Source organism: Actinomadura sp. WMMA1423 (assembly GCF_006547145.1).
In the GTDB taxonomy this organism is placed as follows: domain Bacteria; phylum Actinomycetota; class Actinomycetes; order Streptosporangiales; family Streptosporangiaceae; genus Spirillospora.
This window is the reverse complement of sequence record NZ_CP041244.1, coordinates 8,410,302-8,522,919: the sequence shown is the minus strand read 5'-3', so window position 1 is coordinate 8,522,919 and position 112,618 is coordinate 8,410,302. Positions and strand designations below refer to the sequence as shown.

The window sequence follows — 112,618 nt, the reverse complement described above, 5'->3', positions numbered from 1 at the left end:
TCCTCGACCTGCCGCCCGGCGCGCTGCGCCTGCTCGGCACCGTGTTCCCCGCGCTCGCCGACCTGTCCGGCGATCCGCCCGCCGCCTCGCCCGAGTCGCGGGTGGCGCGCTACCAGGTGCACCGCACGGTCCGGCACCTGCTGGAGGCGCTGGCCGAGCCGTCCGGGCTGGTGCTGATCCTCGACGACCTGCACTGGGCCGACGACGCCACGATCGAGCTGCTGGACCATCTCGTCCGGCACCCGCCGCGGGCCCAGGTGCTGCTGGCGGTCGCCTACCGCCCCGCGCAGGCGTCGCCGCGGCTGGCGGCGCTGGTCGACGCGGCGGGCCCGCAGGGCGTGCGCGTGTCGGTCGATCCGCTCACCCAGAGCGAGGTCCGCGAGTTCCTCGGCCCGGACGTCGGCCATGCGCGGTGCGAGGCGCTGTTCAAGGCCAGCGGCGGCAACCCCTTCTACCTCGAGGCGCTGGCCAAGATGGCCGACGGGACCGCGCCCGCGGCCGGCACCGGCCTGGACCGGCACTGGGAGAAGGGCGTCGCGAACCTGACCGAGGTCCCGGCGGCCGTGCGGGCGGCGTTGCAGGTGGAGCTGAGCGCTCTTCCACCGGAGGCGCTGCTCATGGCGCGGGGCGCCGCGGTGGCCGCGGACGTGTTCGAGCCCGCGCTCGCGTCGGTCGCGGCTGAGATGGAGCGCAACGCCGGGCTCACCGCCCTGGACGTGCTGACCGGCCACGACGTGGTCCGCCCCGCGCCGGGCGGCCGGTTCCGGTTCCGCCATCCCCTGGTGCGGCACGTCGCCTACGCCTCGACGGCGGCGGGCTGGCGGATCGCCGCGCACTCGCGGGTGTCGGAGCGGCTGGCCGAACTGGGCGCCCCGGCGGCCGTGCGCGCGCACCACGTGGTGCGGTCGGCGCGGTTCGGCGACGCCGAGGCCATCCTGACGCTTGTGGAGGCCGCCCGCGCCGTCGCGCAGCAGGCGCCCGCCACCGCCGCGTACTGGCTGCAGGCCGCGCTGGAGCTGATGCCGGGCGCCGCCGGCGACGACTATCCCGACCGGGTGGAGCTGCTGGTGGAGCTGGCCCAGGTCCAGGCCTTCAGCGGCCACGCCGAGGAGGGCCGCGAGACCGCCCGCACGCTGCTGGGGCTGCTGCCCGCGGACGACACCGTCCGCCGCGCCCGCACCGTGCACATGTGCGCGATCATGGAGCGGCAGCTCGGCCGCATCCACGAGGCCCGCGCCCTCGTCCTGGACGAGCTGCGCCGCATCACCGACCGGCAGACCCCCGAGGCGGTGCTGCTGCGGATCCGGCTGGTCGCCGACCGCATCCAGCGGATCGACACCCGCGGCTCGCACGCCATCCTGGAGACCATCCCCGACAGCGCCCCCGGCTGGAGCCTCGGGCTGCGGGCGGCGGTCGCGGCGATGCGCCCGATGGTCGCCTACGGGCGCGGCGAGGTCGCGGAGGCGATCGGCCGCGCCCAGACCGCCGACCAGCTGTTCTCCGCGGCGTCCGACAACGACTTCGCCGACTGCCTGGACTGCTTCGCCTGGCTGGTGTTCGCCGAGTCGTTCCTCGGCATGTACGACGAGGCGCTGCGGCACTCCGAGCGGCTGGTGTCGATCACCCGCACGACCGGGCAGACGTTCATCCTCGGCTACATGCTGTCCGGCCAGTCCCGCGTCCTCGCGCAGCTGGGCCGGCTGGAGGAGGCCGCCGCCGTCGCCGACGAGGCGACCGCGGTCGGCCGCGACCTGCGCTCGCAGGAGGTGCTGGCCTACGGGCTGATCCAGCAGTGCCTGACCGCCTCCTGGACGGGCGACCACGAGCGGGCGCTGCGGGCCGGGGACGAGGCCGTCGCCAACGACACCGGGTCGGGCGAGTGGTGGACGCACATGGCGCACGTCGCCCGCGCCATCGCGGTGATCAACGAGGGGCGGCTGGAGGAGGGCGCCACCGCGCTGGTCGACGCCTGCGGCGACGGCACCCTCGGCCTGGACTTCAGCACCCTGGTGATCTGCGCGGAGGCGCTGGCGTCGGTCCGCGCCGCGCAGGACGACGCCGCCGACGCTGCGAACTGGGCCGACATCGCCGAGGCGATCGCCGACCCGCTGCTGACCGGCGACGTCGGGCTGGCCCGGCTCGCCCGCGCGCACGCGCTGCGCGCCGGCGACCCGGCCCGGTCGGCGGCGCTGGCGGCGGAGGCCGCCGACCTGCTCGCCAAGGCGGGACGGCGACCCGAGGCGGGCCGCGCCGAACTGGCCGCCGGTCTCGCGCACGCCGCCGCGAACGACCGCACCCGGGCCCGCGACCGGCTGCGCGCCGCCGCCGAGGTGTTCGAGGCGTGCGGGATGAAGGGGCTGCTGGCGCAGGTCGTCCGGGAGCAGCGCCGGCTCGGCGTCCGGGTGCCCGCGGCCGGGACGCCCGCCAGGGCGGCCAAGGGCCGCAAGGACCTGCCGTTCGGGCTGTCCCCGCGCGAGCACGAGATCGCGCTGCTGGTCGCCGAGGGCAACAGCAACCAGCAGATCGCCGAGCGGCTGTACCTCAGCGTCCGGACGGTCGAGACCCACCTGTCGCGGGTCTTCACCAAGATCGGCGTTTCTTCCCGGGTCGGTGTCGCGACCGCGATGAACCGTTCCGAGTAACTAGGACTCTTAGTTCACGTACGTCCCGTACGTCCGGCGGGTGGGCCCGCACCGGTAAGTACGGGTTCTCCACGATGCCGCGCCGATATCCGCGTTTGGCAGGGTTGGACCGTCAGGAAGCGGAGGGGATGGGCATGGACCAGCAGCGGATCGCGCGCTTCACGCACGCGGGCGTCGCCGACGCCGAGGTGTCCGTGCACCCGTTCGCGACCGTGGACGGTCTCGGGCTGAACCTGACCCGGTTCCGCCGGGCCGACTGCGACGACGTCGTCCTGCTGGTGCACGGGCTGACGACGTCCAGCGACATGTACGTCATGCCGGAGCACGCCAACCTGGTGAACCACCTGCACGACTCCGGGTTCGGCGACGTGTGGGCGGTCGACCTGCGGATCAGCGGCCGGTTCCCCTACAACTCCGAGACCACCCGCCACGACCTGGACACCCTCGCGCTGCACGACCACCCGGCGGCGCTCGCCGAGCTGCGGCGCCACGTCGGGGACCGGCGGATCCACGTGATCTCCCACTGCGTGGGCGCGATCTCGTTCTCGATGGCGCTGTTCGCCGGCACCGCCGCCGACGTCGCGAGCCTGGTCTGCAACAGCGTCTCGCTCACCCCCCGCACCCCGCGCTGGTCGCGCATCAAGCTGGGCTACGGGCCGGCCCTCATGGAATACGTCCTCGGGCCGTACCACCTCGACCCCCGCTGGGGCCGCGCCCCGGTGCTGACGCGCGGCTGGATGCTCGCCAAGGCCATCGCCCCGTTCCACCGCGAGTGCGGCGAGCCCGCCTGCCACATGCTCAGCTTCATGTGGGGCGGCGGGAAACCGATCTTCACGCACGAGAAGATGTCGCCGGTCACGCACGGCCGGCTGCCCGACCTGTTCGGGGCGTGCAGCGTCAACTACTACCGGCACATCCACGCGATGGTGAAGGCCGGCCGCGCGGTGAAGCACCGCCGGCGCGACCCCCGCCTCGCCGCGCTGCCGGACGACTACCTGTCGCGCGCCGGCACGGTCACGACGCCGATCCTGTTCCTCACCGGAGACCGCAACCACGTGTTCACCGACTCCAACATCGTCTGCCACCGCACCCTGGAGAAGGTCACTCCCGGCCTGCACGAACTCGCGGTCCTGCCCGGCTACGGCCATCAGGACCCGTTCATGGGCGCCGCGTCCGATACCGAGGTCTTCCCCCAGGTCGTGGACTTCCTCAAGCGGAAGGCGGGCTGAGCGATGAGCGGAGGCGACGGTGCGGCCGAGCACGTCGACGCGGTCGTGGTCGGGTCCGGCTTCGGCGGGTCCGTCACCGCTTACCGGCTGGCGGAGGCCGGGCAGCGGGTCGTCCTGCTGGAGCGGGGGCAGCCGTACCCGCCTGGCAGCTTCCCCCGCTCCCCCGCCGAGATGGGCCGGGCGTTCTGGGACCCGGACGCCGGCCTGTACGGGATGTACGACGTGTGGGGGTTCAAGGGCTGCGACTCGGTCGTGTCGGCCGGTCTCGGCGGCGGTTCCCTGATCTACGCGAACGTGCTGCTGCGCAAGGACGAGCGCTGGTTCGTGCACGACCGGCCGGACGGCGGCCACGAGCCGTGGCCGGTCTCGCGCGCCGACCTCGACCCGCACTACGACGCCGTCGAGCGGATGATGGGGGCGACCCCGTACCCGCTCGACCGGGTCCCCTACGACGACACCCCGAAGACCCACGCGCTGCAGGACGCGGCGGCCGAGCTCGGCCTGCACAGCACGCTCCCGCCGCTCGCGGTGAGCTTCGCCGCCGAGCCTGGCGGGGCGCCCGGGGTGGGCCTGCCGATCGCCGAACCGGCGTACGGCAACCTGCACGGCACCCGCCGGCTGACGTGCAAGCTGTGCGGCGAGTGCGACATCGGCTGCAACGAGGGCTCCAAGAACAGCCTCGACCACAACTACCTGTCGGCGGCGGCGCACCACGGCGCCGACATCCGCACCTCCCACGAGGTGAAGGCGATCCGGCCGCGGCCGGGCGGCGGCTACGAGGTCGACTACGTCCACCACGCCGACCTGGCGGCCAGGAAGCGCCGGCTGCCGATCCGGAAGATCACCTGCGACCGGCTGGTCCTGGGCGCCGGCACGTACGGCACCACCTACCTGCTGCTGAAGTCGCGGGACGCCTTCCCCGGCCTCAGCCCCGCGCTCGGCACCCGGTTCTGCGGCAACGGCGACCTGCTGACGTTCCTGCTGCGGGCCAAGGACCGCAACCGGGTCCGCCCGCTGAACGCCAGCCGCGGGCCGGTGATCACCACGGCGATCCGGCTGCCGGACGATCTGGACGGCGTGCCCGGCGCGGGCCGCGGCGCCTACATCCAGGACGGCGGCTACCCCGGGTTCACCGACTGGATCGTGAACGGCTTCGACGTCCGCGGCGAGTTCGAGCGCGCGGTCGAGTTCCTGTGGGGCCGCTTCAAGGAGTTCTTCAAGGACGCGCCCGACACCAACCTGTCCGCGGAGCTGTCGGACCTGATCGGCGAAGGGGCGCTGACGGTCAGCTCGCTGCCGCTGCTCGGCATGGGCCGCGAGACCGCCGACGGGCGGCTGCGCCTGAAGGACGGCCGGCTCGCCGCCGACTGGAAGGCCGAGACCAGCGAGGAGCTGTTCCAGCGCGTCCGCAAGACGATGCGCGGGATCGCGGACGTGCTCGGCGCCGACTACGCCGACAACCCGATGTGGTTCCGCAAGCGCATCATCACCGTCCATCCGCTGGGTGGCGCCCCCATGGGCGGCCACCCGGGCGAAGGCGTCTGCGACGCCTTCGGCGAGGTGTTCGGGTTCCCGGGCCTCTACATCGCCGACGGGGCGGCGATGCCCGGACCGGTGGGCCCGAACCCCTCGCTCACCATCGCCGCGCAGGCCGATCGGCTGGCCACGCGGCTGCTGGAGACGTCCGCCCGCCGGGGGGCGGGCGGACCGACCGCCCCGCCCGCCACGGGGGCCGAGCCGGCCGGGGGGGCCGGCTCGCCAGGCGGGGCGGGGAACGGCTCGGCGTACGGCCCGGTCTCGGGGAGCCGCGGTGGGACACGGGGACCGTCCACCGCGGCGGCGGGCCGTACGTCGCTGTCGTTCACCGAGGAGATGAAGGGGTTCGTCACCTACGGGGAGACCGACACGCGGACCGGCGAGCTGGCCGAGGGGCGCCTGCCCCTGTCGTTCCGCCTGACGATCACCGCGGCGGACACCGACCGGTTCCTGGCCGAACCCGGCCACGAGGCGACGGCGCGGGGATGGGTCGACGCGGCCGGGCACGGGGGCCGCCGCCCGGTCGAGCAGGGGACGTTCAACCTGTTCGTCGCGGACGGCGAGCAGGACCGGCGGCTGATGAAGTACCGGCTGTTCTACACCGACGGCGAAGGCCGGCGGCGCACGCTGAGCGGGCACAAGAACGTCCTGCACGGGCCGCCGACGCGGATCTGGCCGGACACCTCCACCCTCTACGTGCGGCTGCTGGACGGCCACGTCGCCGAGGACGAGGAGGACGGCGCGCGGATCGTCGCGGCGGGCGTGCTGCACATCCAGCTGACCGACTTCGCCCGGCAGCTGACGACCTTCCGCACGGCGGGGCCCGACGGGGCGGGCAAGCTGCTCCACTTCGGGAGGTTCTTCGCCGGGGAGCTGTGGGAGGTCTACGGTCCCGACCCCGCCTGAGGGGTCCATGGTCGTGCAGGCCGAGGGAACTGCGGGGTGCTCTCGGCCTGCACCTTTCACGCCGGAGGCCGTGCGGGGGGTCGCACGGTCTCCGGCTCGTTCGTACGCGGCTCGTTCGTCCCCGGCCCGTCCGTCGCCCGCCCGGTCAGATGCCCTCGGCCCTGCGGGCGGGGCAGTCCTGCGGGCAGTTCTCGACGTGCGCGGGCAGCCAGCGGGTGAAGGCGACCAGCATCCGCCGGAGCGCGAAGCCGACGACCGGGCCGGTGCCGGGGACGAGCGGCTCGAACTCCGCCTCCCAGCGGATGAACGTCCCGGTGTCCCGGCGCTCCAGCCGGACGTCCGAGCGGTAGCTGCGCACGGGCAGTCCCGACTCCGCGACGTAGCCGAAGTGCTCGTAGGGCTCGTAGGCGACGGTCCGCTCGCTGGCCGGCCAGATCTTCTTGACCGTGCCGATGCCGTAGGGGGTGGTGTCGCCCGGGCGGGCCTGCTTGGCCGGGATGGGGAACCTGCCCCAGGCTCCCCAGGCCTCGGGGACGGCGAGGTGCCGGAACAGGTCCTCGGGCGACGCGGCGGTGGTGGCGGTGGCCTGGATCATCGCCACACGCTACAACCGCGCCGCGGACGCCGCCGCACCGGGCCCCGGCTCCTCAGGACGTCTGGGCGCGGGCGCGGAACGCGGCGGCCTTGACGCGGTTCTGGCAGGCGGTGGAGCAGAACCGGCGGGTGCCGTTGCGGGAGGTGTCGACGTAGACGCGGTCGCAGTGCGGCGCGGTGCAGACGCCGAGGCGGTCGTGCAGCTCGCTGCCGATGACGATGGCGAGGCCGGTGGCGCACGGGCCGGCCCAGTCGTTCTCGTCGGCGCCGTGGTAGTGGACGTGCCACGGCTGCCCGTCGTGCCGCTCCAGCCGGGGCCGGGCCGCGGTCTTCTCCAGGATCCGGTTGACCTGCTCGGCGGCGCCGTCGACGTCGCCTGCGGCCACGGCGTCGAACACCACGCGCAGCTCGCGCGCGACGGCGGCGAGCTCGGGCAGCTCGTCCTCGGTGGCGCGCGACCCGTACCCGACGCGGCGCAGGACGTCGGTGACGGCGGCGGCGAGCGCGGGCGGCGGGGGCGGGGTGTAGGCGCGGCCGCGCCGCTCCCCCGCGGTCAGCTCGTTGACCAGGCCCGCGGCGGCCTGCACCACCGAATCGGTATGACTGTTGAAATCCACTTGACCAGTTACGCCTTTCGGGTTCACACTGTGACTGTCCAAAGGTTATACGACAGTCACAGGAGGGGCCATGACCATGCTCAGCCACGAGGTCGCGAGCGCGTGGATCGCCCGCTGGGACGTCCAGCAGGAGGGCTACGTCCCCGACCGCGAGGAGCGATTCACCGCCCTCATCGACGCGCTGGAGGCCGCGACCGGACGTCCCGACCCGCTCGTCCTCGACCTCGGCTGCGGGCCCGGGTCGCTCGCCGGCCGGATCCTGGACCGCCTCCCCCGCGCGACCGTGGTCGCCGTCGACGCCGACCCCCTGCTGCTGTCGCTCGGCCGCGCCGTGCACGCCGGCCGGCCGGGGCTGACCTTCGCCGAGCTGGACCTGCGGGAGCCCGGCTGGGCGGCCCGGCTGCGGCTGGACCGGCAGGCCGACGCCGCGGTCAGCACCACCGCCCTGCACTGGCTGTCGGGCGCGCGGCTCCGCGTCGCCTACGCCGAGCTGGCACGCGTCCTGCGGCCCCGCGGCCTGTTCCTCAACGGCGACAACCTGGCGGTGGACGACCAGGCCCCGGGCCTGGCGGCGCTCGACCTCGCGCTGCGCGAGCGCGAGCGGGAGCGCCGGTTCGCCGGGGGCCGCCCCGAGGGCTGGGACCAGTGGTGGGACGCGATCGCCGCCGACCCGGACCTCGCCGGACTGCGGGCCCGGGACGAGACGACCGGCCACCACGGCTCGGAGTCGGAGCTGCTGTCCACCCATGTCGAGGCGCTGCGCGAGGCCGGCTTCGCCGAGACCGGAACGCTCTGGCAGCGCGGCGACAACCGCCTCCTGGCCGCCCTGCTGGCGGCTTAGCGCCGGGCCGGGTGCGCCGTCAGCGCGCCTGTCCGTAGAGGCGCTCGACGTGCAGGCGGACGACGAGCCGGCCCTCCTCGACCATGGCGCGGCGGTACTCGTCCCAGTCCGGGTGCTCGCCGCGGACGTCGCGGTACAGCTCGACGAGCTCGTCCACGGCGGCGTCGCCGGGGTCGGCGGCGACCGCCGAGAGCTCGGCGCCGCCCTCGGCGACCGCCCACGACCAGCCGTCCGGGGAGCCGACGTGCAGGCTCGCGCGCGGGTCGCGGGCCAGGTTGCGGGCCTTGGCCCGGTCGGCGGTGGTCGAGATCCGCACGAGCCGGCGGGCCTCGTCGAAGTGGTAGGTGATCGTGGACAGTTGCGGGCGCCCGTCCCGCTTGAGGGTGGCCAGCACCCCCATGTCACGTCCCGTCAGCAGTTTCACCAGCGCCGCGTCGTCCGCCATCGTCCGCCTCCATCGATCGCCTGCCCTTTAGGTGCGTCAACCCCCGGGCACGCCGATCGCTTCCCCTCACCCCATGGCGAGGGCCGGGAAGTCGAGGACGCGGGCGGACCGGGGTTCCGGTCCGCCCGCGTCCTCGCCCGAGTCGTGGCGGGCGGCGCGGCCGGTGAGGATGTGGCCGCGGAACACCGAGCCCTTCGCGACGACCTTGACGGAGTGGAAGCCGTGCGGAGGCAGGGCGCAGAACCCGGTCCGCACGACGTCGTCGAACAGCGAGTCCGACACGACGTAGGCCAGGTCGCGGTCCGGGTCGCCCGCCAGCAGGCGGCGCAGCGGCCCCGCGTCCAGCAGCCGCTGGACGACGATGGGCGCGTCGCCGGCGGGGCCGAACGGCCCGGCCGTGAGCGTGCCGTGGTGCAGCGACAGCCGCACCCTCAGCCGGAAGCGGCCGGCGTCCCGGTTGGCCTCCCGCAGCGCCTCGTCGAGGAGGATGACGAAGTCGCCGGCCACCGTCGCCGGGTCGACGCCCTCCGGCAGCGTGGCGAGCTCGCCGTCCCCGCCGACCTGCTTGTCCCAGGCGGCGCGGTCGAGTCCGACGCCGCGGGCGGCGGCGTCGAGCGCGTCCGACAGCAGCCGCTGAGCCCGCAGCTGCTCGCGCGTGTCGCGCTTGCTGTACCCCTGGATGTCCACCGCCAGCAGCAGGCGGTAGCTGAGCTGTACTTCCCCGTTCCCCTTCACCATGCCGATCCCGCCCTCGGTCTCTGTTTGGGCAAATGGGCCTGATGCCCGCATTCGCTCCAATGCCTGGAGTGAGCGTTGCCCGGCGAAGACCCGCTGCGCGGTTCGGATGCGTCGCCTCCCGTTCGCCCCCTGAGACGCGCCCCGGTGATCGTTGGCGCACCAGGTAAGGAAAAGGTAGCGAACCAGTAAGGGTCATTCCGGAAAATCCCCCACGAAACGGTCTCGGTTGAACCGGGAGGCGCAGGGGTCCCGTACTGCCTCCCAACGTGACACCCACGGTCACCGCGTCGCCCCGCACCCCTCGCACCCCCGCCGGAGACCCCGATGGCCCACAGATCGCCGGCCGCCGCGTCGGCCACCCGCGAACGCCCGCCCGGACCATGGAGCTGGTTCCGCGGCCCGCGGCCCGCCGGCGGCGTGGACGACCAGGTGATCGTGACCGAGCTGTACCGCGTGTACGGCCGCCCCCTGCTGTCGTTCGTGCTGCGCCTCACCGGCGGCGACCGGCACTGGGCCGAGGACGTCGTCCAGGAGACGATGATCCGGGCCTGGCGCAGCGCGCACCAGCTCGACGAGAACGCCGCGTCGCTGCTGCCCTGGCTGGCGACGGTCGCCCGCCGTATCGTCATCGACGACCAGCGCCGCAAGAACGCACGGCCGCAGGAGGCGGGCGAGGGCCCGCTGGAGAACATGCGCGTGCCCGACGGGTTGGAGGATCTGCTGCGCTCCGTCGTCGTGTCCGAAGCCCTCCTCGCCCTGTCACCGGCCCACCGCGAGATCCTGAACGAGACCTTCTTCCGTGACCGCTCGGTGAACGAGGCCGCCAAGCATCTCGGGATCCCCGTGGGCACCGTGAAGTCCCGGGTCTACTACGCGCTACGGGCACTGCGGGTCGCCCTGGAGGAAAGGGGCGTGACGCCATGAGAGCGCCGGACATGCCGCACGTCGACGTCGGCGCCTACGCGCTCGGCCTGCTGGAGGAGCCCGACCGCCGCGCCTTCGAGGCGCACCTGGCGACGTGCTTCTCCTGCCACGAGGAGCTCGGCGCGCTGAGCGGGCTCGCCCAGACGCTGGACGGCATCGGCCCGATCGCCGACCCGGTGGAGGCGATGCCCGCGCCGCCCGAGCCGGCGGTGGTCACCGACCTGATGCGGCACCGGATCCGCCGGGAGCGGCGGCACCGCGCCGCGCGGGCGCTGGCGGCGGCCGCCGCCGGGGTGGTGCTGGTCGGCGGGGCGCTCGGCACCGGCTACACGCTCGGCGCCGACCGCGGCCCCACCGCCTCGGCGTCGGACGGAGGCACGGCCGAGCTGCTGCGCGACGGCCGGGCGATGTCGGCCACCGACCCCGGCACCGGCGTCACCGGGACGGTCGCGATGCAGCAGAAGGCGTGGGGCAGCCGGGTCGGGCTGCGGCTCAGCAAGGTCGACGGGCCCCTCGCGTGCGAGCTGGTCGCCGTGGACGCCAAGGGCGGCGCGCACACCGTCGTCGGCTGGTCCGTCCCCGCCAAGGGCTACGGCCTGCCGGACTCGCCGCAGCCGCAGCTGGCGGTGCAGGGCGGCACGGCGCTGCGGCCGCAGGAGATCAGCCGGTTCGAGGTCCGGACGATCGGCGAGGGCCGCACGCTGCTGACGATCCCGGCGTAAGGGCGCGGGCCCTCCGGTACCCGGGGGTGCGTCCCGGCGGCGCGGCCGGGCCGCTCCCCCGCGTCTCATAGGCTGAGGCGGTGAGTGCGACCCGACCGTCCGCGGGCCCCGAGCTGATGCTGCCGGGGCTCCGCGAGGTGTACGCGGCCTACGTCCGGGAGGCCGAGGCGCTGCCCGCGCAGCCCGGCCCGCTGCAGGCCGAGATGTGGACGTCCGCGCAGCTGGGCGGCCTGGAGGCGGCGGCCCCGCACACCGCGGCGCGGCGCGCCGCGCTCGGCGACCTGATCGGCTCCCTGCACGCGGCGGCCACCCCGGGCGCGCGGGCCTTCCTGCGGGCGCTCGCCGCGATCGGCCCGGCCGAGGGCCGCGCGGCCGCGGCCCGCGCCGCCGGCCGGCTCGCCGACGTCCCGGCGGCGCCCTGGGAGGGGTCGCTCGGGCGGGTCGTCCCCGGGCAGGCGTGGCTGATCCAGGAGGGGCCGCTGGACGGCGACCGCCTGGTCTGCGAGTTCCGCTACGAGGACGCCGGCACCGCCGGGATGCACGCCCTCGCCGTCCGGCTCGCCTACGGCGACGCCCCCGCCGAGGTCGTGATCGTCGGGGACGTCCCGGCGCTGATGGCGGCGGCGCGGCAGGCGATGCAGGCCGAGCTGTGCGTCGTCCAGCCCCACGACGCGGCGGCCGTGGGGGCGAGGCTCCGCGCGGCGCTCGGCGGCTCCGGCGCGGGGAACGGCGCGGGGCCCCTGCCCGAGGCGTGCTACCCGGCGCTGGCGCTGGCCCGGCACCGGGTGTCCCTGCTGCCCTAGCGGCCGAGGGCGCGGTAGCGGCGGACCGACAGCGGGGCGAACACCGCCGCGATCACCAGCGGCCACACCACGGCCATCAGCACGCTGTGCTGGGCCGCCCACGACCCGCCCGCGACCGGCTCGCCGAACAGCTCCCGGCACGCCGTCACGGTGGCCGACATCGGGTTCCACTCGGCGATCGCGCCCAGCCAGCCCGGCATCGTGCTCGGCGCCACCAGCGCGCTGGACAGGAACCCGATCGGCCACACCAGGATCTGGACGGCCGCCACCGACTCCGGCCCCTTGGCCTTCAGGCCGAGGTAGACGCCGAGCCAGACCAGCGAGAACCGCAGCAGGAGCAGGAGTCCGAGCCCCGCGAGTGCCTTCGCCGCACCGTCGTGGACGCGCCAGCCGATCAGCACGCCGCAGGCCGCCATCACGGCCAGCGCGACGACCGAGTGCAGCATGTCGGCGGTGGCCCGGCCCACCACGACGGCGGACGAGGCCATCGGCATCGACCGGAACCGGTCGGTCACGCCCTTGCTCGCGTCGGTCGCGATCGCGGCGAACGTCGTCTCGACCCCGAACGCCATCGTCAGGGCGAACATGCCGGGGACGATGAACTCCCGGTAGGCGCCGCCGCCGGGCACCTCCATCTGGCCGCCGAACAGGTAGCCCATCATCAGCACGACCATCACCGGGAACAGCAGCGCCACGGCGACCTCGCCCGGCTTGCGCGCCCAGTGGGCCAGGGCGCGCGTGGTGAGCACCCACCCGTCGGCCGCGGCCCACCTCACGGTCTGAACACTCACAGGGCCTCCCCGAGGGGGGACGACCCCCCACGCCCCCCGGTCCGCTTCGCTCACAGGGCCTCCTCCCTGTGGGGGGACGACCCCCCACGCCCCCCGGTCCGCTTCGCTCACAGGGCGACCTCCTTCCTCTCGGTGAGGTGCAGGAACACCTCGTCCAGCGTGGGCCGGCGCAGGCCGATGTCGGCGACCGCGACGCCCGCCTCGTCCAGCCCCCGGACGGCCTCGGTCAGCGCGGCCGCCCGCCCCGCGACCGGCGCCCCGACGCGCAGGGCCTCGGCGTCGACGTCGACCTCGCCGGTCGCGACCCGGGCGACGATCTCGGCGGCGGAGGCCAGCGCCGCGGGGTCGTCGACGACGACCTCGACGCGGTCGCCGCCGAGCCGCGCCTTGAGCTCGTCGGGGGTCCCCTCGGCGATGACGCGGCCATGGTCGATCACCGAGACCCCGGAGGCGAGCCGGTCGGCCTCCTCCAGGTACTGGGTGGTGAGCAGGACGGTCGTGCCGCCCTCCACCAGGTCGCGGATCGAGTCCCACACCTCGCCCCGGCTGCGCGGGTCGAGGCCGGTGGTCGGCTCGTCCAGGAACAGCACGGGCGGCGCGAGGATCATGGAGGCGGCCAGGTCGAGGCGCCGCCGCATGCCCCCCGAGTACTGGCCCGCGGGCTTGGCGGCGGCGTCGGTGAGCCCGAACCGCTCCAGGAGCTCGTCGGCCCGCCGGCGCGCCCGCCTGGCCCCGAGGTGGTGGAGGCGGCCGAACATGACGAGGTTCTGCCGCCCGCCGAGCACCTCGTCGACCGCGGCGTGCTGCCCGACGAGCCCGATGCGGCGCCGCACCTCGACGGCCTCGCGCACCACGTCGTGCCCGGCCACGCGGGCGGTGCCGGAGTCGGGCCGCGCGAGCGTGGTCAGGATGCGGACGGCGGTGGTCTTGCCCGCGCCGTTCGGGCCGAGCAGGCCGTGCACCGTCCCGGCGGGGACGCGCAGGTCCAGACCGGCGAGGGCCTCGGTGCCGCCGTAGCGCTTGCGCAGCCCCTCGGCGGCGACCGCGAACCGTTGTTCCGTCACCCGTCCTCCAAAACTATGTACGCAGTACGGATTTACCATCGCGGCCAATATAACGTACGCAGTACAGAGTTTCATCCCTGAGAGGATCGGCCGGTGACCGAGTACAGCGGGGCGGGCGACCCCAAGCGCACCCTGGAGCTGCTGTGGGGCGTGCGGGAGCGCCCGCGCCGCGGCCCCAAGCCCCGCCTGACCGCGGAGGAGATCGTCCAGGCCGCGATCCGGCTGGCCGACGCCGAGGGCCTGGACGGGCCGTCCATCCGCCGCATCGCCGAGGAGCTGGGCGTCTCCCCCATGTCGATCTACACCTACGTCCCGGGCAAGGCGGAGCTGATCGACGTCATGGTCGACCGCGCTTTCGGCGAGCTGACGCCGCCGGACCACGGCTCCTGGCGCGACCGCCTGGAGCACATCGCCCGCGACAACTGGGCGCTGTTCCACCGGCACCCGTGGCTGCTGGAGATCACCAAGGCGCGGCCGCCGCTCGGCCCGAACACGTGCGCCAAGTACGAGTACGAGCTGCGCGCCGTGGACGGCCTCGGCCTCGGCGACCTGGAGATGGACTCGGTCGTCGCGCTCGTGACCGGCTTCGCCGAGAGCGCCGCCCGCGTGTCGGTCGACGCCGCCGAGGCCGAGCGCCGCAGCGGGATCACCGACGAGCAGTGGTGGGAGGCGAGCGCCCCCCTGCTGGAGGCGCTCGTGAACGAGGACGACTACCCGCTCGGCACCCGGGTCGGCGCCGCCACCGGGCGCGAGTACAACGCGGCCGTCGCGCCCGGCCGCGCCTTCGAGTTCGGCCTCGCCCGCGTCCTGGACGGCATCGAGGTGCTGGTCAGCTCCCGCTAGCCCGCTTGGTCCGCTTCGTCGGCACGGCGTTCGCCGGGTCCTCGGGCCACGGGTGCCGGGGGTACCGGCCGCGCAGCTCGGCCCGCACCGCGCGGTACCCCTCGCGCCAGAACGAGGCCAGGTCGGCGGTGACCGCCGCCGGGCGCCCCGCCGGCGAGAGCAGGTGCACCACCAGGGGGACCCGCCCGCCGGCGAGCCGCGGCGCCGCGTCCCACCCGAACAGCTCCTGGAGCTTCACCGCGAGGACGGGCCGCTCCCCCGAGTAGTCGACCCGGATCCGGGAGCCGGACGGCACCTCGACCCGCTCGGGGGCGTACTCGTCCAGACGCTTCGCCAGGTCCCACGGCAGCAGCCCGCGCAGCATGCCCGCGACGTCGACCTTCGCAAGGTCGGCCCGCCGCCGCGCGCCGGACAGCCACTCCGGTGCCCGCTCCAGCAGTGCCGCGTCCCCGACGGCCGGCCAGGGCTCCCCGAGGGCCTCGCGCAGGAACGCCAGCCGCTCCCGCAGCGCGACGGCCCCCGGGGTCCAGCGCAGCAGGCCGAGGCCCTCCGCGCGCACCCCGTCCAGCAGGGCGGCGCGCACGAGTCCGGGGTCGGGGTCGCGCAGCGGCCGCGCGTCCAGCTCGATCGCGCCGAGGCGCTCGACGCGGCGCGCGACCACGTCGCCGTCGCGCCACGCCACCTCCTCGGCGGTCTCCACCAGCGGGGCCGCCGCGGCCCGCGCGACCTCCTCGTCGATCACCACGGCCTGCCGGGCCCGCGCCGACGCCGCCCCGGCGGGCCGGTCGGCCGCCGCGACCGCGAGCCACTCGGGGCGCGCCCCGGCCAGCGCCGACCCGTCCGCGAGCTCGGCGCCGGTCCCGGAGGCCATCAGGTAGCCGCTCCCCCGCCGCCGCGCCACCCGCTCCGGGAACGCCAGCGCCACCACGACCCCCGCCGCGTGGTCGTCGCCGCGGGACTGCCGGGCCTCGTCCCGCTCGGGCAGCGACCTGGCGAGGCGGGCCGCCTCGTCGCGCCAGCGCGCCGCGTGCGGGTCGGCGGGACGGCTCCGGCCCCGCAGGCCGCGCCAGACGGCGGTGAGGTCGTCGCCCGCCGAGCGGGGCGGCGGCTCGGAGAGCAGGGCGACGATCTGGGCCGCGTCGCGCGCGCCGACCCGCCGGGCGCCGTCGAGCAGGGCGCGGGCGAGCCGGGGGTGCAGGCCGACGCCGGCCAGGCGGCGCCCGCGGTCGGTGGCCCGGCCCTCCCGCAGTGCGCCGAGGGCGTGCAGGGTGCCGCGGGCGGCGTCCATCGCGGCGGGCGGGGGCGGGTCGAGCAGGGCGAGGCCGGACGCGTCGGGGTCGCCCCAGCAGGCCGCCTGGAGGGCGAAGCCGGTGAGGTCGGCCAGCTCGATCTCGGGGCGGGGCCGGGCCGGGAGGCGGTCGTGCTCGGCCTGGGTCCAGCACCGGTAGACGGTGCCGGGGGCCTCGCGCCCGGCGCGTCCCGCGCGCTGGTCGGCGGTGGCGCGGGACGCGCGGACGGTCGTGAGCGAGCCGAGGCCGCGGGCGTGGTCGGTGCGGGGCTCGCGGGCCAGGCCGCAGTCCACGACCGCGCGGACGCCGGGGACGGTCAGGCTCGACTCGGCGACCGAGGTGGCGAGCACGATCCGGCGGTGCGGCGAGGGCGCGAGCACCTCGTCCTGCGCGTGCCCCGGCGCCCGGCCGTGGATCTGCAGGACCTCGGCGGGCGCCCCCGCCAGCAGCCCCGCGACCCGGGTGATCTCGCCGACCCCCGGCAGGAAGCACAGGACGTCGCCGTCGCGCTCGGCGAGGGCGCGCCGGGCGGTCGCGGCGACGTGGGCGAGCAGTGCCGGGTCGACGCGCATACCGTGCGGCGGCGGGACGGGGCGCGGCGGCGGCGCCCAGACCGTCTCGACCGGGTGCAGGGCCGCCGCGGTCTCCACGACGGGCGCGCCGCCGAGGAGGCGCGACCACGGGCCGGTGTCGGCGGTCGCGGACGCGGCCACCACGCGCAGGTCGGGGCGCAGCGCGGCGCGGACGTCGAGGAGGAACGCCAGCGCGGTGTCGGCGTCCAGGTGCCGCTCGTGGCACTCGTCCAGGATCACCGTGCCGACGCCGTCGAGTTCGGGGTCGGACTGGAGGCGCTGGAGCACGACGCCGGTGGTGACGACGTCCACCCGGCTGCCCGGCCGGGACTCTCCGCGGACGGTCACGCCTACCCGGTCGCCGACGCGTTCACCGAGCAGCCACGCCATGCGGCGGGCGGCGGCGCGGGCGGCGAGACGGCGGGGCTCCAGCACCAGGACCTTGCCCGGGGCGGGCGGGGCGCCGAGGGCGAGACCCGCGAGGGCGAGGGGAACGAGGGTGGTCTTCCCGGTGCCGGGAGGCGCCGCCAGCACCGCCGCGCCGCCCTCGTCCAGGGCCGCGCGCAGGGCGGGGACGGCGGCGCGGACGGGGAGGCCTTCGGCGGCGCTGAGGTGCATCGTCCCAGTCTGCCGCCCCGCCGGCGCCCCCGGAAATCAATTGCAGCGAAAAAGGCCTTGAATGTTGCGGTGATAGTTGCACCGCGCCTTTCAGCCAATCTCCGGGGGCCGTTCTCGAGTATGCCCCGAATCGACGCGCCCAATCCAGGGCGAACGGGCAGGTGAGCAATGCCCCAGGCCCCAGAAGTGGCGCGGGAGTTTGATTTAAGTCACCTCGCGAAGTGTGGCGGGAATGCCGGTCCGTCCCCATACTGGTGGCGTCGCAGCAGGTGCTTGGAGGGCGGACATGTTCGGCAGTTCCATCTACCTCAGGGACCGTCCCGCTTTCACCGGCGGTTCGCCGCAGGCGGTGTACGAGGAACTCTGGCAGCGGGGCCGAAAAGGACGGTTGCGGACGCGCGCCTTTCTGGCGGCGGCGACGCTTGTGTTGTGCGGGCTGCTGGTCAACGCCGTTTTCGGAATCGTGATGGCCGCCGCGGTGGCGGCCGCGGACGCACTCGTCCATTGGCGCATTTACAACTCGTCGCGGGTGTGGCGGCTCGGGCTGCGCGGACAGGAGCGCATGGACCGCTTCCTTCGCCACACACTGGAGCGGCGCGGGCACCGCGTGCTGCATTCCCGCACCGTCCCCGAGCACGGGACCGCCGACGAACTGGTGGTCGGGCCCGGCGGGGTGTGGCTCGTGCACAACGAGGCGTGGTCGCCCGGGGCCGAGGTGTCCCAGCACGGCGGCCGGCTGTTCATCGACGGCCGGACGCAGTCCAAGCTCGTCGCCGCGCTCACCGCGCGGGCCGAGGCCGCCGCCGCGGCGATCACCCGCACCGCCGGGACGCCGGTGACGGTCACGCCCGTGCTGGCCGTGCACGGCGGCAAGCTCGCCCGGACGCCCTTCACCGCCGACGGCATCGTCTTCGCGCCGCCGCTGAAGCTGATCCGCTGGATGCGCGGAAACCCGACCGCCGACCGCTCCCCCGAGGAGGTCGAGGCGATCACCCAGGCCGCCGTGCGCGCCCTGCCCATCGGTTCGAGCATTTCGGTCCAGGCCGCCGCCTGACCGGTCCCCGCACGGGAGACCGGTCCCCGCACAGGAGGACGGCATGACCACGAGACACCTGTGGCCGGAGGGCTCACACGCCGCCGTCCACAGGGCGCCCACCGCCCGCGGGGGTTCCGCCACCTCTGCGGGCGGTGCGGCGCAGCCAGAGAAGGCCCAGGACGGGCAGCACCAGGGGCACGAACCCGTAGCCGCGCCCGTACATGGACCAGACGGAGTCGTCGGGGAACGCGGCGGGGTCGGCGACGCTGAGCGTGCCCACCGCGAGCACGCCCACCAGTTCCGTCGAGCAGGCGGCGACGGCGATCCGGAACGACGTCCGGCCGCCACGGGCCAGGGCCACCGTCGCCAGGACATAGACGGCCGCCGCGAACGCCGACAGCAGGTAGGCGACCGGCGCTTCGGAGAACGCGGTGGCGATCTGCACGCCCGCCCGCGCGCCGGCCGCGAGCGCGAAGACCGCGTAGACGGCGACCAGCAGCCGCCCCGGCCCGTCGGCGACGCCGCCGCCGGGACGGGCACCGCCGCCCGTGCGGGCCTCGGCGCCGGCGCGGGCGCCGTCGTCCGCGCGGGTCAGCGGCCCCCGGGCCCCGGTCTCGCGGACGGCTCCGGTCTCGCGGACCGGTTCGCCCTCGCGGACGGGCTCACTCTCGCGGACGGGCCCGTTCTCGCCGGGGGGCTCGTGTTCGCGGACGGGCTCGCGTTCGGGCTCAGGCACCGGTGCCGCTCCACAGCTGGTTCATCCGCACGATCATGACGGCGACGGCCACCCCGGCCACGACGAGCACGCCGGGCCCCCACCGGGTGCGCTCCAGCAGGCCCCATCCCGCGCCGGCGACGGGGACCAGCAGCGATCCCAGCAGGTAGCCGACGAAGGTGGCGGGCCCGTCCGGCCCCTCGCCGCCGGAGAGCTTGACGAAGGCGACCACGGCCTGCGCGACCAGCAGCACCTCCAGCACGCCGAACGCGGCGAGGTCGCCGGCCCCCATCGCCCGGCCGCGCAGCACCGTCACGAGGGCGTACCCGGCGGCCAGCAGCGCCACCACGATGACCGCGGTGGACAGCACGTTCGTCACGGCACCAAAGAGTACTACCGGCTGTAGAGCAACCGCGCCGCCCCCACCCGCCATGCCGTGCAGCACCGGGGCCGGGGACCCGGCGGGCATGGGGGGCCGGTGGGGCGTGGGAGCATGGCGGGCGTGAACGCGCTGCGATGGCTGATCCTGACCCGGCACGGAGAGAGCACCGGCAACCTCGCCCACCAGGCGGTCCTCGGCACCGACGCCGAGGAGGTCGACATCCCCGAGCGGGACGCCGACATCCCGCTGTCGGACAAGGGCCGCGCCCAGGCGGCGGCGCTCGGCCGCTGGCTGGAGGCCCTGCCCGAGGACGAGCGCCCGACGACGGTGATCTCCTCCCCCTACGTGCGGGCCCTCGACACCGCCAGGATCGCGCTCGCCGAGACGTCGTTCGCCACCCCCCGGATCCGGATCGACGAGCGGATCCGCGACCGCGAGATGGGCGTCCTCCAGGGGCTCACCGCCCGGGGCGTCCAGAACCGGTTCCCCGGCGAGGCCGACCGGCTGCGTCACCTCGGCAAGTTCTACCACCGGCCGCCCGGCGGCGAGTCGTGGGCCGACCTGGCGCTGCGGCTGCGCAGCTTCTACCGCGACCTGCAGGCCGCCGCGCCGGGCGGGCGGGCCCTGGTCGTCGCCCACGACGCGATCGTCGTCATGACGCGCTACCTGGTGGAGGAGCTGACCGAGCAGGAGATCATGGAGATCGAGAAGGAGCCGATCGCCAACGCCTCGGTCACCCGGTGGTGCCACGACGGGGACGCGCTCGCGGCCGTCTGCTACAACGAGCGCGCCCACCTGGGCGCCCCGGTGCCGCCCCCTACGCCTCCCCGCTGAGCAGCCGGGCGGTGCGCGAGGCGACCGCGGCCAGCCGCGGATCGGCCGGCGGCAGCGCGCCGCGCAGGCGTTCCAGCACCTCCAGGTCGGCGCGGCCCGCCTCGGTCTGCGCGTAGGCCCACAGCACGTCTCCGCAGCCCCGGTCGAGCACCTGCCGCCGCACCCGCACCGACAGCTCGTCGCGTTCCGCGCGGACGGCCGGCGCGTCCGAGCGCGGCAGCAGCTCGCCCCCGTACAGCCGCACGGCGCCGGCCACGTCCCCGGCGTCCAGCAGGCGCCGGACGGTGAGGAAGTCGGCGTCCACCGCGCAGCCGAACCGGTAGGGGCGGGCCCGCACGACGCCGCCGAACCGCTGGCGGAGCCGGTGGATCTCGGGGCGGACGGTCGCCGCGCTGCCGTCCTCGCCGTACAGGTGCAGCGAGAGCCGGTCGCCGCTCAGCCCCCGCGGATGCAGCGCCAGCAGCGCGAGGATCTCGGCGTGCCGCAAGGTCAGCTCGAAGCGCCGCCCGTCCAGCAGCGCGTAGGGCGGCCCGTCGCCGAGCAGCACCAGCGACAGCAGCGGCGCCGCGGCCGCCGCGGGCCTGGCCGCGAGGCCGCGCTCCGCCGGGGTGCTCGCGTCGACCAGGCCGCGGGCCCCCGGCACCCGCAGCAGGAACGCCTCGCCGAGCGGCTCGGCCACGGCGGTGCGGCCGTCCGGCAGGACGACCGTGCCTCCGGGCTCGGGGACGGCCACCCGCCTGCCGACGAGCGCGCCCCCGGGCGCGGCGAGGATGCGCCCGGTGGCGGTGGCGAGCACGCCGGTGCCGCGCAGCCCCCGCAGATGCGGCAGGAGCCGCTCGCGCAGCCGCTGGTCGCGACCGAGCATGTCGTTCTCCATCCGCGCCTCGGCCAGCCGCGCCGCGGCGGAGACGAGTGCGACGGTCGCCGGGTGCAGCGCCCGCGCCGTCGCGCTGACGTCGATGCAGCCGACCACGCGCCCCGAGTCGGGGTCGCTGATGGGCGCGCCCGCGCACGACCAGCCGTGCAGGACGTGCGCGACGTGCTCGGCGGCGTACACGGCCTCGGGCCGCCCGGAGGCGAGCGCGGTGCCGATGCCGTTGGTCCCGACGGCGTCCTCCGACCACAGGAAGCCCGCGGTCAGGCCGATCGCGTCGGCGGCGCGGCGGGCGGAGGCCGGGCCCTGCGTCCACAGCACGCGCCCGGCGGCGTCGGTGATCACCAGCAGGTGCTCGGTCTCGTCGGCGACCCGCCGCAGCAGCGCCTGGAGCACCGGCAGGTGCGGTTCGAGGGGGTGCGCGGCGCGGGCGTCGGCGAGCGCGTCCCGGTCGAACACCAGGGGCGCCGCCGCCGTGCCCGGGTCGACGCCGGCGTTCTCGCAGCGCCGCCACGACTCGGCGATCGGCGGCCGGACGGTCACCGGCTCGCGCACCACCACCAGCCCTTTCTCCCGGACAGGAACCCGGCCCGCTTCGAGCATCGGTCCATCGCCGGGGCGGCGCAACCGGTTCGCCGGATCCCGCACGGGCCGGATCCCGGCACCGTCGGTGATCGGACGACCGCAACGTGCGTGCAACGTGGGAGCGCCTACGGTGAGCGGCGCCGGGGAGTCGAGGGACCGTCCGGTGGGTCCGCCGTCCCGCACGCGTCCGGGGGGAATGCGTGCGGGACGGCCCGCTCAGCCGGCGCCACGGGGAGGTCCGACGACCATGCTCTGCCTGACATGCCGCCGCGTCCGCCCGGCCCTGAGCCGGTCGGACTACACCGCCGAGCGCGCCTTGCTCATCGTGACCCGGGGGCTGTGCGCCTGCGGCCTGCCGCCCGGCCGGACGCGGCCGCCGCCCGCCGTCCGGGAGCCGGTGGCGGCGCCGAAATAAACCGCCCGGTTCACAAAATGTTCACGGCCGATTCGCCTACAGTTTAAGGAGATTCCACCCCTCGGCCCCGGAAGGGAGCGCCATGACCGTGATCCCGGGTCTCGTCCGCCGCGCCGCCGCCGAGGTGGAGCGCCATCTGCGCGAGGGCGCCGGCGTCCTCGTCAGAGCCGGGCGGGATCTGGAGCGGTCGGCCGAGCTGATCAGGCTGCTGCCCTCCTTCATGGAGCGCGTCCTGATCATAGAGCAGGCGGTCCGCGACCAGGACGCCGAGCTCCGCGCCGTCCGGGCCGAGCTCGACTCGCTGGTCCGGCAGCTCAACGACCGGCTGCTGCCGCGCCTGGACGAGCGCATGGACGACACCGAGCGCGACCTGGCCGCCGTCGCCACCAGCCTGATCCGGACCGGCCGCGAGAACGCCGGCAACAGCACCCGGCTGGAGGCCGCGGAGCGGCGCGTCGCCGACCTGCGCACCAAGATCGCCGCACTGGAGCAGCGGACCGGGCTCTGGCGGGACCTGGAGTCCACCGTCAGCAGGTTCGGCGACGACCTGGACGCGATGCGCGCCCGGATGGCGCTGCGCACGGCCGAGCCGCCCGCCGAGGCCGCCCCCGCCCCGGTGCAGAACCTCACCGACCGCCCGGCGTGACGGCCGCGGCCATCGCCGCCGCACGCCCCGGGCGCCATTGCAGGAAAGGCGCACCGCGGGACGTCCGGGAGAATGGGCGCATGACTCAGCCGTCCGCTTCCCAGCCGTCCGAACGCAGTTTCGCCAGCGACAACCAGGCCACCGTCCACCCGGAGGTCCTCGCGGCCCTGTCCGAGGTCAACACCGGGCACCAGCCCGCCTACGGCGACGACACCGTCACGGGCCGGCTCCGCGAGGTCGTCCGCCGCCACTTCGGCGAGCAGGCCGAGGTCTTCCCGATGTTCAACGGGACGGGCGCGAACGTCGTGTCGCTCCAGGCGATGTCGGAGCGGTGGAGCGCGGTGGTGTGCCCGGAGTCGGCGCACATCAACACCGACGAGTGCGGCGCGGCCGAGAAGATCGCGGGACTGAAGCTCATCCCGGTCCCGGCCGCCGACGGCAAGCTCACCCCGGGCCTCGTCGACCGGTACGCGACGGGCTTCGGCAACATCCAGCGGCGGGAGCCCGCCGTCGTGTCGATCACTCAGAGCACCGAGCTCGGCACCGTCTACACCCCGGACGAGACCGCGGCCGTCGCGGCGGCGGCGCACGAGCGCGGCCTGTCGGTCCACATGGACGGCGCGCGCATCGCCAACGCCGCCGCGTCCCTCGGACTGCCGCTGCGCGCCCTCACCACCGACGCGGGCGTGGACGTGCTGTCGTTCGGCGGCACCAAGAACGGGCTGCTGCTCGGCGAGGCGGTCGTCGTGCTGAACCCGGCCGCCGTTCGGGGGCTGGAGTACCTGCGAAAGTCGAGCATGCAGCTGGCGTCCAAGATGCGGTACGTGTCGGCGCAGCTCCTCGCGCTGCTGGACGGCGACCTGTGGCTGCGCAACGCCTCCCACGCCAACGCGATGGCCCGCCGCCTGGAGGCCGCCGCCCGCGCGGTCCCCGGGGTCGAGATCACCCAGCCCGTGCAGGCCAACTCGGTGTTCGCGCTCATGCGCAAGGACGCGGCCGAGCGGCTGCGCAAGCGGTTCCCGTTCTACACCTGGGACGCGGCGACCGGCGAGGTGCGCTGGGTCTGCTCCTTCGACACCACCGAGGGCGACGTGGACGCGTTCGCCGCCGCCCTCGCCGAGGAGACGGCCGCCTGACCGGCCCGTTCGTCCCGTACATCGGGAGCGCCCGGGCCGCCGGACCGCCCGCGGGTTATGGTGTGACCGAACATGATTCGGTTACAGGAGGCGAGCCTGATGGCCAACCGCACCTTCGTCGTCGGCGTGGGCATGACCAAGTTCGAGAAGCCCGGCTCCCGCGACTGGGAGTACCCCGACATGGCCAAGGAGGCCGTCGGCAGCGCCCTGGAGGACGCGGGCGTCGGCTACGACGCCGTCGAGATGGCCTACGCCGGCTCGATGTACGGGTCGATGGGCCAGCGCGCCCTCTACGAGACCGGCCTGACGGGCATCCCGGTCATGACCGTCATGAACGCATGCGCGACCGGGTCCAGCGCGCTGTTCCTCGCCCGCCAGGCCGTCCGCGGCGGCCTGGCGGACTGCGCGCTCGCCCTCGGCATGGAGAAGATGAAGAAGGGCTCGCTCGGCGCCGGCATGGGCGAGTCCAAGGTCACCATCATCGACCACCACCTGCGGTCCATGACCGCGGGCCGCGAGTGGGAGCTGGACAAGGCGCCCATGCCGCAGATGTTCGGCAACGCCGGCCGCGAGCACATGGAGAAGTACGGCTCCAACCCCGACCACTACGCCTGGATCGGCTGGAAGAACCACAAGCACTCGGTCAACAACCCGTACGCGCAGTTCCAGACGGAGTACTCCCTGGACGACGTCAAGAACGCGACGATGATCTTCGACCCGCTGACCAAGCTGCAGTGCTCGCCCACCTCCGACGGCGCCGGCGCCGCGCTCGTCGTCAGCGAGCGGTTCCTGGACGAGCACGACCTGTGGGACCAGGCCGTCGAGATCGCCGGGCACCACATCGCGACCGACACCCAGGAGAGCTTCGCCGACCACTCCTCCATCCAGGTCGTCGGCTTCGGCGTCTCCCAGCGCGCCGCCCGCAAGGCCATGGACGAGGCGCAGGTGTCCATCGACGACGTCGACGTCATCGAGCTGCACGACTGCTTCAGCGCCAACGAGCTCATCACCTACGAGGCGCTCGGCATGGCCGAGGTCGGCGAGGGGCACAAGCTCGTCGACGACGAGGCCACCACCTACGGCGGCAAGTGGGTCGTGAACCCCTCCGGCGGTCTCATCTCCAAGGGCCACCCCCTCGGCGCCACCGGCCTCGCCCAGTGCGCCGAGCTGACGTGGCAGCTGCGCGGCAAGGCCGGCGCCCGCCAGGTGGACGGCGCCCGCGTCGCCCTCCAGCACAACATCGGCCTCGGCAGCGCCTGCGCCGTCGCCGTGTACAAGCCCGCGTCCGCCTGAACCTGGAGCACGCCGGACGCCCCGTCCCTCCATGCCATGCCCGGCCGGGCACCGCATGGAGGGGCGGGGCGAACCCGTCCTGGGAGGGTGGTACCCGGACGTCCTGCCGTGCGACAAAGATTGACTTCTGTCTCACGGCCGTTACGGTGGGAGTAAGTGTTCGCTGGCAGGAGGTGCGATGCCCGCCCCGTCCCCGCCCTCGCTCCCGCCCCCGACGGTCGTCACCGCAGCCGCCCGCAGGCCCGCCCGCACGGCCGCACGCGCTCCACTCGGCCCCGGCACGCTCCTGTGGCGCCACGCCGCCGACCTTCGCTCCCTGCTGCCCGGCGCCGCCGCCGGCCTGATGCAGCTCATGCATCCCGGCATCGGCGCGGGCGTCTCCGAGCACTCGGCGTTCTTCGACGCCCCGTTCGACCGCATCCACCGGTCCGTCCCGCAGATCTGGGCGACGATCCTCGCCCCGGACGCCACCGCCCGCGCCCGCTCCATCCGCGACCTGCACCGCGCGATCGGCGGCGTCGACGAGCTCGCCCGCCGCTACCACGCCCTCGAACCGGAGACGTTCTGGTGGGCGCACGCCACGTTCACCTGGGAGATCTTCAAGGCCGCCGAGACCTTCCACCCCGGCACCCTCACCGCCGAGGACCACGAGCAGATGTACGCCGAGACCGTCACCTGGTACTCCCGCTACGGCGTCAGCATGCGCCCGGTCCCCGCCGACTACGCCGCCTTCCAGTCCAAGTTCTGGCGCGTCTGCACCCGGACCCTGGAGCTCACCCCGGCCGCCGCCCGCGCCCTGGAGATCGCCAAGCACGGCTCCGACACCGTCACCCTGCTGCCCGTCGGCGGCGCCCGGCTCGACCGCGCCGGGCGCCTCGTCATCGAGCGCCCGCTCCGCCTGATCACCTTCGGCTGCCTGCCGCAGGTCGTCCGGGACCGCTTCGACATCCCCTGGTCCCCGCTCGACCAGGCCCGGTTCGCCGCGCTCGCCCTGGCCAACCGGCAGGGCTACCGCATGATGCCCACCGGCCTCAACCACTGGGCCCTGCGCAGCATGCTGCGCTACATCGGCGCCCAGACCCGCCAGAACCGCTACCGGCCGGCCGCCTGACCCGCCGTGACCTGCGGGCGCGCGCCCCGCAGGTCACGCAACGTTCGCGTCGAGGGGGTCCGGAGGTCGCATGCGCTTCAGGCGGGTGACCGGACACTGAGGTGTGGAGACGATCGCCGCCGGAGCCGACCCCGCGGCGTCCGCCAAGTTCCCGGGCCTTGGCGCCGACGCCCTGACGCCGTCCCTGGCCCAGCGGATCCGCCGGGCCCGCTGGGCCCTCGCCGGGCTCCTCTCGGCCCTCCTCCTCGCCGCCGTGCTGGTGACCGCCGGTCCGCTGCGGCCGGGGCTCGCCGCGCTCGGCCACATGCGCTGGGGTTTCCTGCCGGGCCTGGTACTGCTTTCCTTCCTGCACTACGTGTGCTCCGCGGTCGCGCTGCGCGGCGCGGCGGGCCGTCCGCTGCCGCTGGTCAGCACGACGATGACGCAGTTCACCGCGTCGGCCGCCAACCGCGTCACGCCGGGCGGCCTCGGCGCCGCGGCCGTCAACACCCGCTACCTCGTCTGCCGCGGCCTGCCCCTGCCGCGGGCGGTCGTCGCCGTGGCGGTGCTCCAGGTGGCCGGCGTCCCCGCCGACCTACTGCTGATGGGCGCCGTCCTCGGGCTCGGCGCCGCCCTCGGCCCGGGCGGCGGGAACGACCGGATGCTGGACGCCCTCGGCCACCACGCCTCCCGGGCCGCCGACCTCGTGCCGCCCCTCCCGCTGCTCGTCGCCGGCGGGGTGCTGCTGCCGGCCGCCGCGCTGTGGGGGCGCCGGGCGATCCGGTCCACCGCCGCGCGGAGCGCCGCCTCGGGGCTCGCCGACCTGTGCCGCCGCCCTCGCGACCTGGCGCTCACCCTCGCCGCGTCCGCGGGGACCACGTTCGCGCTCGGCGTCGCGTTCGCCCTCAGCGTCCTCGCCGTCCCCGGGACCGCCGTGGGGCCGGCCGACGCGCCGGCGCTCCTCGCCGCCTACCTGGTGGGGGCGGCGGCGGGCTCGGCCGTCCCGACGCCGGGCGGCATCGGGTCCACCGAGGCCGCCCTCGTGGCCGCGCTCGCCGCCCTCGGCATCACCGCGGGCCCGGCCCTGCACGCCGTGCTGCTCTTCCGGGCGGTCACGTACTGGGCGCCGGTCCCCTTCGGGCTGCTCGCCTGCCGGACGCTCCGGCGGTGACCTTTACATTGTAGATCATTATAGGGCGAAGACCTTCTGGGCGTTGCCCGCCAGGAACGCCTCGCGGGCGTCGTCGCCGAGGCCGAGGTCGTCCAGGCCCTTGAGCGCCCGCTCGGCGGTCATCATCGGGTAGTTGGTGCCGAACATGACCTTGTGGTGCCGGTCCTGGGTCATGTACCGGACGAGCTCCGGCGGGTACCTGCGCACCGTGTAGGCGGACGTGTCGATGTAGACGTTCGGGTGCTTGCGGCACACCGCGACCATCTCCTCCGTCCACGGGTAGCCGATGTGCCCGCCCACGATGACGAGCTCGGGGAAGTCGAGCGCCACCTGGTCGACGTACGGGATCGGCCGGCCCGTCTCGCTCGGGCGCAGGGGGCCGGTGTGGCCGACCTGCGTGCAGAAGGGGACGCCGAGCTCCACGCACTCGGCGAACAGGGGGTAGAAGCGCCGGTCGGTGGGCGGGAGCTCCCACAGCCACGGAACCACGCGCAGCCCCTTGAAGCCCAGGTCGCGCACGCACCGCCTCAGCTCCCGCACGGCCTCCATGGGCTTGCGCAGGTCGACCGAGGCGATGCCGGCGAGCCGGCCGGGGGCCTGCCGGACGAAGGACGCGACCTCGTCGTTGCTCACGAGGTCGCCCTCCGGCCCGTACCAGGCGCTGATCAGGCCGACGTCCACTCCCCCGGCGTCCATGGCGGCCACGGTGGTACCGACCGGGATCTCCTCCTCCGGAGGCTTCTGCCCCGTCCACCTCCACAGCGAGTCGAGCATCTCGTGGCGCAGGAACCGCACCGTTCCGTGCTGCATCCACGCGTCAACCACCATCGGGACCTCCAACCGACCGCCACGCGGCCTCTCTCAGCGACTCGACCTGCCCGCCGTCCGGCTCGGGGCTCTGGCCGTTCAGCCACAGCCGGCACAGCTCCTGCGCGGGGCCGAGCCAGAGGACGAACGCGGTCACCGCGTCCACGTCCAGCAGCGCGCCGTGCCGCGCCTGGACGCGCCACCAGCTGCGCACCTCGCGGAAGAACGCGCCGTTGCGCTCGGCCAGCGCCTCGCTCCCGGCGGGACGTTCGGTGAACATGAACCGGGCCCGGCCGGGATGCTCCCTGCACCACCGCACGTGGAAGGCCACGACCGAGGCCACCGCCTCCCGCGCGCCGTCATGGGCCTTCAGCTCGGCGAGGAAGGCGTCCTGGTACATCGCGATGCTCTCGACGAACAGCGCCTCCGCCACCTGCTCCTTGCCCGCGAAGTGGTGGTAGAAGCTGCCCACGCTCACCCCGCTCGCGGCCCTGAGCCCGCTCAGCGTGGTGCCGGCGACCCCGTCGCGCCCGAACAGCTCGAGCGCCGCGCGCAGGATCCGCTCCCGTCCGGCCTCCCCCATAGAATTTTATTCTGCCATACCAGAACAATGTTCGTGCAACTCGGCTCGCAGGGCGGGATCCGCTCACCGGACCGCACAACTCTGGACGTCAGTTCCAGATTCGATTACCCTTTCTGGAATTCACATCCAGGAGGATCGATGACGCCTGCCGCCGCACCGTCCCCGGACGAGCCCGGAGCGGCCGAGGGCTCCGGGGTCCTCGCCCGCATCCGGGCGATGCGCCCCTCCTACGTCCGCGGTGACCGCAGCGTCGCGGACGCGATCCTCGCCAACCCGCCGGCGGTGATCCACCTGACCGTGAGCGACCTCGCGGCGGAGGCCGGCACCGCGTCGTCCACGGTCGTGCGCTTCTGCCAGCGGCTCGGCCTGCGGGGGTTCCACGCGCTGAAGCTGGCCATCGCCCGGGAACTCGGCAGCGGGGACGCGCTCATCGAGTCGCGCATCGATCCCGGCGACCGGCCCGCCGACGTCCTCACCAAGATCCTCGCCGCGGACGCGGACGCGCTGCGGGACCTCGGCTCCACGATCGACCCCGGACGGCTGGACGCGGCCGTCGACGCGCTTCACGGAGCCGGCCGGATCCTGGTCGTGGGCGTCGGGACGTCGGCTCCGCTCGCCCAGGACTTCGCCTACCGCTTGATGACGATCGGCCTGCACGCCGACGCGCCCGCGGACGCGCACGTGCAGCACGTGGCCGCGCGGCTGCTCGGCCCGTCCGACGCCTGCCTGGCCGTCAGCCACACGGGGTCGACGCGGGAGACGGTGTCGACGATGGAGGCGGCCCACGGCGTGCGGGCGGCGACGATCGCGGTCACCAGCTTCGCCCGCTCGCCCCTCACCGCCGTCACCGACACCGTGCTGGTGGCGGGCGGCCGCGAGACCTCCTTCCGGATCGAGGCCATGACCAGCCGCATCGCCCACCTCTCCCTCCTGGACGCGATGTTCGTGTCACTGGCCCTGCGCCGCCCGGCGGCGGCGTCGGCCAACCTCGAACTCACCGGCGGCGTCCTGGCGGAGCACCGGTTCTGATGAGCGCCCGTCCCGCGGAAGGGAGACGCCTGCACATGACGCCGACGAAACGCCCGGGCCGTCCCGGTGTCCTCGCCTTCGACTGGAACGGCACCCTGGTCGACGACACCGGACGAGCCCTGCGCGCCACCAACCGCGTGCTGCGCGAGCACGGTCTGGCGCCCCTCGGCGAGCCCGGTTTCCGGGCGGCCTTCACCCTTCCGATGCGCGAGTTCTTCGCCCGCCTCGGCATCGCCGAGCAGCGGTCGGACGAGGCCGAGAAGAGATGGAACGAGGAGATGGCGGCCGAGACGGCGCCGCTGAGCCCGGGAGCCGCCGAGATCCTGCGGACCGCCGCCGACTGCGGCGTGCACGTCGTCGTCGTGAGCGCGGCCTCCTCCCAGTCGGTCCTGTCGGACGCCCGCCGCCTCGGCGTCGGCCACCTCCTCGCGGACGTCGTCGGATCGGCCGGGGACAAGGCGGCCGTCCTGTCCCGCCTCGTCGCGGGCGGCCGGGGACCGGTGGTCTACGTGGGCGACGTCGAGTACGACATCCGCTCGGCGTTCGCCGCCGGCGCCTACCCGGTGGGGTTCGGGCGCGGCTACCGGCCCGCGGCGGCCCTCGCCGAGGCGGGGGCGGAAGTCGTCGTGTGGAACCTGGCGTCCCTGGGCATGCTCTTCACGGGCGTCCCAGCCGCCTGACGACCACCGCCATGCACCCCGATCTCCCCTTCCTCGACCTCCTGCTCCGGCTGACCGTCGCCGCCGGCGCGGGCATCGCCATCGGCTACGAGCGCGAGGTCGGCGACCACGTCGCGGGGATCCGCACGCACACGCTGGTCGCGGTCGGCTCCGCGGTCTTCACCATCAGCGGCGCCTACGGGTTCGCCGACGTGACGGGGGCGGGCATCTCCGACCCCGCCCGGGTGGCCGCGCAGGTCGCCTCGGGCATCGGGTTCATCGGCGCCGGCGCCATCGTCAAGGACGGGATGATCGTGCGGGGCCTGACCACCGCGGCCACCCTGTGGCTCAGCGCGGCGCTCGGCCTGTCGGCGGGGGCCGGGGCGTTCTGGCCGGTCATCGTCGGGGTCGTGATGGTGGTGGCGGTGCTCACCGGCCTGCGGCTGCTCAAGCCGGCCGGCCGGGGCCGGTCGCGGCGGCCGACGTCGCTCGTCGTGGAGTACCGTCCGACCGCCGGAACGCTGAGCCGCATCCTCGAGGCCGTGGCGGCGGCGGAGGCCACGGTCGACCGCCTCGCGCTGCGAGGGGGCGGGAGCCTCGGGCCGGACGGCGCCCGCACCGTGGAACTGGTCCTGCGGCACGCCGACCGCCCCCGCCTCGGCAGGGAACTCGAACCGCTCTCCGGCGAGAACGGGCTGATCCGGGTGAGCCTGCGGCCCGCGTCGGCCCGGCTCCGGCTGCGCCTGCCGCAGGTCCCCCGCCGGACGCCGGCCCGCCGGAACCGACCGGATCGCGGCCTGAAGGTGCGCTAATCTCATGACCATGTCCAGCCCCGAGTCCGACAGACGCTGACTCCCGGGCGGCTCCCCTCTCGTGCGGGCCGCCTGAGGCGGGCTGCCTTCGCCCTCTGACCGAGGGATCTCTTCTCTCGCCACCGCCGTCCGTGCGATGCCGGACGGCCATCCCGGCGCAGCCCTCCCCACCGACCAGCCGACCCGTCCGCTCGTCTCGGGAGTCTCCCCTTGCCGTTCGCCGTCTACGTCCTCGGGCTCGCCGTGTTCGCCCAGGGCACCTCCGAATTCATGCTGTCCGGCCTCGTGCCGGGCATCGCCGCCGACCTGGGCGTGTCCATCCCCGCCGCGGGCCTGCTCACCTCGGCCTTCGCGGTCGGCATGGTGGCCGGCGCGCCGTCCATGACGCTGCTCGCCCGCCGGTGGCCGCGCCGCCGCGCGCTGCTGGCCTTCCTGACCGTCTTCGTCGCCGTCCACGTCGCCGGCGCGCTCACCACCAGCTACGGGGTGCTGCTGGCGACCCGCGTCGCCGCCGCCCTGGCGAACGCCGGGTTCTGGGCCGTGGCGCTCGCCACCGCGACCGCGCTCGTTCCCCCCGCCGCCCGCGCCCGCGCCACGTCCGTCGTGGTCGGCGGCGTCACCGTCGCCTGCGTCGCCGGTGTCCCGGCGGGCGCGGTGCTCGGCGGGGCGTGGGGCTGGCGGGCGGCCTTCTGGGCGGTCGCGCTGGTGTCGCTGCCCGCCGTCGCCGCGATCGCCAGGGCCGTCCCGGAGGAGCGCCCGTCGGTGGGAAGCGCCCGCAGCGAGCTGCGGGTCCTCGCGGACGGCCGCCTCCTGCTCACCCTCTCGGTCAACGCGCTGTTCCAGGGCGCGACGTTCTGCACGTTCACCTACCTCGCGCCGCTCGCCACGAACGTGACCGGTCTCGGCGCCGCCTGGGTTCCGGCGCTGCTGGCGCTCTTCGGCGCGGGGTCCTTCGCGGGTGTCGCCGCCGGCGGGCGGCTCGCCGACGCGCACCCGGCCGCCCTGATCGCGGCGGGCATGACGTCCCTGGCCGCCGGGTGGGCCGTCCTGGCGCTGACGGCCGGGAGCCCGGCGGCGGTGGTGGCGCTGGTGTTCGTCCAGGGGATGCTGGCGTTCGGGACGGGCCCGGCACTGATCTCACGCGTCCTGGACCAGGGCTCCGCGGCCCCGACGCTGGCGGGCGGGTTCGCCACGGCGGCGTTCAACGTGGGCGGCGCGGTCGGCCCGTGGCTGGGCGGCACCGCGATCGGCGCCGGCCTCGGCTACCGCTCGCCCGTGTGGGTGAGCGCGCTGCTGATGGCCGGCGCGATCGCGCTGCTCGCCGGTCAGGTCTGCTTCTGGAGGGCCAGGCTCGCCGAGCCCGTCAGCGCGGGCAGGTAGCCGGAGCGGTGGCCGAGCGCGGTCGGGTGGTAGGACGAGCCGATCGGGATCGTGACCGCGTTGAGCCAGCCGTCGCCCGAGCACAGCTCGTGCCCGGCGAACTCGTCGCGGACGTCCGACCAGGTGAACCCGGCGCGCCCGGCGGCCGCCGACAGCACGCCGTCGAGGGTGTCGGCGGCGTGGTTGAGCGCGGTGCGCTTGGTGTTGCCGAGCCCCGCGCACCAGTCGACGATGATGTAGAGGCGCGGGTAGCCGAGCACCACCACCCGCGCCGACGGGGACTTCGCGCGGATCTTGCCGTACAGCGAGTCCAGCTGGCCGGGCAGGGTGTTCTTCATGTAGGTCTCGGCCTGCGTCACCCTGTTCTGGCAGGTCGTGTTCGAGTACAGCACGCAGGTCTGCATGACGTCGGCGAACCCGGCGTCGTTGCCGCCGGCGGTGATGCTCACGAGCGTCGTCGAGGAGTCGAGCGCGCCGAGCTGGCCGCTGGCGACGCTCGTGGTCGTCGCGCCGGAGCAGGCCACGAACTTGTAGGACGACGTGGCGTGCGCCGACGCCCACAGGTTGGGGTAGGCGTTGGCGCTGCGCTGGCAGTTGCCGCTGTTCGGGTCGTAGTTCCCGGCCCCCGTGCCGGAGGAGTAGGAGTCGCCGAGGGCGACGTAGTTGGCACCGGCCGCCGAGGCGGTCGAGGGCCACACCAGTGAGGCGGCGGCCAGGGCCGCCGCACCGAAGGCGACCAGGCTGGGGCGGGGAAGGCGCATCTGCACACTCCGGGGCGACGTATCGAATTGTGTCCTGCGACTTATACCCGCGGGACCATTTTTCGAAGCCCCAGACTGATCAACTCTGCTTGGCAGGATTCGCCGTTGAAATCCGGAATAGCCGAAATTTCAGGGAAGTCAACCACAAAACCTAACAACCATTTCGGTGCGTTTCCCAGGCGTCCCGGAAGAGCCGTCGCGCACCACGTTCCCCTTCACCGCCGTCCATCCCGCACGCCCCTCACGTGGGCGGACGGACGACCGGTGCCGCCTCCCGCACGCGGGATGACTCGCGCGGAGGGCGGCACTGTCGTTCCCCGAAGAAAGTGTCGATGCGGGAACGGCCCCTGATCGGCGATGATTCGCATCAAGGAGAAGGCGGCCGGGAGCCGGGTGGGCGCGGGAACGCGTCACACACCCGGAAGCGGGATTCAGCCCTTTCGCCTGAGCCGGGCGGCGCCGGCCCGGATCCCGTGCCAGGCGGCGCGGGCGTGACCGTTCACGCGGGTGCTGATGCGCCGCGCGGTCGGGAACTCGGTGCCGAGGAGCCCGAGGCCGGCGAGGATCGCGACGATGCCGGGGCCGGGCAGCACGAGCATGGCGACGCCCGCGACGATCAGGGCGGCGCCGGCGGCCGCGACGCCGATCTTGCGGAGCAGGCGGACGTGCGCGCGTCGCCGGGTCGCGGAGGCCGCGTCGGCGTCCGTCCCGGTGCGCTCCATGGCGGTCGTGGTCACATCGCCCCCGATCTGCGGACTTGGCTTTCCTGTGGGACGAACCGGCGGGCCGCCGTAGATCCCCGATCCGGCACGTTGTGGCCAGGGTCACATCCCGGCGGGGCCGCCGCGCCCGGGCCGCTAGCATCGCGGAAATGAAGATCCCGTTCGGCGCCCGGGCGCGCCTGGGGGCCCTGGCGGCGCCGGTGTGGAGGCGGCTGAGCGGACCCGCCCAGTGGCGCGTCGCGCGGCTCCGGCATCGGACGTTCCTGGTGTACGCGGGCGGGATCGTCCGGGACGACCAGGGGCGGATCCTGCTGCTGCGCCACCGGCTGTGGCCCGCGTACCGCGCCTGGGGCCTGCCCGGCGGATACGTCAACGCCGGGGAGCGGCTCGAGGACGGGGCCGCCCGCGAGGTCCGGGAGGAGACGGCGCTGGAGGTCGAGGTCACCGTGCCGCCGCTCCACGTCGCGAGCGGGTTCCGGCACCGGGTCGAGGCCTACTACGAGGCCCGCGTCGTCGGCGGGCGCCTCGCCCTGGACGCGGCCGAGATCCTGGAGGCCCGCTGGTTCCCCCTCGACGCGCTCCCGGACGAGATGTCGCCCCGCCTCCGGAGCGTCATCGCCTCACTTGACCTCAGCCGTGGTTGAGGTTGCAGCCTGGGCGGTATGAGCCTCACCGACCACGAACGCGATTACCTGTCCACGCAGCGCCTCGGACGCCTGGCCACCGTCGGCCCCAAGGGCGACCCGCAGAACAACCCGGTCGGGTTCGAGTACAACGCCGACACCGGCACGATCGACATCCGCGGCTGGAACATGGCCGAGTCCCGCAAGTACCGCAACCTGCGCCACAACGACCAGGTCGCGTTCGTCGTGGACGACCTGGCCTCCGTCCAGCCGTGGCGGGTGCGGGGCATCGAGATCCGCGGCCGCGCCGAGGCCGCCGTCGAGCCGGTCGCGGAGGACTCGCACATGAGCGGCGACATCATCCGCATCCATCCGCGCACCGTCTTCACCTGGGGCGTCGACCCCGGCGCCGAAGGAATGACCAGGCGCACCATCGACTGAGCATCTGCGGGGAGCGCGTCCGCTACGCGTCCACCTCGTCGAGGCGGAAGGGCGGGAAGTAGATCTCGTCGCGGCGGACGATCCGGAGGCCGGGGTTCAGCGCGGCGGACAGGTCGACCTCGCCCTCCGCGTAGAGGACGACCTCCGCGAGCCGTTCGAGCCGCGGCAGCGGTCCGAAGTCGCCGTGGGCGAGGGTCAGGGACTCCAGGCCGACGAGGTCGCGCAGAGCGGTCAGGTCGACGACGTCGACGTTCGACAGGATGAGACGGCGGACGGGCGTCCCGCTGAGCTGGCCCAGATCGACGTTGGAGGCGGGACCGGCGAGTTGGAGCAGCTCCCATGGGCGGCCGGCGAGCGGTCCGAGGTCCATACCGTTCTCGTCCCACAGCAGGGCCTCGGTGACCGAGGGCAGCCACCGGAGGGGCTCGAACGTCCCCACCCATTCGAAGTCGGTGGTGAGCCGGCGCCGGCGCAGGATCGGCCCGGCGGGCGGCGGGTCGTCGGAATCGGTCCCGGCGAGGATCCGCCGCCACACGGGCCGGGTGTTGGCCCAGAAATCGTCCCAGGCGAACCCGTCGTCACCGTCCACCATGTCCCCTTCCCCATCGGTCAGCGGGGCGTCGCGAAGACCTGCGTCCACCAGGGTCCCCCGGAGGCCCGCACGACCCCGATCCCGACCATCGTGAAACGGCAGTTCAGGATGTTGGCCCGGTGCCCCGCGCTGTTCATCCAGCCGTCCACGACGGCCGGCGGGGTCGCCTGGCCCTGCGCGATGTTCTCCGCCCACGCGCTCCAGCGGAACCCGGCGGCGGTGATCCGCTGCCCCGGGTCGTCGCCGCCGGCGCCCCGGTGGTCGAGGACGCGGCGGGACGCCATGTCCGCGGAGTGCCGCTGCGCGGCCTGGTGCAGGGCGGGCGAGACGCGCAGCGCCCGGCACCCCGCCCTGGCCCTTTCGGCGTTGACCAGCTTCACGACCCGCTGCTCGACGGTCGCCGGGGCGGCGGTGGGGCGCGGCGCGACGCGGTCCTTGTCCGACGCGGCCTCGGGGGCGGGCTTCGGCGCCCGCGACGGCGCCGCCTGCACGGGGGCCGCGGGATCGGGCGCGCGGCGGGCAGGAGGCTCGCTCGGCAGGCTCCAGTAGACGACCGCAGCGACCGCGCCCACCGCCGCCGTCCCCGCCAGGCCGACCGATGCCTTCCCGAGGACGAGCGAGGCCTTCCCCGCGCCCGCCGACACCTTGGCGCCGCTCAGGACGGCGTGCAGCGGGGACTCGGCGGGCACCGGCACCATGACCAGCCCCGCCAGCAGCGCCTCGGGCGGGACGAGGTCGCGGTGGCGGGCGGCGCAGGAGCGGCATCCCCGGATGTGCTTGGCGATCCGCTTGCGCCACAGCGGGGACGGCCGCCCGTCCCAGCCGTCCAGCACGGGGCCGAGCGCGTCGCAGCGCCGCCCGCCCACCGCGCGGACGACGGCGCGGCACGTCGCGAGCTGCTTCTTCATCCGCTGCACCCGGACGGCCGCGTGCGGGGCCGACAGCCCGAGACCGTCCGCGAGCTCCTTGCGGGTGAGGTGGCCCGAGGCCTCCAGCCACCACAGCCCGAGCAGTTCGCGCTCGCCCGGGTCCAGCCACCGCGTCGCCTCGGCGACCTCCCGGCGCTGCTCCGACAGCTCCAGCCGCAGGACGGCCAGCCCGGCGAAGTCGTCCTCGGCGCCCGCGAGCCCGGCCATGGCCTGCGGGTCCACCGGCGTCCTGCCGCGCTGGGACGACCAGCGGCGGCGCACCTGGTTCATGGCGATGGACACGAGCCAGGACCGGAACCGCGCCGGCTCCCGGAGCCCGCCGAGCCCGCCCAGCGCGCGCAGCACCGACTCCTGGACGACGTCGTCCACGTCGGCGTGACCGCCGAGCGCCCAGCCGACCACGTTGTACAGCAGCGGCAGATGCTCGGTGACCAGGCGCTCCCGGGCGGCGGCGTCCCCGTCCTGCGCCGCCCGGACCAGCACCTCCACATCCGTGCCCACAAGCATCCTCGTCCTCCAGCGAGTACCGGCCGATCCCTCTGGAGACCTCCGAAACCACCAGAGATAACAGAAACCCGGCCAATTCTCTCCCGGACGGACGCCTCCGGGTGACGGCGGCGAGCGGTCTCAGCCCTCTCCGGCGAGATCCGCCAGGATCTGCCGCACCTGGGCGACCCGAGTGGGAGCGTCGATCTCGACGAGGAGGTCGAGCGCCTCTGAATAGGCCCGCCGGGCGTCGGACGGACGCCCCGCACGGCGGTGGACGCTTCCCAGGATGCACAGCATGGTGGCGAGACCCGCCCTGTTCCCGATCTCCCGGTGGAAGTCGACGGCGGTCCCGATCATCGCCTCGGCGTCGGCGAGGCGGCCGAGCCCCTCGTAGGCCAGTGCCAGGTGCCACGCGCACCAGACGATCTCGTCGCGGTCATCGCGGCGCTCGCCGAGGGCCATCGCCTCCTCCAGGACGCGGGCGGCGTCCGCGTGCCGGCCGCGCTGACGGTGCGCGTCGGCGATGTGCGCGGCCAGCCAGATCTCACCCGCCGCGTCGTCCCGGCTCCGGTAGATCGCCTGCGCCTCGGCATAGCGGTCGAGGGCCTGCTCGGGCTGGTCGAGGTCGCACTGGAAGTCGCCGAAATGGGTCAGCACCCACGCCTCCTTGCCGGGATCGTCCATGGTGCGGACGACCTCCAGCGCGCGCTCGTAGAGCGGCGGCGCCTCCGCCCCGCGCCCGAGGAGCCGGCGCGCCTCGGCCAGGTGGATCAGCGATCCGAGCTCGGCAGGCGCGTCGCCCGCGCGCCGCGCCGCCTGGACGGCGAGGGTCTTGACCGCCTCCATCTCCTCCCAGTGCGAGCGGTAGAAGAGCAGGCCGTAGAGCGACTCCGAGATCCGGACGACGCGCCGGTCCTCGCCGGCGTCGGCGGCGGCCCGAAGGCTCGCCTGGACGTTCAGGGACTCGTCGGCGAACCAGGCGACCGCGTCGGCGGGCGGCTTCTCGTGCGAGCCGGGCCGCGACATCCATTCGTGCAGGACGTCCCCGTACCAGTCCAGCGAGCGCCGGAACGCGTCCCGCCGGGCGGCGTCGGACTCCTCGGCCTCCATGCGCTCCCTGGCGTAGAGCCGGAGCAGGTCGTGGAGGCGGTAGCGATCCTCTCCGGACACCTCGACCAGATGCCGGTCGGCCAGTTCACCGAGCATGCGCTCGGCGTCCTCGTCGTCCGCGCCACCCGTGCGCGCGACCAGTTCGGCGGTGAAATCCCGTCCCGCGAGTACGCCCAAGTGGCGGAAAAGCCGCGCCGTGTCGGGCCGCAGCGAACGGTAGCTGAGTTCGAAACTGCTGCGCACTCCCCTATCTTCACCTTGGAGCCGGGAAATACGCCTGGTCTCGTCCTGGAGCCGGGAGAGGTAGCGCGCCGGGGACACGCCTCTCATCACCAGGTGCGCGGCGGCGATGCGAATGGCCAGCGGGAGCCCGGCCAGCAGTTCGACGATCCCCTGGGCGGACGCGTGGTCGCGCTCCACCGCCTCGGCACCGACGATCCGTTCGAACAGGCGTAAACCCTCGGGGTCGGGCAGCGGGTCGAGCCGGATCCGGTCGGCGCCGTCCAGCGAGGCCAGCGTGGTCCGGCTGGTCACGACCACGGCCGTCCCGGGCGTCTCGGGCAGCAGCGGGGCGGCCTGCCGCGCCTCCGACACGTTGTCGAGCAGCAGGAGCCCCGGCCCCTGCCTCAACCGCTTCTGGAACTCGCGCCTGCGCTGCCCGGGATCGCGCGGCAGCTCGTCGCCGGGCAGCCCGCACGCGGCCAGGACCTCCACCATGGCGGCGTCGGCGGTGGCGGCCGCCGCCACGTCCACGCGGATGCGCGCGTAGGTGAATGTGGAGGCGAGCCGGTGGGCGATCTCGTTGGCCAGCTCGGTCTTCCCGACCCCCGCCATGCCGTGCAGGACGAGCAGCGGGCACGTCTCGGTCAGCCGCTCGGTGAGCAGGGCCCCCGCCTTCGCGATCACCTCGTCCCGGTCGGTGAAGTCCGGGAGCGACCTGCGCAGGTTCACGTGCCCGGTGGACGGCCGAGGGCCCGGCGGGCGCGGAAGCCGGACCAGGTCGCCCAACCCGAGCTCCCGCCCCCAACGCGTGTCACGCATCGCGGCGGCCCAGGCGTCCAGCGGGGCGACGATCAGCACGGACACGCCTTCGGAGAGGTGATGCTCGGTCACCACGCCGACGGCGAACACGTCGGGACCGTCTTGGGCGAGCACCACGCTCCCGGACATCCCCTGCCACTCGCTCACGCCTCGCCCGCCCGCCGGGCTCGGCACGGAGGTGACGCGCAGCTCCAGCAGGTTCGTGCGCAGGTTCGAGCCCGTGGGGATGACGCCCTTCAGCTGGGCGCTGTCGCGCCGGGGGACGCAGCCCGACTCGGACGGACGCTCCTTCCACCTGGGGAACCCGATGGCCCAGCACGGGCCGACCTCACCCGTCCGCGACCGGTCGACACCGGCGAACCTGAGCGGGGGCAGGTCGTCCGGTGCGAAGTCCCCGGTGACTTCGAGCAGGGCGATGTCAGCGGGTTCGTCCACCGCGACCGCCTCGGCCGGATGCTCGGTCTCGTCCACCCGCCGGACGAGCAGGGTCCCGGCGTCCACCACGTTGTGGGCCGCCGTCAGCACCCACCGCCGCCCGACCAGGTGGCCGGACCCCGCGTACCACAGGTCCGCCGGGCTCCGGCGCAGGATCTCGACCGCGCGGGCCGTGGGCTCGGGCATCTCAGGGCTTCGATCCCAGGCTGCGGGTCACCTTGACCGGACGGCCGTCGGCGTCGACCGGCGGCTCCAGCGTGACCGTCACCCGCTGGATCTCCTCCCGCCGGTAGGAGCCGTCGCCGCCCAGCTCGAGGACCCAGAACTTCGCCTTGCCGGACGCCCCGCCCTGGCGCGTGACGCCCACGTGGAACTCGAGCTGGATCTGCCCGACGCCGAACCCGAGCTCCGAGCCCCTCCCGGCCTCCAGTGCCTCCAGCAGTTCGTCACGAAGCGCGGCGATGCTCTCGGCAAGCCCGAGTTCACCCATGCATTCCTCCCCTATCCGCATTCCACCGAGGAGCGGGCGCCCCGATGATCGTCAATGCCGGATGGACGCCGGGACCTCCCCACGCCGCAATCGTCCAAGAGCCTCGTCACCGGCACGAGAGCTACGAGCCCACACGGCCGGAAAAGGCCAGTTCGCGCACCCCGGACGGACCAGGCGGCGCGGGCGGGCCCCGCGGACCGAGCCCCGCCCGCACGGATTCGCACGTCAACCGCACGCACAGTCGAGACACGGTCACCCGACTTTCGAACACTGCCATTCTTACAGAGTTCGTCAGGCCATTTACGGCCAATGTGTTCGGTTCGCGAGGTGCGCATGATAAGAATTTCTCACCGCCGACCCGGCTCAAGGACGCCCGTCCGAATCCGCGGTGCCAGGGCCGCGTGAACCACGACCCTCAGGAGACCCATGCACAAGGACCGCGAAACGTCCCCGCCCTGGTCTCCGGCGGTCAGTACCGAGTGCCCGGTCGGCGTCACCCAGCAGGCGTGGATCGAGGCGTCGATCACCTGGTTCGTCCAGGAGTTCGGCAACGACCCGATGATGCGGCCGATCGTCCTCCCCCAGCCGGACCTGCGCGCCGCCGGCTACACCGGCACGCCGAAGCAGATCGAGGACGTGGTCGCCAAGACCTGCGAGCTGATGGAGATCGACCGGTCCGAGCTGACCGTGGAGCTCTTCGACCGGGAGGACGAGGACACGCCTGCCGACGGGAGCAGGCGCGCGGTCGGGCACTACTACGTGGAGGACGGCCGCGCCGTCATCGGCCTGGACGTGACGGAGGCGTCCGACGCCCCCTACCTGATCGCCGTGATCGCGCACGAGCTGTGCCACGTCCGCCTCCTCGGCGAGGAGAGGATCACCTCGAAGCGCAAGGACCACGAGCGCCTGACCGACCTGCTCACCGTCTTCTTCGGTTTCGGCGTCTTCAGCACGAACGCCGCGCTGAGATTCGGGGAGACCGCCCGCGGCTTCTCCGTCCAACCCTTGGGAGACCTCGACGAGCGCACCCTCAACGCGGCCCGCAACGACGGCTACTCGCGACTGGGCTACCTGACGGAGCGCGAGTTCGGCTACGCGATGGCCTGCTACGCGTGGCTGCGCGAGGAGACTGCCCCACCATGGGCGGTCCACCTCGACCCGGGACCGCGCGCCTTCCTCCGCCAGGGCCTCGCCTACCTCTCCCGCTCCGCCGCACCGGCCGAGTTCCCGACCCGCCGCTCCAAGGGCGCCCCCGTCTCGGTCCGAGTGGCACCGAAGACCCACCCCGCGTGGCTAAGCGGCCTCCACTTGATGCTCGACCACACCGATTGGCCCCCGAAGGCCCCCGGCCACCACCCGACCTGACCCGGGAGCCCTCCTCGCGCACGGCACAACCACCGCACGATGGCCGTTCCCCCGGCCTCCAGCAGCAGCACCAGGCCGTTGATCGACTACGCTGGAGCCAGCGTCGCGTGCCGGTGACGGACCGCGTCAGGCATGGAGGCGCCGGAGCCGGAAGGCGGTCACGATGACCCTTTCCTCCCGCCCGCACCTGTGAGTGAGGGCCAGAAGAACAGGCTGATCGCCTGGAATCGTGAGCTGACGGCCGCACACCAGCGGCTGCGCGAAGCCCTGCGCCTCGCACGCCGGGCAGTCGACGCCGGCGACAGCGCCGATGCCGCACCGGCGAGCAGGGAACTGCTGCTGTACTGCAAGGGGTTCTGCGCCGCGCTGGACGGCCACCACCTCAGCGAGGACACCGCGCTGTTCCCCGAACTGGCCGCACGCCACCCCGCACTGCGTCCCGCGATCGCCAAGCTCCAGCAGGACCACGAGAGGATCGCCTCCCTGCTGGCGCAGTTCGACCACGCGCTGTCGGCAGGAGACCCGCCGGACGTCCTGGCCTCCCACCTGGCCGGGCTCGCAGCGATCATGGAGTCCCACTTCCAGTACGAGGAACGGCAACTTCTGGGCCCCTTGGCGGCGCTGGAACTGGATGCCCATCCCCACGCCCTACTCGGCCCCCTGTAAGCCGCAGTCCCTCGGGGACGGTCGCGCCGAACCCGGAGGCGGCTGCGGCGGCTCGGCAGGAGAGCTCCGCGGTGGGCGGCCCCCTGAGCCCGGCGGTCTCGGAGAGCACTCGCACACCGCCCACAACGTTCGCGTGACCAGGAAAGAAATTCCGGCACGGACGACCCCACCCGCTGCACCCGGACATGCCAAAACGCCATCTACGGGGACGTAATTACGGGGAAATCGCTCATTCTGACATCCAATCAGAGCCGACCCCAGAGGCCCCCGGGGAAGTTCTTGGTTACCAGCAGGGATCATTAATAATCCAGAAAAGGCGAACCCCAAGGCAGCGAAGAACGCACTGTCCAAACCTGGACAGAGAAATGAACAGAAGTCGAATTGCAAGTAACATTTTGCTCATAGCCAGAGATCATTCGCGTTTGCCGCATGGGGGTAAGGCCGTGAGGATCCTCGGAAGAACGATCGGCATGACCGCCTCCGCGGTCACCGCTGTTCTCGCGTTCGCCGCTCCGGCGCACGCCACCGGGGTGTCCGTCTACGCGGGACGCGACTACACCGAGGTGGCCGACGGCCGTCGCACCGCCTACATCTGCGACCAGGAGCGAGACGGCGTCGACGTCTACGGCAAGGTCATGGGAGTCGACGCACGCGGTTACATGACCTACTACCTGGACGACCCCAACGGAGCCGCCGCAGGCTGCGGCTCAGTGAACACCGACCGACCGATCGTCTACATCGAGGTGTGCCAGGACGACTGGGGCGGAGACACCTGCCGCGGCACCTGGCTCTAGCCGGTGTTTCAACAGCCCCGGCCCACTTCGCTCGCCTGGCGGCTGTGTTTACTCAGTCCCGGCCCACTTCGCTCGCCTGGCGGCTCGCTACGTGACCGTTCCTGGTCGAACGCGGCATCGCTTCGCGATCTGCCCGGCTCCGCTCGCCTCCGGCCTCGCTCCACCGGCCAGGTCACGCGTCCGCGCGCGGCCTTGCACGGCTCCAACAGCGCTCAGACGACCCATCTCGACGTAAACCCCATCACCAGAACACTTGATTGGCCCGCCCCGGGCTGGCAGACCGTTTCAGCCAGTCCTGCCAGACAGCCGGATCAACGGGAATGCGGCAATACAGCCACGCGTTCCGCGCGCCGAGGGATATGAGTTCACTATCGGCACGTGCAAAGTTCGCACGTGCGCGATTACATAGGTGCCGGTGTGATCCCGCGTTGGCCCCGCACGTCACGGACACGCCCGGTGAACCTTCCGGTCGGCCGGTTCGCCTTCCCCCATGGAGAGGCTGCGAGCGTGGGCTTGGACAACTCGGGCGGGCCAGGCAAAGGCCCCGAGACCACTGATCCGCCCGCGACCTCGTCCGAACGGCCCGCCACGCCGCCCGCCGAGACCAACGGCCAGTACTCCCGCCTGGAGAGCCTTCGTCTCGCCCGCGAAGCCCAGCAGCAGGACAACGGCACGCCGCCGTCCCAGGGCAAGGACAGCGGCCCAGCGCCGGCCGAGGAGCGCGAAGACGACAAGTCCGGGCCGGTCGAGAACGGCAACGGCGGTACGGACGCGGAGAAGCCCGACCAGACCGGGACCGAGGAACCGCGCGAGGACGAGGGTGAGCGCGACCCCGCGGACCCCGTACCCGAGACCGGCCGATCCGAGACCGGCGAGACTGGAGGCGAGGACGACCCCGGCAAGGAACCGTCCTCCCAGGACAGCGGCAGCACCGCCGATGACACCGCACCCGGCGAGCAACAGAGCAACCTTCCAGCTGAGGCATCTCAGTACCCGCCCGGATCCCGCCTGGAAAGCCTCGCCCGCGCCCGCGCGGAACAACACCCGAACGCAGAAGAGCAACGCGCCAAGCTTCAGGACACCAAGGCCGCCGACGGCACCGGTGAAGGGACCGCCGGTAAGAACGATGACGAAGGTGCGCAGCCGGAGAGCGAGGACGCGGGGAAGGCCGAGCCCGGACAGGACGCGCGTCTCCCGGACGCCGAGATCCCCACCGACGACACCGACGGCACCGGCGCGGACAGCGGTTCCGACCAGCACCTACCGCCGGCCTCCGTGGAAGGGGCTGAGCCCCTTGCGCCAGAGGCGGCACAACCGCAGGACCAGGGGCAGGACCTCGTCCCGCCACCAGACTCCGCCGACGCGGGCGACTCGGGCGACGTCGGCGGCGATCCGCCGCGCGAACCAGCGGCAGACGGCTTGGCGCCCGCCGATGACCAGCCACGGGACGGGGAAGGCGATCCACAGCCGAGCACGGATGTCGTCCCACCCCCCGATCCCATCATTGAGTCTGGCCCTCCCGATCAAACGCCCGGACACGAAGCCGACCCCGCCGAACCCCAGGGCGAGGCCGCAGACCAGGACACCGAGAACCCAGAGCCCCCTGTCGGCGGCGAGACAACGGACAGTGACGCAGGTGACCCGATACCCGCCGGCGAGACGACGCCCCCACCCGAAGGAACCAGCGAGAACGTCACGCCCCCAGAAGGTCTCGGTGAACAGAACGACGGCCATGGTAGAAATGCCGAAGGCCCGGACCCCATCGAGTCCAGCGACGAAACCAGTTCACCCGATCGCGAGGACGAACAGTCCGGCGAAAGCGAGGAATCCGGCACAGAACTAGCGCCACACGAAGAAGAATCGACCGACATAGAGCCGAGTCGATTCGCCGGAAGCGTCAAGATCACTCTCGACCGCGACGGAAGGCCGCTTCCACCGGAGCGCCCAGGCACCGACACCGAAACCCCAGGCCGCGGCGAACTCCGCCGCCCCGAAGACGACCGCGCCTCTCGCGACTACCAGGAGCAGGACCCCGACAACCCATCTCGGCTCCGCGGCGAACTCAAGAGATTCTTCGACAAATCGGGTGACACGAAAAACTTTGTCGATAAATTCTCCGAACCAGCCCAGAAGACCCTGGAACGAGCGAAGCCGACAGGTCAATTGTGCGCAGCCCGCCCTAACACCGATCACATTAAGGCATCCGATCAAAGTGTCAAATATGGCGACACTGTACTTGGCGCCGTAGGCACGGTAATTGTCTTTGCAGAAATTGTCCGCCTTGGCGCTAATCTTGCACGTAGGACAAGAAGGAGTGAACATGTCGATCACTGACGAACAAGTCGCAGTACTGCGAGCCCAACTCACGAGAAAGCGCGAAGAGCATCTCAGACTAATGGACGAACTCGACCCCACCGAGGCCAACGAGTTCTACCCCGCACTCGTCGCCGCCGCTTTCATTGAAGCTGCCGAGTACCGTTTCATCAAGAACGGAGAAGTCGCAAATGAGGGCCAGGTTGTAGACTTTGTCGCGCAGATGCGGGAAAGAAGCGACGAGTCCTCCGATTTGATCAACCCAAGACTTGCCGAAAGCATGATACTCGATCTGCTCGGAAAAGGCACAATGCTTGATGCTGAACCAGGCGTAAAATTCGGCCACCAGATCGTTATGGTCGCAGCCATGGTAGGCGAGAGAGAATTCACTCCGGCTGAACTTGAAGCATTCTTGCAGAGTGCACGCTCGCTGGCAGAAGAGTTGCTCAAGTAATGGATTATTCTGCAGTTCGTGTCGGCGAGGAGAACATTCTCGCCTTGCGGTCTTTCCTGCTGGAGGGGCCTGAGGCATGGGTGCCTCTGCAGGACGAGATGCAGGTCAGCGACGAGACGGCGGCCGGGTACATGTCGCTGCTCTTCTGCGCTTTCGAGGTCGCCGTGCGTCGAAAGTTCGCGCCGACCTACATCGTGGGGCAGCTTGTTCGGTTCGTCGCCGATGTGCGAATCGCGGCAGGTGAGGACGCGAGCGTGATCAATCCGCTTATCGCCGAGGACATGGTCCGCCGTGCCGTCGATGCCCCACCGATGAAAGAAGACGTCCCAGTCGACGTGTCGGCCACTCTGCACGCCCAGGTCTTCATCCTGCTCTACCTCGTCGCTGAGATGAACCTTGATCGTGATCGGGCGAAACTGGAGCAGTTCATCGAGGAGGTCACCGACTACACCGACCAGTGGCTTGCGGCACGCCGGGACGAAGCCTCCACCTCCGCCCCCTCGTAACCGGGAAGCTCGGTCTTCGGATGTCACATCACCATCAGTCGGCCCTCGCCGGGCGGCCGGATCGGCCCTCGGACGACCGCGGGGGCGGGCGGGCAATGCCCTCGGCAGTGAGGTCGTCCATCGTGATCTGCCAGCCTGGGCAGACCTCGCTGAGGACGGCCTCCTGGTCGGGTTCCAGCCAGACCAGCAGGCCCAGCGCCGGGGCGTGAGGGAGCGGTCCAGGCGTTCGGCGAAGAGCAGCGGCGTCGACTCGGGCAGCACCGGATTTCCGCAACGCCGGACCCACGTCGGCGCCGGGCACGATGGCCCCATGACCTTCCCCGCATTTGGCGCCACCGGTCCAATGTTCCGACGGAGCGAGGCCCTCTGCGCGATACACGGCCTCGGTGAACGCGTCCGCGTCCGCCGGCGGTGAGGCGTAGAGCGCGGCACGGTCGCCCGGGGGCGGCGGAAGCACCCGAGGGTCGGTCCAGCACGTCTGGAAGAGCACCATCAGCACGGTGAGGACCGTGGATGTTGGTGCCGGCAAACATCTCGGGGGCGGTGACGATCGTGCTGTGGAGGTTCAGGCGGTTCGGAAGGCTTCCAGCAGGCGTCCCAGCGCGGCCTGGGTGTCGGGGAGGTTCGCGGGGTCGTCGGAGGAGGCCAGCCAGAGTGCCGCCTCGTTCATCGCGCCCGACAGCAGGTGGGTGAGCGGGGCGACCGGCTGGGGGGCGATCACCCCCGCTCCGATGAGTTCGGTGAGCACCTCGGCGAGGTGGCGAGCCGAGGCCTGCTCGTCCTGTGCGCGCCACTCGTTCCAGCCCAGGACGGCCGGACCATCGACGAGCATGATCCGCTGGACGCCCGGCGCGGTGCTCGCGGCGAGGAACGCCTGGCAGCCCGCGGTCAGCCGGGTCCATGGGTCGTCGTGGGCATCGGCCGTCCGTGCGACCGTCTCGCCCACTTCCCGCTGCACCTGCTCCAGGACGGCCCGGAACAGGTCGGCCTTGCTCGCGAACAGGTGGTAGAGGGCGCCTTTGGTGACCCCGGCGGCCTCCACGATCTCCGCCAGGCTGACCGCGCCGTAACCACGGTCGGCGAACAGGAGCCTGCTCGCGCGGAGCAGATCCTGCCTGGTCCGCTCCCTCTGCTGTGCCCTGACGCTCACAAGACCTCCTTGACATACCAGCGGTATGTCAATATACCCTCACATACCAACGGTATGCGAAGGGAGCCGACCATGCACCTGACCAGCTTCTATCCGGTGATCTGCACCCGCCTGCTCGATGAGTCCAAGGACTTCTACATCCGGCTGCTGGGGTACACGACGACGTTCGAGGCCGACTGGTACGTGAGCCTGAAGTACGCGGGGGCGCCGTCCTACGAGCTCGCCCTGCTCGACCACACCCACCCGACGTTGCCCGAGGCGTACCGCCGTCCCGTCCAGGGGCTGCTGCTGAACTACGAGGTGGAGGATGTGGACGCCGAGTGGCAGCGGCTCGTAGTGCAGGAGGGGCTGACGCCGGAACTCGAACTGCGCGACGAGGATTTCGGGCAGCGGCACTTCATCGTCGCCGACCCGAACGGGGTCCTCATCGATGTCATCACCCCCATCGAGGCCAGCGCCGCCTACGCCGCCCAGTACATGGACGCCTGAGGGCCCAGCCCACACCCGAATGGGAGTCGTTCGGCCGTCCCTACCGGCGCAGCGGCGACGCCGCCACGAGGATCAAGACGAACGGGAGGCCGCCCGTTCATTGAGGGCTCATCTGGATCGGTGTGCTTCGGCGGATGCTCAGCGCATAGGCCTTGAAACCCGCGTCGCCGATTGCTCCGCCGCGCGGCGCCGGCTGCGGGCCTCCGCCGGTACCTACGCAGCATGGAAGCCGCCACTACCTATGCGATCGCCTGCTACGAGCACACGACGGGGTCCGCCCGGAGTCGCAACCTCCCAGATCAGAGACAGGAGCGCTCGTACCTCCTCACTGCACACCGGGCACCGGTCTCCCGCTCGGGCCAGCTGGCGAAGAGGAAGTGCATCGGTTCGCCGACCGATCTCGATGCCTCCTCGCGTCTCAGCGAGGACCTCCAGACCAGCAGCGGCGGACACCCCCGCCTCTAGCGGCTCACCGACGACGCCACGGCAAGGATCAAGAGTCGGGACGAGTGACCCGTGCGCGAGCAGGCACAGCGGCTCCCACTTCCCTGAACCGAACAGTCAAGCGGATCGGCACATCGCCATATTCCTCGAAGTAGACCGCCCACACCATCGTTCGTACCGTCCCGAACACAAATAGAAACGAGCTAATGGCCGCGCAGCGGCAATGCAAGGGGAAACGTAGGTGATGCCTGTGGCTTCGGTATCCGGGACGTGCAAAGTTCGCACGTGCGCGATTACATAGGGCACGGCCGCGCTCTGACGTCTGCCCCGCGCGTCAAGGGCCGTGCCTGGCGGGCTGCCCGACCGATGCCCTGGAACCGGCCCGCCTCCCCCCAGTGAAAGGGCTGCGAGCGTGGGCTTGGACAATCCCCCCGGTGGGCCGGGCAAAGACCCCGAGACCACCGACAAGCCCACCCCGCCCGACACCGGCGGCAGGTCATCGGGCGACCATCCCGGAGCAGACGGCAAAACCCCTCGCGCAGACAGCCTCAGAGCAGCAGGCTGGAAGATCCCCGAGCAACCGGACACCGGCAACGGACACCGCGAGGACCGCGACGACCGCCAGGGCCAATCCAACGAGTCCTCCCCCGCCGAGCCATCCGGCGAGAAACCCAAGCCCCCCGCCGACCCGCCGACCGAAACCGACCCCAAAGACAAAGAGAAGCCGGGGGCGGGCGACACCGAAGGCAGCTCCCAGTCACCCGAAGAAGACGGCCACGACAAGACCGACCCGGCTAAGTCCGGCACCGGCGGCACAGAGACAGAAAAGTCCGGCCAAGCCAAGCCAGAGGACCCGCGCCAAGACGAGGATGAGCAAAAGGACGACGACCGCGAACCCGAGGCCAGCCAACCCGAGACCGGCAAGACGAGAGGCGACCACAGCGAGGAGCCGTCTCCTCAGGGGAATACCGACCCCCCCGAACCCAGCACAACCGGAGACAAGACCTACGGCGAAGGCGCCGAGGACCGCGACCCGCCCTCAGCCCAGTCCTCTGAGCAGCCGTCCGGCCCCCGCGTCGAGACAACTGACGACCCCGCATCCACCCAGAGCACCTCTCCGACCGACGCCTCCCAGCCCCCCGTCCGGCCCTCCTCACGCCTGGAGAGCATCGCTCTCTCCCGCGCCGAGCAACAAGCAGCCGCGGAAAGCAACCAGGCCATCTTCCAAGGAACCGAGGCCACCGACGACGGCCGTCAAAACACTGCTGGACAAGACGACACGACCGTCCCGCCGCACAGTGAAACCCCGCCACAGGACGGCAGCGGACAGCCCCCACCAGAGACCAAGACATCCCTCGGTGCCATCGACAGCGGCGACGAGACCGAAGGTGAACGCGAGGAAGACACCGCTGATGGAACGCTTCCGGACGAGGAAATCAAGACGCAGCTAACCGATGGAGAGTTGACGGACAACCCTCCTGAGGAACCGGAGACGGATGCTCTTACCGTGGATCGCTCAGGCGTTGATGAGGAACCGCGTGGTGTTGCGCCGGAAGCAGCCGCCCCCGAAGAGCCAGAACCCTCCGGCGAAAGCGAGGAAGAGCAGACCGTCGACCCTAATGAAGGTACTGGCGCTGCAGAGTTCATCGACACCTCTGACGGGGCGGATGAGGAACCCGATACGGATGAAAAGGTCGAGCCCCTGACGGACGCCGAGTATGGCGATCACGTCCGGGAGGTCGAGGCCAAAATCGGCGACGCGCACGCGCAGGGCATGGCCACCGACCACACCTACACCTTGGAAGCCAAAGGAGAGATCTGGACAGATGAACGTGACCAGATCCACGACGAGATAATCTCTGACCTCTACGCTCGCGCCAAGGATGTGCCCAACAACAGAGAAGCGGTCATCGCAGGTGGGCTTGGCGGAGCAGGCAAGTCCACCGTCCTGGAGAACTATGCAGGTATCGATCAATCACGATACTTGACCATTAATCCCGACGACATCAAAGAGGAAATGGCCCGGCGCGACCTCGTTCCCAAGGTGGAAGGGTTGTCGCCCATGGAAGCCTCATCCCTTGTCCACGAAGAATCATCTTATATCGCCAAGCAGCTGTCAGGTCTGGCTGCGTCGGACGGGAAAAACGTGATCTGGGACATCACGATGGCATCTCCTGAGTCGACGGAGAGACGGATCGAAGATCTCCGCAATGCCGGATACCAGGACGTCAAAGGAATCTTCGTCGACATCCCCGTGGAGACGAGCGTGGCGCGAGCCCAGGCCAGGCACCGACGAGGGCTGGAAGGCTACCGTAGGGGCGAAGGAGAAGGCGGCCGCCACGTCCCCGAAGGGGTGATCCGCTCCAACGAGGATCCCGAATGGGGGAGTGCCAACCGCAGGACATTCGAGCGCGTCAAGGACAAGTTCGACAAGTGGGCCATTTATGACAACTCAGTCGATGGCCGGGATCCCGTACTAGTGGACTCGAGCGACAAGGATGACGAGAACCGTGAGTGAAGTCACCGAACTCATCAAATCATTGCGTGACGGAGAAATCAGCCTAGAGGAGCTGGCCAGCCGCTTCCGCGAGCGCGAGTGGCCGGCTACCCCCAAGCCGGAGACCTACATGGAGGTCGCCGCAGCAGAGGAACAAGACCCAGCACCCGACCCTCCCGGCTCGTTCAGCGAGGTCTACAGCGCCTATCGCCGTCGCGAACTCTCCCCCGACGAGTTCCGAGTCCTGAAAACAGCGGCTGTCGAAGGCATGAACGCGGGTGGGCAGGAAGCGAACGGGTGAACCGTCCGGGACGGGAGCGGTTCATCAGCGGATTTTCATGCTGTGACAGCAGCACATCAGATGACACGACCGAACCGCCTGTCCAGGCCAGCGCGCGGGAGAGCCGGCTGGGCGCCTAGCATTCCGCGTCCACGGCACCCTCGACATGGCATTAGATCCGGATCAGCTACTCCGCGCCAACGGCGACAGGTTCGACAACTCAGGGTGCCGGTACACCCATACGCCGAGGCCCTGGCCAGCCACCCACACGGACGGCGGTTCCGTCATTGAATTCGTAGGACGCGCCGGGTAGCACAAGGTCGGTCAGGCCGAACGCAGTGGTAGCGCGTGTTGAGACGAGACGGCCTCCAAACCGCAAAGGGCCCTCGCGTCCCGTGTCCCATGGTCCCGTCTCAGCAGCAGGTGGCGAGCCAGTCTGCAGTGCAGGCGCGTCCCGGAGACGATCCAGCACCGGCCTCCGCTCAGACCTGCTGGCGAAACCCGAGATCATCGGCTCGACCGTGGACCTCGACGACGTCCTAGCCTTCCCCGGTGAGGACCTCCTTCCCACGGAGACCACCATCAGCGGCGGGCGCCCCGGCCACCTCCACGGGGCTGAGCCACGATGCCGTCACGAGGATCAAGGACGGACTAAAGACCGGGCGTGGCCAGCTCCACGACTCACGCTCTTCCGCTCTACATGCTCGGACGCGCCGCATGAGCATATTCCTCGAAGTGGGTCGTTTACACCATCGTTCGTATCGTTCCGAACAGAACAAGAAACGAGCTAGTGGCCGTGCAGGGGCGATGAAAGGGGAAACGTAGGTGATGCCTGTGGCTTCGGTATCCGGGACGTGCAAAGTTCGCACGTGCGCGATTACATAGGGCACGGCTCGGCTCTGACGTCTGCCCCGCGCGTCAAGGGCTGTGCCTGGCGGGCTGCCCGACCGATGCCCTGGAACCGGCCCGCCTCCCCCCAGTGAAAGGGCTGCGAGCGTGGGCTTGGACAATCCCCCCGGTGGGCCGGGCAAAGACCCCGAGACCACCGACAAGCCCACCCCGCCCGACACCGGCGGCAGGTCATCGGGCGACCATCCCGGAGCAGACGGCAAAACGCCCCGCGCAGACAGCCTCAGAGCAGCAGGCTGGAAGATCCCCGAGCAACCGGACACCGGCAACGGACACCGCGAGGACCGCGACGACCGCCAGGGCCAATCCAACGAGTCCTCCCCCGCCGACCCGTCCGGCGAGAAGCCGAAGGCCCCCGCCGACCAGTCGACCGAAACCGACCCCAAAGACAAAGAGAAGCTGGGGGCGGGCGACACCGAAGACACCTCCCAGTCACCCGAAGAAGACGGCCCCGACAAAACCGACCCGGCTAAGAACGGCGCCAGCGGCCCAGAGACAGAAAAGTCTGGCCAAGCCAGACCAGAGAACCCGCGTCAGGACCAGGATGAGCGGAAGGACGACGACCGCGAATCCGGAACCAGCCAACCCGAGACCGGCGAGACGAGAGGGAAGGACGAGCCCGGTAAAGAGCCGTCCTCCCAGGACAGCGGCAGCGCCACCGACGACCCCGCACCCAGCGAGCAACAGAGCTTCCCTCTGGCCGAGGCATCCCAGTACCCGCCCGGATCCCGCCTCGAAAGCCTCGCCCGCGCCCGCGAAGAGCAACACGCGTACGCAGAAGAGCAACGCGACAAGTCCCAAGACGCCAACGGGCCCCAGCCCCCCGGCGAACAAGGCGACAATAGTGCTCCGCCGCACACCGAGACCGTGGGAGAGCAGGAGCGCGGGCCGGAAGCACAGCCTCCGGCCACCGAAGCACCACTCGCCGAAACTGACGGAGCCGACCGTGACTCTGGCGACCCACACGCGGCCGGCGACCAGAGCCCACCCTCCGACGAAGGCGCTGACCCTCTCGCGCCAGAGCCTCTCCCCACTCAGGGCCCAGAGCACGAGCCAAACCTCTCGCAAGACTCCGAGAAGCTCAGCGACGCCAGCAACCAGCAACCCGACCCAACGACGGACAGCACGCCTCCCACCGAAGGTCAGGTACCGGAGGAGAACGAGCCAACACCAGGCCCAGAGACCCACCCGCCCGCCGACCCTGCCATCGAACCTCACGCAGAGCAGATAGAGGACGGCGGAAGGGAGCCCTCCGAGCCGGTGGAAGGGAAGATCTCGGAGGAGCCGAAGACCGAGGAAAGTATCACCGAGCCACTCGGCGATGGCGATCTCGGTCCACGAGTCCACGAAGGACGACCCGCCGACGCCACCCAACCACCGCTGCCCGAATCGGCAGAGCAACCCCCTGAAAATCAGGTGGAAGGTCCCAACACCGAGCAAACCGAGCCCCCCGGCGACGAGGACCAAGCCGCGAAATCTCCCGACGAGCATGATGGCGACCATGGTAGAAACGCCGAGGAACCATCTACCGGTGAGCTCGAACGCAACACACTCCCCTACATGGGAATGTACAACCCGGACGGACACTTCACCCAAACACTCGACCAAGCGAGGAGAAACAACAGCGAATCACCCCAACCTCACGAGACCGACCTCCCTTCTTGGCTTGCCAATCCGATCGAGATTCAACAGTCCCCAACCCAAGATGACTTTGATCCCGTGGCCGCTAACCGCGAGCCAGGCGTGGTCGCTAAGGCGCCCGACAGGAGGAAAAAATCTGAAACCGATCCTGAATCCCGCACAGAGAGGTTCAGGGGAGCCACGTGGAGGCGAGGAAATGACCTCAAGGACGCGGCAACATTGAGCCGTGATGCAGGTAAAGGTATTCTAGGTCCACCACCTGCGCCCACAGGACACTCTGAGATCAACTCCGCCCCCTCCATAAGTCCTCAGCACACACAAGTCGCCACCACAGACTCCGTAATGGGAGTGGTGACCGGAGCCATGGTCGCATTTGAGGGCACCCGTAAGCTCCTTAAGAAGATTTTCTGAACTACATTAAAAAGGAGATCCTCCATGCCTGTGACAGACAAACAAGCAGCAACTCTTCACGCCTACCTAGCCGGGAGAACCGAAGAGCACGACCGTTTGTACGCAGAACTAACGCGAGAGGAAGTGGGGTACGAGTTCTCTGCACTTCTTGCCGCAGCGGTGTTTGAAGCAATTGGTCGGCGGTTCATAAAGGGCGAGGAGATCGCAAGCGACCAAGATGTGGTGAAGTTCGTTGCAGATCTACGCTCCAGAACCTCGGCAACCGCTGCAGTTCTTGACCCCACGGTGGCAGAAAGACTGATCTGCCACTCTCTTGGCAGAGGGGATGTGGATGACATAGACGATAAGACAGTTTTTGGCGCCCAGTTCATTCTGCTTGCAGGCCTCATAGTCGACGAAGAATTCACTGAGGACGAACTCGAATCCTTCATAGCGACGGCACGGAGCATTGCGGATGACTGGATCGCCCGCGATAGGTAATCAGAAAGATCATCCCAGGCTGACGTACACTGGATTGATGATGACAGGTGAATTCAGGCCAAACATCACCGGAACACACAAACAAGCATTGCAGGTACTGGCATTCGGATCAGAAGAATCATGGGATGCGTGCGCCAGCAAGCTCCTCGAGAATGACGAGGACATTCACGGATTCTCCGCATTGCTAGCCTTCTCGCTGGGCACGCTGGTACGCAGGAAGTTTCCACCACCTTGGTCCTTGAGAGATATAATCCAGTATGTCGCCGGCCAGCGAGTGAAGCTTGGTGAAGACGCAGCCGAGCTCAACCCACGCTTGACTGAGAACATCATTCGCTTTCTTCTCGGCGATGCCTCACTTGAAGATCCTCCGCACATCGGCGCGAGCTCAGAAGAGTTCACGAGCACACAGATGGCCTTGTGGCTACTCCTCGCAAAAGAGGCACGCCTGGACGAAGCTGGGGTGGATGAATTGGTCAACGAGGCATCGACAAATGCCAGAAACGCGGACTGGTCATTGGTCACTTTTCCCAGCCCTCTCGAATAACCGCAACTGCGAGTCAGCGACAGAACGCCGTCGATGCGCCGCCCACCCCAGCACAGTGGGCCGCAAGTGCGAGAAGCGTGCTCTATGCACAGTTCTTCGTCCTACTCTGCCTCGTGACCGAGATGGATCTCGATCGGGCCGGAGCTGGAGCAGTTCATTGACGAATTCGTCGCTTATACCGAGGAGTGGATCGCGGTAAGACGTGCCGAAACCTCTGCTTCAACCTCCTCGTAGGCCTTATTTCTTCGCGAGATTCCTATAGATGCCGGTTTGAGCTTTGCAAATGACGCCTTAACCGACCAAATCGGACTACTGGAGGCCGCACCGTCCGATCTCTGCACGTGCGGTTTTTGGCCCTCGCGTTGAGGTGGCGGAGTTTTGTCGGGGCGTGACTTTACTATTGCCGGGCATCGTTTGATCGCGGTGAGTTAGCGATCAGCACGGAACGTGTCCGACGCGATATTGGGAGGACGGCCATGCCGAGCCCCTACGTCCGCCGCCGGCGGCTGGCGGTCGAGATCCGGCAACTTCGGGAGAGCCGGGGCCTCACGACCGATGACCTCGCCCGCCTCGTCTTCCACTCCCGGACGAAGATCACCCGTCTGGAGAACGCCCAGATCCGTCCCGATCTCACTGAGATCATGAACATGCTCGATGCCTTAGAGGTCACGGGCAGCGAGTACGACCGGATTTGCAAGCTAGCCCGCGAGGCAGGACAGAAGGGTTGGTGGGACCGGTACGGCATGTCGATGGGTCCTCGACAGAAGCTCTACGCGGACCTGGAGTACAGCGCCTCCACCGTACGCGCCTACAACCAGACTGCAATGCCTGCGGTGTTGCAGGCCCCCGAGTTCATCTCGGCACTGGTCGACCTGGACAGATGCCAAGGTTAACTCGACTACCTCCCCGAGCGCATGGCCGAGGCCCGCATGCGGCGGCAGCAGGAACTTCTTCGGCCAGACGGCCCTTCTTACGAGATCGTCCTGGACGAGTGTGTGATACATCGGCTGGCCGTCCCAGCCCACGCGATGATCAATCAACTTCGTCACATGATCGAAGTAGTCTCGACAGAGGAGCGGATCAGCGTTCGCGTGCTCCCGCACGACATCAGCATTCCGGGTGGCTTCCTCGCGAAGTCCTCGTTCTATCTCTACACGTTCCACGAACCAGGGGACTCACCCTTGGCCGTGGTTGACACCGTCACCACCGACCTCGTACTCACCGAGCGCAATGACGTGACGCAGTACACCGGGATGTACGACCGTGTCAGAGACGCCGCGCTATCCAGGAACGCGAGCATCGCCTTCCTCGGGCGGGTAGCCAACCGGCTCACCGATCAGACAGGATCGGAAACATGACCAAGAACTTCTCTAGGTGGCGCAAGTCGCGCAACAGCGAGCCGAACGGTGAATGCGTCGAGGTTGGTGTCGCCTTCGATGGCACGATCGGCGTGCGGGACACCAGGCACAACGGGAGCGGGCCGACCCTGGAGTTCACCAGGGAAGAATGGCGTGCCTTCCTCCATACGATCCGCGCCGGAGGCTGACGCACTACAGAGCTCCTTCGGCCTTGAGACGAGTCCGCCCCTCGCAAGGCCGAAGGCGTTTCTTCGCTCTCCTCTCTCTGTCCTCTGGAGGCGTATCGGGTGGAGAGCGAACCGTGGCGGAGACGGGGTGGGCAGGGCGAGCGGTATCTAGGCCTTCGTCAACGTGGCGCCGTGCCCGTCGTTCGGTGCCCTGACGAACTGGCTTGAGGGCGCTCCCGCCTCGCTCGGCGACGGCCTCATGCGACGGAGATCGGCCTAGAGGTGGGGGCTTTGGACGCCTCTATCGGATCGCCGACGATGGCGTCACAATGATCAAGAGTCGGCGCGATTGATCAGTACGGATCGTCTCGAGGTGATATCGGGAGGACGGCCATGCCGAGCCCCTACGTCCGCCGTCGGCGGCTGGCGGCCGAGCTCCGCAGGCTCCGGGAGGGCCGCGGCCTCACGACCAAGGAGCTCGCCCGCCGCCTCCACTGCTCCCGGACGAAGATCGCCCAACTGGAGAACGCCCAGATCCGCCCCGATCCGGGGGAGATCATGGCCATGCTCGACGCCTTCGAGATCGAGGGCCTCCAGTACGACCGGCTTCTCCAACTCGCTCGCGAGGCCGCGCAGAAGGGCTGGTGGGACCGGTACGGGCTGTACATGGGTTCCCGTCAGATGCTCGCTGCCGAGCTCGAACACCACGCCGACTCCGTCCGCGGTTATGACCAGGCCGGCATGCCGGGCGCTCTGCAATCCCGGCCGTTCATCGAGGAGCTCGTCAAGCTCGACCAGAGCCAGCGCAGCATCGGCTACCAACCGGAGCCGTTGATCGAAGCCCGTCTGAACCGCCGGCGGGAGCTGCTCGGGCAGGACGGTCCGGAGTACGAGACCATCCTGGACGAGTGCGTGATCCATCGGTTGGCCGTGCCGCCGCGGACCATGGCCGCGCAGCTCGACCACATGATCCAGGTGATCCTGGAGGAGGAGAGACTCTCCGTGCGGGTGCTCAGGCACGACGCTCGTCTTCCCGGAGGGCTGCTTCCCAGGTCGTCCTTCTACCTGTACACGTTCCCTGAGGACGACGATCCCGCGGTGGCCGTGGTCGACACCGTCACCACCGACTTCGTCCTCGACCGGCGGAGCGAGGTCGTGCGGTATGCCGGGATGTTCGACCGCCTCCGGGATGCCGCCCTGCCTCCTGAAGACAGCATCGCCTTCCTCGAACGGGCGGCCGACCGGTTGACCGACCAGTAGGAGCGGGGATATGGGCAAGGATTTCCACGGCTGGCGCAAGTCACGCCACAGCGACCCTGACGGGCACTGCGTCGAGGCAGGTCGAGCCCCCGACCGCACGATCGGGGTCCGCGACAGCAAACTCGACGGCACCGGGCCGGTCCTCGAATTCACCAGGGACGAATGGCGCGCGTTCCTTCACGGGATCCGCTCCGAGACACGCTGATTCTCTGGTCGTCTGCGTCCCCGAGGTCGAGCGGCGGCCGAACTTCCCCCGTGGGAGGGATACGGCTTCGGGTGCAGGGTGAGACGATCCCGCGGTGCAGCGCTCCTCTGGGGCGGTGAGAGGCGGGTGGGGTCTGTGCGGATCTTGATTGTCGCTGTTGGGACGAGTGGGGATGTCGCTCCGTTCACTGGGCTCGGAGCCCGGTTGCGGAACGCGGGGCATGAGGTGACCATTGCCGCGCACGGGCCCTTCGAGGAGTTCGTGCGGGCGCGGGGGCTCGGGTTCTCGGCGCTGCCCATGGACATGAAGGCGGAGTTGAGCGGTGAAGAAGGGCGCAAGTCGCTGACGTCCTCGCCGTTGATGGTGGTGCGGCAGACCCGGATCTACGCCCGGCACTGGGGTGCCATGGCCGACGCGATCGTGGAGGCGGCCAAGGGGGCCGAGTTGATGCTGGTGTCCACGATGGGCTGGCTCGGCATCCATGTCGCGGAGGGGCTGCGCATCCCGAGCATGGGCGTCTACCTCCAGCCGATGGATCCGACGCGCGAGTTTCCCCCAGCGGTCATGACGACCCGGTCGTTCGGAAAATGGGGCAATCGGGCGGCAGCGCGGGCCATGCGCGTCCTCGGGCAGGCCCCGTTCCGGTCGGTGGTGAACGGGCTGCGGGAGCGCCTGGATCTTCCGCCGGTCACGCCCGCGCGGTTCTTCCGGCGGCTGGACGAGCAGGGCTGGCCCGTCGAGTACGGGTTCAGCCCGACGGTCGTGCCGCGTCCCGCCGACTGGCCGCGCGGGCGGGAGGTGGCCGGGTACTGGTGGCCCGAGCCCGTGCCGGGCTGGCGGCCGCCGGAGGCGCTGCGGGAGTTCCTGGAGGACGGTCCGCCGCCGGTGTTCGTCGGCTTCGGCAGCATGACGGCCGTGGACCAGGAGCGGTACAGCGAGATGGTGACGGAGGCGCTGCGGAGAGCCGGGGTGCGGGGCGTCGTGCAGGCGGGCTGGTCGGGGCTCGCCGCGGCCGGGCGGGCGGAGGACGTGCTGTCGGTCGGGGAGGTGCCGCACGACTGGCTTTTCCCGCGCATGGCCGCGGTCGTGCACGCCTGCGGGGCGGGGACGGCGGCGGCGGGGTTTCGAGCGGGCGTTCCGACGGTCGGGGTGCCGCTGGCGGCCGACCAGCCCTTCTGGGCGAGGCGCGTGGCGGCGCTCGGGGCTGGGCCCGAGCCGGTCCCCTTCCGCCGGCTGGACGCAGGGCGCCTCGCGGCCGCGATCAAAGACGCAGTGTCGCGCGACTCCTATCGGGAACGCGCCCGAGAGGTCGCCGAGCGGATCGCGGCGGAGGACGGCGCGTCGCACGTGCTGCGCGCCATCGAGTCCCGGATGCCATAGGGGCAGCGGGCCCTGGCCGGTGTGGTCCGAGGTCCCGTCCGGCCCGGGATCGATCGCCGGTCGCGCACCGGCCGCCGCCGCGCTCGAGCAGCTCTCGCCGGGTGCGTTCCGAGCCAGGCCTCCGGGCCGCCCGCCCCCGGATCAGAGGGGAAGCGCGGCGGCCAGTCGGCGGATCACCTCGGCGTCGTCCGCGTCTCCGTCACCGGCGGTGGGCATGTGCTCCGTGATGGCCGCCCCGACGACCCGGTCCAGGCGGGAGACGATGTCGATCAGGCGGTCGGGCGCCACCCCGTCCGGCTCGCGGTAGCCGAGCGAACCGAATCGCGTGGGTTCGAGGACGTCCAGGTCGATGTGGAGGTAGACGGGGCCGGCGAGATCCTCGAACGCCTCCTCGAAGTCGTCCACGCCGTGGCGACGGATCCCGGCGCCGCGGAGGTACTCGTGCTCCGTCGCGTCTCCCGCCCGCTCCCCCGCGATGATCACCTGCTGGGGCGACAGCGGCTCGTCCGGCCGAAGGGGCGCCGGTCCGTCGCCGAGCAGAGTGCGCAGCACCATCCCGTGGAAGGAGCCCGACCGCAGGGTCTGCGGCGTGTAGAGGTCGGGGTGGGCGTCGACCCACAGGACCGTGAGCCGGTCGCCGTACCGGGCGCGGGCCGCGGCGATCGGCGCCAGGTCCACCCCGCAGTCGCCTCCGGCGGTGAGCACGACGTCGTCGATGCCCGCCAGGGCCTCCCGCGTCCTGCGGAGGTTCTCCACCAGGACGTCGAGAGACCGGACTCCGGCGTCGGGCTTGCCGCCCGTGTCGAGGACGGGCACGTCGACCCGAGAATCGGCCGGGACCAGCTCGGCGGTGCGGCGGGCTCCCGCCGACAGCCGCGGCGAGTCCCCGAGGCCCGACCCCTGCCACTGGGGCACGCACAGCACAGTCGTCACTTGATCGACGATACGGACGGGGGTGCCGCGGCGCACCGCGCTTCCCCGTATCGGGGCGCGGTCACGGCGAAGAGGGGCCCGGGCCGGCGAGGCCGTGGAGCAGGAGACGGGTGAGGGTGTCGATCACCTCGTCGTCGGGGCGGGCGGAGTCGGGGGCGTCGCCCAGCAGGGCGTAGGCGAGCATCGACAGCATCCCGCCCATCGCCGCCGCGACCAGTTCCGGGTCGCCGGGCAGGGGACGTCCCGTCTCCTCCAGGTGCTCCAGGTGTTCGCGGAGCACCCGGGTGTCCTCGGTCAGGCGCCGCCAGAGCCGTCCTTCGCCGGGGCCCGCGGCCATGGCCTGCTCGAACAGGGCGAGCATGACGGGCCGGGCGCCGCGCATCAGGCGCCAGGCGACCGCCAGGTGCTCGCGGAGCTGGTCCCGGTCGGTCAGGTCGTGCGGCGGATGGTCCTCCTCGGCGAAGTGCGCGTGCGCCTGGCCTTGCAGGTCGGCGAGCAGGGCCTGGAGCAGGTCGTCCTTGCTCGCGAAGTGGTCGTAGAACGAGCCGGTGGCCCTGCCGGCCGCCGCCGTGATGTCAGTGATCTTGGTGTTCAGGAAGCCGCGCTCCCTGAACTGCCGCAGTGCGGCGTCCTTCAGGGCCGCCTCCGTCTCCGCGGCCCTCGCCTTGCGCACTCCCACCGGACCTCCGTCTTGACGCCGTCGTCGCCGCCTCAGCATACTGAACGCGATTTCACCGAATACAGATTCAGTGAATCGAGATTCAGGAGGCGTTCATGCAGGTCGTGGTGGTGGGCGGCGGGGTCGCCGGGTCGGCGAGTGCGATCGCGCTGGCGCGGATCGGGGCGAAGGTCACGGTCTGCGAGGCGTATGAGGATCCCGGCGGGACGGTCGGCTCGTTCGTCAGCCTCTCGGTCAACGGGCTGCGTGCCCTGGACGCCCTGGGGTGCCTGGAGGCGGTCCAGCGGGCGGGTTTCCCGGTGGACAGGCAGCGCATGTGGTCCGGGAGGGACCGGCTGCTCGGCGACGTCCCCCGCGGGCGGCGGTCCGGCGATCCGCTGCGCAGCGTGACGCTCATGCGCGCCGACCTGGTCGGGACGCTGCGCGAGGAGGCGGCGAGGTCGGGCGCCCGGATCCTCGTCGGCAGGCGGGTCTCCGGCGGCTCGGACGACCCGCTCATCGCCGGCGCCGATCTCGTCGTGGGAGCGGACGGGATCTGGTCGGCCACCCGCCGGGTGCTGGACCCGGCGGCCCCGGCCCCCCGCTACGCGGGCCTGTACTCGGTCTCCGGGACCACCGACGGGCCCGTCCACCTGCCCGGGGATCGGCCGCAGGGCTTCAACATGGTGTTCGCGCGGCGCGGGGCCTTCATCTACCTGCCCGCTCCCGGCGGCGCCGTGTGGTGGTCCGCGCAGGTCGCCGCCGCCGATCCTCCGCCGGACCTGGCCGCCGTCGGCCCTGCGGAGCTGGCCGAGCTCTTCCGGGACGACAGGACGCCGCTCGCCGTGCTGTGCGCTTCCTCCCAGGTCAGCGCCTCGACGTTGCTGCACGTGCTCCGCCCGGTGACGCGCCGCCACGACGACCGGACGGTGCTCGTCGGCGACGCGGCCCATCCGGTCGGCGCCGGGCAGGGGGCCTCGATGGCGATCGAGGACGCCGTCGCGCTCACCCGCCGGCTCGCGGAGGTCGAAGCCGTCCCCGCGGCCCTGGCCGCCTTCGACCGGGCGCGCCATGACCGGACCGGCAAGCTGGCCAGGACGGCGGCCGCCAACAGGGACGCCAAGACAGCGGGCCCCGTGGCGGCGCGTCTCAGAGAGGCCGTGATGCCGTTCTTCTTCAACCGCTTCTACGAGAAGGCCACCGGCTGGCTATACGACCACGACCCCGGAAACCTCCCCACGGCCCGAACCTCCTGAGCCCCCGCACCCCGACTCCGCGGTGGCGCCGACCGGGCCCGGAATCGGGTGGGGCGGAGAGTCTGAAAAGAGTTCGGAGAACTCGGGGATTCACTCACATCAGTCCGGACGTTCACGCCGCGGCCTTGGATTATGCCCATGGCGGCCACATTCCGTGCACTTTGCGGGGGGCCGCGCGTCGGCCGGCACCCCGCCCGATGGGTCGCCCTCGCGTCGCGGCACCCCTGCCGACGCCCGGTCCGCCTGCGCCGGGCCACCGCGCCGCCGAATCGGCGGATGGAACCCCGGGACGGCGGAAGTGCTGGTCAGGCGGTTCGGGGGCCACACGCTGCGCCTCGCGGCGTACTTCTTTCGGAGTACGCGGGCGACGCGGGCCGGAGTACCGCTATTTCCCCACAGAGGCGGACAACAGCGAGCAATTAATCCCATAGCGTCTTTCTCGTGCGTTATTCGAAAGCCGGATCGCCCGGACGGAAAGACACCGGAACGGTCCCGGACGACGGGTTCGCACTCGGGACCCCGAGACGGCTGAAGGAGGTGTGACTCATGGAGGCTTTCGAGGAGATCGTGGTGGAGACGCCGGAGACCGACGAGGTTTCGAGCATCGACTTCGGCTGCTGACCTCAGGTCGGTCGCCGGCGCCACGCGGCCCCTCACCACGAGCGCCAGGGACCGCGGCCGTGCGGACGTGATCCGTCCACGGGGCCCCGAGCTCGAAACGGTCCGCTCCATGGGACCGCGGACCGGTCCGGCGACAGCGCGAAGTGCGTGACAGATGGGCGGGTGCGGCACTCCAGCTGCCGCACCCGCTCTCTCCAGTGAACCACCGCGGACGCCGAGTTCGCATTGCGAAAGGAATCGGGATGGGCGACCCCAAGGTCTACCGGCCCTCGCGCTTCACGGTGATGACGCCGCACTCGGCGGGCGGTTCGGTTCTGTACAACTCGATGCGCGGCAGCGTCTTCTACGTGCGCGAGCCCGTCGCCGGGCGGGTGCACGACCTGCTGCACAACCGCAAGGCCCGCATCACCGCCGACGCGGACGCCGACCTCGTCCCGGGCCTCGCCGAGCGCGGCTTCCTGGTCGAGGAGGACCACGACGAGGACGCGGAGGCCAGGGAGCTGCGGGACGGCCGGACCACCCGGACCGACCGGCTCGAGCTCATCCTGATGCCGACCGAGGCCTGCAACTTCCGCTGCACCTACTGCTACGAGGACTTCTCGCTCGGCCGCATGCTGTCCGGCGTGCGCGAGGGCGTGCGGCGGCTGGTCAGGCACCGCCAGGAGCGGCACGACCTGCGGTCGCTGTCGATCTCCTGGTTCGGCGGCGAGCCGCTGGTCGCCTTCGACGTGATCGAGGAGCTGAGCGAGTACTTCACGGCGTTCGCCGCCGAGACCGGCGTCGACTACCAGGCGGGGATGACCACCAACGGGTACCTGCTGACCGAGGACGTCGCGGCGCGGTGCGTCGAACTCGGGATCCGGCAGTTCCAGATCACCCTGGACGGCCCGAAGCACGCCCACGACGGAAGCCGGCCGCTGATGGGCGGCGGCTCCACCTTCGACGACATCATGGCCAACATCCGCGCGATGGCCGCGAGCGACCTCGACTTCCGGGCGCTGCTGCGCACCAACTTCTCGCCCGCCAACGTCGGCAGCGTCCCGGAGCTGGTGGCCGAGCTCGGCGACATCGCCGCCGGGGACCCCCGGTTCGCGGTGATCTTCCGGCCGGTCGGCCGGTGGGGCGGGCCGCAGGACGAGGACATCGAGGCCTGCTCGGGACGCGACGCGGAGCTCGCCAAGCTCGATCTGAACATGCGGGCGCACGGCCACGCGCTGGCCGGCGGCGACCTGCGCACGCTCCGGCCCGGCGGCAGCGTCTGCTACGCCGCCAACCCGTGGTCGTTCCTGGTCCGGCCGAACGGCGTGATCGGCAAGTGCACGGTCGCGCTGCGCGACGCCAAGAACATGGTCGGCCGGCTCACCCCCGAGGGCGAGCTGAAACTCGACGACGACCTGATGCGGCTCTGGACCGACAACGACGACGCCCACGACGAGGGGTGCCGGTCGTGCTTCTTCCGGCCGTCCTGCCAGGGCGCGCACTGCCCGCTGATCCGCATCCAGGACGGCGTCCGGCCGTGCCCGCCGCAGAAGGTGTGGATCGGGCCGAACCTCCAGACCTATACCGACCTCCAGCGCACTCCGGCGGGGGCGAGCCATGGATGACCGGAGACTGACCCTCGACATCGACGCCCGGGTGGCGGCCTGGATCGGCCCCGGAGGCGTCGTGAGGGCCGCCGACCTCGACGAGACCCCGCCTCGCGTGCACGAGGCGGACGGTCCGGAGGGCGCGCGGTCGGTGGTGCCCGGCGGCCGGCCCGGCGAGTTCCTCGCGACCGGTGACGACGCCCTCGTGCCGGTCCGGTGGACCGGGCAGGGCGCCGAGGCCGGAGACCCGGTCCCGCTCCCGGACGACGCCCGGCAGGTCGGCGCGGCGGGCGGGCGGATCGTCGCCTGCACCGGCGAGTCCCTCCTGACCTGGGACGGGACGTGGCGCGAGGAGGCCGCGCTGCCCGCCGAGCCCGTGTGCGCGGCGTGGCAGAACCGGCGCCGGTCGCTGCTGGTGCTGACCCGCGACGGCTCGCTCACCCGCTACGCGAAGCAGGTGCAGACCGCCCGCGACACCGCCTGGGCCGACCCGGCGGCGGCCGTCTACGACGAGGTGCTCGGCGCCGTCTGGCTCGCGCATCCCGGCGGCGACCCGCGCACCCTGATGGTCCGGGTCGAGCCGTGGCCGCCGCGCGTCGTCTACCGCGCCGACCTCGGCCCCGGCGTCCGCGGCCTGACCGTCGCGCAGAACGGCGAGTGGCTGGCGGTGCGCTACGAGGGCGACCGGCCGGCCGAGCTCTACAACGTCTCCGGCCGCCGCCTGTTCCGCCCCCCGGCGACCGCGGGCAGCGCGTCCGCGGGCGTCGTCTTCACCTACGACAACCGGTTCGTCACCGTCACCGAGGACGACCGCGTCTCGTTCGCACGGCTGCCCGCGCGCGTGGACGTCCGGACGGCGCCCGCGGGAGCGGAGGGCGCGTCCAACGAGTTCTTCGAGCACGGCGGCGACCTGGACATCGAGACCTTCTGGGAGGGCCAGATGTACAAGGCCAGCAAGCCCCGCAGGCGCCCGTCCCCCGCCGCCGCGGGAGGCCCGCGACCCGCCGCCGCGGGAGGCCCGCGACCCGCCGCCGCGGGAGGCCCGCGATGATCACGGCACCGCTGCGCGAGTTCCTGTCCCCGGAGGAGCGCCTGCCCAAGATCAACGTTCGGACGCGGGCGCGGCTCAGCCACGACGAGATCGCCCGCCAGCTCGACGCCGGACGCTTCGACGTGCCGGCCCTCGCCCGCGCCTGCAACCGCGGCGCGCTGATGATCGCCATGGTCGGCGACCTCGCCGAGGCCGAGCGGTCGTGCCTGCGCCAGCTCCAGGTGCTCGCCGTCCTGCGGCACGAGCCGGAGACGGCGACGTCGGCGCTGGCCCAGTCCTTCCAGCCGTGGATCAACCTCGGGCGGCTCCGGGTCATCCAGGGGCGCCGGCAGGAGGCCATGCGTCACTTCGAGCTGGCCCGGCCCTACCGGGAGGACGCGCGGATCGCCCTCGGACCGCTCGTCCTCGAACGCGCCGACCTCGACCGGTTGCGCGACAGCGAGATCGGCTCCGCCGTGCGGCTGTTCCTCGACAACGTCGAGGTGGTCGAGTCGGCCAAGGCGTACTGCCGCGGCAAGGCGTTCGCCGAGCTCGGCGGCGCGGCGGCGCGGTGGGGCCGGGACGAGCGGCTGCGCCGCGTCCCGCACACCGCCGAGGCCGCGAAGATCGCCCAGGCGCACGGGCACGGGCCCGGCCCCCTCGTCCCGGCGCCGAGGCCCGGCGCCGACGACGAGGCCGACAAGCCCACCTACGCCGAGCTGGTGCTCGGCCTGCACGAGGCCTACCGCCTGCACCTGTCGGACGAGGTGTACGACCGGCAGAGGTCCCGCGACCTCGCCGAGGCCCTCCGGGGGCACGTGCCCGACATGGTCGGCCTGCTCGGCCAGGCGGCGGCCGCCGCGCCCTACCTGCTCAGGCTCGGCGACCTCCTGCGGGCCCAGCACCGCACCGACCAGGCGCGGGACGCTTACGCGCGCGCACTCGAACTCGCCCGCGAGATGGCCGACGAGGCGCTCACCGTGGCCGCACTGCGGGCGCTGGCGCCGGTCGAGGACCCGGCGCGGACCCCCGAGCTGACCGCGCGCGTCGAGCAGCTCCTCGCCCGCTCGCTCTACCTGCCGCTGCGCAAGCTGCGCACCGGCGGGCAGGCCCGCCCGCTCCAGGCGGCCGACGTGTCCGAGCTGCGCGACCTCGTCGCCCAGGAGCAGCGCCTCGTCCGCGCCGTCGCCGCCGGAACGCTCCCGACCGCCCGGGACTGATCGTCATGACCGAACCGCCCACCGCCACCGAAACACCCACCGCGCCCGAGCCGTCCGCCGTGACCGGACCGCCCGCCGTCACCGTGCCTCTCGCTGGCACCGAGCCGCTGGCGCGGCTGGCGCGCGACGTCGCCGCCCTCGCCGAGTGCTGGGAGGACAGGCCGCTGCTCAGCCGGGGGCTCGGCTCCTTCGACGACGTCTTCTCGCTGTCGCGCATGGAGTCGGTGCTCGCGTCCGCGCCGCTGGTGTCATCGTTCGTCCGGCTCATGCGCGACGGCGACCAGCCCGATCCGGGCCGGGCGGCCCGGCCTCGCGAGCGGGGCGGCCCCCGCGCGGAGCAGCTGGTCGACCCGGCCAAGCTGGCACGCGAGCTGCGCGGGGGCACCACGATCCTGCTGGAGGAGGTGCAGACCTGCTGCCCGGAGGTCGCCGCCCTCGCCCGAGGCGTCGAGGACGCCACCGGGTACGCCACCTACTCGGCGGCCTTCCTCACCCCTCCCGGCGCCCGGGGCGCGGCCCCGCACTACGACCTGGCGAGCGTCTTCATCCGGCAGCTGCACGGCTCCAAGCGCTGGCAGGTCGGCCGGCCCGTCGAGCCGTGGCCCAAGGAGCCCTGGAACAACCGGAAGGTGCCGCTGGACGGCAGGGTCGAGTACCTCCTGGAGGAGGGCGACTGCCTCTACCTCCCCCGCGGCTACGTGCACGTCGGCGAGGCCACCGGCGCCGCGTCCCTGCACCTTTCGATCGCGCTCAAGCCGGTGACCTGGGAGCAGGTGCTCGTCCGGCGGATCGCCGAGCTGGCCGCGCGCGAGCCCGCGCTGCGCCAGGCGCTGCCGCTCGGGTTCCACCGCGCGCCCGACGGCGCGATGGCCTCGCTCATGGCGTCCCGCGCCGAGCTGGTCCGCGAGCATCTCGGCGAGCCGCCCTGCGAGCGGGCCTGGAAGACCGTCCGCGACGGGCACGCCCCGCCGCGGCGCACGCCGCCGGGCGAGCTGGCCGCCGACCTGCGCGACGCGCTGGAGGAAGGAGGGCGCGAGTCATGAGCGGAGACGTCATGAGCGTCGGACCGGCCGCCGGAGACGGCGCCGCCGGCAACGACTACGCCGGGCTGTGGAAGCGGTTCGGCGAGCTGACGGGCGACTTCGAGCGGCCCCACGTCCTGCGCGATCCCCTGAGCACGCCGATCTGCGACCTCGCAGACCTGGCGCAGACCATCCGCAACGTCGCGGCGGACGACTTCGCCGTCGCGGCCAGGGCCCTCGACGTGACGACCGAGGGCAACCGGCGCGCCGAGCTGAAGGCGCGCGTCATGGACCGGCCGCCGGAGCCCGGTGAGGAACTGGTGCCCTGGGCCCGGCGGCTCTTCCACGGCCTGCCGTTCTCGGTGATGCTCAACGGCGCCGAGCGCTGGCACGAGCCCCTGGCCAGGGCGGCGGCCGAGTTCTTCACCCCGGCGCGCGAGCAGTTCGGGATCCCGCAGCACAGTTACCGCATCTCGCTGTTCATCGGGGACTACGGCTTCACCCCGTCCGGGGTCCACCAGGACGTGGGGCGCGCCGAGCGGGTCTTCCACTTCAACGCCGGGCCCGGCCGCAAGCTGTTCCACTCCTGGCCCGTCGAGGACTTCCGCCGCCTGACCGGCCGCCGGCGTCCGTCGTTCGACCCCGAACCGCTGGTCGAGCACGCCCGCACCCACGCCCTCGACCCCGGCGACCTCATGCTGCTGAACGTCGCCTGGTACCACGTGGGCCAGTCGGACGAGCCCGCCGCCACGGTGGGCCTGGAGATGTCGAAGCTCGACGCCGGGACCGTCCTGCGGGAGGCCGCGGCCGACGCCGTGAAGGGCCTGCTGGAGGCCAGGCCCGATCCGGTGGGCGACCCGGCGTTCGTCCCCGAGCCCGTCGACTACGCCGACCTCGGCTGGGCGGACCTGCCCGACGCCGGGCTCGCCCCCTGGCTGGCGGACGCCGTCGAGGCCCGCACCGCGCGGATGCGCAGCAACCTCGGCTTCGCCTCCGCGCCCGCGCCCCTGCCGAGGACCGACGAGCAAGCGGTCCGGGCGGGCGCGGTCCGGTCGGCCCGGCCCTTCCCCCTGGTGCTGCGCGACGTCCCGGCGCGTCCGGGACGGCCCGAGCACACCGAGCTGTACGCGCGGGGCGTGCGGCTGCGGGTGCCCCGGAGCGCCGCCGACCTGATCCGTGAACTCGACGCCGGCGAGCCCCTCGAACCGGGCGGCCGGTCCGACCTCGCCGTACGGCTGGCGACCGCCCTGGTCCGGCTGCGCGCGCTCGACCTCCTGGGAGAGGAATGATGTACGCCTTCGCGACCGCCCGGCAGGGCCCCGCCACCGACCGCAGGACGCCGCGCCGGGACCTCCAGCAGGTGCACGCCCGGTCCATGGAGCTGGTCGCCGCCACCCTGGAGGCCCAGGACCGGCTGATCGGCGTCCTGACCGGGATCACGCCGTACGACGCGGCGCGCGACGAGCTGCACCGCGCGATCCGGACCCTGTCCGGCGCGACGTGGGAGATCGCCCGCAACGACCCGCGGCGGCTCGACCGGGTGGCGGTGTTCCTGCCGTCCAACAACGTCTTCTACTCCTACGTGCTGTTCGGGCTCGTCCCCGCCCTGTACAGCGGCGAGGTCGCCGTCAGGCCCTCGGCGCGCACCCGCGGGACGGCGCTGGCGCTGCACGAGGTGATGCTCGAACGGCTGCCCTGGCTGCGCGGCCGCGTCCGGCTCGCCGAGGCGTCCCAGCGCGACTTCGTCAAGGTCTGCGCGGACTCCGACGCCACCGTCTTCACCGGCCGGTACGACAACGGACTCAATGTGATGGAGCGCGTCGGGCCGGACCCGCTGTTCCTGCTCATGGGCTCGGGCCCCAACCCGATGGTGGTCGGCCCCGGCGCCGATCCCGCCGCGGTGTGCCGCTCCCTGCTGATCTCGCGGCTCTACAACAGCGGCCAGGACTGCCTGTGCACCGACCTGGTCTTCGTGCACCGCTCGCGGATCCGGCCGCTGCTCGACCGGCTGCGCGCCCACCTGTCCGCGCTGCCGGTCGGCGACCGCAGGAGGCCCGGCACGCTGATCGCCCCGCTGGTCTACGAGGACGCGGTGGAGGGCGCGGCCGAGTTCCTGGACGCGCACCGCTACCACCTGGTGCACGGCGGCGAGGTCCGCGCGGAGGACGGCTACGTCGCCCCCAGCGTCGTCGTCCTGCCGAGCGCGGAGGGCTTCAGCCCGCCCGAGCTGTTCTCCCCCGTCTTCTGCCTGTGCGCGTACGACGACCCGGACGAGATCCGGGCCTGGGCGCAGACCCCCGCCGAACTCGAACGCGGCATGTACGCCACGGTGTTCGGCGAGCCCCGCCTCACCGGGGAGCTGCTCGGCAGCGCGGTGATCTGCCGGGAGCGCACCACCTTCGACGTCGAGGACGGCAACCAGCCGTTCGGCGGGTACGGGCCGCAGGCCTCCAGCGTCCGCCGGGACGGGACGCTCGCGGCGCGGCCGCTGCTGCTGTCGGCCGAGGCCGGCGCCGCGTCGCCCGCCACCGCCCCGGGCGGGCGGGGCTGAGGCGGAGGGAGACCCATGAGCGGCCTGGCGACCGTGCCGGAGGGCCGGTCCCCCGAATCCGGAGGGGACCCGGCCCCGGTCCCGCTGCGCCGCAACCGCGACTTCCAGGTGCTCTGGATCGGCCAGAGCATCGCCCACCTGGGCAACCAGACCGCGCTGCTCGCCTACCCCCTGCTGGTCCTGGCCGTGCACGGCACGGCCGCGCTCGCCGGAGTCCTCGGCTTCGCCGCCTACGCGGCGGGCCTGGCGGCCCGGCTGCCCGCCGGGGCGTTCTGCGACCGGGCGGACCGGCGGTGGACCATGGCGTCCAGCGAGGCCGGACGGGCCCTGGCGATGGCCGTGCTGGCGGTCGCGGTCATCGCCGGGGCCGCCCCGGTGTGGCTCGTCATCGCGGTCGCCGTCGTGGACAGCGTCGGCCTCGAACTGTTCCGGTTCGCCGAGCGCGGGGCCCTGCGCCACATCGTGCACCCGTCCCAGGTGCCCTCCGCGCTCGCCCGCAACGAGGCGCGCGCGCAGGCGGCGGCGCTCGCGGGCCCGGCCGCCGGGGGCTGGCTCTTCGCCGCCGGGCACGCCCTCCCGTTCGGCGCCAACGCGGTCACCCACCTGGTCGCCGCGCTGGCCGTCGGCACCGTCCGCCGCCCCCTGCGCGAGCCGGCCGGCGGCGGCCCCGGCGGCCCGGAGCGGCGGCCGCTGATGCGGGCCGTGTTCCGCGAGGGCTTCGGGTGGATCCGGCGGACGCCGGAGCTGCGCGTGCTGCTGCTGGCGGCCATCGGCCCCAACCTCGTCTTCGGCGCCGCAGTCCTGGTGATCGTGGCCGCGGCGCGCGACGCCGGGGCGGGCGGCGGCGCGATCGGCACCGCCCTGTCGGCGGCCAGCCTGGGCGGGCTGCTCGGCGCCGTCGCCGCGCCCGCCCTGCTGCGCCGCCTCCCCCCGCCCGCCGTGCTGCTCGGGACGGCCTGGCTGCTGCCCGCGGCGATCGGCGGCCTGGCCCTGCTGAGCGGCCGGACCTGGGCGATGGCCGCGCTGCTGTGCGGCGCGGTCTTCACGGTGCCGGTGTTCAACACGCTCTTCGGCGCCTACCAGATCCAGCTGACCCCGGACGCGCTGCAGGGCCGGGTGGCCGGCGCGGCGACGTTCGTGACCGGCGCGGCCCAGCCGTTCGGCCCGCTGCTCGGCGGCCCGCTGTTCGACGCGGCCGGGGCGGCCGCGACGTTCGCGCTGCTCGCGGGACTGCTGGTGCTGTCCGCGGCGGCGCTGACGGCGTTGCCCGCCGCACGGCGGCTCCCCACCATCACGCCGCGAGAGGCCGGCCCCGACCCCGCGGCCCGGCCGTCCGAGGAGGAGACATGACCGAGCACACCACCGGCCGGCCGGGCGTCCCGGTCGGCATCACCGGAACCGGGGTGCACGTCCCGGAACGGGTGGTGACCAACGACGAACTCGTCAGGACGGGGCTGGACACCAGCGACTCCTGGATCACCGAGCGCACCGGCATCCGCGAGCGGCGGTTCCTGCCGTCCGGGCGGACCACCTCCGACATGTGCGTGGCGGCGGCCGAGGAGGCGCTCCGCGAGGCCGGAGTCGGCGCCGCCCGGCTCGACGCGATCATCATCTCCACGTTCACCCACGACCAGCCGCTGCCGTCGACCGCCCTGATGGTCAAGGAGCGGCTCGGCGCGCACCGCGCGCTGCCGCTGGACCTCAACCAGGCCGCCTGCGCGGGCGGCGTCTACGGGCTGTGGCTCGCCGCGCACCTGCTGCACAACGAGGCGCTGGAGAACGTCCTGGTGATCGGCGCCGAGTGCCTGTCGCGCGTCACCGACCCGCGCGACCGCGGCACCCGCGTGTTCTTCGGGGACGCCGCCGGCGCCGCCGTCGTCGCCCGCACCCGGCCGGGCCACGGCCTGCTGGCCTGGCATGCCGACTCCAAGCTGTCGCACAGCGTGGAGATCCCGGCGGGCGGTTCGCGGCTCCCCGCCAGCCCGGAGACCGCGGCGGCCGGCGAGCACTTCCTGAAGATGGACGGCCGCGTGGTCTGGAAGGAGGCCACCGAGCACCTCCCGGACAGCGTGCGGGCCGTCCTGGACGCGGCCGGCCACGCCGTGGACGAGGTCGACCACTTCGTCTTCCACCAGGCCAACCTCAACATCATCAAGGAGGCCATGCGCGAGCTCGGGCAGCCGCTCGACAGGGCCGTGATCTCGGTCGACCGGCTGGGCAACACCGGTGCGGCGACCGTCTTCCTCGGCCTGCACGAGCTCATGGCCGGCGGGCGGGCGCGCTCGGGGGACCTGATCGTCGTGTCCGCCATCGGCGCCGGCTTCCTGTGGGGCTCGCTCTGCCTGCGCCACCTGAACTGACCCCGACCCCCCGAAGGACCCCTGAGAGAGGGAAACCGCCATGAACGAGCAGACCATCGCCGACAAGTACGTCAAGACCTACGACCTCGCCGTCCGCCCCGAGGACCTGGGCTCCGAGGAGCCGCTGTTCGGCCCCCAGTCGATCTACGGCCTCGACTCGATGGACGTGCTGAAGTTCATCGCGGCGCTCGCGGAGGAGTACGACATCGAGCTGGCGGCGGTCAGGACCGACACCTTCCGCACGCTGCGCTCCATCACCGCGTTCCTGAACGGGGAGGGGTCCTGATGCGCGGCCGCCTCGTCGACCTCCGCCCCCCGGAGGACGCCGACTTCGAGCTGGTCAGCAGCTGGATGCGGCCCGGGCACACCGCCTCGCTGGCCTCGGGCCGCGCGGAGTTCCACTCGGCGCGGGAACTGCGCCACCGGGCCGAGACCGGGTCGGACTCCCTGCTCATGGTGCTCACCAAGAGCGGCCGGACCATCGGGTTCGTCCGGTGGGGCGAGAAGATGTTCCACGGCAGCTACGACATCGGCGGGCTGATCGCCGACCCGGAGTACTGGGACTCCGGCTGCGGCGCGGAGGCCAGCGCCCTGGTGCTGCAGTACCTGTTCCACTCCTGCAACGCCCACCGCGTGCAGTTCGTCGTCGGCCTCTACAACCGGCGCACCGTCACGATGCTGCTCAACACCGGCATCGTCGTCGAGGGCGTGCTGCGCGACTACTTCTTCCTCGACGGCGAGTACCACGACGCGCTCGTGGCGTCCGTCCTGCGCGAGGAGTACTACGCGCTCGACGGGTGGGGCGACGTCGAGGACACCATCCCCGCCGCGGAGAAGAAGGCCGCGGTGGAGGAGTTCCAGCGGGTCATGCGCGAGCGCTGGTCCGGCGAGCTGTTCAAGCGGCTGGTGGAGAGGAGCTGAGGGCGCATGGAAGCGCGGGAGACCGAGCTGAAGGGCAGGGTCGCGCTGGTGACCGGCGGCTCCAGCCGGATCGGCGCGGCGATCTGCCGGCGGCTCGGCGGCGAGCTCGGCGCCACCGTGGTGGTCGGCTACCGCGGCGACGAGGAGTCGGCGCGGAGCGTGGTCGAGGAGCTGCGGGACACGGCCTGCCCGGTGGCCGAGGCCCGCCGGATCGACATCACCGACTACACCGCCGTCACCGGCGTGATGCGGGACGTCGCGTCCGCCCACGGCGGCATCGACGTCCTGGTCAACAACGCCGCCCTCGGGATCGCCGGGGCCGTGCTGCCGACCAACCCGGTCGAGGACTGGACCGACGTCATCGAGACCAACCTGATCGGCACCTTCCACTGCGTGAAGGCCGTGTCGCTGTACATGCTCGTCGCGCGGGCCGGGTCGATCGTCAACATCGCCTCGATCGCGGGGCTGACCGGGATCGACGGGCTCAGCGCCTACTGCGCCAGCAAGGCCGGGCTGATCGGCATGACCAGGGCCCTCGCCCGCGAGTACGCCCCGCACGGGGTGCGGGTGAACGCCGTCGCCCCCGGCTACACCGCCGACACCGGCATGGTCGACCGCATCGACGACGCGCGGCTGGCCGAGTTCTCGTCGCGGATCGCGATGGGGCGGCTGGGCCGTCCGGACGAGATCGCCGAGGCCGCCGCCTTCCTCGCCACCGACAGGTCGAGCTACGTGACCGGCCAGACGCTGGTCGCCGACGGAGGCCTGACCGCATAGCCAGACGGACGGAGACGCGCAGGAACCGCGAGGGCGCAGGATCCACGAGGAGAAGACCGCCATGCCAAGGACCGCCGTACTCTTCAACCCGCAAGTCCATGTGAAACCCGGGGACTACCACGACCTCTACGAGTCGGTCCCGCTGGTCCGCGCCCGGCTCGCCGAGGCGTCGCAGGCCGTCGGGCTCGACCTGGCCGCCCGCTTCCTCGGCCCCGACCCCGACGAGATCAACCACGGCCCGGTCGTGCGTCCCGCCTCGCTGGCGCTCAGTGCCGCGATCTTCGAGCTGGTGTGGGGCGACCGCCCGCCGCCGTTCCTCATGGCCGGGCTGAGCCTGGGCCAGATCACCGCGGCGCACTGCTCGGGGAGCGTCTCGTTCCGCGACGCCGCGCGGATGGTGCACACGATGGCCACCGTCGAGGAGGAGGTGTACGGGGGCGGCGAGTACGGCGTGGCCTTCTACTACAACGTCGACGTCTCCGGCCTGCGGGGCTCGATGCGGGCCCTGGCGGACGAGGGGATGCTGATCGGCCCCTGCGCGTACACCGCCGACGACCAGATGATCGCCACGGGGGCGGTGACCGCGCTCCAGGAGCTCAACCGGCGGGCGCTCTCGCACGGCGGGCTCGGGGTGCTGATCCCCTACGGCCCGCCCGCGCACCACCCGATGATGGCCGAGGTGCAGGAGCGCTTCGCGGCCGAGTTCCACTACCTGGACGCGCCGCGCGACCCGCGCGCCCCGCTCATCTGCAACATGGACGCCGCCGAGCTCCGCACGCAGGAGGACGTCCACCGCGCGCTGGTCGAGCAGTACACGCACACCGTCAACTGGGACCGCGGGCTGCACCGGATGGCGGAGCTCGGCGTGGAGCGGGTGACCGTCATCGGGCCGGGCCACTTCGTCCGCAAGTCGCTGGACTTCACCTCGGCCACGTTCGAGATCGACGCGTACCTGACCGCCGCCGACCTCCCCGCCGCGCGATCGGCGGTGCGCGCGTCATGAACCTCGAGGCCGTGGTCTTCCCCGGGATGGCGCCGTCCAACTTCGACGCGGTGGGGGCGTTCATGACGCGCAGCCCGTACGCGCGGCGGAGGCTGGCCGAGGCCTCCGAGGTGCTCGGCTACGACCTCCTGGAGGAGTTCCGCGCCAGTACCGCCGACTACTCCGAGGCCGCCCAGCTGGCGTTCGTGGTCAACTCGCTCGCCCTCGCCGACTGGGCCGCCGACCACGCCGGGCTGCGGCCCTCGGTCTGCGTGGGGCCGAGCTTCGGCGGCATGGCCGCCACGGCCTACAGCCGGTCGCTCGACTACCCCGACCTGATCCGGCTCGCCGCCCTCTCGGCGCGCCGCGAGCTCGCCTACTTCACCGCCGACCCGCGCCGCATCGTCACGCACTTCTTCTTCCGTACGCCGCCCGAGCGGTTCGAGCGGCTGATGGCGGAGAGCACCGAGGAGGGCGACTGGGCGGAGCTGTCGTCCCACCTCGACTCCGACTTCTACGCGGTCTGCCTCCACGAGGAGGCCGTCGAGCGGTTCAGGAAGCGCGTCCGGAGGGCGGGCGGGATCCCGCTCTACACGATGTGGCCCGCGACGCACTGCGGCGCGCTCGCCGAGCTGCGGCGGATCCTCGCCGACGAGGTCTACGCGGGGTTCCGGTTCGCCGATCCGGTCCTGCCGGTGGTCTCCGATCAGGACGGCCGAATCATCCAAAGCGGGGACCAAGTGCACGCAATGCTACTGGACGGGTACGTACGGCCCGTGAAATGGCCCGAGTCCGTGCGCACGCTGCGGGAGATGGGCGTGCGGCGCGTCCGCGTCCCCGGGCCGAGCAACCTGTTCGACCGTCTCTCGCACGGTCGTTTCGAGGAAGTCACCGCCATCGGGCCGGAGACGGCCCTGCGAACGGAAGGGAGCGGAGCGGCATGATCGTCGCCGGCGTGACCGTGGGCATCGGCCCATGGGACATCAACATCGGAGTCCTCGGAGGCATCGTCCTGGTGGCCTTCATCATCGGGCTGGTCCTCTACTACGCGAGGTGAGCGATGCCCCAGGCATGGGACGTGGCGGCCGCCACCCTGCAAGCGGCGGGGTGCGGCCTGACGGTGGGGCTCCCCGCCGACGAGCCGGGCCTGCTGGACGCCGTCCGGCGGCGGGCCGGCATGCCCGCGCTCGCCGTCCGCGACCAGCGCGCCGGCGCCTGCGCGGCGGTGGGCCACGCCCTGGTGTCGGGGCGTCCCGCGGTGCTGGCCCTGACGTCCGGGCCGCCCTTTCCCAACGCGCTGACCGGGCTGATGGAAGGGGCGTCGCTGTGCGCTCCCGTCGTGGTCGTCACCACCCGCGTCCCCGCCCCCGGCCTGGGGCGCGGCGGCTTCCAGGAGGTGGACCAGGCGGCGATGGCGCGCCCCTTCGCCAAGGCCCACCTCCTGGTCGACCGCGGCGACCGGCTCGTCTGGGCGCTGCGCCGCGCGGTGCACCTCGCCGTCAACGGCCGTCCGGGGATCGCCGTGGTGGAGATCGCCCATGAGGTGCTGGACGAGACCGACGTCCCCGGCCCCGCGTCCGGCCACGGGCCCGTGCGGCGGCTGCGCACCCGTCCCCCCGGGCCGGACCTCGACCAGGCGGCCGAGGTGATGGCCGGGGCCCGGCGGCCGCTGGTCCTGCTCGGCGGCGGCGCGCGGGCCGCCGGCGCGGGCGCGGCGGCGACCGCTCTCGCCGAGCGCTGGCGCGCGCCCCTGATGACGACCGCCGCGGGCCGCGGCTCGGTCGACGAGCACCACCCGCTGGCGGTCGGGCTCGCCGGGCTCTACACCACGCCCCCGATCGACCGGATCACCGCCGAGGCCGACGTGGTCCTCGCGGTCGGCACCCGCCTCGAGGAGACGGCCCGGATGGGCTGGCCCGAACTCGACCGGGCGCGGCTCGTCCACGTCGACGGCGATCCCGGCGTCTTCGGCACCGCGCTCGAACCCGAGCAGGCGCTGCTCGGCGACGCCGCGCTGACGCTCGCGGCCCTCGCCGAGCCGTTCGCCTCCCGCGCCGGGGCGGGCGCCGCCGGACGCGAGGCGTGGCTGAAGCGGGTGGCGGAGCACCGGCAGGCGGCGCTGGAGGAGTACGGCGCCGCGCCCCCGTTCGAGCAGAGCCCGGTCCGGGCGGCGCTGGGCGCCGTCGCGGCGGTCTTCGGCGACGGCGCGGTGCTCGTCCACGAGAACGGACTCAACGACATCTGGTCCTACCACTGGCCGGTGCTCAGCGTCGGCCCCCGGAACTCGGTGGTGGTCCCGGGAGAGCAGACGATGATGGGCTTCGGCGTGGCCGCCGGCCTCGGCGCCGCCGCCGCCGACCCGTCGCGTCCCACGGTGGTGCTGTGCGGGGACGGCGCGCTCAACATGAGCCTGTCCGCGCTCACCACCGCCGCGTCCCACGGCCTCGGGATGGTCGTGGTGGTCTTCGACAACTCCGGTTTCGGGTGGCCCCGGTGGCTGCGCGGGCAGGAGGGCGCGCCGGACGAGGTCACCCGCTTCGACGCGGAGCTGCCCGTCGACGCGATCGTCGAACGGCTCGGCGGGACGTTCGCCGCCCCGTCCGGGGACGGGGCGCTGCGCGCCGCGATCGAGGACGCGCGCGAGACCGCCGGGCGCGGACGTCCCGCCGTGGTCAGGGTCCGGCCCTTGGAGGACGACGTGCCGGTGGGAGTGCGGCGCCTGTTCGGGAGCGCGTCGTGAGCGCCGGCCCCGGCCACCTGGCCGTCGACGGCGCCGAGATCCCGGCGCGGCTGCTGCGCGCGGTCGTGGACGAGGCCGCGCGCGGGCTCGCCGCCTGCTCGGCCGGGCCGGGCCGGGCGGTCGCGGTCGACCCGGCGGGCGGCACCGTCATCGTCGTGGCCGCGCTCGCCGCGGCGCGGGTCGGGGCGCCGCTGGTGCTGTGCCCGCGGCGCGGCCGGGGCCCCGGCTCGGGCGCGGTCGCGCTGCTGTCGGCCACGAACCCGGTCGACGTCCTCGTCCGGCCGTGCGAGCCGGACCCCGAGCACATGCTCCCGGACGACGCGGCGGCGGTCTTCTGGACGTCCGGCAGCTCCGGGCAGGCCAAGGCGGTCGTGCTGTCGCGGGCGGCCCTGGACTACCAGAGCGCGGCGACCCGCGACCGGCTGGGCCTCTACTCCGGCGACACGCTCGTCCTGCCGCTGCCGCTGAGCCACGCGTACGGGTTCAGCGTGCTCGGCATGTGGCAGCGGTACGGGCCGGGGATGCACCTGCTCACCGCGCCGCACCTCGGCCGCACGCTCGGCGCCCTGCACGACCCGCGCACCACGTCCCTCGACGGGGTGCCGTCGTTCTACGCGATGATGCTGCGCCGGGCGCGCCAGGACAAGGAGGTGCGCCGGAGGCTGCGGGAGCTGAGGTTCCGCAACTGCGGCGGCGCGGTCCTCCCGGCGGCCCTCGCCGAGGAGTTCCGCTCCTTCGTCGGGGCCGACCTCTACGACGGCTACGGGCTGACCGAGGCCGGCCCCAACGTCGCGATCAGCGCGCCCGGTGCCGTCCGTCCCGGCTCGGTGGGCCCGCCGCTGGCCGGCACGGACGTGCGGATCGCGGGCGACGGCGAGATCCAGGTGCGCGGTCCCGGCCTGATGACGGGCTACCACCGCGACCCCGAGGCCGACGCGGCGGCGTTCACCGGGGACGGCTGGCTGCGCACCGGCGACCTGGGCTCCCTCGACGACGGCTACCTCTACGTGCGGGGACGGGCCAAGGAGATCATCATCGTGCACGGCGAGACGTTCGCCCCCGCCGACGTCGAGGACGTCCTGTGCCGCCACGACGGGGTCGTGGACGCCGCCGTGGTGGGGCTGCCCGGCGCGGACGCCCGCGGGGACACGGTGGTCGCCATCGTCGAACCCGCCGACGGCGCGGCGGCGACCCCCGACGACCTGCGCACCGCCTGCCGCCGGGACCTCCCGCCGGCGCTGCGCCCCCGCGTCGTCCACCTGGTGCGGGCGCTCCCCCGGCTGGCCAACGGCAAGCTCGACCGGCGGCGGGTGCGGCGGCTGGCCGAGACCCTGCGGAGATGACGGTGCGGCGCCCGCCGGCGGGGTCAGCCGCCGTGCTCGGCGAGGAAGTCCGCCACCGCGGCGCGGCTGATCTGCGTGCCCCAGCCGCCCCAGTCGATGTCGAAGAAGTGGTCGGCGTAGGGGATCTCCACCAGCCGGTGGGGCACCCGCGCGGCGGACAGCCGGTCGGCCAGCCGCCGGGTGTCGTCCGGCGGCTGCAGCGGATCGCGGCCGCCCTGAAGGAGCAGGGTGGGGGGCAGCCCCGGGCGGACGTGCGTGATCGGCGAGGCGAGCCGGTAGTCCTCCGGCCTGCCGGCCGGGGTGCCGCCGATCATGTCCCTCAGCTTCTCGCGGCCGTCCGCGACGAACCACGGTGAGGTCCGGAGGTTAGGGCCTTGGCCATAGATGTAGGTCCAGTCGGCCGGTGCGTAGAAGGCCACGACCGCCCGCACGGAGGTGTCGGCGGCCGGGCAGCTCGGGGGTATCCGGCCGTCCCCCGCGGAGTAGGCGGACAGCAGCGAAAGGTAACCGCCCGCCGATTGGCCCAGCAGCGTTATCCGCGACGGGTCCACGCCGAACCTCGACGCATTCTGCCTGACCCAGCCCACCGCGCATTTCACGTCGCCGGGCGGTTCCTTCCAGCGACCTTTCGGAAACGCACGGTAATCGCTATCGAAGACCACGTGGCCACGTTCGGCCAACCATACGTCCCAGCGCGGTGTCGAGCTCCTCGGCACGTCCGGCCCGTCCCCGCCGTGGACCATCACGACGGCCGGGCGGCCCGCGCCGGCCGGCGCGGCGGCGCGCCCGCCCCCGGACGCCGCCGGGCCGCCCGCCTCCTCACCGCGCGGGCGCCACACGTCCAGGCGCAGCTTCCGGCCGCCCACGTCCGCGTACACCTCGGTGTGCGGCCGTTCCCCCACGCTGGTGGAGAGCCCCGCGAAGTACCCGCTCAGGGACAGCGACGCCCCGCTGCGGTCGGCGGCGCGCCATGCCGACGCCACCGGGACGAGCGACACCGCGAGCGCCGCCAGGCACAGGCCCCCGGCGAGCCGCGCGCTCCACCGGGCCCCGGTCCGAGCGAGCGCGACGGAGGCGGCGAGGCCCACGGCGGCGACGGCGGCGAGCAACAGGCTGAATTCCGCGACCATCAACCCCAGCTGCCACATTGTCATCGAAACGGGCGGAACGAGGAGCAGGAATAGCGCGGTCGCGGCCGTCAAAGCCGCGAGGGCGGCGACCAGGGAAACCGACCGTCCAGTGACTGTTCGTCGCTGTTTCACGACTCTGTGCGTACCCACCCCCTTCGCTATGATGCGTTAGTCCACTGATCATCTGGGAATTGACAACCTGTCCGAGGGCCAATCCCTGGCTGGCCGTTCCGATCCACAGATTTTCATCCGGGCGGATGGATGAAGCGTGTGACATTCAGCCGAGACATATGGGCCGGCATGGTCGCCGTGGTCCTCGGTCTCGCGCTGCTCGCGGCCGGGGCCTATTCCCCCTGGTCGGCGTGGGCGCCGCCGGTGGAGCTGAGGCTCGTCCCGCTGGTGCTGGTGGGCGCGGCCGAGTTCCTGTGCCGGCGCACCCCGGGCCGGGGGCTGGCGCTCGGCGCGAGCGCGCTGGCGATCGACGTCGCGCTCGGCCCCTCCCTCGCCGTCATCGTCATCGTCACCGACGTGCTGTACGCGGTCGGCGTGTACGGCTCCAAGCGCCTGTCCGGCTGGCTGCTGCGCGTCGCGGTGACGGTCTGCGCCCTGGTGGCCGTGGGCACGCCGCTTGTCACCCACTCGCCGGGCAGCGGGCTCGTCGCGATCGTGTACGCGGGCCTGCTGCTGGTGGTGCCGGTGGTCACCGGGCTGACCGTCCGCGAGCAGCGCGACCGGGCCGAACTGCAGCGGCTGCGGGCCGAGCGGATCGCCCAGGTCGCGCACCTGGAGCAGGAGCGCGCGCTGTCATGGGAACGTGCCAGAGTCGCCCGCGAGCTCCACGACACGATCTCCAACCACCTCAGCGCGGTGGCGATCCACTCCTCGGCCGGGCTGTCCCTCCTGGACGTCAACAACGTCGCGGTGCGCGAGTCGCTGAACGAGATCCGGGCCAGCAGCCAGCGCGGGCTCACCGAGATGCGGCGGCTGATCGTCGTCCTGCGCGACAACACCGCCTCCCCGCTCACCGATCCCGGTATCGACGCGGTCGCCGAGCTCGTCGAGAACATGCAGGCGGCGGGATTCGCCGTCACCCTGCGCACCCGCGGCGCCCGGCGCGAGCTCGCCCGCCCGGTCGAGGTCGCCGCGTACCGGATCGTCCAGGAGAGCCTGGCCAACGCCCTCAAGCACGGCGGCGGCGGCCGCACCGAGGTCCTCATCGAGCACGCCAGGCGCGAGCTGCGCATCGCCGTGGACAGCCCGATGCGCGGCGGTTCGTCCTCCTCCTCGGCGCTCGGCACGGGCACCGGGCTCACCTGCATGCGGGAACGGGTCTCCCTGCTGGGCGGCCACGTCGAGATCGGCCCCGTCCGCCAGCGCTGGCGGGTGCGGGCCTCGCTGCCGGTCAGCTGCATGGACCTGGGCGCGCCCCCCGACAAGGAGAAGCGATCATGACGATCAGAGTGGTGGTCGCCGACGACCAGGCCGCCGTGCGCACCGGTCTCGCGCTCATCCTGGACAACGCCAAGGCCGACATCAAGGTCGTCGGCCAGGCCTCCGACGGCCACCAGGCCGTCGAGATGACGAAGGAGCTCAAGCCGGACGTCGTGCTGATGGACGTCCGCATGCCGGGCCTGGACGGCATCAGCGCCACCCGCCAGATCGCCGCGCTCACCAACGTCCTCGTGCTGACGACCTTCGACACCGACGAGTACGTCTTCGGCGCGTTCCGCGCGGGCGCGGTCGGCTTCCTGCTGAAGGACGTCGCCGCCGAGCGCCTCGTGGAGTCGGTGCAGCTCGTCGAGCGCGGCGACGGCGTCGTCGCGCCCGAGGTGACCCGCAAGCTGATCAGCGCGTTCGCCCACCGGTCCGTCCCCGACAAGATCGAGGTGGACGCGCTGACGCCGCGCGAGCAGGAGGTCCTCGGCTACCTGGGCCACGGCTTCACCAACGCCGAGATCGCGAGCCGCCTCGACATCGCCGACACCACGGCCAAGACCCACGTGAGCCGCATCTTCACCAAGCTCGGCCTGCGCAGCCGGGTCCAGGCGGCCGTGGTCGCCCAGGAGGTCGGCCTGACCGCCCGCCTCGCCGAGGACACCACCTGAGAGACCACGGACCCGCGTTCACGCCGGCGCAGATCGCCGATGCCCCCGGCTCCCTGACACACCGCCTGGAGTCGCGACGGTACGCCCTGTGGGGCGTCGTCCTGCTGCCGCCGCTAAAGGACGAGATTCCCCTATAGGGGCAATATGCCTCTTCCACCAAAAGGTTCACCTTGGGGCATCTTCCGCAAGATGCGGCCTCGCGCGCCACAATGCGCTCCTTTGATCATCGCCCGCGTTCGCGGTTGCCCAGGTCAGGGCAGGACTTTGGACCGAACGGGGGGGAAATCTTATGATCATTAACAGTTCGTCCAAAACCACGCGGCGAGTGACGCTCGGCCGGTTCTGCGGTGGCGCCGCACTTGTCGCGGCCCTGGTCGCGACCGGAGCGGCGGCGGCCGTCGGCACCGCCGCGCCGTCGACCGCGGGCACGGCGACTCCGCGTCCCGCGCCGTCGCAGACCAGGCCGCCCGGGGCGGAGCGGCTTCCGGTCAAGGCGATCGAGACGATACTTCAGGCCGACGGCCGCGTCAGCGAGAGCGGGGTCCTCGAAGTCGAGATGGACCGCACGGACCTCCACGTCAGCGGGGGCCGTCCCCGAGTGAGGTTCAAGGACGGCTTCCAGATCCAGAACGAGTTGTTCTTCCAGTCGCTCGGGCGCGGCAAGGCGATCCTCAACGGCGACCTGGCCCTGCGGCCCCAGGAGATCCAACCGGTCATCGACGCGTTCATCGCCCAGGGACTCACCTTCCAGGCGCAGCACCAGCACCTTTACGACCTGCGCCCGATGGTGTGGTTCGTGCACTTCCGCGGGCTCGGCGACCCGATCCGGCTGGCCCGCGCCGCACGCGCCGTCATCGCCAGGACGTCCACGCCGCTGCCGCAGCACTCGCCGCCGAACCCGACGACGCCGCTCCCCGTACGGGAGCTGGCCCGGATCCTCGGCGGGGACGCCACCGTCGGGGAGAACGGCATCGTGACGGTGACCGCGCCCCGCACCGACAGGATCGGGCTCGGCGGCGTGGTCGTCGACCCGGACCTCGGGGTGTCCACCAACATCCAGTTCCAGCCGCTCGCCCGGGGCAGGGCGGCCGTGATCCCCGACTTCTCGATGACGGCCTCGGAGACCCAACCGGTCATCTCGGTCATGCGCCACCGGCGCTGGGAGGTGGGCTGCCTCTACAACCAGGAGACCGCCGAGATCCCGCAGCTGTACTTCTCGCACATGTACCGCGTCGGCGACCCGGTCGCACTCGCCCGCCAGATCCGCGAGGGCCTGAACCACACGGCCGCCAAACGAGCCTGACCGGGCCACCGCTGTGAGGCGGCGGGCGGCGGAACCCGCCGGCCGCCCCCTCGTCCCGCCGAAAGCCGGTGGCGAACGGCCCGGCGCCCCGGCCATAGTGATTCGCGCATCGGAATACGGCGCGGGCGCCGGAGAGGGAGCCGGGATGGCGACGTCACCTCAGATCACACATGTCTCCTGGGGCCGCATAGAGGTCGAGGGGCTCGAGCCGGGCAGGGATTTCAAGCTCTACCCCGGTGGCGGCCGCGCCTGGGACTGGTCCGAGCACGGGACGCGTCACCAGCCGGGGATCCAGCCGGCGGACGTCCAGGAACTCCTCGACCACGGCTGCACGGTGGTCGTCCTCAGCCGCGGCATGGAGCTACGACTGCTGACCATGCCGGAGACCCTCGAGATGCTGGAGGAAGCGGGGGTCGAAGTGCACATGGAAGAGACCAGCGCGGCCGCGGCCCTCTACAACGAGCTGGCCAGGACGACGCCTGTCGGCGGCCTGTTCCATTCGACGTGCTGACAACGGCCACAAGCCGACAGGAGGTCAGGGGACCAGGACGGTTCTGCCGAATACCTCGCCCTTGTCCATTTTCCGGTGGGCCTGGGCCGCCTCGGCCAGTGGCAGTACCTCGTGGACGACCGTGCGCAGGTCTCCGTTCGCGGCCTCGGTGAACTGGGTCGACCGCACGGCCTGCCTTTCGGGGGCGGGCACGGTGTCGGAGCTGAAGGTGGCGAACGACAGCGACCTGCGGAAGGCGTCCATCAGCCGCATGCCGAGATCCTCCGGTGGCTGGCCACCGACCACTCCGACGGCCACGAACCGCCCGTTGGGATTCAATCTGTCGAGGAACAGGGGAAGCTCGGGACCTGCCACGACATCGATCACCACGTCGAAGCCCGACGGCGCGCCGGGGCCGCCGCCATCGCCTGAACGGTCGAGGACGTGGGTCGCGCCCAGGTCGCGCAGGCGGGCGCCGCGCTCCGCCGAGGAGGTGGTGACCGCCACCGCGCCGGCGCCGAGCCTGGCCGCGAGCTGGACCGCCGTGATCCCGATGCTGCCCGCCGCGCCGCGCACGAGCAGCGCCTCGCCGGGCGCGAGGCGGGCCCGGTCGAGGGCCGCACCTGCCCCGGGGCGGGGACGGGCACGGGCAGGTCGACGACCGCCAGCCCGCCGGGGTCGCCGAACTTCCTGATCACGACGGCTTTCATCCTGGCTCCTCAGGGCGTTGCGGACGGGGCACGGCGGCGGTCGCCGTGGGCGGCGAACCGGCCCTCGAGCGGACCGGCCGGGGTGCCGAAACGGGGGCGTCACCCGTCGTCGGACCGTAGCGGACGCCCCCGTCCGGTTGGCTAAAGTGAGAGGCGATGACCGGCCGTTTGCCTCACGCCGCGCGCTCCGACGCACGCGAGAACCGGGCCCGCGTCCTGGCCGCCGCCCGCGCGGTGTTCGGCGAGGAGGGCCTCGGCGCGCCCATGCGGGAGGTCGCCCGCCACGCGGGCGTCGGCCCGGCCACGCTCTACCGGCACTTCCCGACCAAGCAGGCCCTGATCGCGGAGGCCTTCGCCGAGCAGCGGCGGGCCTGCCGCGCCATCGTCCGCGACGCCCTCGCGGACCCGGATCCGTGGCACGGGTTCCGCGGCCTGGTCGAGCGGATCTGCGAACTCCACGCCCTCAGCCGGGGTTTCGCCGACGCCTTCATGGCGGCTTTTCCCGAGGCCATGGACTTCGCCGTCGACCGGGAGCGGACCCTGCGGGCGGTCGCCGAGCTGGCCCGCCGCGCCCAGCGGAGCGGCCGGCTGCGCTCCGGTTTCGTCGTCGACGACCTGATCCTCATGCTCATGGCGCACCGGGGCGTCCAGGACCTGCCGCACGACGCCCGGCTCCAGGCGTCCCGCCGTTTCGCCGCCTACGTGGTCGAGGCGTTCCACGCCGTCCCGGAAATGGAGACGCCCGCGCCGCTGCCCCCGGCGCCGCGCCTCGGGCACGAGCCCTTCCAGCCGTAGACCCCCGTCGCGTCCTAGTAGCTCGCTGAATGCGGGTGGACGATCGGCTCGCCGGCCACCTCTCCGGGACGAATCGGGCAGACGATATTGCCTTTTATAGCCCTGTTTGCTTCACGTGGAGATTCGCCGGTGAATCTTCACAATTGATCACTACAATCCTGGGCTCGGACCGAAAGGAGAGCGTAATGCTTCGCAGGTGGATCGGGGGCGCCGCCGGTGTCGTGCTGGCGTGTGCGGGCGTGGCCGTGTCGGTCGGGTCGGTTCCAGATGGCTCCGCAGACGTCCGGCAGGTGAACGCCGAGGGCAGCGCGGTCGCCGCGCGGCTGCGCACCACGCTGGACGGGCTCAGACTCCAGGACGTGCTCGACACCGCCCCGCCGACGTCGGCCGAAGGCAGGGCGCTGGTCAAGGCGACGGTCGACAAGGAGGCGCGGCAGACGTCCGCGCAGCGCAACAGGCTCCTGGCGCGGGCGGCCGACGCCCAGCCGATCTCGCAGCAGCCTCAGGTGGACGCGACCATCATCGAACTGGACCGCAGGGGCAGGCCCGTCTCGTCCGGCACCGTCCTGATGAGCCCCAGCCACCGCGACGGCGTCGTCGTGCCCGTCGACCGGAACCTCGCCACGACGGCGGTCCGGTGGCGGCAGTGGGACGACGCCGGCTGGTACGCGAACAAGGGGCAGGGCAGCATCGACGTCGTGCCGGGCCGCGAGGACGCCCCGCTGGACCACATGCTCAACTACCCGGCCTCCACGCTGAAACTGATGGTCGCCTTCGGTGTCCTGCGCCTGGTCGACCAGGGCGCGATCACCCTCGACTCCACCTACACCTACGCGCCCGTGGAGATCAGCCCGCTGTGCGGCGAGGCCACCGCCAAGCCGGTGCGCCAGTACCTCGACGAGTCGATCACCTGGTCCTCCAACGCCGCGTCCTGCGCTCTGATCAAACTGCTGCACGACCACAACGCGGTGGACCCGCTCAACCGGACGTTCCAGAGCCTCGGGCTGGAGACCCTCCAGCTCAAGGGCACCAGGCCCAGCAACGGCGGCCGCTGGTCCAACGAGGTCACGATGAGCTCCCTCGACACGGCCAAGCTGCTGACCCTCGTCAACGGCGCCCCCGGCACCGTCTGGAAGGCACCGGACGGCAGCCCTGTCACCAGGGACGTCCTCAGCGCGGCCTCCCGCAAGTTCTTCATGAGCGAGCTGGCCCAGCAGGGGTTCAACGACATGCTGTCGACCACCAACTGGTGCGGCGGCTCCTACCCCGCTCCCGGGTTGCCCAACGCCGCCCCCGCGCGCTGGGTCGGCCCTGACGGGACGGTCACGATCCCGGGCGAGGGCGCGGTCTACGGCCGGGACGTGCGGCCGTGCAACAAGCGCGCCGAGGTGACCTTCGCGCACAAGACCGGCTGGGTGAACAACTCCGCCGCCAACGCCGGAATCGTCCGGGCGCTGCCGGGCCGCGGCGGACGCCACTACATCATCAGCGTCTTCTCCAACCTCGGCACCCAGTACATCGACGCCGACCGCCCGGAGACGCCTCCCGGCATCTACCCCTTCACCTACACCGAGAAGTTCGCCCAGCTCGGCCGCGCCATGGACGCCTACGAAAAGCGCGCCACCCGCAACTGACCCCGCCGGCAGGAGACGCACCCCGTGGACGGCGAGCAAACCCGGCTCGCCGTCCACGCACCTGCCCGAGCCTCCGGGACGTGATCGTCCTCGCGGCCGCAGGTCTTCAGGAAGGCGGCTTGGGGAGGAACGGCGTCGTGGTGAGCGTCAGATTCCGCCGAGGAGCCGGGCGGCTTTCGGGACGGAGGACGGCCTTCCTCGTTCGCGCGGTGAGCGGGGCAGGGCGCGCAACGGGAGTCCAGGCCCAGCCGGATTCCGCCGATCCTCTGGTCCGGTACGGTGACCCGAGCGTTCGCGCATCCGGCACGCGGCGTCTTGTCAGAGTTCTTACAAACCAAATTGGAGGTCGGCCATGGAGAAGAAATGTGATGTGGAGATTTCCAGGGGGACTCCCGTCCACGGGAACACCAGGGTCAGGTGCGGCCAGAAATTGCAGGAAGTAACGAAGGTGGTCGGCGGAAAAGAGACTACCGTTTCAGGTTGCCCGACACACGACTGGTGGATTTTCACCAACCAGGGTCGCTGACCCGCGAGCACCTGGTCTCGCCTGCCGGGGGCGGAGACCGGGTGCCTGACCTGGGGATCGGCCGGCGACGGCCGGTCCCCGACCTGGAAGGCCGGGCGGCCGGTGGCGGTGAGGCGGCGCCGCTCGTCCCGGGCTGAACGTCCAGGGGTCGCGTGGCCCGGTCGGTCAGCGGAGTGCGGTTTCCACGGTTCGGGAATCGAGCGGGGTGTGGATGTGCCAGTGGGGGCGGGCCGCATTGAGTTTGGCCGTGAGGGAGGCGAGGAGGTCGGGCTCCGGATAGGGGTAGGGGCCGCCCTTGGCGAAGAGCTGGGAGTAGCGGACGGAGTCGACGATCGCCGACTTGATGCGTTCGTGGGCCAGATAGGCGTCGAGGTCATGCCGCCAGCCGGTGGTGTGGGCGGACGGCATGGCGGCCTGCCAGCGGGTGACGAGCGCGTCGTGCTCCTCGGGCAGGTAGCCCATCTTGTGAATGTGGACGGCCAGGTCGTAGACGGGATCGCCCCACAGCGCGAGTTCCCAGTCCAGGAACGTGGTCGAGCCACCGGCGACGATCATGTTGCGGCGGTGGACGTCGGCGTGGACGCAGGTGAAGGGGCGCGGCGTGAGGTCGCGCCAAAGGTCGCCCACCGGCCTCAAGGGGTCGGCGGGGATCGCCAGAGAGGCGAAGAGGCCGGCGTAGTCGGCACGGAACGTGTCGTACACGCGCTGCGTCAGGTCGGACAGCAGGCACGCGAAGGCGACCGTGTCCTCGTCGGCCGGCCAGTACGCGGGGACGTCGGGGAGCCTGGGGACCCTCGCGAGCTGCGTGAACAGCCGCACGACGTCGTCGAGGACGTGCGGTGGGACGGGCACGCCGCGCGGCGCCACGTCGTTGAGGACGTCACCCGCGATGAACTCGTGCACCTGGAACGCCGGGTCGGCGCAGACGTGCAGGAGGCGGGGGGCGTCGCGGACGTGGGGGGCGATGGCGGCGAGGACGCGGTCCTCGCGCCAGGGGCGCAGGTCCATCATGTCGGCGCCGTGGATCGGGATCCGCACGACGACCGGCCCGTCCGGGGTGTCGACGCGGATGTTGTCGTTGTAGTACCCGGCCGCCGCGTCGCCGTGCACCCGGGCCCGCTCGTACAGGCTCCGCCAGTTCACCCGTCCTCCAGCATCGTCGTCACCAGTCCGCGCGCCCGGTCGTCCAGGAACGGCAGCAGGTCCGGGGGGCTGATCTGGGCGCGGGCCCGGTCCGCCACCGCCGCGGTGTGCTCGTCGGACGCGCCGAGGGCGTCCAGGAAGTGGCCGGCGACCATGAGGAGGGTGGGGTAGACCTCCGCGGCGACCAGTTCGGCGACGGCCCAGCGGGCGGACGCCTCGGCGGCGGCGGTGTCGCCCGTCCGGGCGTGCAGGAAGGCCCGGAACAGCTCCGCGCGGGCCCGGCCGGAGCGGTAGCGGGCCCGCTCCAGGGCCTCGGTGGCGGCCTGGAAGGACGCGGCCGCCGGGAGGTGCTGCCCGAGCCGGAACTGTGCGATGGCCAGCGCGGTGAACGCCTTGCCGATCTCGTGGTGGGCGCCGAGTCCCCGGTGCGTCTCGATCGCGTCGGCGGCGGCCGGGACGGCGCGTGACGGGTCGGTCCAGGCGAGCAGCTCCGCCCGGTTGGTCTTGATCTCGGCCTGGCCGATGACGGCGCCCGCCCGCTCGTAGAGGGCGGCGGCGGTCTCCAGGGACCGGGCGGACGCGTCGAGGTCGAACCCGAACCGGTACCCGAGGTGCTGGAGGCGGACCGCGTCGCCGCGCAGCACGAGGTCGTCGTCGGGGGCGTCGGTGAGGATCTGCTGCGTGATGGAGAGAGCGTCGCCGAAGCGTCCCTGGCACATGTCCAGGTCCGCCATGCAGAAACCCGCCCGCAGCCGGACGGGACTGGAGTGGTCGTTCCACACCCGGCGGAAGAGGATCTGCGCCTCGCCGGTCGCTCCGGCGATCCGGCGGCCGTGGGCGCCCGCCAGGGCGAGGCGTGCGCCGGGTACGCCGTCCAGCGACCAGTCGATGGTGGGGGTGAGCCGTGTGGCGGTCGCCGCGTCCCCGAGGATGACGGCCGACTCGGCCTCCAGGCAGCGGGCCGTCTGGGCGAGGTCCTGGTCATCGGGAGAGGCGTCGAGGTAGGCGCGCAGGTCTTGGGCGACGCCGTCGAGGCCCTGCTTGGCACCGTGCGTCATGGCCTTGTCGGCGTAGGCGAGGATGTCCGCGCCGTCGAGGACGCCCGCGCGCAGGCCGCAGTACGCGGCCTCGCGGATCGCGCGGGCCCGGGTGGCGACGCCGTCCTCGGCAGCGTCGTCGCCCTCCGCGCGGGAGTCCCAGAGCTCGCGGAGCAGGGCGTGGACGTCGCGGACGGTGCCTGGTGACAGCCGGTCCCGCAGCGCGGCGTGCATGAGCTGGTGGAGGCGGCGGCCGTGGGCCCCGGCCGGGTAGACGAACGAGTAGGCGGTCAGCGATTCCCACGCCATCCGGTGCCGGGGCAGGTCGAACGCGTCCGCCACGGCCTGGAAGATGCCGTAGTCGAAGATCCGGGCGACGCTCAGCAACTCCAGCGTGCGGATCTCCTCGGGCGCGACGTGGGCCAGGAAGCGCTGGAGGATCTCCTCGGAAGAGACCACCGCCGCCTGCCGGACCGTCGTGCGGGTGTCGACGGCCAGGTGGAGGTAGAAGGGGAGGCCCTGGCTGGCGGTCGCGATCGCCTGCCGCGCGGCCTGGTCGGTGATGCCGCCGTCCGCGAGGAGTTCGAGCCGGGCCTCCATCGGCAGGCCGTCCACGCGCCGGTGCCGGACCACCTCCGTCCAGCCGGGGTCGTGCGCCGCCCAGGCCAGGGGTTCACGGCCGGCCACGACGACCACTCCCCTGTCGAGCTGGGCGATCAGGTCGCGGAGCCAGACGTCCCGGGCCGCGGCGTGGCCCGACCTCGCGGATGCGGGGGCGAGCGCCTCGTAGGCGTCGACGAAGAGGAGGTAGGGGCGGTCGGAGCCGTCCCGCAGGTCTTCGGCGAACAGGTAGGTGACGGCGTCGGCGAGTTCGGCGTTGGTGAGGTCGTCGAGCCGGCTGAGGGTGTCGTCGGTCTTGACGCGGTGCCGCTGCCGCATGCCGCTCGTGGCCTTGCCGAGCAGGCGCAGCAGGCCCACGCCGGTTCCGAACACGGGGACGCCGGCCGCGCCGTCGATGATCTGGGAGAGGGCCTCGCTCTCGTCCGCGAACGGGAGCTCCTTGCGGGTGAGCCGCAAGTGCGGGTGAAGCCTCTGCCAGAGGACCGCGTAGGCGATGTCGAAGCGGTCGAACCGCACACCCTGGCGGCCGAGCTCGACGCGCAGGACGGCGAGGGCGTCCTCCTGCTGCCGCATCGCGGGGACCTGGAGGTCGATCGTCGCGGTCCGGTGCGTCTCGGCGCTGCGCTGCTTCATCTCCTGGAGGAGGCGGGATTTGCCGATGCCTCCCACTCCGACCACGTTGAACACGCACGGTGCGTCGCGCCGGTCTCCTAATGCGTCGGCGAACGCGGCCATCACCGCCTCCCTGTCCACGAACGGGCGGTGCAGAGCGGCCACCCGCCGGAACCGGGGTTCGAGGGGCATGGGGATCTCCCGTGAGTCCAGGTGGTCGCTCCCGCCGGCCCGGCGGGGCACGGCGGCAAGCTCCGTCCGACCCTAACGGGGCGCGCCGACCACTCTCCAGCCGAAATCAACGAGCCCGCGCCGTAGTCGAGGTGATCGTCAACACGCCTGGGCGCTCCGGCTGATTTCTGTTATGCCAATTGACACAAGGTTATGATCGTTCTAGCATCCTCCGCATGAGCACCGGCAAGGGGCGCGGACGGCCGCGCAAGGACCCCGACCGCCTGGCGCGCTGGACGCCCCCGGAGGGCTGGTCGCGGCTGGTCGCCTGGGTCTCTCCCGAGGAGAAGAAGGCGCTCAAGCACGTCGCCGTCGACGCCGGGGTCTCCGTGGCCGACCTCGTCCGGGCCCTGGCCGGCGGGCTGGCCGGAGGCGCGATCACCCACGAGGAACTGCTCGGGCAGGTCGAGAAGGGAAGGGACGTCATGGAGAAGATCCCCACGCTCTTCGAGCGCGATGACCGGTTCCGGGTGGTCGACCGGCCCAAGGCCGAGTGCGCCTGGGTTCTCGAAGGGGCCGGGACCGGCACCGAGAAGCTCGACGGCACCAACGTCCGCCTCACGGTGCGTTCGGGGCATCTCGTCCGGGTGGAGAAGCGGCGCAACCCGAGCAAGGCGCAGAAGCAGCAGGGGATCGTGGACGGCTGGTACGTCGACACCGCTGAGGGGGCCGAGGACAAGTGGATCCAGGCGGCGGCCCGCAACACCGACGTCTCCGCGTGGCCGGACGGCGAGCATCCCTGCGAGGCGCTCGGCCCCCGCATCCAGGGCAACCCGCTGGGGCTCGAAGAGCACCGGTGCGTCCCCTTCAACCTTCAGGTGCCGACCTACGAGGACGTGCCCCGCAGCTATGACGGCCTGCGCGACTACCTCGCCAAGCTGGACAGCAGGTTCGCTCCTGGCCACCTCGCCGAGGGGATCGTCTTCCACCACCCCGACGGCCGCCGCGCCAAGATCAAGCGCAGGGACTTCGCCTGACGAACGGAATCGCCGCGCTGCCGGCGGACGGGGGCGGACAGGGAGCCCGGCACCGGCGAGGCCCGTTCGCCAGATGCACACCGACAGCGCTCCGCGGGGAGGCGGTGGCAAGGAAACCGGCCCGCCGTCAAGGCGGACCGGTTCCATGTCGCCCACCCGTCAAGGCGGGTCAGTTCCGTGTTGCCCGCCCTCCGTGTCAAGGGGGGCGGTGGGTGTCACCGCCGAAGCCGCGACGCGGCTCCCTACGCCTTCAGGTCACCGCGATCGGCCGAAGCCAGCAGCTCTCGGATGAGCTCCGCGTGCTCGGCGTCAGGACGCATGATCCTCAGGTCGATGAACGCCTCGAAGTCGATGCCGTTGGCGAACACCTCCATGGCCTGGGCATGAGTCGTCTCCCCTGAGACGTCGTGCCCAAAGCGCACGCAGGCGTAGGCACCGACGTCCACGCCGTGCGCGTGTGCGTCCAGGACCTCCTCGTGGGTGGCCACGTCCAGCGTGTCGGCGTAGTCACCGACGTCCACGCCGTGGGCGTGGGCGTCGAGGACCTTCGCATGAGTGGCCCCATTCGCCCTCGCCCAGCCGTAGGTGTAGATGTCCATGGCGTGGGCGTGGGCGTCAAGGGTCTCCGCATGGGTGGCCCCGTTCTCCCGCGCATGCCCGTAGGCACCGATGCCCACGCCGTGGGCGTGGGCGTCGAGGATCTCCGCAGGAGACGCGCCGTACTTCAGGGCCGCGGCGTAGGCGGCCACGTCGATGCCATGAGCGTGGCCGGTCAGCACGACCTCGTGCGTTGCGTCGTACAGCTGCCGCGCCTTGGCGTAGGACGCCACGTCGATGCCCATGGCGTGGGCCTCCAGGACCTCCAGATGAGTTACATCGCGCTCCGGCGCAATCCGGACGGTCCACACCGAGGAGCGCACGTACCCCCGCGCGTCAGCGTAGGCACGGACGTCGACGCCCGCGTTGTGGGCTTCCACGATCTCCGAGTGGCTGACGCGGTTCCCACGAGCAGTGGCATAGGCCCGGAAGTCGATGCCCAGCTCGTGAATGGCCAGCACCTCGGCGTGGTCGGCGCCGACCCTCCGCGCGTTGGCGTACGTGAAAAGGTCGGCCGGTAGCTCGTGAATGGCCAGCACCTCGGCGTGGTCGGCACCGGCCGCCCGCGCCCCGCAGTAGCGGTAGAGGTAGAGGCAGCTGATGCCGTCGGCCTCAAGGACCTCCTCGTGGGAGGCCCCGACGTGCCGCGCCCAAACGTAGTCGGCCTGGTCGACGCCGTGTGCCCAGGCGCTCAGGCGGTGGCGCCAGGAGATCCGGGCGGCACGGGTGTCGGTCTGCCGGCCGGCGGGCACGGGCAGCTGGTTGTCGGAAATCTCGGACATGCGAGATTCCCTCCTTTCGGGGATTTGGATTGTTGTTGCTTTCGAGCACTACCGTCCCAGGCCCGACCACCACGGCAACCACCAAGATCTCGTCGGGCCCGCGTGCTGGGAGGCAGGCACGCAGTGCCGGCATGTGCTGCCAGCACGTAGGAAGACACGGAAGGCCGGGCCGGGCCCGGACCCCGTCGCAAGCAGACGGGCGGTGGTGCAGTGAGGTGGGATGGTGGCGCTGAGCTGGGCGAAGCCCCAGCCCCCTGACGACGCCGCGGAGGGGGCCGAGGACAAGTGGATCCAGGCGGACGGCCTGCGCGACTACCTCGCCAAGCTGGACAGCAGGTTCGCTCCGGGCCACCTCGCCGATGGGATCGTCTTCCACCACCCCGACGGCCGCCGCGCCAAGATCAAGCGCAGGGACTTCGCCTGACCGTCCCGTTGGTCACGTTGCGCGGGCCTGCACCGAAATCACGCCGGGACGGCGCTGGGATGACCTCGATCAACCCGCACGGCGCCCGCCGCCCGTCCGATTGACGAGCGGCCCTCAGGACGCGGGGTCCCTCGGCGACGGGGGCCTTGATGTCCGCTCTCTGACGTAGGCCGGTCCTGGAGCGCCCCAGCCCCAGGACCGGCCCGCACGCCCGTTATGCCCGGTCGAGAGCACCGTCCTTGATCCGCCGAAGCAGACACCCGAACGCGTCGCCACTCACGGCCAGCCGTCCACCCTCGGGGTCCCTGGAGTCCCGGATGCCAACGCCATTGATCAACTCGGCCACTTCGACGCATGCCTCATCATTGATCGCCCCGCTGCGGGAGCTCTTTCGCCAGTCGGTCTTCACTCGCCACCTCCAACAGTCCAACGACCCGGGCTCGGGAAGCCTCCTCAGATAGGGCCTTGAACCCGATTCGTTCGTAATCTACGGCGAGTTCCTGTACTTCCGCCGCGTCCTCGATCAACCGGCCCCCTCTGCGAGCACCGACGTAGGCGACCTGGCGGTTCTTCACGGTGATGAGTCTGAACGGGCCATCGAGCCCCATATGCGCACCGGCCGACTTGAGGAGCAGACGGAACGACACATGAGAAAGTTCTCCGAGTTCAAGCAGGTGCCTGAGCTGAGCACACATCACCTCGTGCCCGCCGATTTCGGAGGTCACCGCGTCCTCGTCCATCAACACCCAGACATAGGGAGGGGACGGCCGGGACAGGACGGCGTCCTGCCGCGCCATCCGCGACCGGACGGCCTGGTCGAGGTCGTCCGCATCGCTCTCCGAGAGGAGCGCCCGCATGTAGTCCTCGGTCTGGAGCGGAGGCGGGATGATCTGGCCCTGGTAAATCCTGATCACGTCCGCGGTCGCCTCGTACTGGCCGTACTGTAAAAACCAATTTGGATCATGCCCCTTGCGGGCAAAAGCAAGAAGCCGCTCGAAATGACCGCCTGTATCCCATGCGTTGTCGAGCAGCTTGGCCTGCTTCATGTCGAGCTGGACCCTGCCCGCTTCCAGGTTCGAAACATGCGAGCGGACATAGCCGATGATCTTTCCGACCTGCGCGCCAGTCATACCGTGCCTTTTTCTGTAAACTCGCAGGTCGTAGGCCATCCATGCATAGAGAGAGGACATCGGATCAAGCTCGTCGGCAGCGGTCACCGAGAACCCCCCGTTGTTTACGAAGTTTACGTATACAACTCATCGTAGCTACGAGGCGTGATCCTGGAGACACACATCGCAAAACTCTCCAGGAAGGGCCGGTCTCGTGATCGCTACACCGGACTGCCTGCTGCTTTCCATGCTGGCGTCGAAGGCCGCGCCGGGACTGGCGCGCACGCTGACAATGGCACGGCTTCGCAAATGGGGCTGTGCACATATTTCGGATGATGCATTCTTGATCGCCTCGGAATTGATCACCAACGCCGTGGCGGCCACACCCGGCGAGGAGATCCGCTACCAGTGCAGCCTCGACGTCGCCGGCGTCCTCATCGCCGTGTGGGACGCGAGCCCGACCAAGCCGCGAGTCCGTCCACTGGTGGAGCTGACGCTCGACACATTGGACGTCTCGGAGGATCACTGGGACGACAACGGCGGCCGAGGCCTCCCGATCGTCGCGGCCCTGGCCACCGAGTGCGGCTACTCCCCCGACCCGGCAGGGGGCAAATGGGTCTGGGCCCGCCTCAAACCATGACCGCCATCGCGCAGCGGAGCCCCGCCATCGGGCCTTCATGCCCCAGCCATAGGTGACCCGGGGCCTCATGTGCGAAACGGCCGCGCCGCCCTGCCCCACCCTGGGACGCGTCACTGCTCGGGCCACGAGGCGGAACGGGCAGGAACGAAATCAACGAGCCTTCGAGGGTGTTGAGGTGATCGTCTACGCGCCGAGGCGCCCGCGCCCACGGCGTGGCCGACCGCTCGGCTCCCCCCGAACAGATCCCTGCCGCAGGAAACAGGAGACACGTCATGGTCAGTGTCAGCGTGGAGAGTCCGCAGCGGACCGAGGAACGTCTGCGCCGTGTGATCGCCTTGGCCGACCTCGTCGTCCACGAAGGCGCGTGGTGCTTCGAGGAGTCGCCCGCCGACCGGCCTCCAGCGCTCGGCGACGACACGCTCGCGGTCGTCCGCGACGGCGACAGCTGGAGCCGGCTCGTCCCGCTCACCCGGGAGCACCGGGACGTCGAGCGGTTCGGGATCTTCTCCTTCCACTTCCCGGCCGAGCTCGACAACAGCGGCTTCGTCGGATGGCTGGCCACCCACCTGAAGGCCGAACTGGGTACCGGAGTCTTCGTCATCTGCGGCAGCAACCGCGCCCGCGGCGGCATCTACGACTACTGGGGCTGCCCCGTCGACCTGCTGGACGATGCCATCGCGACCGTCAAGGCCCTGCGCGCCGGCTGAGCCCGAGCACCCCGGCCGGGTGACGGACGTCGGGCCGCTGATCAGCCTGGCGCCATCTCCCCATCTGCCCGGGCGTCCCCGTACACCCGGTCGAAGAGGTGCTTGTTCGTTGCCAGGGGCCGGGACGGCGAGGAGCGGAACGGGGGGCCTGGTCGGTACCAGGCCCCCCGTCGGCGAAGCCTGGTGAATGCCAGGCCCCCGGTGGACGAGACCTGGTGGATGCCAAGGCCTCGCTGGTAGATCAGGTGCTCGACGCGTCCTTGTTCGCGAAGTCACCGAGGACCGCCCCGGCGAGCAGACCGCAACAGGTCGAGAGCAGTCCGACGACGAAGAGCCCCGTGAGACCCGGCACGCCGTGGACGGCGCCCATGAGGGCCAAGAACTTGAGGCCGAGTACGAGACTGATGAACCCCAGGAGACCCCAGCGCTGGAGCTGCGTCTCGAGGCCGATCACGATGCCCCACACGGCACCGATGACGCCGGCGATGAGGCCGCTGACGGCACCGACGGCGAGGGCGCGGGCGTCCGTGGCGTCGCCGCTGTGGCCGCTGAAGACGATCTGAGCGCTGTCCAGGGCCGCCATCAGCGCACCGATGCCGACGCCGACGCCTCCCCCGGCCACCAACGAGAACAGTCCGAACTTCATGTCACAACCTCCTGTTTGACTCGGGTTGCACGCGCCTCGCACGAACAACCGGTTATTTGTTAAGCCCCTCGTGGCTTCACCACATGGCTCCGCGGTCTACAGTGCCGAACGCGGCCCTCCCGGCAACACACGCTGGGAAAACTCCTCGAATCCGCCCCTCGGGCCGGGGCGTGGACTGCCGACGCTCAGCGACGGAGCTCGACCGCGCGCGTCCGCCCGGGCCCCTCCGCGGCTTGGGACCACTTGCCCTCGCCCGCCAGGTGTGGACGGTCGATATCGCGACGGTCATCAGGACCGCGCCGTGTGGAACCTCACGCGACAGAGCAAATCCCGATGGGAGAAGCACCATGCCAAGAAAGCCGGGGCAAGAGGAGTACACCCCCCCAGCGATGACACCTGCCGCGGACGCGGCGGCGAGTGCGCTGCGGAAGGCGAAGGACGTCCAGAAGGAGGTCTACGTGACCACCTGTGGAGCCGTCGTCCGGCCGGACATGACCTCCGAGGAGGCCACCGACACGGTCGCCCAGGCCTACCTGCAGCGCTGACCGCGTCACCGCTCAGGCGGTGACGCCAAGTGAACGATCTCCGGTCCGGTGGCCCATCGCGGCCGCCGGACCGGAGGTACCTTCGGTGGGCCTCCGCTGAACCCATCCGGGCCGCTTGGGGGCGGGCGGCCGCGTCAGCGGGTGGCCAGGTGGTCGACGATGTGGGCGGTGTCGGCGCTGATTCCCAGGAAGATCGATGACGGTTCGGAGTGCAGCCAGGGCAGGCCCACCGCGTACAGGCCGGGGTGCTCGGTGACGCCCCTGGTGTGGCGGGGGTAGCCCCATTCGTCGAAGACGGGGACGTCCACCCAGGAGAAGTCGAGGCGGAAGCCGGTCGCCCACAGGACCGTGCTGATCCCGGCGGCGTCGAGGTCGAGTCGGGTGGCGGTGTCCGGGACGAAGGTGCTCGCGGGCGGGCGGTCGTCGGGTGGTGCGGCGAGCCCGGCGGCGGTGATGTAGGCGTCGATGAGCGGGCGGCCCTTCCTGTCGAAGCCCGTCTCCGCGTTGGCCAGGCGCTCCTCGAGGTCGTCGCTGAACCGCACGGTCGCGCCGTCGGCCGACTCCAGGCGTCCGTAGAGGCGCATCCCGCGGCGCGCGAACTCCCGCAGGTGGATGTCGTGGCCGCCGTCCTTGCCGGAGACGTGCGCGTTGCAGGCGAACCGGGCGGCGGGCGAGGGCAGGTCCGCGACGGTCGGGAACGGCACCCCGACCTCCGCGCCGTGCAGGAACACCTGCGTCAGCCACCAGTGGGAGTCGCGGCCACGGTACCGGCGGGGCACGGCTGAGCAGTCCGAGACGGCCAGGTGGACCTCGCGACCCGCGTCGTGCAGTTCCTCGGCGATCTGGGCGCCGGACTGGCCCGTCCCGACCACGAGGACGGCGCCGTCCGGCAGTTGCCCCGGGCGCCGGTAGTCGGCGGAGTGCAGTTGCCGGACGTGGGCGGGGAGACGCCGGGAAAGAGCCGGGGTCTTCGGGCGCTGGAACGGTCCGGTCGCGAGGACGACATTGCGCGCCGCGATCGCACCGGAGCCGGTGCGCGCCGTGAAGCCGCCGTCCGCGGGCGCGAGCCGCTCGACCTCGACACCCAGGCGGACGGGGGCGCCGATCACGGCCGCGTACTCGGCCAGGTGCTCCACGACCTCGGCGCGCGGCATGAACCCGTCCGGGTCGGGGCCCGCGTAGGGCATCCCGGGGAGGGCGACGGTGAAGTTCGGGGCGACGAGGTGGAGGCTGTCCCAGCGGTCGTTCCAGCCGCCGCCGAGCCGGTCCCGCCGGTCGACCACCAGGTGCTCGACGCCCGCCTTCGCCAGCCAGTGACCGGCCGACAGGCCCGCCTGCCCGGCACCTATGACGAGGGTGTCGGTCTTCTCCATCGCTGCTCCTCCCCGAGGCCGACACTCTACGGTCACCACCAGGAACACGTGCATGTCCGGCATGACGGGGCGGCTCCGGCCTACCGGGCTAGCATCGGGGTCGTGCGGACCCTCCCGGCTCTCGGCGTCACCGCACTCACGGCCGCCGCACTCGGCACCGGCCAGGTCCTCGCGGCCGAGCTGACCGGCATCACCACGCTCGGCGGCGACTTCACGGCGGGCGCCGAGCGGGTGCAGGGCGTCCAGGTGACGCTGGTCGCCTGGTACTGCGCCGTCGCGGTGCCGGCGGCGGTCGTGCTCGCGACCGCGGGGCGTGAGGTGAGGACGCGGATGGCGGCGGTGCCCGCGGGTGTTCTCGGGACACTGGCGACCTGTCCCGTGCTGATGCAGCGTGCCAGCGGATTCGTCAGCGACGACGTCCTCACCGCCGCACTGGTGGGCGTCCTGCTCGGGAGCCTCTGCGCCCTCGCCGCCGCCGTCGCCCCGGTCATCGGCAAGGGGCTGGTCGCCTACGCCGTCTTCCAGTGGGGCGCCGGGCTCGCGTTCACCGCTCTGGTGCCCCGAACCGTCGTCTACGCCGGAATGGTCCAGCCGCTGGGGCTGGACTTCCTGGTCCGGTTGCGGCCGGAGATGCCGGATCTGCCGGACAATCTCGGCTATCACCTGCCGCCGATGCTCCCGGTGGCGATCGCGGTGCCGGTCCTGGCCGGCGCCGTCAGCGCCGTCGCCGTCCGCCGGACGAAGGTCCGGGGAGCGTCCATGGCGGCGGGGGCGGCCGGTCCGGTGCTCTCGGCGGTCCTCTACCGGCTGGTTCCCGAGCAGGACGTCCTGTGGAACGAGGCCGCCGCCACGGTCGTGGACGCGGTGGCGGCATGCTCCCTCCTGGTGGCCGCCGTGCCGGACGCATGGCAGGGAGCGCGCGGCCTGACCTCGCGGTTCTCTCACACGTCCGATCGGTAGTGGTCACAACCGCCGGAAGACGGACGGTCCTCACCGAAGGGAGACCGGTGCGCATACGCGTGCCCGGCGTCGCGTCGGGCCTGCCACCGGCAACAAACCATGGGAAATGTGTACTTCACTCACCGCCTCAGGGGATCCGTCGTAGTCAAGGTCGTCGCGGCCTGCATCGTGTTGCTCGCCGCGCTGGGGGCGGTCGGTGGGTACTTCTTCGCCGATCTGTCCGCCCTTCTGTTCCCCCACAGGCGGCCGCCGTCCCCGGTGACCGCTCCTTACCAGCCCTCGCCCACGACGGGTGCGGGCGAGTCCGAGACCCCTGCTGAGCCCACCGGCGAGCCGGCGACGACCGCGGCCGAGCCGGAGGCGACCACCGCCCAGCCGGCCGCGTCCACGGCGCAGCCTGGAGCGACCACCGCCCAGCCGGAGGCCACGGCCTCTGAGCCGTCCGGCACCCCGGCCTGCGTGGGGTGGGTCATCGCCAAGTTCGGCGGCGGGAGCGAGGGCTCGTACTTCGTCCTCGTCCCGGAGAAGGACGCCGACAGGCCCAGCCTGGAGAAGCTGGCGGAGAACGTCCGCCGGGCGCCGGCGAGCGTTCGCCAGGACCCGGAGAGGCTTCTCCAGTACCTGCGCGACGACCTCTCGTACATCCCGTACGTGAGCGACACGTTCGCGGTGCCCGTCTCCAAGGCCGTGTACAACTCGTACGGCCAGTTCGCCTCGTACCCGTGCGACGCGGAAGCCAGTTCGACCGGCAAGTGAGAATCCTGCCGGTCCCAACCGGATCCCCGGGGCGCGTCGCCCCGGGGATCCCTCGTTTCCAGCCGCAGCTGCCACCTGTGGTGGTCAACGCGGTCGGGGACAGGACTGTCTACCGCGGAGGGCCAGCGGCATACGCGTGTCCGGCGTCGCGTCGGACCTGTCAGCTGGCATACAAACCATGTCCAAAGCACCCAAGGGCCTCGGTCTCTTCGTCGCCTCGCTGGCGGTGGTCGTGGCCGCCACGGCCGGATGCGGCACCGGTTCCTCTTCGGAGGGTTCGGACGTCGGACGGCCGTCGGCCCCGCACACCGTCTACATCCAGCCCTCGCCCTCCGTCACGGGCGTGGGCGAGACCGCGTCCGCGGCGCCGGCCACCGGCCGGCCGGAGGCCACGGCCTCCGAGTCGTCCGACACCTCGGACCCCGAGGGCATCGTCGTCGCGAAGTTCGCCGACCGGGACAAGGGCCTGTACCTCGTCCTCGCGCCGGCCGGCGCCGACATGCCCAGCCTGAAGTACCTGGCGAAGTACGACCTCCGGGACCTGAGCAAGGTCCCGTCGTACCTGCCGTACTCGGGCGACCTCAAGAAGGTGGACGTCTCCTCGGACGCGTTCGCCTCCTGCGCGCAGTACGACACGTACCCGTCCTGCGCCGACACCGCGTCCAGCACCACCGAGCGGTGATCAGCCGGTCGGCCTGAGTCGGATCCCCGGGGCGCGTCGCCCCGGGGATCATCTGTTTCCGCGTCGTGGCCGGAGCATTCGTCCTTCGCCGCGGCCGCTCCTCCGCCCGCGCGGCGGCAGGGCTTGCGGTAACCCGTCTCGGCCCTCGGGGAGCCCCCTTCAGGTTTGACGTCGCCCGACAAGGGCGGACGGTCCACAGTATGGCGGTCAATCAGGGCCGTCAGCGTGGAAGCGTCACGCGACAGACCAGATCCCAGAAGGGAGCAAAAATGGGCCAGAATGAGGACGAAAGGGTGGAGGACCTCCCCCTTCCAGCTCATATGGGGCCTCGCGAAGTGGCGGAGACGGCCTTCCGCATGGTCGGCAACCTCCGCTGCCCGGTCAAGGTCATCTTCGATGAGAGGACGGCCCTCATCGTTCGTCCGGAGTCCGTCCTGGAACAGGTGATCGTGGAGATCGAGTGCCTGTGGCCGCGCGAACGGACGCTCGAGGAGTTCGCGGAGCTCGTCCTTCGCAGGGCGCAGGTCTGGGGCATCTCCTTCGACCTTCCCGCCGACGAAATCACTGTCAGGCCTGACCAGACCTACGAAGAGGTACTCACGGCGTTGCTGAGGAAGAAGCAGGACCGGGAGCACCCCAAGCTCTGACGGCATGCGCCGCCGCCCGTGCGGGCGGTGGCGCCGAGTGAACGACCTCCGGTCCGGTGGCCCCTCGCGGCCACCGGACCGGAGGTATCTGGAGACCGGTGGGCGGACGTCAGCGGGTCGTCGTGCGGGGGCGGGGGTTGAGCGCGGCGACGAGGACGCCGGCGAGGCCCTTGGCGGAGGCGGCGAGGAACGTCGTCCAGTCGAAGTAGTCGCGCCAGAGGGTGATCTTGCCGTCGTGGACCTCGAAGGTGCCGCAGACCCAGAACTCGGCGCGCCAGGCGCGGGCCTCCAGGACGTCGGTGCGCTCGGTGAGGACGACGGGGCCGTTCGCGGCGATGTTGTGGACGCGGGCCTCGAAGCCGGTGCCGTAGCGGGTCATGGCGCGCAGGGTCTTCTCGACGGCGGCGGCGCCGCGGGCGGGCGGGAGCGGGACGTTCTGGTAGATCATGCCCGGGGCGGCGTGGGTCATGGCGCGTTCGAGGTCGAGGTCCTCGAGGGCGGCCAGGAAGTCGGTGACGATCTCGATCTCGGTCATGGCGCTACCTCCGAAGGTCGGTGGAACCACCGTAATGCGGGAGAATCGGGGGATGCAGTTCGGCGTACTGGGACCCGTCGAGGTCCGGGCGGGCGAGTCCGCCGTGCCGGTGGGCGGGCCGCTGGTGCGGGCGCTGCTGGCGATGCTCCTGCTGGACGCGGGACGGACCGTCCCGACCGAGCGGCTCATCGACGGCCTGTACGGGGAGGACCCGCCGAGCGGGGCCGCCAACGCCCTGCAGTCGCAGGTGTCGCGGCTGCGGCGGGGGCTCGGTGACGCGGGGCTGGTCGAGGGGACGCCCGCGGGGTACCGGGTCGCCGCCCGGCGCGAGGACGTCGACGTCCACCGGTTCCAGCGGCTCGTGGCCGACGCGAAGGCGGCCGGGCGGCACGAGGCGGCCGGGCTGCTCAGGGAGGCGCTCGGCCTGTGGCGGGGGCCCGCGCTGGCCGACGTGGGCGCGCCGTTCGCGGCCGGGCAGGCGGCCCGGCTGGAGGAGGACCGGGCCTGCGCCGTCGAGGCGTACGGCGAGGCGATGCTCGACGAGGACCCCGGCGCGGTCGTGCCGCTGCTGCGCGAACTGGTGGACGCGCAGCCGCTGCGGGAGCATGCGCGGGCGCTGCTCATGCGGGCGCTGCACCGGAGCGGGCGGCAGGCGGAGGCGCTCGCGGTGTTCGAGGACGGCCGCGGCGTGCTGGCCGAGGAGCTCGGCGCCGACCCGTCGCGGGAGCTCGCGGACGTCCACCTGGCGATCCTGCGCGGGGACGCCCCGGCGGCCGTCCGGCCTAACCTGCCGGCGCAGCTCACGAGCCTCGTCGGGCGGGAGGAGGAGCTGCGCAGGGTCGGCAGGATGCTCGCGGACGGGCGGCTGGTCACCCTGCTCGGGCCGGGGGGCGCGGGCAAGACGCGGCTGGCGATCGAGGCGGCGGGGCGGTACGGCGGTGAGGCGTGCTTCGCCGACCTGGCGCCCGTCTCGGGGGGCGAGGTGGCGAACACGGTGCTCGCGGCGCTCGGGCTGCGCGAGGCCGGGATGCGGCCGATGCCGGGCGAGCAGCCGCCGGACGCGGTGGAGCGGCTGGTCACGGCGCTGGAGGGGCGGCGGGTCCTGCTCGTCCTGGACAACTGCGAGCACGTCGTCGCGCCCGTCGCGGAGCTGACGCACCGGCTGCTGAGCGCGTGCCCGGAGCTGCGGGTGCTGGCGACGAGCCGGGAGGCCCTCGCGATCACCGGTGAGGCGTTGCGGCCGTTGCCGATGCTGGAGGTACCGCCGCCGGACGCGCGGGCCGAGGAGCTGCCCGCGTACCCGGCGGTGCGGCTGTTCCTGGACCGGGCGGAGGCGGTGCGGCCGGGTTTCGGGGTGGACGAGGGCAACGCCGGGGCCGTGCTGGCGATCTGCCGGGCGCTGGACGGGCTGCCGCTGGCGATCGAGCTGGCGGCGGCGCGGCTGCGGTCGCTGCCGGTGGCGGAGGTCGCGACCCGGCTGGACGACCGGTTCCGGCTGCTGTCGCGCGGCAACCGGACGGCGCCGCCTCGCCACCAGACGCTCCGGGCCGTCGTGGAGTGGAGCTGGGACCTGCTGGACGAGGCCGAGCAGACCCTCGCGCGGCGGCTGACGGTGTTCGCCGGGGGGCTCACGCTGGAGGCGGCGATGGGCGTGTGCGGCCTGGGCGACGCCGACGACCTGCTGGTGGAGCTGGCCGACAAGTCGCTGGTGCAGAGCGACGGGTCCCGGTACCGCATGCTCGACACCGTGCGGGCGTTCTGCGCCGAGCAGCTCGTCCGGGCCGGTGAGATGGAACGGTTCGAACGGGCCCACGCCGAGTACTTCGCCGGCCTCGCCCAGCGCGCGGAGCCCCACCTGCGGGGCGCCGAGCAGCTGGAGTGGCTGGGGCTGCTGGCCGCCGACCACGGCAACCTCCACGCGGCGCTGCGGCGGTGCGTGCGGGCCGACCCGGCGCTGGCCCTGCGGATCATCGCGCCGCTGTCGTGGTACTGGTGGCTGCGGGGACGCGTCGAGGGAGCGCCGCTGGCGTCGGAGCTGCTGGAGGCGGTCGGCACCGGACCGCCGGAGGGGCTCGCCGAGGAGTACGTCCTGTGCGTCACGAACGCGGTGTCGGGCGGCGCCACGGGCGAGCGGGCGGTGGCGTGGCTCGACCGGGCCGCGGGGCTCCTGCGCGGCATCGACGGCCCGCTGCGGTACCCGGCGGTCATCGTGCTGTGGGCGCTGACGGCGGGCCCGGAGCGGACGGACCAGGAGGTCTTCGAGCGGCAGGTCGGCGACGACCCGTGGTGCCGCGCGCTGATGTGGATGAGCGAGGGGTTCCTGGCGCAGTTCAACGGCGACCTGGCCGAGGTGGAGAGGTCGTGCGGGGAGGCGGTGCGCGGGTTCCGCGCCTGCGGGGACCGCTGGGGCACCGCCAACTCGCTCGACCCGCTCGCGCAGCTCGCCGACCGGCGCGGCGACCGGGAACGGGCCCTCGCGCTGCTGGACGAGGCGCTGGAACTGGTCGGCGAGCTCGGCGCGCTGGAGGACACCGCCGACCTGCTCTACCAGCGCGCCGCCGTCCACATCCACGCGGGCGACCTGGAGGCGGCGCGGGCGGACTACGAGCGCGGCGTCGAGCTGGCCCGCCGGGCCGGCACCCCCGACAAGATCGCCGGGGGCTGCAAGGGGCTCGGGGAGGTCGCGCGGCTGCGCGGGGACGCCGCCGAGGCCCGCCGGATGTACGAGGCGGCGCTGAACCGCTACTCCTCCGAGCGCTTCATCGCCGCCGGCGTGCGGGGCTCGGCGCTCGTCGGGCTCGGGTGGCTCGCGGCGGACGAGGGCGACGCCGCGGGGGCCGAGGCGCTGTTCCGCGAGGCGGTCGACATGTCGTTCGACCACCCGATCTTCGACTACCAGGCGGACGCGGCGACCGCGATGGCTGGCCTGGCCGCCGGGGCGGGCGACGGGGAGCGCGCGGCGCTGCTGCTCGGCGCAGGCAGGGCGCTGCGGGGCGTCGCGGTGGCGGGCGACCCCGACATCGAGCGCGTCTCGGCGCGGGCGCGGGCGCTGCTCGGCGACGACGCCTACGAGGCGGCCTACGCGCGGGGCGCCGCGCTCCCGCGCGAGAAGGCGTTCGCCCTGCTCACCGGCGGCTGACCGGCCGCCGCCCGGGCTGTCAGCGGGCGGTGCGCGGACGGTCAGCGCGGACCGCGAACCTCACGGGCATGAACTCCTCAGCCCGCAAATGGGGCACCTTCGCGATCTGCCTCCTCGTCGCGCTCGTGCCGAACATCGACCTGACCGCGCTGAACCAGGCCGTCCCGCACCTGTCGGCGGACCTGCACCCCTCGGGCACGCAGATCCTGTGGATCGCCGACGCCTACGGGTTCGCGCTCGCCGGCCTGCTGATCACCATGGGCGGCATCGGCGACCGCATCGGCCACAAGAGGCTGCTGCTGATCGGGACCGCGGTCTTCGCCGCCGCGTCCGCCGTGACGGCCTACGCGCCGAGCGCCGAACTGCTGATCGCCGCCCGGGCGCTGCTCGGGGTCGCCGGGGCGACGCTGATGCCGTCCTGCCTGTCGCTGCTGCGCCGCGCGTTCACCGAGCCGAAGGAGCGGACGATGGCGGTCGGCGCGTTCAGCGGCATCGCCGGGCTCGCCGTCGGGCTCGGCCCGGTGATCGGCGGCGCCCTGCTCGACCACTTCTGGTGGGGCTCGGTGTTCATGATCAACGTGCCGCTGATGGCGGTGGCGCTGGTGGCGGGCGCGGTCGTCCTGCCCGAGTCGCGCAACCCCGCCCCCGGCCGCCTCGACCTGCTCAGCGTGCCGCTGTCGGTCCTCGGCGTCCTCGGCCTCGTCTACGCGATCAAGGAGGCCGCCGCGCACGGCGTCGACGAGCTCCAGGTCCCGGTGGCGGCGCTGGTCGGCGCCCTCTCGCTCGCCGCGTTCCTCGTCCGGCAGGCGCGGGTGGCCGAGCCGCTGATCGACATCCGGCTGTTCCGCCGCGCCGCGTTCTCCGGCTCGATCGGCACCAACATGTTCGCGATGTTCGCCCTGGTCGCCCAGTCGCTGATCTTCTCGCTGTTCTTCCAGCTCGCGCTCGGCTGGTCGCCGCTGAAGGCGGGCCTGGCGGGCCTGCCCGGCGCCGCGGGCGCCATGATCGGCGGCGCCGCGCTCGCCCCGCCGCTGATCGGCGCGCTCGGCCGCGCCCGCGTCGTCGCCCTGGGCATGCTGGTCTCCGCCGGCGGCTTCGTCCTCTTCGCCACGATCGGCCTGGACACCTCCTACTGGGCGATGGTCCCGGCGATGCTGCTGTCGGGCATCGGGATGGGCCTCGGGATGACGGTCACCGCCGACACCGTCCTCGCCTCGGTCCCGAAGGACCGCTCCGGCGCCGCGTCCGCGATCTCCGAGACGGGCCTCGAACTCGGCGGCGCGCTCGGCATGGCCGTCCTCGGAAGCGTCCTGAACGCGGTGTACCGGGGCGTCCTCGACCTGCCCGCCGGCGTGCCCGCCCCGGCCGCCTCCGCCGCCCGCGACTCCCTCGGCGGCGCGCTCCAGACCGCCGCGAACCTGCCCGGCGCGCTCGCCGCCGAGGTCGCCGCCGCCGCCCGCAACGCCTTCGTGGACGGCATGCACGCCGCCCTGGCCTGCAGCGCCGCCCTCGCCGTCCTGGTCGCCCTGTTCGCCCTGATCACCCTCCGAAACGTCCCCAAGGTCATCACCGAGAACGAGGAGCCCGCCCCCGTCACGGTCGCTTGACCCGCCGCGGCTGAACGGTCCCGCCCGAAAAGGCGGGACCGCAGCGCTTTTCGCATCCTGAACGGGTTCGCGCTCCCGAGCGACAGGGCGATGCGACGGCTCCCGGGCCGCCTCCGGCCGACGTCTTCACCGGAGGAGGCGCGACGGCGAGTGGCGGCGCAAGATTGAACCCCGGCGCCTTTGCAGACGGAGGCGATCATGCCTGATGGTTCGAGTTCCGGACGCCGCTGGCCTTCTGGCACCTTCCTCGGCCGGCTTCCGGAAGATCACAGGTCGGACCTGCTGAGAGCGGGGCAGTTCCGAGCCTTCCCGGCGCGCCACGTCCTCGTCCGGCAGGGTGATCCGACCGCTTCGGTCTGGCTGCTTCTGGATGCACTGGTCAAGGTCACCGCGCGGACCGAGAACGGGCGGCAGGCGCTGCTCGCGCTCCGGGTGAGCGGGGACCTGATCGGAGAGATGGCCGCTCTGGACGGCGCACCGCGTTCGGCGACGGTCATCACGTGCGGCAGGGTGACCGTGAGCCAGATCCGCGGGCCGGTCTTCCTGGAGTTCCTCCGGCGCAGACCCGCAGCCGCCCTGGCGCTCACCCATATGACCAGTGAGCGCCTGCGGTGGTCCAACCAGCGACGCCTGGACTTCGCGAGCTACGACGCGTCCAGATGTCTGGCGCGCGTCCTGCTGGCCCTCGCTGAGCGCCACGGCATCCCCGTCTCCACGGGAACGGACCTGGGGATACCGCTGACCCAGGCGGAGATCGGGGGGCTGATCGGGGCCAAGGAGAACACGGTCCACAAGGCGCTGCGCGAACTGGCGGCCCTCGATCTCGTGAGCAGTCCGGGACGGCGCCGTCTGGTCATTCATGACCTGCGAAGGCTCGCGGCCTACGCGGACCTTCCCCTCCGGCGTCCGTGCGACCCCCCAGACGATCTTCGCTGAGGCCTGATTTATCAGGCCTCGCCTTCCAGGTCGCGACCGACCCTGGACGTCGGAACCGATCCAGGGAGGCACGATGACCCGCAGGCCCGTTCCCGAGCACCGGGTGCTCGTCACCGCCGACATCGAGGACTACAGCAGCCGCAACGACGCTGAGCAGAGAGTCCTGCAGAGCGCGCTCGGCGACTCACTCGACGCCGCGGCCGACAGGGCGGAGCTCAACCGGCAGGCATGGCTGAGGCAGCTGGGCGGGGACGGCGTCTTCGCCGTCCTGCCGAGGGAAGCCGACGTCGCGGTGCTCATGGACCTCTTCATCCGCGAGCTGGACGCCGCCCTCGGCGTCCACAACCGCAGGCGGGCCGACGATCACTGGTCGAGGATCCGCCTGCGCCTGGCCGTACACGTCGGGCCGATCCACACGGACGGGGCGATCGGATGGCCGGGGCAGCACGCGGTCCTCCCCGCGCGCCTCCGGGACTCCGCCCCCGTGCGCACCGCGCTGGCGGCACTGCCCGACGCGGATCTCGCGGTGATCGTCTCGACCGAGGTCTACCGCGACTTCATCACGCAGGGCCCGGGCGAACCACGCCCGTCCGACTTCCGCTCCGTCCATGTGCGGGTGAAGAAGCAGGAGTACGACGCGTACCTCTACGTGCCCCGTTTCGACATTCACGACATCCCGTTGCCGGACGAGGAGGGCCCGGAGACCCCCGGCCCGGAGAACGACGTCCCAGGGAAAGACGGCCCGGCCCAGGATCGCCCCGCCCACACCGGTACGGCGGAGTCTCCCGGCGCTGCCGCCGACCGTCGGCTGGCCGTGGGCCGCGACTACATCGGCACGCAGCGAATGAAGGTCAGCGGGCACGGCACTCTCCATTCGGCCCACCGTGACATCAACATCGGGAGGGAACGAGACAGATGAGTGACGCAGGACCCGAAACCCCCAGAGCCGCGCCCCCAGAGCCCGCGTCGCCGGCCCCCACCGATGCGGGAGCGACGCCCTCACCGGACCCCGGCGGGCACGACGCCTCCCCTGAGTCCGCGGGTGCCGAACGAGGTCCCGCAGTGCCCGACGGCCGTCGCTTCGACCAACAGGTCGCCGAGGACGAACGCGAGGAGCGGCTGCGGCGGGAGAGCCTGCGTTCTCTCGAAGAAGGCGGACTGGGGACGGTCGCCGGGCGCGACTGGATCGGCAGGGTCTCGTACGAGGCCTCGGGCAACGGCGCACTTCATAACGCTCAGCGGGACCTCTACGTCTTCGAGGGCGCCAAGGAAGAGCGGCCCGTCCGGATCTGGTACATGCCGAAGAAGGCGGCCGAGCGCCTCGTCCCGGACAACCTCGCCTCGATCCCCTCACTGCCCGGGCTCCAACGGGCTCTGGAGCACTCTTCGGTGGTGCACGTGCGCGGAACGGAAGGGACGGGACGCATGACCGCCGCGCTTGCGGCGCTGCTTCAGTGGTGCCGCCCGGCGCCCGCGGCCGGCGCCGGAGAGGAACCGCCCGTCGGCGTCCTCCAGGTGGAGGGCTCTCTCGCCTTGGTCCGCGCGACGGACCTGCGTCCCCGTCACGGATACGTCATCGAGGTCGGAGAGGTCGACCGGGGCCGGAGGCTGGACGCGGAACTTCCGGGCCTCGAGAGCCTCGCCCTCAAGAGGGACTGCCGCCTTGTGCTTCTCGTCCCCGCTCAAGGGCCGGCGCCGTTCGGCACCGTGATCGAGCACCGGCCTCCCGGCGCCGTCGAGGTCTTCAGACGATGGCTCGACCGCGAGGCGCTCGCCTACGGAATCGAGCGGCGCACGCTCGCCGGGCCGGCGCTGCGGGCCGTCGAGGGGCTGCTGGCCGAGGAGACGTCGCCATGCAAGGCCGTCGACCATGCCTGCCGGCTGGTCCGCGGCCTGGCGGAGGGCAGGGCGGCCGAGGAGGTGATCGCCGAGTTTCCCGACCGGGTCCGCGAGGAGGTTCGGCTGCGGCTGTCGGAGCGGCGGCCCATCCTCGGCCGCTGCTTCATGGCGAGCGTGGCCGTCCTGCACGGGATGAAGGAGACCACGGTCTCGCAGGCGGCGCTCGATCTCGCCCAACAGATCGACGCCGCCTGGAAGCGGGAGGACGGGAGGCGCCCGCTGCCCACCTGGGAGGACCTCCAGACTTGGCTGGACCTTGCGGGGGCCGTCGCCCGCCCGATGCCGACGGGCGGCGGCCGGCTGGTGGCACTGCGGCAGCGGACGCGGGCGGGCACGACCCTCCAGGTCCTGTGGGAGGAGCAGCCCACCATTCGCGAGCCGCTCATGGCCTGGCTGGACCGGCTCGCCCACAGACCCGAGACCGCGATCAGAGCGGCCCACGCGGTGGGGCTGCTCGCGACGTTCGACTTCGACACGGTCGACGAGCGGTTCATCCGCCCCTGGAGCAAGTCCGCGGCGCGGCAGGACCAGCGCCTGGCGGCATGGGTCCTGGAGGCAGCGGCGCGGGAGCCGGCGCTGGAGAGCCGGGTGCGCGAGCACCTGCTCCGGCTGTCTCGGGGCACTCGCGGGGAAGTGCTGGTGGCGATCCGGGCGCACGGCTCCCACCTCGGCGCCGGCGATCTCACCGATGCGCTGAAGGTGTTCGGGACGGCGTCCCGGCGATTCAGCCGGGACACCGCCGACGCCGTCGCCGCATCCCTCTCGTTCCTGTACTCGGCGAAGACGGCGACGGAGATCACCGGCGCACTTGCGGACTGGGCGGTGAGCGAGCACTCGGGAAGCCGCCTCACCGCGGCGACCGTGTTCCTGCGCATCGCCGCGCCGCGATCCCGTCCCGGACGTCCGGACCTCATCGAGATCGCACGGCGGGGCGAGGCCGCCGGTCGCATCGCGCGCCTCTGGCAGCACGCGCTGCTGCTCCGCGCCGTCGAGCCCTCCGGCCGTGAGCGGCCCGCGGCTCCGGAGGCCTGGGGGCTGTTCGCCCGTTGGATGGTCGCCTACGGGGAGGCCCCCGAACTCCGGTCGGTGATCGAACAGGTCGTCAGCGGCGGCGGGGCGGAGGCGGGCGGGCTGAGGGCCGCGTTCCGCCTGCACGCTCGGCTCCTGCTCCACCGCGGCGCCATCACGCGGACCGCGTACCACCGGTTGCTTCGGCTCGTCCCTGCCCAGCACCAGACACGGAGTTGAAAAGCAGATGTGGTTGATCAAGCACCAGTACACCTCCCAGGCCCCCGACTCTCCAACGTCGGCCGCAGCGTCCGAGCCCGAGCACTTCACCGTTCCCGCACAGGGCGGCGCGTTCGACTTCACCGCCACCGCCCACTGCACCGGCGTAACCGCCGGGTGGCGGATCGGCCTCCGGCGGGACGGCGTCGGCGAGGTGGAGCGCATGCTGGAGACGGTTCGCCTCGCCGTACGCGAGACCGCCCGCCGGTTCCCGGTCTTCGAGGCCGCGAGGGCGGAGGAGGCCGCCAACCGCAACGTCTCCGACCGGCTCGCCGAGATGGCGGCGGAGCCGGACGGCCCCCGCACGTGGACGGTACGGGTGGAGCTGCGACCGCCCGACGAGGTGCTCGACGCGATGCGCGAGAGCGCCCTCGACCGGTACAGGATCGAGGCCAAGGCGGAGGCCGACGCGCTCCGGCTGAAGAAGACCGACGACCTCCGTGTCCGGTGGCAGCGCTTCCTGGAG

At 72.2% G+C, this 112,618-nt stretch carries 108 protein-coding genes (2 of these 108 only partly in view); 77 read left to right on the top strand and 31 right to left on the bottom strand.

Annotated elements, in window-relative coordinates:
• The 3 genes from FKD65_RS39365 to FKD65_RS39355 form a co-directional block, all read left to right on the top strand.
• Positions 1-2,642, top strand: the 3' portion of a protein-coding gene (locus FKD65_RS39365; protein ID WP_141584521.1) for a LuxR family transcriptional regulator. Its footprint begins 292 nt before the window's first position; the window shows 2,642 of its 2,934 coding nt (coding positions 293-2,934); the start codon falls outside the window, past its left edge; the stop codon is at positions 2,640-2,642.
• 134 nt (positions 2,643-2,776) lie between these two features.
• Positions 2,777-3,871: an alpha/beta hydrolase gene (locus tag FKD65_RS39360; protein ID WP_141584518.1), complete on the top strand. Its 1,095-nt coding sequence runs from the start codon at positions 2,777-2,779 to the stop codon at positions 3,869-3,871.
• 3 nt (positions 3,872-3,874) lie between these two features.
• Complete coding sequence (locus FKD65_RS39355) at positions 3,875-6,313, top strand: GMC oxidoreductase (RefSeq protein WP_141584516.1); 2,439 nt, start codon at positions 3,875-3,877, stop codon at positions 6,311-6,313.
• A 145-nt stretch (positions 6,314-6,458) separates the two neighbouring features.
• Here the strand turns inward: FKD65_RS39355 and FKD65_RS39350 are convergent, their stop codons facing one another.
• Complete coding sequence (locus tag FKD65_RS39350) at positions 6,459-6,908, bottom strand: SRPBCC family protein (RefSeq protein ID WP_141584514.1); 450 nt, start codon at positions 6,906-6,908, stop codon at positions 6,459-6,461.
• A gap of 52 nt (positions 6,909-6,960) precedes the next feature.
• Positions 6,961-7,494, bottom strand: a complete 534-nt coding sequence (locus tag FKD65_RS39345; RefSeq protein ID WP_240809830.1) for a CGNR zinc finger domain-containing protein — start codon at positions 7,492-7,494, stop codon at positions 6,961-6,963.
• 100 nt (positions 7,495-7,594) lie between these two features.
• Between FKD65_RS39345 and FKD65_RS39340 the strand changes: the two genes are divergently transcribed.
• Positions 7,595-8,365: a trans-aconitate 2-methyltransferase gene (locus tag FKD65_RS39340; RefSeq protein ID WP_240809829.1), complete on the top strand. Its 771-nt coding sequence runs from the start codon at positions 7,595-7,597 to the stop codon at positions 8,363-8,365.
• A 19-nt stretch (positions 8,366-8,384) separates the two neighbouring features.
• On the opposite strand, the gene FKD65_RS39335 is transcribed toward FKD65_RS39340, so the two are convergent.
• Positions 8,385-8,810, bottom strand: a complete 426-nt coding sequence (locus FKD65_RS39335; protein WP_141584510.1) for a PPOX class F420-dependent oxidoreductase — start codon at positions 8,808-8,810, stop codon at positions 8,385-8,387.
• A 66-nt stretch (positions 8,811-8,876) separates the two neighbouring features.
• Complete coding sequence (locus FKD65_RS39330; protein WP_240809828.1) at positions 8,877-9,548, bottom strand: hypothetical protein; 672 nt, start codon at positions 9,546-9,548, stop codon at positions 8,877-8,879.
• A gap of 435 nt (positions 9,549-9,983) precedes the next feature.
• On the opposite strand from FKD65_RS39330, the gene FKD65_RS39325 reads away from it, so the two are divergent.
• The 3 genes from FKD65_RS39325 to FKD65_RS39315 all read left to right on the top strand — a co-directional run bounded on the left by FKD65_RS39325 (position 9,984) and on the right by FKD65_RS39315 (position 11,997).
• The gene (locus FKD65_RS39325; RefSeq protein ID WP_207400443.1) at positions 9,984-10,472 is read left to right on the top strand and encodes a sigma-70 family RNA polymerase sigma factor; all 489 of its coding nucleotides are present in this window, start codon (positions 9,984-9,986) and stop codon (positions 10,470-10,472) included.
• Complete coding sequence (locus FKD65_RS39320) at positions 10,469-11,194, top strand: anti-sigma factor (RefSeq protein WP_141584505.1); 726 nt, start codon at positions 10,469-10,471, stop codon at positions 11,192-11,194. The genes FKD65_RS39325 and FKD65_RS39320 overlap by 4 nt, the downstream gene beginning before the upstream one ends.
• 80 nt (positions 11,195-11,274) lie before the next feature.
• Positions 11,275-11,997 (top strand): hypothetical protein, encoded by a 723-nt coding sequence (locus FKD65_RS39315; protein WP_141584502.1) that lies wholly within the window; start codon positions 11,275-11,277, stop codon positions 11,995-11,997.
• Here the strand turns inward: FKD65_RS39315 and FKD65_RS39310 are convergent.
• The gene (locus tag FKD65_RS39310) at positions 11,994-12,788 is read right to left on the bottom strand and encodes an ABC transporter permease (protein ID WP_141584500.1); all 795 of its coding nucleotides are present in this window, start codon (positions 12,786-12,788) and stop codon (positions 11,994-11,996) included. The two genes, FKD65_RS39315 and FKD65_RS39310, sit on opposite strands and share 4 nt — an antisense overlap.
• A 107-nt stretch (positions 12,789-12,895) precedes the next feature.
• Entirely contained in the window at positions 12,896-13,852 is a 957-nt protein-coding gene (locus FKD65_RS39305; RefSeq protein WP_240809827.1) for an ATP-binding cassette domain-containing protein, read from the bottom strand.
• Positions 13,853-13,945: 93 nt separating this feature from the next.
• Here FKD65_RS39305 and FKD65_RS39300 point away from each other — a divergent pair, with 93 nt between their 5' ends.
• Positions 13,946-14,695, top strand: coding sequence for a TetR/AcrR family transcriptional regulator (locus tag FKD65_RS39300; protein ID WP_141584496.1), 750 nt, complete (start codon positions 13,946-13,948; stop codon positions 14,693-14,695).
• On the opposite strand, the gene hrpB is transcribed toward FKD65_RS39300, so the two are convergent.
• Entirely contained in the window at positions 14,682-17,174 is a 2,493-nt protein-coding gene (gene hrpB, locus FKD65_RS39295; RefSeq protein WP_141584494.1) for an ATP-dependent helicase HrpB, read from the bottom strand. The genes FKD65_RS39300 and hrpB overlap by 14 nt on opposite strands.
• A gap of 286 nt (positions 17,175-17,460) precedes the next feature.
• Between hrpB and FKD65_RS39290 the strand changes: the two genes are divergently transcribed.
• Positions 17,461-18,228: an NERD domain-containing protein gene (locus tag FKD65_RS39290; RefSeq protein WP_141584492.1), complete on the top strand. Its 768-nt coding sequence runs from the start codon at positions 17,461-17,463 to the stop codon at positions 18,226-18,228.
• Between the two features lie 73 nt (positions 18,229-18,301).
• Here the strand turns inward: FKD65_RS39290 and FKD65_RS39285 are convergent, their stop codons facing one another.
• Positions 18,302-18,709 carry a hypothetical protein gene (locus FKD65_RS39285; RefSeq protein ID WP_141587367.1) on the bottom strand — a complete coding sequence of 136 codons (408 nt, stop codon included), beginning with the start codon at positions 18,707-18,709 and terminating at the stop codon, positions 18,302-18,304.
• Positions 18,710-18,938: 229 nt separating this feature from the next.
• Positions 18,939-19,304 carry a hypothetical protein gene (locus FKD65_RS39280; RefSeq protein WP_141584489.1) on the bottom strand — a complete coding sequence of 122 codons (366 nt, stop codon included), beginning with the start codon at positions 19,302-19,304 and terminating at the stop codon, positions 18,939-18,941.
• Between the two features lie 114 nt (positions 19,305-19,418).
• On the opposite strand from FKD65_RS39280, the gene FKD65_RS39275 reads away from it, so the two are divergent.
• Positions 19,419-20,141 (top strand): histidine phosphatase family protein, encoded by a 723-nt coding sequence (locus FKD65_RS39275; RefSeq protein WP_141584487.1) that lies wholly within the window; start codon positions 19,419-19,421, stop codon positions 20,139-20,141.
• On the opposite strand, the gene FKD65_RS39270 is transcribed toward FKD65_RS39275, so the two are convergent.
• Positions 20,125-21,618, bottom strand: coding sequence for a GAF domain-containing protein (locus FKD65_RS39270; protein ID WP_141584484.1), 1,494 nt, complete (start codon positions 21,616-21,618; stop codon positions 20,125-20,127). The two genes, FKD65_RS39275 and FKD65_RS39270, sit on opposite strands and share 17 nt — an antisense overlap.
• 229 nt (positions 21,619-21,847) lie before the next feature.
• Here FKD65_RS39270 and FKD65_RS44630 point away from each other — a divergent pair, with 229 nt between their 5' ends.
• The 6 genes from FKD65_RS44630 (at position 21,848) to FKD65_RS39245 (ending at position 27,351) form a co-directional block, all read left to right on the top strand.
• Positions 21,848-22,015, top strand: a complete 168-nt coding sequence (locus FKD65_RS44630) for a hypothetical protein (RefSeq protein ID WP_168221324.1) — start codon at positions 21,848-21,850, stop codon at positions 22,013-22,015.
• Between the two features lie 82 nt (positions 22,016-22,097).
• Positions 22,098-22,661 carry a hypothetical protein gene (locus tag FKD65_RS39265; protein WP_141584482.1) on the top strand — a complete coding sequence of 188 codons (564 nt, stop codon included), beginning with the start codon at positions 22,098-22,100 and terminating at the stop codon, positions 22,659-22,661.
• Between the two features lie 80 nt (positions 22,662-22,741).
• A complete protein-coding gene (locus FKD65_RS39260; RefSeq protein ID WP_141584480.1) occupies positions 22,742-23,797 on the top strand; it encodes a low specificity L-threonine aldolase in 1,056 nt (351 codons plus the stop codon).
• A 99-nt stretch (positions 23,798-23,896) separates the two neighbouring features.
• Positions 23,897-25,090, top strand: a complete 1,194-nt coding sequence (locus tag FKD65_RS39255; protein WP_141584478.1) for a beta-ketoacyl synthase N-terminal-like domain-containing protein — start codon at positions 23,897-23,899, stop codon at positions 25,088-25,090.
• Positions 25,091-25,268: 178 nt separating this feature from the next.
• Positions 25,269-26,201: an oxygenase MpaB family protein gene (locus FKD65_RS39250; RefSeq protein WP_141584475.1), complete on the top strand. Its 933-nt coding sequence runs from the start codon at positions 25,269-25,271 to the stop codon at positions 26,199-26,201.
• Positions 26,202-26,304: 103 nt separating this feature from the next.
• Positions 26,305-27,351, top strand: coding sequence for a lysylphosphatidylglycerol synthase domain-containing protein (locus FKD65_RS39245; RefSeq protein ID WP_141584473.1), 1,047 nt, complete (start codon positions 26,305-26,307; stop codon positions 27,349-27,351).
• A gap of 18 nt (positions 27,352-27,369) precedes the next feature.
• Here the strand turns inward: FKD65_RS39245 and FKD65_RS39240 are convergent, their stop codons facing one another.
• Both FKD65_RS39240 and FKD65_RS39235 read right to left on the bottom strand, forming a co-directional pair.
• Complete coding sequence (locus FKD65_RS39240) at positions 27,370-28,179, bottom strand: amidohydrolase family protein (protein WP_141584471.1); 810 nt, start codon at positions 28,177-28,179, stop codon at positions 27,370-27,372.
• A complete protein-coding gene (locus FKD65_RS39235; protein WP_141584469.1) occupies positions 28,169-28,741 on the bottom strand; it encodes a TetR/AcrR family transcriptional regulator in 573 nt (190 codons plus the stop codon). Before FKD65_RS39235 ends, FKD65_RS39240 begins: the two co-directional genes overlap by 11 nt.
• A gap of 138 nt (positions 28,742-28,879) precedes the next feature.
• Here FKD65_RS39235 and FKD65_RS39230 point away from each other — a divergent pair, with 138 nt between their 5' ends.
• The 4 genes from FKD65_RS39230 to FKD65_RS39215 all read left to right on the top strand — a co-directional run bounded on the left by FKD65_RS39230 (position 28,880) and on the right by FKD65_RS39215 (position 32,621).
• Positions 28,880-29,770: a MurR/RpiR family transcriptional regulator gene (locus tag FKD65_RS39230; RefSeq protein ID WP_141584467.1), complete on the top strand. Its 891-nt coding sequence runs from the start codon at positions 28,880-28,882 to the stop codon at positions 29,768-29,770.
• 35 nt (positions 29,771-29,805) lie between these two features.
• Positions 29,806-30,450, top strand: a complete 645-nt coding sequence (locus FKD65_RS39225; RefSeq protein ID WP_168221323.1) for an HAD family hydrolase — start codon at positions 29,806-29,808, stop codon at positions 30,448-30,450.
• 11 nt (positions 30,451-30,461) lie between these two features.
• Positions 30,462-31,241, top strand: a complete 780-nt coding sequence (locus FKD65_RS39220) for an MgtC/SapB family protein (protein ID WP_141584463.1) — start codon at positions 30,462-30,464, stop codon at positions 31,239-31,241.
• A gap of 210 nt (positions 31,242-31,451) precedes the next feature.
• The gene (locus FKD65_RS39215; protein WP_141584460.1) at positions 31,452-32,621 is read left to right on the top strand and encodes a Cmx/CmrA family chloramphenicol efflux MFS transporter; all 1,170 of its coding nucleotides are present in this window, start codon (positions 31,452-31,454) and stop codon (positions 32,619-32,621) included.
• Here FKD65_RS39215 and FKD65_RS39210 read toward each other — a convergent pair.
• Together FKD65_RS39210 and FKD65_RS39205 are read right to left on the bottom strand one after the other, a co-directional pair.
• Positions 32,567-33,382, bottom strand: a complete 816-nt coding sequence (locus FKD65_RS39210; protein WP_141584458.1) for an SGNH/GDSL hydrolase family protein — start codon at positions 33,380-33,382, stop codon at positions 32,567-32,569. The two genes, FKD65_RS39215 and FKD65_RS39210, sit on opposite strands and share 55 nt — an antisense overlap.
• Positions 33,383-33,813: 431 nt before the next feature.
• Positions 33,814-34,119 (bottom strand): PGPGW domain-containing protein, encoded by a 306-nt coding sequence (locus FKD65_RS39205; protein WP_240809826.1) that lies wholly within the window; start codon positions 34,117-34,119, stop codon positions 33,814-33,816.
• A 134-nt stretch (positions 34,120-34,253) separates the two neighbouring features.
• Between FKD65_RS39205 and FKD65_RS39200 the strand changes: the two genes are divergently transcribed.
• Complete coding sequence (locus tag FKD65_RS39200) at positions 34,254-34,748, top strand: NUDIX domain-containing protein (protein ID WP_205718420.1); 495 nt, start codon at positions 34,254-34,256, stop codon at positions 34,746-34,748.
• Between the two features lie 18 nt (positions 34,749-34,766).
• On the top strand, positions 34,767-35,168 hold the full coding sequence (locus FKD65_RS39195) for a PPOX class F420-dependent oxidoreductase (protein ID WP_141584455.1): 402 nt from the start codon (positions 34,767-34,769) through the stop codon (positions 35,166-35,168).
• A gap of 22 nt (positions 35,169-35,190) precedes the next feature.
• Here the strand turns inward: FKD65_RS39195 and FKD65_RS39190 are convergent, their stop codons facing one another.
• The 4 genes from FKD65_RS39190 to FKD65_RS39175 all read right to left on the bottom strand — a co-directional run bounded on the left by FKD65_RS39190 (position 35,191) and on the right by FKD65_RS39175 (position 40,254).
• Complete coding sequence (locus FKD65_RS39190; RefSeq protein ID WP_141584453.1) at positions 35,191-35,760, bottom strand: hypothetical protein; 570 nt, start codon at positions 35,758-35,760, stop codon at positions 35,191-35,193.
• A gap of 17 nt (positions 35,761-35,777) precedes the next feature.
• Positions 35,778-37,190, bottom strand: coding sequence for a sigma-70 family RNA polymerase sigma factor (locus tag FKD65_RS39185; protein WP_205718419.1), 1,413 nt, complete (start codon positions 37,188-37,190; stop codon positions 35,778-35,780).
• A gap of 126 nt (positions 37,191-37,316) precedes the next feature.
• Positions 37,317-39,950 (bottom strand): tetratricopeptide repeat protein, encoded by a 2,634-nt coding sequence (locus FKD65_RS39180; protein ID WP_141584448.1) that lies wholly within the window; start codon positions 39,948-39,950, stop codon positions 37,317-37,319.
• Position 39,951: 1 nt separating this feature from the next.
• Complete coding sequence (locus FKD65_RS39175; protein WP_141584446.1) at positions 39,952-40,254, bottom strand: trypco2 family protein; 303 nt, start codon at positions 40,252-40,254, stop codon at positions 39,952-39,954.
• A 426-nt stretch (positions 40,255-40,680) separates the two neighbouring features.
• Here FKD65_RS39175 and FKD65_RS39170 point away from each other — a divergent pair, with 426 nt between their 5' ends.
• The 6 genes from FKD65_RS39170 to FKD65_RS39145 all read left to right on the top strand — a co-directional run bounded on the left by FKD65_RS39170 (position 40,681) and on the right by FKD65_RS39145 (position 46,352).
• Positions 40,681-41,619: a hypothetical protein gene (locus tag FKD65_RS39170; RefSeq protein ID WP_141584443.1), complete on the top strand. Its 939-nt coding sequence runs from the start codon at positions 40,681-40,683 to the stop codon at positions 41,617-41,619.
• Positions 41,620-41,808: 189 nt separating this feature from the next.
• A complete protein-coding gene (locus FKD65_RS39165; RefSeq protein ID WP_141584440.1) occupies positions 41,809-42,285 on the top strand; it encodes a hemerythrin domain-containing protein in 477 nt (158 codons plus the stop codon).
• 470 nt (positions 42,286-42,755) lie between these two features.
• Entirely contained in the window at positions 42,756-43,079 is a 324-nt protein-coding gene (locus FKD65_RS39160; RefSeq protein WP_141584438.1) for a hypothetical protein, read from the top strand.
• 507 nt (positions 43,080-43,586) lie between these two features.
• Positions 43,587-45,413 (top strand): hypothetical protein, encoded by a 1,827-nt coding sequence (locus FKD65_RS39155; protein ID WP_141584436.1) that lies wholly within the window; start codon positions 43,587-43,589, stop codon positions 45,411-45,413.
• Entirely contained in the window at positions 45,400-45,846 is a 447-nt protein-coding gene (locus tag FKD65_RS39150; RefSeq protein ID WP_141584434.1) for a hypothetical protein, read from the top strand. Before FKD65_RS39155 ends, FKD65_RS39150 begins: the two co-directional genes overlap by 14 nt.
• On the top strand, positions 45,846-46,352 hold the full coding sequence (locus tag FKD65_RS39145; RefSeq protein WP_141584432.1) for a hypothetical protein: 507 nt from the start codon (positions 45,846-45,848) through the stop codon (positions 46,350-46,352). Before FKD65_RS39150 ends, FKD65_RS39145 begins: the two co-directional genes overlap by 1 nt.
• 565 nt (positions 46,353-46,917) lie before the next feature.
• Here FKD65_RS39145 and FKD65_RS39140 read toward each other — a convergent pair.
• On the bottom strand, positions 46,918-47,502 hold the full coding sequence (locus FKD65_RS39140) for a TetR/AcrR family transcriptional regulator (RefSeq protein ID WP_205718418.1): 585 nt from the start codon (positions 47,500-47,502) through the stop codon (positions 46,918-46,920).
• Positions 47,503-47,574: 72 nt separating this feature from the next.
• Here FKD65_RS39140 and FKD65_RS39135 point away from each other — a divergent pair, with 72 nt between their 5' ends.
• The 12 genes from FKD65_RS39135 to FKD65_RS46430 all read left to right on the top strand — a co-directional run bounded on the left by FKD65_RS39135 (position 47,575) and on the right by FKD65_RS46430 (position 59,567).
• Positions 47,575-47,991: a VOC family protein gene (locus FKD65_RS39135; protein WP_141584428.1), complete on the top strand. Its 417-nt coding sequence runs from the start codon at positions 47,575-47,577 to the stop codon at positions 47,989-47,991.
• Positions 47,992-48,847: 856 nt separating this feature from the next.
• A complete protein-coding gene (locus FKD65_RS46435) occupies positions 48,848-50,953 on the top strand; it encodes a zeta toxin family protein (protein ID WP_141584426.1) in 2,106 nt (701 codons plus the stop codon).
• Positions 50,946-51,233 carry a hypothetical protein gene (locus FKD65_RS39125; protein WP_141584424.1) on the top strand — a complete coding sequence of 96 codons (288 nt, stop codon included), beginning with the start codon at positions 50,946-50,948 and terminating at the stop codon, positions 51,231-51,233. The genes FKD65_RS46435 and FKD65_RS39125 overlap by 8 nt, the downstream gene beginning before the upstream one ends.
• Before the next feature lie 975 nt (positions 51,234-52,208).
• Positions 52,209-54,173: a hypothetical protein gene (locus FKD65_RS39120; protein ID WP_141584422.1), complete on the top strand. Its 1,965-nt coding sequence runs from the start codon at positions 52,209-52,211 to the stop codon at positions 54,171-54,173.
• A 24-nt stretch (positions 54,174-54,197) separates the two neighbouring features.
• Positions 54,198-54,653 (top strand): hypothetical protein, encoded by a 456-nt coding sequence (locus FKD65_RS39115; RefSeq protein WP_141584420.1) that lies wholly within the window; start codon positions 54,198-54,200, stop codon positions 54,651-54,653.
• A gap of 37 nt (positions 54,654-54,690) precedes the next feature.
• Complete coding sequence (locus FKD65_RS39110; protein WP_141584417.1) at positions 54,691-55,197, top strand: hypothetical protein; 507 nt, start codon at positions 54,691-54,693, stop codon at positions 55,195-55,197.
• Positions 55,198-55,673: 476 nt separating this feature from the next.
• Positions 55,674-56,090, top strand: coding sequence for a helix-turn-helix transcriptional regulator (locus tag FKD65_RS45970; protein WP_240809825.1), 417 nt, complete (start codon positions 55,674-55,676; stop codon positions 56,088-56,090).
• Positions 56,091-56,111: 21 nt separating this feature from the next.
• On the top strand, positions 56,112-56,555 hold the full coding sequence (locus FKD65_RS45965; RefSeq protein WP_302931572.1) for a DUF5753 domain-containing protein: 444 nt from the start codon (positions 56,112-56,114) through the stop codon (positions 56,553-56,555).
• Positions 56,552-56,743: a DUF397 domain-containing protein gene (locus FKD65_RS39100; RefSeq protein WP_141584414.1), complete on the top strand. Its 192-nt coding sequence runs from the start codon at positions 56,552-56,554 to the stop codon at positions 56,741-56,743. Before FKD65_RS45965 ends, FKD65_RS39100 begins: the two co-directional genes overlap by 4 nt.
• A gap of 372 nt (positions 56,744-57,115) precedes the next feature.
• Complete coding sequence (locus FKD65_RS39095; protein ID WP_141584412.1) at positions 57,116-57,982, top strand: helix-turn-helix transcriptional regulator; 867 nt, start codon at positions 57,116-57,118, stop codon at positions 57,980-57,982.
• Between the two features lie 10 nt (positions 57,983-57,992).
• A complete protein-coding gene (locus FKD65_RS39090) occupies positions 57,993-58,187 on the top strand; it encodes a DUF397 domain-containing protein (RefSeq protein WP_141584410.1) in 195 nt (64 codons plus the stop codon).
• 78 nt (positions 58,188-58,265) lie between these two features.
• Positions 58,266-59,567 (top strand): glycosyltransferase, encoded by a 1,302-nt coding sequence (locus FKD65_RS46430; protein ID WP_368367177.1) that lies wholly within the window; start codon positions 58,266-58,268, stop codon positions 59,565-59,567.
• Between the two features lie 141 nt (positions 59,568-59,708).
• Here FKD65_RS46430 and FKD65_RS39080 read toward each other — a convergent pair whose 3' ends face one another.
• A complete protein-coding gene (locus FKD65_RS39080; protein ID WP_141584406.1) occupies positions 59,709-60,500 on the bottom strand; it encodes an arginase family protein in 792 nt (263 codons plus the stop codon).
• 61 nt (positions 60,501-60,561) lie between these two features.
• Complete coding sequence (locus tag FKD65_RS39075) at positions 60,562-61,179, bottom strand: TetR/AcrR family transcriptional regulator (protein WP_141584403.1); 618 nt, start codon at positions 61,177-61,179, stop codon at positions 60,562-60,564.
• A 95-nt stretch (positions 61,180-61,274) separates the two neighbouring features.
• Between FKD65_RS39075 and FKD65_RS39070 the strand changes: the two genes are divergently transcribed.
• From FKD65_RS39070 to FKD65_RS38995, 16 genes are all read left to right on the top strand, one after another.
• Positions 61,275-62,414, top strand: coding sequence for an FAD-dependent oxidoreductase (locus FKD65_RS39070; RefSeq protein WP_141584401.1), 1,140 nt, complete (start codon positions 61,275-61,277; stop codon positions 62,412-62,414).
• Positions 62,415-63,277: 863 nt separating this feature from the next.
• Entirely contained in the window at positions 63,278-64,639 is a 1,362-nt protein-coding gene (locus FKD65_RS39065; RefSeq protein ID WP_141584398.1) for a radical SAM protein, read from the top strand.
• Positions 64,632-65,672, top strand: a complete 1,041-nt coding sequence (locus FKD65_RS39060) for a hypothetical protein (RefSeq protein ID WP_141584396.1) — start codon at positions 64,632-64,634, stop codon at positions 65,670-65,672. The genes FKD65_RS39065 and FKD65_RS39060 overlap by 8 nt, the downstream gene beginning before the upstream one ends.
• Positions 65,669-66,871, top strand: coding sequence for a hypothetical protein (locus FKD65_RS39055; RefSeq protein ID WP_141584394.1), 1,203 nt, complete (start codon positions 65,669-65,671; stop codon positions 66,869-66,871). The genes FKD65_RS39060 and FKD65_RS39055 overlap by 4 nt, the downstream gene beginning before the upstream one ends.
• A 5-nt stretch (positions 66,872-66,876) precedes the next feature.
• Positions 66,877-67,914, top strand: a complete 1,038-nt coding sequence (locus tag FKD65_RS39050; protein WP_141584391.1) for a cupin domain-containing protein — start codon at positions 66,877-66,879, stop codon at positions 67,912-67,914.
• Positions 67,911-69,182: a hypothetical protein gene (locus FKD65_RS39045; RefSeq protein WP_141584389.1), complete on the top strand. Its 1,272-nt coding sequence runs from the start codon at positions 67,911-67,913 to the stop codon at positions 69,180-69,182. Before FKD65_RS39050 ends, FKD65_RS39045 begins: the two co-directional genes overlap by 4 nt.
• Positions 69,182-70,444: an aldehyde dehydrogenase family protein gene (locus tag FKD65_RS39040; RefSeq protein WP_205718417.1), complete on the top strand. Its 1,263-nt coding sequence runs from the start codon at positions 69,182-69,184 to the stop codon at positions 70,442-70,444. The genes FKD65_RS39045 and FKD65_RS39040 overlap by 1 nt, the downstream gene beginning before the upstream one ends.
• Before the next feature lie 15 nt (positions 70,445-70,459).
• Positions 70,460-71,794, top strand: a complete 1,335-nt coding sequence (locus FKD65_RS39035) for an MFS transporter (RefSeq protein ID WP_141584387.1) — start codon at positions 70,460-70,462, stop codon at positions 71,792-71,794.
• Positions 71,791-72,804, top strand: coding sequence for a 3-oxoacyl-ACP synthase III family protein (locus FKD65_RS39030; protein WP_141584385.1), 1,014 nt, complete (start codon positions 71,791-71,793; stop codon positions 72,802-72,804). Before FKD65_RS39035 ends, FKD65_RS39030 begins: the two co-directional genes overlap by 4 nt.
• 40 nt (positions 72,805-72,844) lie before the next feature.
• Positions 72,845-73,090, top strand: coding sequence for an acyl carrier protein (locus FKD65_RS39025; protein WP_141584383.1), 246 nt, complete (start codon positions 72,845-72,847; stop codon positions 73,088-73,090).
• Positions 73,090-73,725: a GNAT family N-acetyltransferase gene (locus FKD65_RS39020; RefSeq protein ID WP_141584381.1), complete on the top strand. Its 636-nt coding sequence runs from the start codon at positions 73,090-73,092 to the stop codon at positions 73,723-73,725. Before FKD65_RS39025 ends, FKD65_RS39020 begins: the two co-directional genes overlap by 1 nt.
• A gap of 6 nt (positions 73,726-73,731) precedes the next feature.
• Entirely contained in the window at positions 73,732-74,502 is a 771-nt protein-coding gene (locus FKD65_RS39015) for an SDR family NAD(P)-dependent oxidoreductase (protein ID WP_141584379.1), read from the top strand.
• A 61-nt stretch (positions 74,503-74,563) separates the two neighbouring features.
• Positions 74,564-75,505, top strand: coding sequence for an ACP S-malonyltransferase (locus tag FKD65_RS39010; protein WP_141584377.1), 942 nt, complete (start codon positions 74,564-74,566; stop codon positions 75,503-75,505).
• On the top strand, positions 75,502-76,428 hold the full coding sequence (locus FKD65_RS39005; protein WP_141584375.1) for an ACP S-malonyltransferase: 927 nt from the start codon (positions 75,502-75,504) through the stop codon (positions 76,426-76,428). The genes FKD65_RS39010 and FKD65_RS39005 overlap by 4 nt, the downstream gene beginning before the upstream one ends.
• Before the next feature lie 116 nt (positions 76,429-76,544).
• Complete coding sequence (locus FKD65_RS39000) at positions 76,545-78,224, top strand: thiamine pyrophosphate-binding protein (protein WP_141584373.1); 1,680 nt, start codon at positions 76,545-76,547, stop codon at positions 78,222-78,224.
• Complete coding sequence (locus tag FKD65_RS38995) at positions 78,221-79,567, top strand: class I adenylate-forming enzyme family protein (protein WP_141584370.1); 1,347 nt, start codon at positions 78,221-78,223, stop codon at positions 79,565-79,567. Before FKD65_RS39000 ends, FKD65_RS38995 begins: the two co-directional genes overlap by 4 nt.
• Before the next feature lie 23 nt (positions 79,568-79,590).
• Here FKD65_RS38995 and FKD65_RS38990 read toward each other — a convergent pair whose 3' ends face one another.
• Positions 79,591-80,697: an alpha/beta hydrolase gene (locus tag FKD65_RS38990; protein ID WP_168221322.1), complete on the bottom strand. Its 1,107-nt coding sequence runs from the start codon at positions 80,695-80,697 to the stop codon at positions 79,591-79,593.
• A gap of 270 nt (positions 80,698-80,967) precedes the next feature.
• Between FKD65_RS38990 and FKD65_RS38985 the strand changes: the two genes are divergently transcribed.
• From FKD65_RS38985 to FKD65_RS38970, 4 genes are all read left to right on the top strand, one after another.
• Positions 80,968-82,149, top strand: coding sequence for a sensor histidine kinase (locus FKD65_RS38985; protein WP_168221321.1), 1,182 nt, complete (start codon positions 80,968-80,970; stop codon positions 82,147-82,149).
• Positions 82,146-82,802 carry a response regulator transcription factor gene (locus tag FKD65_RS38980; protein ID WP_141584363.1) on the top strand — a complete coding sequence of 219 codons (657 nt, stop codon included), beginning with the start codon at positions 82,146-82,148 and terminating at the stop codon, positions 82,800-82,802. The genes FKD65_RS38985 and FKD65_RS38980 overlap by 4 nt, the downstream gene beginning before the upstream one ends.
• Before the next feature lie 325 nt (positions 82,803-83,127).
• Complete coding sequence (locus FKD65_RS38975; protein WP_168221320.1) at positions 83,128-84,105, top strand: DUF1259 domain-containing protein; 978 nt, start codon at positions 83,128-83,130, stop codon at positions 84,103-84,105.
• Between the two features lie 145 nt (positions 84,106-84,250).
• Entirely contained in the window at positions 84,251-84,616 is a 366-nt protein-coding gene (locus tag FKD65_RS38970; RefSeq protein WP_141584359.1) for an Mth938-like domain-containing protein, read from the top strand.
• Between the two features lie 24 nt (positions 84,617-84,640).
• Here FKD65_RS38970 and FKD65_RS45950 read toward each other — a convergent pair whose 3' ends face one another.
• Positions 84,641-85,171 carry a zinc-binding dehydrogenase gene (locus FKD65_RS45950; RefSeq protein ID WP_240809824.1) on the bottom strand — a complete coding sequence of 177 codons (531 nt, stop codon included), beginning with the start codon at positions 85,169-85,171 and terminating at the stop codon, positions 84,641-84,643.
• 290 nt (positions 85,172-85,461) lie between these two features.
• Between FKD65_RS45950 and FKD65_RS38960 the strand changes: the two genes are divergently transcribed.
• The gene (locus FKD65_RS38960; RefSeq protein ID WP_141584357.1) at positions 85,462-86,100 is read left to right on the top strand and encodes a TetR/AcrR family transcriptional regulator; all 639 of its coding nucleotides are present in this window, start codon (positions 85,462-85,464) and stop codon (positions 86,098-86,100) included.
• A gap of 185 nt (positions 86,101-86,285) precedes the next feature.
• Entirely contained in the window at positions 86,286-87,734 is a 1,449-nt protein-coding gene (locus FKD65_RS38955; protein WP_168221319.1) for a serine hydrolase, read from the top strand.
• Between the two features lie 691 nt (positions 87,735-88,425).
• On the opposite strand, the gene FKD65_RS38950 is transcribed toward FKD65_RS38955, so the two are convergent.
• Both FKD65_RS38950 and FKD65_RS38945 read right to left on the bottom strand, forming a co-directional pair.
• A complete protein-coding gene (locus FKD65_RS38950; protein ID WP_141584353.1) occupies positions 88,426-89,403 on the bottom strand; it encodes a phosphotransferase family protein in 978 nt (325 codons plus the stop codon).
• A complete protein-coding gene (locus tag FKD65_RS38945) occupies positions 89,400-91,865 on the bottom strand; it encodes an aminoglycoside phosphotransferase family protein (RefSeq protein WP_141584351.1) in 2,466 nt (821 codons plus the stop codon). The genes FKD65_RS38950 and FKD65_RS38945 overlap by 4 nt, the downstream gene beginning before the upstream one ends.
• 215 nt (positions 91,866-92,080) lie before the next feature.
• On the opposite strand from FKD65_RS38945, the gene FKD65_RS38940 reads away from it, so the two are divergent.
• Positions 92,081-92,881, top strand: coding sequence for an RNA ligase family protein (locus FKD65_RS38940; RefSeq protein ID WP_141584349.1), 801 nt, complete (start codon positions 92,081-92,083; stop codon positions 92,879-92,881).
• A 242-nt stretch (positions 92,882-93,123) separates the two neighbouring features.
• Here the strand turns inward: FKD65_RS38940 and FKD65_RS38935 are convergent, their stop codons facing one another.
• A complete protein-coding gene (locus FKD65_RS38935) occupies positions 93,124-94,260 on the bottom strand; it encodes a hypothetical protein (RefSeq protein WP_141584347.1) in 1,137 nt (378 codons plus the stop codon).
• Positions 94,261-94,480: 220 nt separating this feature from the next.
• Between FKD65_RS38935 and FKD65_RS38930 the strand changes: the two genes are divergently transcribed.
• Complete coding sequence (locus FKD65_RS38930) at positions 94,481-94,684, top strand: hypothetical protein (RefSeq protein ID WP_141584345.1); 204 nt, start codon at positions 94,481-94,483, stop codon at positions 94,682-94,684.
• Between the two features lie 214 nt (positions 94,685-94,898).
• Here FKD65_RS38930 and FKD65_RS38925 read toward each other — a convergent pair whose 3' ends face one another.
• Together FKD65_RS38925 and FKD65_RS38920 are read right to left on the bottom strand one after the other, a co-directional pair.
• On the bottom strand, positions 94,899-95,030 hold the full coding sequence (locus tag FKD65_RS38925) for a DUF397 domain-containing protein (protein ID WP_368367175.1): 132 nt from the start codon (positions 95,028-95,030) through the stop codon (positions 94,899-94,901).
• Positions 95,031-95,046: 16 nt separating this feature from the next.
• Complete coding sequence (locus FKD65_RS38920; RefSeq protein ID WP_141584341.1) at positions 95,047-95,901, bottom strand: helix-turn-helix transcriptional regulator; 855 nt, start codon at positions 95,899-95,901, stop codon at positions 95,047-95,049.
• A 106-nt stretch (positions 95,902-96,007) separates the two neighbouring features.
• On the opposite strand from FKD65_RS38920, the gene FKD65_RS38915 reads away from it, so the two are divergent.
• Together FKD65_RS38915 and FKD65_RS38910 are read left to right on the top strand one after the other, a co-directional pair.
• Positions 96,008-96,433, top strand: coding sequence for an ATP-binding protein (locus FKD65_RS38915; RefSeq protein ID WP_141584339.1), 426 nt, complete (start codon positions 96,008-96,010; stop codon positions 96,431-96,433).
• Positions 96,434-96,705: 272 nt separating this feature from the next.
• Positions 96,706-97,140 (top strand): DUF6196 family protein, encoded by a 435-nt coding sequence (locus FKD65_RS38910; protein ID WP_141584337.1) that lies wholly within the window; start codon positions 96,706-96,708, stop codon positions 97,138-97,140.
• A gap of 241 nt (positions 97,141-97,381) precedes the next feature.
• Here the strand turns inward: FKD65_RS38910 and FKD65_RS38905 are convergent, their stop codons facing one another.
• Positions 97,382-97,786, bottom strand: a complete 405-nt coding sequence (locus FKD65_RS38905) for a hypothetical protein (protein ID WP_141584334.1) — start codon at positions 97,784-97,786, stop codon at positions 97,382-97,384.
• Positions 97,787-98,175: 389 nt separating this feature from the next.
• Between FKD65_RS38905 and FKD65_RS44625 the strand changes: the two genes are divergently transcribed.
• Positions 98,176-98,331 (top strand): hypothetical protein, encoded by a 156-nt coding sequence (locus tag FKD65_RS44625; RefSeq protein ID WP_168221318.1) that lies wholly within the window; start codon positions 98,176-98,178, stop codon positions 98,329-98,331.
• Positions 98,332-98,465: 134 nt separating this feature from the next.
• On the opposite strand, the gene FKD65_RS38900 is transcribed toward FKD65_RS44625, so the two are convergent.
• Positions 98,466-99,704: an NAD(P)/FAD-dependent oxidoreductase gene (locus FKD65_RS38900; protein ID WP_141584332.1), complete on the bottom strand. Its 1,239-nt coding sequence runs from the start codon at positions 99,702-99,704 to the stop codon at positions 98,466-98,468.
• A gap of 102 nt (positions 99,705-99,806) precedes the next feature.
• On the opposite strand from FKD65_RS38900, the gene FKD65_RS38895 reads away from it, so the two are divergent.
• From FKD65_RS38895 to FKD65_RS38880, 4 genes are all read left to right on the top strand, one after another.
• Positions 99,807-100,664 (top strand): hypothetical protein, encoded by an 858-nt coding sequence (locus FKD65_RS38895; protein ID WP_141584330.1) that lies wholly within the window; start codon positions 99,807-99,809, stop codon positions 100,662-100,664.
• A 108-nt stretch (positions 100,665-100,772) separates the two neighbouring features.
• The gene (locus FKD65_RS38890) at positions 100,773-101,420 is read left to right on the top strand and encodes a hypothetical protein (protein WP_141584328.1); all 648 of its coding nucleotides are present in this window, start codon (positions 100,773-100,775) and stop codon (positions 101,418-101,420) included.
• 178 nt (positions 101,421-101,598) lie between these two features.
• A complete protein-coding gene (locus FKD65_RS38885) occupies positions 101,599-102,102 on the top strand; it encodes a hypothetical protein (protein ID WP_141584325.1) in 504 nt (167 codons plus the stop codon).
• A 269-nt stretch (positions 102,103-102,371) separates the two neighbouring features.
• Complete coding sequence (locus tag FKD65_RS38880; RefSeq protein WP_141584323.1) at positions 102,372-102,749, top strand: hypothetical protein; 378 nt, start codon at positions 102,372-102,374, stop codon at positions 102,747-102,749.
• Between the two features lie 109 nt (positions 102,750-102,858).
• Here FKD65_RS38880 and FKD65_RS38875 read toward each other — a convergent pair whose 3' ends face one another.
• Complete coding sequence (locus FKD65_RS38875; RefSeq protein ID WP_141584320.1) at positions 102,859-103,284, bottom strand: limonene-1,2-epoxide hydrolase family protein; 426 nt, start codon at positions 103,282-103,284, stop codon at positions 102,859-102,861.
• A 52-nt stretch (positions 103,285-103,336) separates the two neighbouring features.
• On the opposite strand from FKD65_RS38875, the gene FKD65_RS38870 reads away from it, so the two are divergent.
• The 6 genes from FKD65_RS38870 to FKD65_RS38845 all read left to right on the top strand — a co-directional run.
• Entirely contained in the window at positions 103,337-106,423 is a 3,087-nt protein-coding gene (locus FKD65_RS38870) for a BTAD domain-containing putative transcriptional regulator (protein WP_205718415.1), read from the top strand.
• 68 nt (positions 106,424-106,491) lie between these two features.
• On the top strand, positions 106,492-108,030 hold the full coding sequence (locus FKD65_RS38865) for an MFS transporter (protein WP_141584316.1): 1,539 nt from the start codon (positions 106,492-106,494) through the stop codon (positions 108,028-108,030).
• Between the two features lie 180 nt (positions 108,031-108,210).
• On the top strand, positions 108,211-108,966 hold the full coding sequence (locus FKD65_RS38860; protein ID WP_240809823.1) for a Crp/Fnr family transcriptional regulator: 756 nt from the start codon (positions 108,211-108,213) through the stop codon (positions 108,964-108,966).
• A gap of 73 nt (positions 108,967-109,039) precedes the next feature.
• On the top strand, positions 109,040-109,885 hold the full coding sequence (locus tag FKD65_RS38855; protein ID WP_141584311.1) for a hypothetical protein: 846 nt from the start codon (positions 109,040-109,042) through the stop codon (positions 109,883-109,885).
• A gap of 143 nt (positions 109,886-110,028) precedes the next feature.
• On the top strand, positions 110,029-112,113 hold the full coding sequence (locus FKD65_RS38850) for a hypothetical protein (RefSeq protein WP_141584309.1): 2,085 nt from the start codon (positions 110,029-110,031) through the stop codon (positions 112,111-112,113).
• A gap of 7 nt (positions 112,114-112,120) precedes the next feature.
• On the top strand, positions 112,121-112,618 hold the 5' portion of the coding sequence (locus tag FKD65_RS38845; protein ID WP_141584307.1) for a hypothetical protein. The gene runs 282 nt beyond the window's last position; 498 of the gene's 780 nt are visible here — the first part of the coding sequence; it begins with the start codon at positions 112,121-112,123; its stop codon lies off the right edge, out of view.

What these genes read in the sequence shown, in the direction of transcription:
- FKD65_RS39005 (WP_141584375.1), top strand. Translation starts at nt 75,502, where the DNA reads ATGAACCTCGAGGCCGTGGTCTTCCCCGGGATGGCGCCGTCCAACTTC.
- FKD65_RS39160 (WP_141584438.1), top strand. Translation starts at nt 42,756, where the DNA reads ATGACCGCCTCCGCGGTCACCGCTGTTCTCGCGTTCGCCGCTCCGGCG.
- FKD65_RS39095 (WP_141584412.1), top strand. Translation starts at nt 57,116, where the DNA reads ATGCCGAGCCCCTACGTCCGCCGTCGGCGGCTGGCGGCCGAGCTCCGC.
- FKD65_RS39350 (WP_141584514.1), bottom strand. Translation starts at nt 6,908, where the DNA reads ATGATCCAGGCCACCGCCACCACCGCCGCGTCGCCCGAGGACCTGTTC.
- FKD65_RS38870 (WP_205718415.1), top strand. Translation starts at nt 103,337, where the DNA reads ATGCAGTTCGGCGTACTGGGACCCGTCGAGGTCCGGGCGGGCGAGTCC.
- FKD65_RS38865 (WP_141584316.1), top strand. Translation starts at nt 106,492, where the DNA reads ATGAACTCCTCAGCCCGCAAATGGGGCACCTTCGCGATCTGCCTCCTC.
- FKD65_RS39025 (WP_141584383.1), top strand. Translation starts at nt 72,845, where the DNA reads ATGAACGAGCAGACCATCGCCGACAAGTACGTCAAGACCTACGACCTC.
- FKD65_RS39060 (WP_141584396.1), top strand. Translation starts at nt 64,632, where the DNA reads ATGGATGACCGGAGACTGACCCTCGACATCGACGCCCGGGTGGCGGCC.
- FKD65_RS39235 (WP_141584469.1), bottom strand. Translation starts at nt 28,741, where the DNA reads ATGGGGGAGGCCGGACGGGAGCGGATCCTGCGCGCGGCGCTCGAGCTG.
- FKD65_RS39260 (WP_141584480.1), top strand. Translation starts at nt 22,742, where the DNA reads ATGACTCAGCCGTCCGCTTCCCAGCCGTCCGAACGCAGTTTCGCCAGC.
- FKD65_RS39070 (WP_141584401.1), top strand. Translation starts at nt 61,275, where the DNA reads ATGCAGGTCGTGGTGGTGGGCGGCGGGGTCGCCGGGTCGGCGAGTGCG.
- FKD65_RS39055 (WP_141584394.1), top strand. Translation starts at nt 65,669, where the DNA reads ATGATCACGGCACCGCTGCGCGAGTTCCTGTCCCCGGAGGAGCGCCTG.
- FKD65_RS39045 (WP_141584389.1), top strand. Translation starts at nt 67,911, where the DNA reads ATGAGCGGAGACGTCATGAGCGTCGGACCGGCCGCCGGAGACGGCGCC.
- FKD65_RS39015 (WP_141584379.1), top strand. Translation starts at nt 73,732, where the DNA reads ATGGAAGCGCGGGAGACCGAGCTGAAGGGCAGGGTCGCGCTGGTGACC.
- FKD65_RS38940 (WP_141584349.1), top strand. Translation starts at nt 92,081, where the DNA reads ATGAGCACCGGCAAGGGGCGCGGACGGCCGCGCAAGGACCCCGACCGC.
- FKD65_RS39115 (WP_141584420.1), top strand. Translation starts at nt 54,198, where the DNA reads ATGCCTGTGACAGACAAACAAGCAGCAACTCTTCACGCCTACCTAGCC.
- FKD65_RS39275 (WP_141584487.1), top strand. Translation starts at nt 19,419, where the DNA reads ATGGCGGGCGTGAACGCGCTGCGATGGCTGATCCTGACCCGGCACGGA.
- FKD65_RS39040 (WP_205718417.1), top strand. Translation starts at nt 69,182, where the DNA reads ATGTACGCCTTCGCGACCGCCCGGCAGGGCCCCGCCACCGACCGCAGG.
- FKD65_RS39000 (WP_141584373.1), top strand. Translation starts at nt 76,545, where the DNA reads ATGCCCCAGGCATGGGACGTGGCGGCCGCCACCCTGCAAGCGGCGGGG.
- FKD65_RS38935 (WP_141584347.1), bottom strand. Translation starts at nt 94,260, where the DNA reads ATGTCCGAGATTTCCGACAACCAGCTGCCCGTGCCCGCCGGCCGGCAG.
- FKD65_RS39330 (WP_240809828.1), bottom strand. Translation starts at nt 9,548, where the DNA reads ATGGTGAAGGGGAACGGGGAAGTACAGCTCAGCTACCGCCTGCTGCTG.
- FKD65_RS39030 (WP_141584385.1), top strand. Translation starts at nt 71,791, where the DNA reads ATGACCGAGCACACCACCGGCCGGCCGGGCGTCCCGGTCGGCATCACC.
- FKD65_RS38970 (WP_141584359.1), top strand. Translation starts at nt 84,251, where the DNA reads ATGGCGACGTCACCTCAGATCACACATGTCTCCTGGGGCCGCATAGAG.
- FKD65_RS39100 (WP_141584414.1), top strand. Translation starts at nt 56,552, where the DNA reads ATGACCAAGAACTTCTCTAGGTGGCGCAAGTCGCGCAACAGCGAGCCG.
- FKD65_RS39255 (WP_141584478.1), top strand. Translation starts at nt 23,897, where the DNA reads ATGGCCAACCGCACCTTCGTCGTCGGCGTGGGCATGACCAAGTTCGAG.
- FKD65_RS38885 (WP_141584325.1), top strand. Translation starts at nt 101,599, where the DNA reads ATGTCCAAAGCACCCAAGGGCCTCGGTCTCTTCGTCGCCTCGCTGGCG.
- FKD65_RS39240 (WP_141584471.1), bottom strand. Translation starts at nt 28,179, where the DNA reads ATGGTGGTTGACGCGTGGATGCAGCACGGAACGGTGCGGTTCCTGCGC.
- FKD65_RS38905 (WP_141584334.1), bottom strand. Translation starts at nt 97,786, where the DNA reads ATGAAGTTCGGACTGTTCTCGTTGGTGGCCGGGGGAGGCGTCGGCGTC.
- FKD65_RS39200 (WP_205718420.1), top strand. Translation starts at nt 34,254, where the DNA reads ATGAAGATCCCGTTCGGCGCCCGGGCGCGCCTGGGGGCCCTGGCGGCG.
- FKD65_RS39210 (WP_141584458.1), bottom strand. Translation starts at nt 33,382, where the DNA reads ATGCGCCTTCCCCGCCCCAGCCTGGTCGCCTTCGGTGCGGCGGCCCTG.
- FKD65_RS39270 (WP_141584484.1), bottom strand. Translation starts at nt 21,618, where the DNA reads ATGCTCGAAGCGGGCCGGGTTCCTGTCCGGGAGAAAGGGCTGGTGGTG.
- FKD65_RS39355 (WP_141584516.1), top strand. Translation starts at nt 3,875, where the DNA reads ATGAGCGGAGGCGACGGTGCGGCCGAGCACGTCGACGCGGTCGTGGTC.
- FKD65_RS38910 (WP_141584337.1), top strand. Translation starts at nt 96,706, where the DNA reads ATGGTCAGTGTCAGCGTGGAGAGTCCGCAGCGGACCGAGGAACGTCTG.
- FKD65_RS38990 (WP_168221322.1), bottom strand. Translation starts at nt 80,697, where the DNA reads ATGGTCGCGGAATTCAGCCTGTTGCTCGCCGCCGTCGCCGCCGTGGGC.
- FKD65_RS39135 (WP_141584428.1), top strand. Translation starts at nt 47,575, where the DNA reads ATGCACCTGACCAGCTTCTATCCGGTGATCTGCACCCGCCTGCTCGAT.
- FKD65_RS44625 (WP_168221318.1), top strand. Translation starts at nt 98,176, where the DNA reads ATGACACCTGCCGCGGACGCGGCGGCGAGTGCGCTGCGGAAGGCGAAG.
- FKD65_RS39190 (WP_141584453.1), bottom strand. Translation starts at nt 35,760, where the DNA reads ATGGTGGACGGTGACGACGGGTTCGCCTGGGACGATTTCTGGGCCAAC.
- FKD65_RS39230 (WP_141584467.1), top strand. Translation starts at nt 28,880, where the DNA reads ATGACGCCTGCCGCCGCACCGTCCCCGGACGAGCCCGGAGCGGCCGAG.
- FKD65_RS39180 (WP_141584448.1), bottom strand. Translation starts at nt 39,950, where the DNA reads ATGCCCGAGCCCACGGCCCGCGCGGTCGAGATCCTGCGCCGGAGCCCG.
- FKD65_RS39195 (WP_141584455.1), top strand. Translation starts at nt 34,767, where the DNA reads ATGAGCCTCACCGACCACGAACGCGATTACCTGTCCACGCAGCGCCTC.
- FKD65_RS38930 (WP_141584345.1), top strand. Translation starts at nt 94,481, where the DNA reads ATGGTGGCGCTGAGCTGGGCGAAGCCCCAGCCCCCTGACGACGCCGCG.
- FKD65_RS39290 (WP_141584492.1), top strand. Translation starts at nt 17,461, where the DNA reads ATGTTCGGCAGTTCCATCTACCTCAGGGACCGTCCCGCTTTCACCGGC.
- FKD65_RS38945 (WP_141584351.1), bottom strand. Translation starts at nt 91,865, where the DNA reads ATGCCCCTCGAACCCCGGTTCCGGCGGGTGGCCGCTCTGCACCGCCCG.
- FKD65_RS44630 (WP_168221324.1), top strand. Translation starts at nt 21,848, where the DNA reads ATGCTCTGCCTGACATGCCGCCGCGTCCGCCCGGCCCTGAGCCGGTCG.
- FKD65_RS39360 (WP_141584518.1), top strand. Translation starts at nt 2,777, where the DNA reads ATGGACCAGCAGCGGATCGCGCGCTTCACGCACGCGGGCGTCGCCGAC.
- FKD65_RS38955 (WP_168221319.1), top strand. Translation starts at nt 86,286, where the DNA reads ATGCTTCGCAGGTGGATCGGGGGCGCCGCCGGTGTCGTGCTGGCGTGT.
- FKD65_RS39145 (WP_141584432.1), top strand. Translation starts at nt 45,846, where the DNA reads ATGGATTATTCTGCAGTTCGTGTCGGCGAGGAGAACATTCTCGCCTTG.
- FKD65_RS45965 (WP_302931572.1), top strand. Translation starts at nt 56,112, where the DNA reads ATGGCCGAGGCCCGCATGCGGCGGCAGCAGGAACTTCTTCGGCCAGAC.
- FKD65_RS39175 (WP_141584446.1), bottom strand. Translation starts at nt 40,254, where the DNA reads ATGGGTGAACTCGGGCTTGCCGAGAGCATCGCCGCGCTTCGTGACGAA.
- FKD65_RS39225 (WP_168221323.1), top strand. Translation starts at nt 29,806, where the DNA reads ATGACGCCGACGAAACGCCCGGGCCGTCCCGGTGTCCTCGCCTTCGAC.
- FKD65_RS39335 (WP_141584510.1), bottom strand. Translation starts at nt 8,810, where the DNA reads ATGGCGGACGACGCGGCGCTGGTGAAACTGCTGACGGGACGTGACATG.
- hrpB (WP_141584494.1), bottom strand. Translation starts at nt 17,174, where the DNA reads ATGCACCTCAGCGCCGCCGAAGGCCTCCCCGTCCGCGCCGCCGTCCCC.
- FKD65_RS39265 (WP_141584482.1), top strand. Translation starts at nt 22,098, where the DNA reads ATGACCGTGATCCCGGGTCTCGTCCGCCGCGCCGCCGCCGAGGTGGAG.
- FKD65_RS39150 (WP_141584434.1), top strand. Translation starts at nt 45,400, where the DNA reads ATGTCGATCACTGACGAACAAGTCGCAGTACTGCGAGCCCAACTCACG.
- FKD65_RS38980 (WP_141584363.1), top strand. Translation starts at nt 82,146, where the DNA reads ATGACGATCAGAGTGGTGGTCGCCGACGACCAGGCCGCCGTGCGCACC.
- FKD65_RS39065 (WP_141584398.1), top strand. Translation starts at nt 63,278, where the DNA reads ATGGGCGACCCCAAGGTCTACCGGCCCTCGCGCTTCACGGTGATGACG.
- FKD65_RS39250 (WP_141584475.1), top strand. Translation starts at nt 25,269, where the DNA reads ATGCCCGCCCCGTCCCCGCCCTCGCTCCCGCCCCCGACGGTCGTCACC.
- FKD65_RS39170 (WP_141584443.1), top strand. Translation starts at nt 40,681, where the DNA reads ATGCACAAGGACCGCGAAACGTCCCCGCCCTGGTCTCCGGCGGTCAGT.
- FKD65_RS39340 (WP_240809829.1), top strand. Translation starts at nt 7,595, where the DNA reads ATGACCATGCTCAGCCACGAGGTCGCGAGCGCGTGGATCGCCCGCTGG.
- FKD65_RS38875 (WP_141584320.1), bottom strand. Translation starts at nt 103,284, where the DNA reads ATGACCGAGATCGAGATCGTCACCGACTTCCTGGCCGCCCTCGAGGAC.
- FKD65_RS38855 (WP_141584311.1), top strand. Translation starts at nt 109,040, where the DNA reads ATGACCCGCAGGCCCGTTCCCGAGCACCGGGTGCTCGTCACCGCCGAC.
- FKD65_RS39035 (WP_141584387.1), top strand. Translation starts at nt 70,460, where the DNA reads ATGAGCGGCCTGGCGACCGTGCCGGAGGGCCGGTCCCCCGAATCCGGA.
- FKD65_RS39010 (WP_141584377.1), top strand. Translation starts at nt 74,564, where the DNA reads ATGCCAAGGACCGCCGTACTCTTCAACCCGCAAGTCCATGTGAAACCC.
- FKD65_RS39220 (WP_141584463.1), top strand. Translation starts at nt 30,462, where the DNA reads ATGCACCCCGATCTCCCCTTCCTCGACCTCCTGCTCCGGCTGACCGTC.
- FKD65_RS39020 (WP_141584381.1), top strand. Translation starts at nt 73,090, where the DNA reads ATGCGCGGCCGCCTCGTCGACCTCCGCCCCCCGGAGGACGCCGACTTC.
- FKD65_RS38960 (WP_141584357.1), top strand. Translation starts at nt 85,462, where the DNA reads ATGACCGGCCGTTTGCCTCACGCCGCGCGCTCCGACGCACGCGAGAAC.
- FKD65_RS38880 (WP_141584323.1), top strand. Translation starts at nt 102,372, where the DNA reads ATGGGCCAGAATGAGGACGAAAGGGTGGAGGACCTCCCCCTTCCAGCT.
- FKD65_RS45970 (WP_240809825.1), top strand. Translation starts at nt 55,674, where the DNA reads ATGCCGAGCCCCTACGTCCGCCGCCGGCGGCTGGCGGTCGAGATCCGG.
- FKD65_RS38900 (WP_141584332.1), bottom strand. Translation starts at nt 99,704, where the DNA reads ATGGAGAAGACCGACACCCTCGTCATAGGTGCCGGGCAGGCGGGCCTG.
- FKD65_RS39320 (WP_141584505.1), top strand. Translation starts at nt 10,469, where the DNA reads ATGAGAGCGCCGGACATGCCGCACGTCGACGTCGGCGCCTACGCGCTC.
- FKD65_RS39090 (WP_141584410.1), top strand. Translation starts at nt 57,993, where the DNA reads ATGGGCAAGGATTTCCACGGCTGGCGCAAGTCACGCCACAGCGACCCT.
- FKD65_RS39110 (WP_141584417.1), top strand. Translation starts at nt 54,691, where the DNA reads ATGATGACAGGTGAATTCAGGCCAAACATCACCGGAACACACAAACAA.
- FKD65_RS39050 (WP_141584391.1), top strand. Translation starts at nt 66,877, where the DNA reads ATGACCGAACCGCCCACCGCCACCGAAACACCCACCGCGCCCGAGCCG.